Annotated in this window: 116 protein-coding genes, 4 tRNA genes and 2 rRNA genes (1 of these 122 only partly in view); 42 read left to right on the top strand and 80 right to left on the bottom strand. The window is 58.3% G+C overall.

Going from position 1 to position 114,406, the window contains the following annotated elements; all coding sequences use genetic code 11:
- Together G411_RS0118185 and G411_RS0118180 are read left to right on the top strand one after the other, a co-directional pair.
- Positions 1–64, top strand: partial view of a hypothetical protein gene (locus G411_RS0118185; RefSeq protein WP_022960619.1) — the end only. The gene continues 146 nt to the left of window position 1, outside the view; the window shows 64 of its 210 coding nt (coding positions 147–210); its start codon lies beyond the left edge, outside the window; the stop codon is at positions 62–64.
- A gap of 774 nt (positions 65–838) precedes the next feature.
- A complete protein-coding gene (locus G411_RS0118180; protein ID WP_022960618.1) occupies positions 839–1,153 on the top strand; it encodes a DUF736 domain-containing protein in 315 nt (104 codons plus the stop codon).
- A gap of 39 nt (positions 1,154–1,192) precedes the next feature.
- Here the strand turns inward: G411_RS0118180 and G411_RS0118175 are convergent, their stop codons facing one another.
- Both G411_RS0118175 and G411_RS0118170 read right to left on the bottom strand, forming a co-directional pair.
- On the bottom strand, positions 1,193–2,704 hold the full coding sequence (locus G411_RS0118175) for a hypothetical protein (protein WP_022960617.1): 1,512 nt from the start codon (positions 2,702–2,704) through the stop codon (positions 1,193–1,195).
- Positions 2,705–2,756: 52 nt separating this feature from the next.
- Positions 2,757–3,047 (bottom strand): helix-turn-helix domain-containing protein, encoded by a 291-nt coding sequence (locus G411_RS0118170; protein WP_022960616.1) that lies wholly within the window; start codon positions 3,045–3,047, stop codon positions 2,757–2,759.
- A 217-nt stretch (positions 3,048–3,264) separates the two neighbouring features.
- Here G411_RS0118170 and G411_RS0118165 point away from each other — a divergent pair, with 217 nt between their 5' ends.
- From G411_RS0118165 to G411_RS0118120, 9 genes are all read left to right on the top strand, one after another.
- Positions 3,265–3,660, top strand: coding sequence for a DUF2958 domain-containing protein (locus tag G411_RS0118165; protein WP_425423273.1), 396 nt, complete (start codon positions 3,265–3,267; stop codon positions 3,658–3,660).
- A 321-nt stretch (positions 3,661–3,981) separates the two neighbouring features.
- On the top strand, positions 3,982–4,788 hold the full coding sequence (locus tag G411_RS0118160; RefSeq protein ID WP_022960614.1) for a DUF2285 domain-containing protein: 807 nt from the start codon (positions 3,982–3,984) through the stop codon (positions 4,786–4,788).
- Between the two features lie 75 nt (positions 4,789–4,863).
- Positions 4,864–5,145, top strand: coding sequence for a helix-turn-helix domain-containing protein (locus G411_RS0118155; RefSeq protein WP_014995090.1), 282 nt, complete (start codon positions 4,864–4,866; stop codon positions 5,143–5,145).
- Positions 5,146–5,195: 50 nt separating this feature from the next.
- Positions 5,196–6,020 (top strand): replication initiator protein A, encoded by an 825-nt coding sequence (locus G411_RS0118150; protein ID WP_425423272.1) that lies wholly within the window; start codon positions 5,196–5,198, stop codon positions 6,018–6,020.
- Positions 6,021–6,204: 184 nt separating this feature from the next.
- Entirely contained in the window at positions 6,205–6,948 is a 744-nt protein-coding gene (gene parA, locus G411_RS0118140; protein WP_425423271.1) for a ParA family partition ATPase, read from the top strand.
- Positions 6,945–7,232 carry a hypothetical protein gene (locus G411_RS0118135; protein ID WP_028968586.1) on the top strand — a complete coding sequence of 96 codons (288 nt, stop codon included), beginning with the start codon at positions 6,945–6,947 and terminating at the stop codon, positions 7,230–7,232. Before parA ends, G411_RS0118135 begins: the two co-directional genes overlap by 4 nt.
- A complete protein-coding gene (locus G411_RS0118130; RefSeq protein ID WP_028968585.1) occupies positions 7,229–7,774 on the top strand; it encodes a DUF2840 domain-containing protein in 546 nt (181 codons plus the stop codon). The genes G411_RS0118135 and G411_RS0118130 overlap by 4 nt, the downstream gene beginning before the upstream one ends.
- Entirely contained in the window at positions 7,771–8,370 is a 600-nt protein-coding gene (locus tag G411_RS0118125) for a S26 family signal peptidase (RefSeq protein WP_022960610.1), read from the top strand. The genes G411_RS0118130 and G411_RS0118125 overlap by 4 nt, the downstream gene beginning before the upstream one ends.
- 436 nt (positions 8,371–8,806) lie before the next feature.
- Complete coding sequence (locus G411_RS0118120; protein ID WP_022960609.1) at positions 8,807–10,801, top strand: relaxase/mobilization nuclease domain-containing protein; 1,995 nt, start codon at positions 8,807–8,809, stop codon at positions 10,799–10,801.
- Positions 10,802–10,884: 83 nt separating this feature from the next.
- On the opposite strand, the gene G411_RS0118115 is transcribed toward G411_RS0118120, so the two are convergent.
- The 6 genes from G411_RS0118115 to G411_RS0118090 all read right to left on the bottom strand — a co-directional run bounded on the left by G411_RS0118115 (position 10,885) and on the right by G411_RS0118090 (position 16,152).
- Positions 10,885–11,385, bottom strand: coding sequence for a flavin reductase family protein (locus G411_RS0118115; RefSeq protein WP_037510038.1), 501 nt, complete (start codon positions 11,383–11,385; stop codon positions 10,885–10,887).
- Positions 11,386–11,406: 21 nt separating this feature from the next.
- Positions 11,407–12,294, bottom strand: coding sequence for a sugar phosphate isomerase/epimerase family protein (locus G411_RS0118110; RefSeq protein WP_004350834.1), 888 nt, complete (start codon positions 12,292–12,294; stop codon positions 11,407–11,409).
- On the bottom strand, positions 12,278–13,084 hold the full coding sequence (locus G411_RS21120; RefSeq protein ID WP_226923173.1) for a TIGR03571 family LLM class oxidoreductase: 807 nt from the start codon (positions 13,082–13,084) through the stop codon (positions 12,278–12,280). Before G411_RS21120 ends, G411_RS0118110 begins: the two co-directional genes overlap by 17 nt.
- Before the next feature lie 74 nt (positions 13,085–13,158).
- The gene (locus tag G411_RS0118100; RefSeq protein WP_022960607.1) at positions 13,159–14,436 is read right to left on the bottom strand and encodes an ISL3 family transposase; all 1,278 of its coding nucleotides are present in this window, start codon (positions 14,434–14,436) and stop codon (positions 13,159–13,161) included.
- A gap of 12 nt (positions 14,437–14,448) precedes the next feature.
- Positions 14,449–15,483 (bottom strand): permease, encoded by a 1,035-nt coding sequence (locus G411_RS0118095; protein WP_009586987.1) that lies wholly within the window; start codon positions 15,481–15,483, stop codon positions 14,449–14,451.
- 63 nt (positions 15,484–15,546) lie between these two features.
- Complete coding sequence (locus G411_RS0118090; protein WP_023047514.1) at positions 15,547–16,152, bottom strand: TetR/AcrR family transcriptional regulator; 606 nt, start codon at positions 16,150–16,152, stop codon at positions 15,547–15,549.
- A gap of 141 nt (positions 16,153–16,293) precedes the next feature.
- Between G411_RS0118090 and G411_RS0118085 the strand changes: the two genes are divergently transcribed.
- The 19 genes from G411_RS0118085 to G411_RS22230 all read left to right on the top strand — a co-directional run bounded on the left by G411_RS0118085 (position 16,294) and on the right by G411_RS22230 (position 36,403).
- A complete protein-coding gene (locus G411_RS0118085) occupies positions 16,294–17,496 on the top strand; it encodes an efflux RND transporter periplasmic adaptor subunit (protein ID WP_008294933.1) in 1,203 nt (400 codons plus the stop codon).
- A gap of 19 nt (positions 17,497–17,515) precedes the next feature.
- Positions 17,516–20,683: an efflux RND transporter permease subunit gene (locus tag G411_RS0118080; RefSeq protein ID WP_022960604.1), complete on the top strand. Its 3,168-nt coding sequence runs from the start codon at positions 17,516–17,518 to the stop codon at positions 20,681–20,683.
- A complete protein-coding gene (locus G411_RS0118075; protein ID WP_230965739.1) occupies positions 20,655–22,277 on the top strand; it encodes an efflux transporter outer membrane subunit in 1,623 nt (540 codons plus the stop codon). Before G411_RS0118080 ends, G411_RS0118075 begins: the two co-directional genes overlap by 29 nt.
- A 14-nt stretch (positions 22,278–22,291) precedes the next feature.
- Positions 22,292–23,236, top strand: coding sequence for a LysR family transcriptional regulator (locus G411_RS0118070; RefSeq protein WP_004350822.1), 945 nt, complete (start codon positions 22,292–22,294; stop codon positions 23,234–23,236).
- Complete coding sequence (locus G411_RS0118065) at positions 23,233–23,493, top strand: EexN family lipoprotein (protein WP_004350821.1); 261 nt, start codon at positions 23,233–23,235, stop codon at positions 23,491–23,493. Before G411_RS0118070 ends, G411_RS0118065 begins: the two co-directional genes overlap by 4 nt.
- 236 nt (positions 23,494–23,729) lie before the next feature.
- Positions 23,730–25,727, top strand: coding sequence for a conjugal transfer protein TraG (locus tag G411_RS0118060; RefSeq protein ID WP_022960602.1), 1,998 nt, complete (start codon positions 23,730–23,732; stop codon positions 25,725–25,727).
- Positions 25,724–26,212 carry a ribbon-helix-helix protein, CopG family gene (locus G411_RS0118055; RefSeq protein WP_008294937.1) on the top strand — a complete coding sequence of 163 codons (489 nt, stop codon included), beginning with the start codon at positions 25,724–25,726 and terminating at the stop codon, positions 26,210–26,212. Before G411_RS0118060 ends, G411_RS0118055 begins: the two co-directional genes overlap by 4 nt.
- The gene (gene trbB / locus G411_RS0118050) at positions 26,209–27,279 is read left to right on the top strand and encodes a P-type conjugative transfer ATPase TrbB (RefSeq protein WP_022960601.1); all 1,071 of its coding nucleotides are present in this window, start codon (positions 26,209–26,211) and stop codon (positions 27,277–27,279) included. The genes G411_RS0118055 and trbB overlap by 4 nt, the downstream gene beginning before the upstream one ends.
- A complete protein-coding gene (locus G411_RS0118045; RefSeq protein WP_022960600.1) occupies positions 27,276–27,662 on the top strand; it encodes a TrbC/VirB2 family type IV secretion system protein in 387 nt (128 codons plus the stop codon). Before trbB ends, G411_RS0118045 begins: the two co-directional genes overlap by 4 nt.
- Positions 27,659–27,928, top strand: coding sequence for a VirB3 family type IV secretion system protein (locus tag G411_RS0118040; protein WP_003462917.1), 270 nt, complete (start codon positions 27,659–27,661; stop codon positions 27,926–27,928). Before G411_RS0118045 ends, G411_RS0118040 begins: the two co-directional genes overlap by 4 nt.
- Before the next feature lie 12 nt (positions 27,929–27,940).
- Positions 27,941–30,388, top strand: coding sequence for a conjugal transfer protein TrbE (gene trbE / locus G411_RS0118035; protein WP_022960599.1), 2,448 nt, complete (start codon positions 27,941–27,943; stop codon positions 30,386–30,388).
- Positions 30,385–31,128: a P-type conjugative transfer protein TrbJ gene (gene trbJ, locus G411_RS0118030; protein WP_004350802.1), complete on the top strand. Its 744-nt coding sequence runs from the start codon at positions 30,385–30,387 to the stop codon at positions 31,126–31,128. Before trbE ends, trbJ begins: the two co-directional genes overlap by 4 nt.
- Positions 31,129–31,140: 12 nt before the next feature.
- Positions 31,141–31,443 (top strand): hypothetical protein, encoded by a 303-nt coding sequence (locus G411_RS0118025; RefSeq protein ID WP_004350800.1) that lies wholly within the window; start codon positions 31,141–31,143, stop codon positions 31,441–31,443.
- A complete protein-coding gene (trbL, locus tag G411_RS0118020; RefSeq protein WP_004350798.1) occupies positions 31,440–32,834 on the top strand; it encodes a P-type conjugative transfer protein TrbL in 1,395 nt (464 codons plus the stop codon). The genes G411_RS0118025 and trbL overlap by 4 nt, the downstream gene beginning before the upstream one ends.
- Positions 32,835–32,851: 17 nt before the next feature.
- Positions 32,852–33,556, top strand: coding sequence for a conjugal transfer protein TrbF (trbF, locus tag G411_RS0118015; protein ID WP_022960598.1), 705 nt, complete (start codon positions 32,852–32,854; stop codon positions 33,554–33,556).
- Entirely contained in the window at positions 33,553–34,545 is a 993-nt protein-coding gene (gene trbG / locus G411_RS0118010) for a P-type conjugative transfer protein TrbG (RefSeq protein WP_009398076.1), read from the top strand. Before trbF ends, trbG begins: the two co-directional genes overlap by 4 nt.
- Positions 34,546–34,547: 2 nt before the next feature.
- The gene (locus G411_RS0118005) at positions 34,548–35,825 is read left to right on the top strand and encodes a TraB/TrbI/VirB10 family type IV secretion system protein (RefSeq protein WP_009398074.1); all 1,278 of its coding nucleotides are present in this window, start codon (positions 34,548–34,550) and stop codon (positions 35,823–35,825) included.
- Positions 35,822–36,067 (top strand): DUF2274 domain-containing protein, encoded by a 246-nt coding sequence (locus G411_RS0118000; RefSeq protein WP_009398072.1) that lies wholly within the window; start codon positions 35,822–35,824, stop codon positions 36,065–36,067. The genes G411_RS0118005 and G411_RS0118000 overlap by 4 nt, the downstream gene beginning before the upstream one ends.
- Positions 36,068–36,160: 93 nt before the next feature.
- Positions 36,161–36,403 carry a hypothetical protein gene (locus G411_RS22230; protein ID WP_157581405.1) on the top strand — a complete coding sequence of 81 codons (243 nt, stop codon included), beginning with the start codon at positions 36,161–36,163 and terminating at the stop codon, positions 36,401–36,403.
- A gap of 142 nt (positions 36,404–36,545) precedes the next feature.
- On the opposite strand, the gene G411_RS0117995 is transcribed toward G411_RS22230, so the two are convergent.
- The 6 genes from G411_RS0117995 to G411_RS0117970 form a co-directional block, all read right to left on the bottom strand.
- Positions 36,546–38,534, bottom strand: a complete 1,989-nt coding sequence (locus tag G411_RS0117995; RefSeq protein WP_022960597.1) for an acetoacetate--CoA ligase — start codon at positions 38,532–38,534, stop codon at positions 36,546–36,548.
- A 9-nt stretch (positions 38,535–38,543) separates the two neighbouring features.
- Entirely contained in the window at positions 38,544–39,362 is an 819-nt protein-coding gene (locus G411_RS0117990; RefSeq protein WP_157581403.1) for a hypothetical protein, read from the bottom strand.
- Between the two features lie 73 nt (positions 39,363–39,435).
- Positions 39,436–41,682: a hydantoinase B/oxoprolinase family protein gene (locus G411_RS0117985; RefSeq protein ID WP_022960595.1), complete on the bottom strand. Its 2,247-nt coding sequence runs from the start codon at positions 41,680–41,682 to the stop codon at positions 39,436–39,438.
- Between the two features lie 42 nt (positions 41,683–41,724).
- A complete protein-coding gene (locus G411_RS0117980) occupies positions 41,725–43,866 on the bottom strand; it encodes a hydantoinase/oxoprolinase family protein (RefSeq protein WP_022960594.1) in 2,142 nt (713 codons plus the stop codon).
- A gap of 13 nt (positions 43,867–43,879) precedes the next feature.
- Positions 43,880–44,248: an acetone carboxylase subunit gamma gene (locus tag G411_RS21115; protein ID WP_022960593.1), complete on the bottom strand. Its 369-nt coding sequence runs from the start codon at positions 44,246–44,248 to the stop codon at positions 43,880–43,882.
- A gap of 15 nt (positions 44,249–44,263) precedes the next feature.
- Entirely contained in the window at positions 44,264–46,201 is a 1,938-nt protein-coding gene (locus G411_RS0117970; RefSeq protein ID WP_022960592.1) for a hydantoinase/oxoprolinase family protein, read from the bottom strand.
- Between the two features lie 241 nt (positions 46,202–46,442).
- On the opposite strand from G411_RS0117970, the gene G411_RS0117965 reads away from it, so the two are divergent.
- The gene (locus tag G411_RS0117965) at positions 46,443–47,468 is read left to right on the top strand and encodes an NADP-dependent oxidoreductase (protein WP_022960591.1); all 1,026 of its coding nucleotides are present in this window, start codon (positions 46,443–46,445) and stop codon (positions 47,466–47,468) included.
- Positions 47,469–47,518: 50 nt separating this feature from the next.
- Positions 47,519–50,224, top strand: a complete 2,706-nt coding sequence (locus G411_RS0117960; RefSeq protein WP_022960590.1) for a winged helix-turn-helix domain-containing protein — start codon at positions 47,519–47,521, stop codon at positions 50,222–50,224.
- An 8-nt stretch (positions 50,225–50,232) separates the two neighbouring features.
- On the opposite strand, the gene G411_RS0117955 is transcribed toward G411_RS0117960, so the two are convergent.
- Positions 50,233–51,117 carry a crotonase/enoyl-CoA hydratase family protein gene (locus G411_RS0117955; protein ID WP_022960589.1) on the bottom strand — a complete coding sequence of 295 codons (885 nt, stop codon included), beginning with the start codon at positions 51,115–51,117 and terminating at the stop codon, positions 50,233–50,235.
- A gap of 115 nt (positions 51,118–51,232) precedes the next feature.
- On the opposite strand from G411_RS0117955, the gene G411_RS0117950 reads away from it, so the two are divergent.
- Positions 51,233–51,943: a TetR/AcrR family transcriptional regulator gene (locus tag G411_RS0117950; RefSeq protein WP_022960588.1), complete on the top strand. Its 711-nt coding sequence runs from the start codon at positions 51,233–51,235 to the stop codon at positions 51,941–51,943.
- Between the two features lie 43 nt (positions 51,944–51,986).
- The gene (locus G411_RS0117945; protein ID WP_022960587.1) at positions 51,987–52,925 is read left to right on the top strand and encodes an alpha/beta hydrolase; all 939 of its coding nucleotides are present in this window, start codon (positions 51,987–51,989) and stop codon (positions 52,923–52,925) included.
- A 49-nt stretch (positions 52,926–52,974) separates the two neighbouring features.
- On the opposite strand, the gene G411_RS0117940 is transcribed toward G411_RS0117945, so the two are convergent.
- Complete coding sequence (locus G411_RS0117940) at positions 52,975–55,506, bottom strand: TonB-dependent receptor (RefSeq protein WP_022960586.1); 2,532 nt, start codon at positions 55,504–55,506, stop codon at positions 52,975–52,977.
- A 213-nt stretch (positions 55,507–55,719) separates the two neighbouring features.
- Positions 55,720–56,283, bottom strand: a complete 564-nt coding sequence (locus G411_RS0117935; RefSeq protein ID WP_022960585.1) for a lipocalin family protein — start codon at positions 56,281–56,283, stop codon at positions 55,720–55,722.
- Positions 56,284–56,471: 188 nt separating this feature from the next.
- Here G411_RS0117935 and G411_RS0117930 point away from each other — a divergent pair, with 188 nt between their 5' ends.
- Positions 56,472–57,470, top strand: a complete 999-nt coding sequence (locus G411_RS0117930; protein WP_022960584.1) for a cytochrome-c peroxidase — start codon at positions 56,472–56,474, stop codon at positions 57,468–57,470.
- A 64-nt stretch (positions 57,471–57,534) separates the two neighbouring features.
- Here the strand turns inward: G411_RS0117930 and G411_RS21110 are convergent, their stop codons facing one another.
- From G411_RS21110 to G411_RS0117860, 14 genes are all read right to left on the bottom strand, one after another.
- On the bottom strand, positions 57,535–59,679 hold the full coding sequence (locus tag G411_RS21110) for a PQQ-dependent dehydrogenase, methanol/ethanol family (RefSeq protein WP_022960583.1): 2,145 nt from the start codon (positions 59,677–59,679) through the stop codon (positions 57,535–57,537).
- A 59-nt stretch (positions 59,680–59,738) separates the two neighbouring features.
- Positions 59,739–61,172 carry a coniferyl aldehyde dehydrogenase gene (locus G411_RS0117920; RefSeq protein ID WP_022960582.1) on the bottom strand — a complete coding sequence of 478 codons (1,434 nt, stop codon included), beginning with the start codon at positions 61,170–61,172 and terminating at the stop codon, positions 59,739–59,741.
- A gap of 183 nt (positions 61,173–61,355) precedes the next feature.
- Positions 61,356–62,498, bottom strand: a complete 1,143-nt coding sequence (rffA, locus tag G411_RS0117915; protein WP_022960581.1) for a dTDP-4-amino-4,6-dideoxygalactose transaminase — start codon at positions 62,496–62,498, stop codon at positions 61,356–61,358.
- The gene (locus G411_RS21715; protein WP_022960580.1) at positions 62,498–63,391 is read right to left on the bottom strand and encodes a methionyl-tRNA formyltransferase; all 894 of its coding nucleotides are present in this window, start codon (positions 63,389–63,391) and stop codon (positions 62,498–62,500) included. Before G411_RS21715 ends, rffA begins: the two co-directional genes overlap by 1 nt.
- The gene (locus G411_RS0117905; protein ID WP_022960579.1) at positions 63,388–64,452 is read right to left on the bottom strand and encodes a TDP-N-acetylfucosamine:lipid II N-acetylfucosaminyltransferase family protein; all 1,065 of its coding nucleotides are present in this window, start codon (positions 64,450–64,452) and stop codon (positions 63,388–63,390) included. Before G411_RS0117905 ends, G411_RS21715 begins: the two co-directional genes overlap by 4 nt.
- Complete coding sequence (gene rfbA, locus G411_RS0117900; RefSeq protein ID WP_022960578.1) at positions 64,449–65,318, bottom strand: glucose-1-phosphate thymidylyltransferase RfbA; 870 nt, start codon at positions 65,316–65,318, stop codon at positions 64,449–64,451. Before rfbA ends, G411_RS0117905 begins: the two co-directional genes overlap by 4 nt.
- A complete protein-coding gene (rfbB, locus tag G411_RS0117895) occupies positions 65,315–66,391 on the bottom strand; it encodes a dTDP-glucose 4,6-dehydratase (protein ID WP_022960577.1) in 1,077 nt (358 codons plus the stop codon). Before rfbB ends, rfbA begins: the two co-directional genes overlap by 4 nt.
- 19 nt (positions 66,392–66,410) lie before the next feature.
- The gene (locus G411_RS21710; protein ID WP_022960576.1) at positions 66,411–67,340 is read right to left on the bottom strand and encodes a glycosyltransferase family 2 protein; all 930 of its coding nucleotides are present in this window, start codon (positions 67,338–67,340) and stop codon (positions 66,411–66,413) included.
- A gap of 8 nt (positions 67,341–67,348) precedes the next feature.
- Complete coding sequence (locus G411_RS0117885; RefSeq protein ID WP_022960575.1) at positions 67,349–68,392, bottom strand: glycosyltransferase; 1,044 nt, start codon at positions 68,390–68,392, stop codon at positions 67,349–67,351.
- Positions 68,389–69,120, bottom strand: a complete 732-nt coding sequence (locus G411_RS0117880; RefSeq protein WP_022960574.1) for a YrbL family protein — start codon at positions 69,118–69,120, stop codon at positions 68,389–68,391. The genes G411_RS0117885 and G411_RS0117880 overlap by 4 nt, the downstream gene beginning before the upstream one ends.
- Positions 69,117–70,157: a glycosyltransferase family protein gene (locus tag G411_RS0117875; RefSeq protein ID WP_022960573.1), complete on the bottom strand. Its 1,041-nt coding sequence runs from the start codon at positions 70,155–70,157 to the stop codon at positions 69,117–69,119. Before G411_RS0117875 ends, G411_RS0117880 begins: the two co-directional genes overlap by 4 nt.
- An 89-nt stretch (positions 70,158–70,246) precedes the next feature.
- A complete protein-coding gene (locus G411_RS0117870) occupies positions 70,247–71,392 on the bottom strand; it encodes a glycosyltransferase family 4 protein (protein WP_022960572.1) in 1,146 nt (381 codons plus the stop codon).
- Complete coding sequence (locus G411_RS21095) at positions 71,389–72,306, bottom strand: mitochondrial fission ELM1 family protein (RefSeq protein WP_022960571.1); 918 nt, start codon at positions 72,304–72,306, stop codon at positions 71,389–71,391. The genes G411_RS0117870 and G411_RS21095 overlap by 4 nt, the downstream gene beginning before the upstream one ends.
- 7 nt (positions 72,307–72,313) lie before the next feature.
- Positions 72,314–73,207, bottom strand: coding sequence for an LpxL/LpxP family acyltransferase (locus tag G411_RS0117860; RefSeq protein WP_051151390.1), 894 nt, complete (start codon positions 73,205–73,207; stop codon positions 72,314–72,316).
- A gap of 106 nt (positions 73,208–73,313) precedes the next feature.
- Between G411_RS0117860 and G411_RS0117855 the strand changes: the two genes are divergently transcribed.
- Positions 73,314–73,688, top strand: a complete 375-nt coding sequence (locus G411_RS0117855; RefSeq protein ID WP_414711325.1) for a diacylglycerol kinase — start codon at positions 73,314–73,316, stop codon at positions 73,686–73,688.
- A gap of 131 nt (positions 73,689–73,819) precedes the next feature.
- A complete protein-coding gene (gene rpsT, locus G411_RS0117850; protein WP_022960568.1) occupies positions 73,820–74,092 on the top strand; it encodes a 30S ribosomal protein S20 in 273 nt (90 codons plus the stop codon).
- A 72-nt stretch (positions 74,093–74,164) separates the two neighbouring features.
- On the opposite strand, the gene proB is transcribed toward rpsT, so the two are convergent.
- The 4 genes from proB to rplU all read right to left on the bottom strand — a co-directional run bounded on the left by proB (position 74,165) and on the right by rplU (position 77,186).
- The gene (gene proB / locus G411_RS0117845) at positions 74,165–75,292 is read right to left on the bottom strand and encodes a glutamate 5-kinase (protein ID WP_022960567.1); all 1,128 of its coding nucleotides are present in this window, start codon (positions 75,290–75,292) and stop codon (positions 74,165–74,167) included.
- Positions 75,293–75,303: 11 nt separating this feature from the next.
- Positions 75,304–76,494 (bottom strand): Obg family GTPase CgtA, encoded by a 1,191-nt coding sequence (cgtA, locus tag G411_RS0117840; protein ID WP_022960566.1) that lies wholly within the window; start codon positions 76,492–76,494, stop codon positions 75,304–75,306.
- 104 nt (positions 76,495–76,598) lie between these two features.
- On the bottom strand, positions 76,599–76,856 hold the full coding sequence (gene rpmA, locus G411_RS0117835; protein WP_022960565.1) for a 50S ribosomal protein L27: 258 nt from the start codon (positions 76,854–76,856) through the stop codon (positions 76,599–76,601).
- Positions 76,857–76,874: 18 nt separating this feature from the next.
- Positions 76,875–77,186, bottom strand: a complete 312-nt coding sequence (gene rplU / locus G411_RS0117830; protein WP_022960564.1) for a 50S ribosomal protein L21 — start codon at positions 77,184–77,186, stop codon at positions 76,875–76,877.
- Positions 77,187–77,460: 274 nt separating this feature from the next.
- Between rplU and G411_RS0117825 the strand changes: the two genes are divergently transcribed.
- Together G411_RS0117825 and pgi are read left to right on the top strand one after the other, a co-directional pair.
- Entirely contained in the window at positions 77,461–78,420 is a 960-nt protein-coding gene (locus tag G411_RS0117825; RefSeq protein WP_022960563.1) for a polyprenyl synthetase family protein, read from the top strand.
- 111 nt (positions 78,421–78,531) lie between these two features.
- Complete coding sequence (gene pgi, locus G411_RS0117820) at positions 78,532–80,169, top strand: glucose-6-phosphate isomerase (RefSeq protein WP_022960562.1); 1,638 nt, start codon at positions 78,532–78,534, stop codon at positions 80,167–80,169.
- A gap of 75 nt (positions 80,170–80,244) precedes the next feature.
- Here pgi and G411_RS0117815 read toward each other — a convergent pair whose 3' ends face one another.
- Together G411_RS0117815 and galU are read right to left on the bottom strand one after the other, a co-directional pair.
- The gene (locus tag G411_RS0117815) at positions 80,245–81,591 is read right to left on the bottom strand and encodes a phosphohexomutase domain-containing protein (RefSeq protein WP_022960561.1); all 1,347 of its coding nucleotides are present in this window, start codon (positions 81,589–81,591) and stop codon (positions 80,245–80,247) included.
- A 7-nt stretch (positions 81,592–81,598) separates the two neighbouring features.
- Positions 81,599–82,435 (bottom strand): UTP--glucose-1-phosphate uridylyltransferase GalU, encoded by an 837-nt coding sequence (gene galU / locus G411_RS0117810; RefSeq protein ID WP_022960560.1) that lies wholly within the window; start codon positions 82,433–82,435, stop codon positions 81,599–81,601.
- A 222-nt stretch (positions 82,436–82,657) separates the two neighbouring features.
- Here galU and fabA point away from each other — a divergent pair, with 222 nt between their 5' ends.
- The gene (gene fabA / locus G411_RS0117805; RefSeq protein WP_022960559.1) at positions 82,658–83,182 is read left to right on the top strand and encodes a bifunctional 3-hydroxydecanoyl-ACP dehydratase/trans-2-decenoyl-ACP isomerase; all 525 of its coding nucleotides are present in this window, start codon (positions 82,658–82,660) and stop codon (positions 83,180–83,182) included.
- Between the two features lie 58 nt (positions 83,183–83,240).
- On the top strand, positions 83,241–84,464 hold the full coding sequence (fabB, locus tag G411_RS0117800; protein WP_022960558.1) for a beta-ketoacyl-ACP synthase I: 1,224 nt from the start codon (positions 83,241–83,243) through the stop codon (positions 84,462–84,464).
- A gap of 73 nt (positions 84,465–84,537) precedes the next feature.
- Here the strand turns inward: fabB and G411_RS0117795 are convergent, their stop codons facing one another.
- The 5 genes from G411_RS0117795 to G411_RS21085 form a co-directional block, all read right to left on the bottom strand.
- Positions 84,538–85,746: a molybdopterin molybdotransferase MoeA gene (locus G411_RS0117795; protein WP_022960557.1), complete on the bottom strand. Its 1,209-nt coding sequence runs from the start codon at positions 85,744–85,746 to the stop codon at positions 84,538–84,540.
- 1 nt (position 85,747) lies between these two features.
- Positions 85,748–86,269, bottom strand: a complete 522-nt coding sequence (gene moaB, locus G411_RS0117790; RefSeq protein ID WP_022960556.1) for a molybdenum cofactor biosynthesis protein B — start codon at positions 86,267–86,269, stop codon at positions 85,748–85,750.
- Positions 86,256–87,092, bottom strand: a complete 837-nt coding sequence (locus tag G411_RS21705; RefSeq protein ID WP_022960555.1) for a sugar nucleotide-binding protein — start codon at positions 87,090–87,092, stop codon at positions 86,256–86,258. The genes moaB and G411_RS21705 overlap by 14 nt, the downstream gene beginning before the upstream one ends.
- Positions 87,093–87,179: 87 nt before the next feature.
- Positions 87,180–87,695 carry a single-stranded DNA-binding protein gene (gene ssb / locus G411_RS0117780; protein WP_022960554.1) on the bottom strand — a complete coding sequence of 172 codons (516 nt, stop codon included), beginning with the start codon at positions 87,693–87,695 and terminating at the stop codon, positions 87,180–87,182.
- A 79-nt stretch (positions 87,696–87,774) separates the two neighbouring features.
- A complete protein-coding gene (locus tag G411_RS21085) occupies positions 87,775–89,142 on the bottom strand; it encodes an MFS transporter (protein WP_245542399.1) in 1,368 nt (455 codons plus the stop codon).
- Between the two features lie 151 nt (positions 89,143–89,293).
- Between G411_RS21085 and uvrA the strand changes: the two genes are divergently transcribed.
- Positions 89,294–92,122: an excinuclease ABC subunit UvrA gene (uvrA, locus tag G411_RS0117770; protein WP_022960552.1), complete on the top strand. Its 2,829-nt coding sequence runs from the start codon at positions 89,294–89,296 to the stop codon at positions 92,120–92,122.
- Positions 92,123–92,202: 80 nt separating this feature from the next.
- Here uvrA and rplQ read toward each other — a convergent pair whose 3' ends face one another.
- The 38 genes from rplQ to G411_RS0117585 all read right to left on the bottom strand — a co-directional run bounded on the left by rplQ (position 92,203) and on the right by G411_RS0117585 (position 114,333).
- Complete coding sequence (gene rplQ, locus G411_RS0117765) at positions 92,203–92,592, bottom strand: 50S ribosomal protein L17 (protein ID WP_022960551.1); 390 nt, start codon at positions 92,590–92,592, stop codon at positions 92,203–92,205.
- Positions 92,593–92,649: 57 nt separating this feature from the next.
- Complete coding sequence (locus tag G411_RS0117760) at positions 92,650–93,651, bottom strand: DNA-directed RNA polymerase subunit alpha (protein ID WP_022960550.1); 1,002 nt, start codon at positions 93,649–93,651, stop codon at positions 92,650–92,652.
- Between the two features lie 34 nt (positions 93,652–93,685).
- Complete coding sequence (rpsD, locus tag G411_RS0117755; RefSeq protein ID WP_022960549.1) at positions 93,686–94,306, bottom strand: 30S ribosomal protein S4; 621 nt, start codon at positions 94,304–94,306, stop codon at positions 93,686–93,688.
- A gap of 23 nt (positions 94,307–94,329) precedes the next feature.
- Positions 94,330–94,722: a 30S ribosomal protein S11 gene (gene rpsK, locus G411_RS0117750; RefSeq protein ID WP_022960548.1), complete on the bottom strand. Its 393-nt coding sequence runs from the start codon at positions 94,720–94,722 to the stop codon at positions 94,330–94,332.
- Between the two features lie 73 nt (positions 94,723–94,795).
- Positions 94,796–95,152, bottom strand: a complete 357-nt coding sequence (gene rpsM, locus G411_RS0117745; protein WP_022960547.1) for a 30S ribosomal protein S13 — start codon at positions 95,150–95,152, stop codon at positions 94,796–94,798.
- Between the two features lie 133 nt (positions 95,153–95,285).
- Positions 95,286–95,402, bottom strand: coding sequence for a 50S ribosomal protein L36 (rpmJ, locus tag G411_RS21960; protein ID WP_084495682.1), 117 nt, complete (start codon positions 95,400–95,402; stop codon positions 95,286–95,288).
- Positions 95,403–95,434: 32 nt separating this feature from the next.
- The gene (gene secY / locus G411_RS0117740; protein WP_022960546.1) at positions 95,435–96,763 is read right to left on the bottom strand and encodes a preprotein translocase subunit SecY; all 1,329 of its coding nucleotides are present in this window, start codon (positions 96,761–96,763) and stop codon (positions 95,435–95,437) included.
- Between the two features lie 10 nt (positions 96,764–96,773).
- Positions 96,774–97,208, bottom strand: coding sequence for a 50S ribosomal protein L15 (rplO, locus tag G411_RS0117735; protein ID WP_028968574.1), 435 nt, complete (start codon positions 97,206–97,208; stop codon positions 96,774–96,776).
- Positions 97,209–97,220: 12 nt separating this feature from the next.
- Positions 97,221–97,397 (bottom strand): 50S ribosomal protein L30, encoded by a 177-nt coding sequence (gene rpmD / locus G411_RS0117730; protein ID WP_022960544.1) that lies wholly within the window; start codon positions 97,395–97,397, stop codon positions 97,221–97,223.
- 19 nt (positions 97,398–97,416) lie between these two features.
- Positions 97,417–97,929: a 30S ribosomal protein S5 gene (gene rpsE / locus G411_RS0117725; protein WP_022960543.1), complete on the bottom strand. Its 513-nt coding sequence runs from the start codon at positions 97,927–97,929 to the stop codon at positions 97,417–97,419.
- Between the two features lie 10 nt (positions 97,930–97,939).
- The gene (rplR, locus tag G411_RS0117720) at positions 97,940–98,290 is read right to left on the bottom strand and encodes a 50S ribosomal protein L18 (protein ID WP_022960542.1); all 351 of its coding nucleotides are present in this window, start codon (positions 98,288–98,290) and stop codon (positions 97,940–97,942) included.
- 10 nt (positions 98,291–98,300) lie between these two features.
- Complete coding sequence (gene rplF / locus G411_RS0117715) at positions 98,301–98,834, bottom strand: 50S ribosomal protein L6 (RefSeq protein ID WP_028968573.1); 534 nt, start codon at positions 98,832–98,834, stop codon at positions 98,301–98,303.
- 25 nt (positions 98,835–98,859) lie between these two features.
- Positions 98,860–99,255, bottom strand: a complete 396-nt coding sequence (gene rpsH, locus G411_RS0117710) for a 30S ribosomal protein S8 (protein ID WP_022960540.1) — start codon at positions 99,253–99,255, stop codon at positions 98,860–98,862.
- Positions 99,256–99,308: 53 nt separating this feature from the next.
- Positions 99,309–99,614: a 30S ribosomal protein S14 gene (gene rpsN / locus G411_RS0117705; RefSeq protein WP_022960539.1), complete on the bottom strand. Its 306-nt coding sequence runs from the start codon at positions 99,612–99,614 to the stop codon at positions 99,309–99,311.
- Between the two features lie 12 nt (positions 99,615–99,626).
- On the bottom strand, positions 99,627–100,166 hold the full coding sequence (gene rplE / locus G411_RS0117700) for a 50S ribosomal protein L5 (RefSeq protein ID WP_022960538.1): 540 nt from the start codon (positions 100,164–100,166) through the stop codon (positions 99,627–99,629).
- Positions 100,167–100,180: 14 nt separating this feature from the next.
- Entirely contained in the window at positions 100,181–100,498 is a 318-nt protein-coding gene (gene rplX / locus G411_RS0117695) for a 50S ribosomal protein L24 (RefSeq protein ID WP_022960537.1), read from the bottom strand.
- 33 nt (positions 100,499–100,531) lie between these two features.
- Positions 100,532–100,900 (bottom strand): 50S ribosomal protein L14, encoded by a 369-nt coding sequence (gene rplN, locus G411_RS0117690; protein WP_022960536.1) that lies wholly within the window; start codon positions 100,898–100,900, stop codon positions 100,532–100,534.
- Between the two features lie 57 nt (positions 100,901–100,957).
- Positions 100,958–101,224 (bottom strand): 30S ribosomal protein S17, encoded by a 267-nt coding sequence (gene rpsQ, locus G411_RS0117685; RefSeq protein WP_022960535.1) that lies wholly within the window; start codon positions 101,222–101,224, stop codon positions 100,958–100,960.
- Between the two features lie 2 nt (positions 101,225–101,226).
- Positions 101,227–101,418, bottom strand: coding sequence for a 50S ribosomal protein L29 (gene rpmC / locus G411_RS0117680; protein ID WP_022960534.1), 192 nt, complete (start codon positions 101,416–101,418; stop codon positions 101,227–101,229).
- Positions 101,418–101,831, bottom strand: coding sequence for a 50S ribosomal protein L16 (gene rplP, locus G411_RS0117675; RefSeq protein ID WP_022960533.1), 414 nt, complete (start codon positions 101,829–101,831; stop codon positions 101,418–101,420). Before rplP ends, rpmC begins: the two co-directional genes overlap by 1 nt.
- Positions 101,832–101,842: 11 nt before the next feature.
- Positions 101,843–102,517 carry a 30S ribosomal protein S3 gene (gene rpsC, locus G411_RS0117670; protein ID WP_022960532.1) on the bottom strand — a complete coding sequence of 225 codons (675 nt, stop codon included), beginning with the start codon at positions 102,515–102,517 and terminating at the stop codon, positions 101,843–101,845.
- A 13-nt stretch (positions 102,518–102,530) separates the two neighbouring features.
- On the bottom strand, positions 102,531–102,869 hold the full coding sequence (gene rplV / locus G411_RS0117665; protein ID WP_022960531.1) for a 50S ribosomal protein L22: 339 nt from the start codon (positions 102,867–102,869) through the stop codon (positions 102,531–102,533).
- A 25-nt stretch (positions 102,870–102,894) separates the two neighbouring features.
- Positions 102,895–103,170, bottom strand: a complete 276-nt coding sequence (gene rpsS / locus G411_RS0117660; protein ID WP_022960530.1) for a 30S ribosomal protein S19 — start codon at positions 103,168–103,170, stop codon at positions 102,895–102,897.
- A gap of 30 nt (positions 103,171–103,200) precedes the next feature.
- Positions 103,201–104,025 carry a 50S ribosomal protein L2 gene (rplB, locus tag G411_RS0117655; protein WP_022960529.1) on the bottom strand — a complete coding sequence of 275 codons (825 nt, stop codon included), beginning with the start codon at positions 104,023–104,025 and terminating at the stop codon, positions 103,201–103,203.
- Between the two features lie 17 nt (positions 104,026–104,042).
- Positions 104,043–104,339, bottom strand: coding sequence for a 50S ribosomal protein L23 (rplW, locus tag G411_RS0117650; RefSeq protein ID WP_022960528.1), 297 nt, complete (start codon positions 104,337–104,339; stop codon positions 104,043–104,045).
- Positions 104,336–104,956, bottom strand: coding sequence for a 50S ribosomal protein L4 (gene rplD / locus G411_RS0117645; protein WP_022960527.1), 621 nt, complete (start codon positions 104,954–104,956; stop codon positions 104,336–104,338). The genes rplW and rplD overlap by 4 nt, the downstream gene beginning before the upstream one ends.
- Positions 104,957–104,967: 11 nt before the next feature.
- Positions 104,968–105,612 carry a 50S ribosomal protein L3 gene (gene rplC, locus G411_RS0117640; protein WP_022960526.1) on the bottom strand — a complete coding sequence of 215 codons (645 nt, stop codon included), beginning with the start codon at positions 105,610–105,612 and terminating at the stop codon, positions 104,968–104,970.
- 114 nt (positions 105,613–105,726) lie between these two features.
- Positions 105,727–106,038, bottom strand: a complete 312-nt coding sequence (rpsJ, locus tag G411_RS0117635; protein WP_022960525.1) for a 30S ribosomal protein S10 — start codon at positions 106,036–106,038, stop codon at positions 105,727–105,729.
- Between the two features lie 240 nt (positions 106,039–106,278).
- Entirely contained in the window at positions 106,279–107,502 is a 1,224-nt protein-coding gene (tuf, locus tag G411_RS0117630) for an elongation factor Tu (RefSeq protein ID WP_022960524.1), read from the bottom strand.
- 81 nt (positions 107,503–107,583) lie between these two features.
- Positions 107,584–107,659 (bottom strand) — tRNA-Thr (locus G411_RS0117625).
- 35 nt (positions 107,660–107,694) lie between these two features.
- Positions 107,695–107,768 (bottom strand) — tRNA-Gly (locus G411_RS0117620).
- 33 nt (positions 107,769–107,801) lie between these two features.
- A tRNA-Tyr gene (locus G411_RS0117615) sits at positions 107,802–107,885 on the bottom strand.
- 89 nt (positions 107,886–107,974) lie between these two features.
- Positions 107,975–108,050: transfer RNA gene (locus G411_RS0117610), tRNA-Thr, on the bottom strand.
- A 37-nt stretch (positions 108,051–108,087) separates the two neighbouring features.
- Positions 108,088–108,807, bottom strand: a complete 720-nt coding sequence (locus G411_RS21700) for a hypothetical protein (protein WP_028968572.1) — start codon at positions 108,805–108,807, stop codon at positions 108,088–108,090.
- Complete coding sequence (locus tag G411_RS21695; protein WP_022960522.1) at positions 108,804–109,553, bottom strand: type III pantothenate kinase; 750 nt, start codon at positions 109,551–109,553, stop codon at positions 108,804–108,806. The genes G411_RS21700 and G411_RS21695 overlap by 4 nt, the downstream gene beginning before the upstream one ends.
- Complete coding sequence (gene birA / locus G411_RS0117595; protein ID WP_022960521.1) at positions 109,553–110,524, bottom strand: bifunctional biotin--[acetyl-CoA-carboxylase] ligase/biotin operon repressor BirA; 972 nt, start codon at positions 110,522–110,524, stop codon at positions 109,553–109,555. Before birA ends, G411_RS21695 begins: the two co-directional genes overlap by 1 nt.
- Positions 110,525–111,152: 628 nt before the next feature.
- A 5S ribosomal RNA gene (gene rrf, locus G411_RS0117590) occupies positions 111,153–111,267 on the bottom strand.
- Between the two features lie 170 nt (positions 111,268–111,437).
- Positions 111,438–114,333 (bottom strand): 23S ribosomal RNA (locus tag G411_RS0117585).
- Positions 114,334–114,406: the final 73 nt, after the last annotated feature.

Genomic DNA, 114,406 nt, shown 5'->3' with positions numbered 1-114,406 from the left:
ACACCCCATCACGGGCCGCGCCTTGCCGCGTGCCGTTTGGCGGATCATCGAAACCAAAGAATAGGAAGCCCCGCGCCCAAGCCGTTCCGTCTTGGGCGCGGGAAATGCCAAAACTCCGCGCGAGGCAGTGGCCGCACCCGGTTTCAAGGCTCAAAGCCAAAACGCCCCTTTGCCGCCTTCGGTCAGGCGGCAAAGGGGCCGCGCACAAGTCGTCTTGTGCGCAAAAGCCATTGAAGCCATGCAAGTGCAGCGGCGGACGCGCCGCCGACATCCCGACAGCACCTCGCCGCAATGGGCGGCGCTTGTGGGGCTACGCCCCGGCTTGCTGCGGCAGGTTGCACGAAAGCGTGCCGTGCTCGACGCTGGCGCGTTCGTTGCCTGTACGTCACGAAGGACGGTTCACCGACACACCACCTGGCCTCGATGTGGAGCTTCCACGCCACGCATCAAGCATGTGGCCGCAAGTTGTGGCAGGAGCGCTCGTACCTTGTTGCTGGGGCATTGACCTGGCCGCGTAAGGGAACAAGCCGGTGAAGTTGTCATGCGAGGATGCCGAGTCGGCCATGTTTCCATTCGGGAGCGGGCGGCCCGTGCGTCCTTGTCTTGTTGCGAATCCTGGCGGTGGCGCGGCTGCGCCTTTGGCTTTATGACCGCAACCTGGAGGCGAAAACAATTTCCCCTGCGCTGCGCGCATTCCTCGCGGGACAAATTCTTTTCGCCTCCAGGTTCTCCACGTTGTTGCGACCGCTCCGCGGTGCGGCCAACCCATCCCCCGCCGGGCGGATCACAACAAGGACGCACTGGCGCGACCTTGTTCAACCCGAAAGGAGAAATCATCATGACTAACATCGGCACCTTCGCCGCAGAGAAAGACGGCTTCACCGGCACGCTTCGCACCCTGACGCTCAACGTCAAGGTCAAGCTGGTTCCCAATGACAAGGGTGACAACGAAAGCGCACCCGACTACCGCCTGCAAGCGGCTGGCCACGACATCGGCGCAGCGTGGAAAAAGACCAGCGAGGCAGGACGCCCCTATGTGTCCGTGACCCTGGACGATCCTTCGTTCCCTGCAATGGTCTATGCCCGCCTGATCGAAAACGAGGATGGCACGCATGACCTGATCTGGTCACGCAGCAAGCCCAAGGCGGCGTAACCACATCAGCGCCTCGCCCACTATGGCGAGGCGCTTGGCTTACCTGCTCACTTCATTGGGGTGAGCGGATTCACTAAACACCTGCAAGACAGGGGCCAGCACCAACTGCCCCACGGCATAAAGGCCTGGGCCTCTGCCCATGAGTTCCGCAATGCGTTCCTCGTGGAGTACGCCTGCTGCGCAGTCTTGCTCCATCTGTGCAACTAATGCGGCTTTGGCCAGGGCTAACGTGGCCTCGGCCTGCTGCGATAGACCGCTTGCTGATTGAGCGTCATACGCAATCAGGTTATCGAGCACTGGGGCAATGTTTTCCATGCCGCCTTTGACCATTTCCGCCCGTAAGCCTTCAACGACAGCAGTGACCAAACGCCAAATTTGCTGTGGTTGTTGGTCAAGTTCCTTTTCGATCAGTGTTCGCGCTTCAAATAGCGACAACGTGGAACATGGCGCGAGCGCCGTACTCATGGTGCGCGCCAGCTTGAGGAGTTGATGTTCTTCCAAGCGTTCCAGCAGGTTTGCGAACGCACGCTGTTGCGTGCCGTCGGCGAGCGCATTCGCAAGCCCTTCGGTAGCGTGTTCCGGCACTTGAACGCGGCCTGGCGCTGAGAGCACCTGATGTTTGTCGATATCGTGTGGTGGATGCTCCGCGAGAGGATCAATGTCCACGGTCACTTCTCGCGTGGCGGAACCCTGCGGTGCCGTGCCCAGGTGTACGGCAAAGGTTAAAGTGGAGAACAGCGCGACACGGCCGTAGATTTGGCCGTCAAAGCCATCAATACCAACCGTCACTCGATGCCCAAATTCAAACTTGTTGGCGCGCGCTCCGGCGGGCGGGCTGAAATCCCACCAGATCGGTGCCGTGCCTCCAAAGGGCTCCAGCGCAACCGTCACCGCCGCGCGTGCCTCGATCAATTCCTCGCGCTCTTCCGGCTGCTGTTCGCAGCCGCCCAGCGCTGCGACCTTGGCGATGGCTTGCGTGTAGTTGAGGAAGTTGGAAAGCGTCCCTGATCGCGCGAGCTCTGGGAATTCCTGCGCGAAGAATGTCTGCGTCATGTACGCGATGGCGCCCAGACCACAGGCACCGCCAAATTTGCGCTTATGGTGAATGGAACCGGTGATATACGGCCGAGCGGAGGGCTTCGACAAGGGTGTCCACTCGTGTCCATCGTCCTCCATCTTTTTTGCGAACTGTTTGACGGACTGCTGGTTGGGAAATGCCAGATGCAACTCTTCACCTTCGCCAACTGCGGTGCGGGATATGACGCGGGGCTTCGTGAATTTGATCTCCTTGGCAGAGATCGAAACGGTCTCTCCCGTCAGCGTGTGCTCGCCATAGGCAGTTTTGGGGTGCTTGGAGTGATCCGGCCGAACGCCCAAGTATGCATTGAGGAAGTCGAGCTGCTCGGCAATCTCATTGACGAGACCCGAATAGCTGTTGTCGTGCTTGGGGCAATAGATGCCGGAGTTGACCCGCCGGCCTCCAAGAGACGCCGGAAAAACGTGCTCCCCAGAGCCTGCGGCCTGTCCGCACACGATGCATGTCTTCGCCATTGAGTTCCTTTCCAAAGTTGCACCACGCCAAGCGAAGCTATGCGATGCAGAGTCAATTAGCCATTTCGCCCAGGACTTCTTCAGCGGCCCCCATCAAGTGGGCGACGCTGAGCCCCAGCGCACGCGCGATCTTGAAAATAATCGCCAGCGTGGGCATGTGTTCGCCGCGCTCAATCTTGCCCATGTGAGAACGTTCGATACCGGCTTGATGTGCCAAGGTCTCCTGCGCCACGCCTTGCTCGACCCGCAGTGCGCGCACCGCCGCGCCGAAGGCCTGGGCCAGCTCGGCGTCGAAGGTGGTGGAGCCGGCCGGTCGGCCGCGCTGGACGGTTCGCTTCTGCATAGACAGAAGCGTCGATTCGCAGCACAATTAAAACCACGTTATATTTAACTCATTCATCCAATCTCACCTGTTTTTGTGCCTTTACTGAAATCCGCATCGGCGGCTTTCTTCAAAAGCGGAGAGCCTGATCCGTGTCTTTCCTGACATACGTGCATGTGCCTTCGTGCCTCTACGTCTCTGCGGATACGTGGGATTGCACATTGGTGCTTTCGTTGGAATGCGTGAAAGCGCCTCTGCTGCTCCGCAAGTCCGTGGACGTACAGCCATGACCACGCTCATCACCACCGACGAGCGCATGTGCCTGCTGGCCAACGGCCACGCCCGCGCCGCCGGGCAGGACACCGATCCGATGCCTGTGGTGCGCCTGTTTACGCCAGATGCGCATGCCACTTGGCTGCTGGCTTCGCTCGACCCCGCCGATGGCGATACTGCCCACGGCTTGATCGACTTGGGGATTGGCATGCCTGCACTGGGAACGGTGAAGCTGTCCGACCTGGCCGCCATCGTCGGGCCGCGCCAGCAGCCCGTGATGCGGGATCGCTACTTCCAGCCGCTGCGGCGGTTGTCGGAATACCTGCGACTGGCCGAAGACAACGGCTCGATCACCGATTGAGCGCCACCGCCAAGCGGGGCGCACTGTGTCTATTTCGGTCTGGTCTGTGACCCGTTCGGTCTGAATCGGCAGTGTTGCACCGAAGCGGTGCGTGCCAGATCGAAACGGTCATGATGCCTGGCGCGGGCTGCGGCAAGCTGACCGACGCGGCATGCCATTGGAGAGCGTTGCCGCCGTCGCACTCGGACGATTTCAGCAACGCATCGGAGTTCATCGGTCTTGACACTGCCAGTTTACGCTTCACCCATGACGTTTTGACGATGGCCTCGTAGCACGCCGTTTCGCCGTGGCGACGCACCCCCAGCACAGGGAGGTTGCCGTATGGCTGATCGCAGTGCCGAGCCGTGGTATGCCACGGCGGCCTATCTCTACGTTCTGCACCTGGATGGCCCGGCGCTGGCCTGGGAGTACCTGCGCCGTCATCCAGACTATCGGCACGACTGGTTGCGCCGTCGTCGCCAACCGGATGCCGCCGGGCATTGGGGGCTGCGCCTGCTGGAAGATCCCGCCCTGGATGCGCGGGACGCGCACCCGGCCTGGTTCCCCGATCACGATGCCGTGGTGCAGCTCTACCCGGATGCCGATCCACCGCCCGATGCCCTGTGCTTTGAGTTCTGGAAGCTGCCGGGCCACAAACACCTGATCCATGACGGCAAGCGCCTGGTGCTGGTGGCGCGCTGGCCCGGTTGCTGCCTGCGCTTCGTGCTCGCGCCAGGCTTGGCCGATGGCATGGCTTACGCCTATGCCATCCGGGCCTGCGCCGCGCCTTGCGAACGCTATGCGGCCCTGGCGAGCGAATTGAACAAAATCGCCGTAGCCGCCGGTGCCGTACCTGCGGCGACCGTCCGGCCACGTCCGCCGCTGTCCGCATTGCTGGAACTGCACACGCTTCAGGCGCTGGACGCGACCCTGGCGGGTGCGTCCTTGCGGGAGGTGGCCGAAGGGCTGTTTGGTGTGGATGCCGTTACCGCCGACTGGCACGCCGACAGCGCTCTGCGCGCGCGCGTGCGACGGCTGGTGCGCCGGGGCGATGGGCTGATGCGCGGCGGTTATCGCCGTCTGGCACAGCTTCCGGTTGTCACTTCGCATGAGGGGGGACGTTTCGCAACCCCTGCAGAACGTCCCTGAGCAAGAGCCCCAAGTTTCTTGAGACTGCCTCCATCCGGCTGCGCTGTGTGGCCGGGCTTGATGGAGGTACATCCCATGCGACCCGCTCCCTTGCGGCCTGCCGCCGCTCCCGTTGCCACACCTGCACAACCCCAACGCTATCTCACCAACGATGAGGCTGCCGACTACCTGCGCCTGTCACCGCGCACGCTGGAGAAACAGCGCGTCATCGGTGGTGGCCCGAAGTTTCGCAAGTTCGGTCGCCGCGTCATGTACGCCGTGGCCGACCTCGATGCCTGGGCGGAAACGCGCAGCTTCGAGACCACGTCCGACCCCGAATATGCCGAGCACCACTCGGCTGACAGCCGTGCGCGCTGATCGGCGCATCGCCGGTGGCCATCGCCATGTCCCGCCCACCAGGGCACGCCTTGCAGCAGGGCGAACAGCTCGACCTGTTCCGCGCACTGCCGGGCGAGGACATGGCACCGCGCGATGCCCAGGACTTGATGGCCTATCCGTTTTTCTCGCTGGCGAAGTCGCGGCGCACCGCGCCGATCGACTTCCGCAGCGGCAACATCACCATTCGCGTGGAAGGCACGCAGGAGCATGGCATCGCCACCATCTGGGATGCCGACATCCTGATCTGGGCGGCCAGCCAGATCGTCGAAGCCAAGGATGCGGGCATCCAGCCGTCCCGGCGGATGCAGGCTACGCCCTACGAGATCCTGCGCTTCATCGGGCGCGGCAAGTCGCTGCGCGACTACCAGCGTCTCAAGGCCGCGCTGGATCGGCTGCAATCGACCACAGTGGCCACGTCCATCCGCGAAACCACGGGAAGGCGCTTGCACCGCTTTTCGTGGATCAACGAATGGAAGGAACTGGCCGATGCCAGAGGCACGCCGCTGGGCATCGAGCTGATCCTGCCGGACTGGTTCTATGCGGGCGTGCTGGACGCCGCCCTGGTGCTGACCATCGACCCGACGTATTTCCGACTCACGGGCGGCATCGAGCGCTGGCTGTACCGCCTGGTGCGCAAGCATGGCGGCCGGCAGGAATACGGCTGGCAGTTCGACTTCCGGCATCTGCACCGCAAGTCGGGCAGCAGCACGCGGTTTTCGGATTTCGCCTACGACCTGCGGGCGCTGGTCGCCCGGCAATCACTGCCGGGATACGAGCTGGGCATCGTGCGGATTCCCGAGGACGACATGGAATTGCTGACCTTCCGGCCCGTGCCGCAGACGGCACGGGGATAACAGCGGGACAAGCTGTGGATGGGGTCGTGCTATCAGGAGTAAGAGGTGTCGTGCTATCAGGAGTACGCCTATCGTGCTATCAGGAGTACGAAAACGCCGGAAAGCCAGTAACGGCGCGGGTTTGCGATCCCTCTAACATTACTAACTTAAATTCTCTAACTATTAGTAGAGAAGCAGCATCGCGGTGGACAACTGCCGCAGGCCGAAAAAACAGCCAGCAAGAACTGCAAAAAACACCCCGTTCGACGCGGCAAAAACAGTCCGGTCTTCCAAGCTGGAGGGCCGCGCCATGATCGTCGCCTTGCTCAACCAGAAAGGCGGTGTCGGCAAGACCACGCTCGCCACGCACATCGCTGGCGAACTGGCGCTGCGCGGCCTGCACGTCGTCCTGCTGGATGCCGACCCGCAGGGTTCCTCGCTCGACTGGACGCAGCGCAGAAGCCAGCAAGGCTTGCCACGGCTGTTCAGCGCCGTGGGCCTGGCACGCGAGACACTGCACCAGGAAGCCCCAGAACTCGCCAGGCGGGCCGATCACGTCATCATCGACGGGCCACCCCGGATCGCCGCCTTGGCGCGCTCTGCGCTGCTGGCGGCCGAACGGGTGCTGATTCCGGTACAGCCCAGCCCCTATGACCTGTGGGCCAGCGCCGAGATGGTGGCGCTGATCCGTGAGGCCCAGGTGTTCCGGCCGCAGCTAGCGGCGGCTTTTGTCATCAACCGGCGCGTCAGCACCACGGTGATCGGGCGCGAAGCACGGCAAGCCTTGGCCGAACAGCCGTTGCCAGCGCTGCGCAGCGAGGTGCGCCAGCGCATCGTCTTTGCCGACAGCGTGGCTGCGGGTCGATTGGCGCGGGAGACAGCCCCCGATAGCGCAGCGGCGCAGGAAATCACCGCGCTGGTCGATGAGCTGCTGCGGTGGCCGTCATGAGCGACAACAGCAACCCACCCAACAGCAAACGCCCGGCCAAGCGGGTCGGCATCGGCGCGCGTCCGCCCGCCAATCCACACGCTGAGGCGTGGATTCGCCAGGGCGACGCGGATGCGCTCAACAAAGGCGACCTCTACACCGCACGCCTGACCCTCGACATCACGCCCGCCATGCGGGCGCGCATCAAGGTGTCGGCCTTCACGCAAGGCGTGACCGTGGCCGACTTGCTGCGCGGTTTGCTGGAGCGCGAGTTTCCAGAACACCGCAGGGAGAACACGCCATGACCACATCCGCATTGTCTGCTGTCGTGCCTGCCGCCATCGCGGCCACGGCTACCCATGAAGCCTCTTCCAGCCAGCCTGTCAGCACGCCACTGACGCGCGTGGCGCTGGCTTACATCGAACCGCGCTTCAAGCTCTACTTGCGCTTCGGCGAACCAGCGCGCACGCTCCAGCTCGATCGCTGGCGGCGCTGCGCCATGTTCATGCCGGGTGCAATGCTCTGCCGCGTTCGCTGGCAGGCCAACGACTACGGCACGATCCGCTGGCAGCTCATGGTGATGCAGGCTGCTACACCGCTTGATGCCACGCAGCGCATCCCCGGCGTGCAGCCAGGCGCGTGCCTGCTGCTGCATGCAGAAGGTGACGCCAATGTGCGCGCCGTGCTGGAACGCATCGACAGCATCGAGGCGCTGGGCATCGCTGCCATTGACGTGTCGCCCGCCTACTGGCGCACGCTCGCCAACCGGCTCGCCGCGCATTTGCCGCTGCCCGGATACACCGCCGACCGGCACGCCGCCTGGCTGGCCGGGAGGGCGCTGCCATGACGGCCCATCCCACCGCCGCACGCACACCCAAAGCCGCGCCGCTTCCTCGCTCGCGCCTGCGCGCTCGCCTCGTGCTGGCGGGCTTCGCCGCCGTCGGCCTCGCTGCGCTAGCCTGGGCAGCTTTCGTACAGCCGTTGCCGCGCCTGATCTACAACCCGTCTGACAGCGTTCCGGTCGGCTGGTATCGCGTCGATCCGCAGCTCCATGGCGCCGACTCGCTGCCACGTCCCTTGTCCGTGGGCAACATCGTCCTGACCACATTGCCGCCAGATGTTGCCGCGCTCGCTGCGCAGCGCCGCTACCTGCCGGTACACGTTCCGCTGCTCAAACGTGTGGGCGCGGTCGCGCCGCAACACGTTTGCATCGTCGCCGGGCGGGTACGCATCGACGGCGTGCCTTCGGCCGCCGTGCTGCCTGCCGACCGGCTGGGCCGACCGCTGCCATCCTTGCAGCTTTGCCGCCGCCTTGAACCGGGCGAACTGTTCCTGTTGAGCGTGACCAATCCTGCATCGTTCGACAGCCGGTATTTCGGCCCGGTCAGCGCATCCGCCGTGATCGGCGTTGCGCATCCGGTCTGGCTGGAGACACGCCCATGATGGTCGCCAATTCGCTGCGCTCCGGCGTGCCATCGGGCATGTCGTTCTCGCTGCTGTTGCCGTGTCGTCGCGCCTGCCGTGCTGGTGCATTCGCACCGCACGTCGCGCTGCCTTCGGCGAAGCCGTCCAACGTGCAGGCGTCTTGCCTCGATCGCGCCCGGCCAGCGGCCATTGGCGCGCTCATCGGCGGGCTGGCTGCGGGTGCAACAGCGCCGCCGGGCCGCCGACGCCCGGAGCGGGAGCGAAGGGCAAAGGCGGAAGGCAAGACAAAAGGACGCGGCACCAGGCCGCGTAGAAAGCCTGTCTGCACATGGGGGTGGCGCGGCACGGAGCGGCTTCGCCACCGTGCCGCTTGGGGCGCGAGGCCCGCGCCAATGCAGGCATGTCCCCGTGCTTCGCACGACAGGACACGCCAGAGCTTGCAGGGAGCGCAGCCATGACCGCCCGCCGCGACGACGATTTCCGGGTGCGTCCGAGCGCCCCGAAGAACCGGGGCAAAGGCCAGGGCCAGAGCTTCGTTTCCAAGGTACTCAAGCAGGCGGGCAAGGCCAGCGGCGGCAAGTCCTCGATGCGCCATTCCGCAGCCGGCGGCAGCGGCGCACGCGCCGGCCAGCGGCCCGGCTCGCGCCTGGGGCGCGGCCATACGGCGGCGCGCTTCGCCGGGGCGAAGCTGACGTCCATGTCGCGGCGCGTGACCATCAAGACCCTACTGGTCAATCAACGCAACGCCAGCCCGCAGTCGCTCGCCAAGCACCTGCGCTACATCGAGCGCGACGGCGCCGGCCGCGATGGCGAACCGGGCCGGGCCTACGGGCCGCAGATTGACGATGCCGACCTCGATGCCTTCAAGGAGCGGGCCAACGACGACCGGCACCATTTCCGCTTCATCGTCTCGCCCGAGGACGGGGCCGAGCTGGACGACCTGCGCACCTACACCCGGCATCTTGTGAACCGCATGGAAGCCGATCTGGGGACGCGGCTGGATTGGGTGGCAGTCGATCACTGGAACACCGACAACCCGCACACCCACCTGATCGTGCGCGGGCGCGACGACACCGGCAAAGACCTCATCATCGCGGGCGACTACATCGCCCACGGCTTCCGCCATCGCGCCGCCGAACTGGCGACGGAATGGCTGGGGCCGCGCACCGAACTGGAGATCCAGCAGACCTTGCAGCGCGAGGTGGAACAGGAGCGGTGGACGAGCCTCGACCGCACATTGCAGCGTGAGGCCGGCGAGGATGGCCGGGTGCAGATCGAGCGCTTCAATGAGCCCCGCCTGCAACGCCAGCGGCTGCTGCTGATCGGCCGACTCCAACGCTTGCAGCGCCTGGGCCTGGCTGACGAGACGCAGCCCGGCACCTGGGCCGTGCATGCCGACGCGGAGAAGACCTTGCGCGCCTTGGGCGAGCGTGGTGACATCATCCGCACCATGCAGCGCGCCATGAGCGGCCAGCCGCGCGAGCAGGCGGTGTTTGAGCCCGGCGACGACGGCCGCACCATCGTCGGCCGCGTGGCCGGCAAGGGGCTGGCCGACGAGCTGCACGACCGCGGCTATCTGGTCATCGACGGCGTGGACGGCAAGGCCCACTACGTCGCTTTGAACGCCCGCGACGAGCTGGCGAACTATCCCACCGGAGCCGTGGTGGAGGTACGCGGTTCCAACGAGGTGCGGGCGGCCGACAAGAACATCGCCGCGCTGGCGAGCGATGGCCTGTACCGCGCCGATCATCACCTGGCGATCGAGCAAGGCCGAGCCAAGCCCGGCCGCGACCCGCAGGAGGTCGTCGCGGCCCATGTCCGCCGACTGGAAGCCCTGCGCCGGGCCGGCATCGTGGAACGTGTGGCTGATGGACTATGGAAGGTGCCGGACGACCTGGCCGAACGTGGCCGCCAGAACGACGCACAGCGCCTGGGCGGCGTGGCGGTGGAGCTGAAATCGCACTTGCCCATCGAGCGGCAGGCCCGCGTGATCGGCGCGACCTGGCTGGACCAGCAGTTGATCGGTGGCGGCAAGGGGCTGGGCGATCTGGGCTTTGGCGGCGAGACGAAGGAAGCCTTGCAGCAGCGCGCCGACTTCCTTGAAGAACAGGGGCTGGCCCAGCGGCGTGGGCAGCGGGTGATCCTCGCCCGGAACTTGCTGGGGACGCTGCGGAATCGGGAACTGGCAAAGGCCGCCAAGGATATTGCCGCCGAAATCGGCCTAGCGCATCGGCCCGTCACCGACGGGCAGCGCGTGGCTGGCATCTACCGGCGCAGCCTCATGCTCGCCAGCGGGCGCTACGCGATGCTAGACGACGGCATGGGGTTCAGTCTGGTGCCGTGGAAGCCGGTGATTGAACAGCGACTGGGGCAGCAACTTGCCGCGACGGTGAGCGGTGGCGGCGTGGCGTGGGAAATCGGACGGCAGCGGGGAATGGGCATTGGCTAATGCTCGAAGAGTCTCAGCCACATAACCCGGCAGGCTGTCTAGAGATATGCCGAGGCAGTTGTGAAATTCTTCGCTGCATATCTTCAACGGGTTGGATCTATGGCCCGGAAGCGGCCATCCAGATAGACGAGTGGATCGGCATATGCAGATGTGAGCACACGCTCGACACTGGCCAGCATTACCGAGTGGGTGCCGACTGCATGGTGTTCAATCAGCTCACAGAACAGCGAAGCCTGCGCCCCTTGCAGATAGGGCAACCCATTGACTTCATCAAATCGCCAGGCTTCATGATCGAAACGGTCGGTCCCCGTGGCGCTACGGCAGTGCACCGCAAGTACCTCCTGTTCTGCGCGGAGTACATTGATGCAGAATCGTCGAGCAGCCAGCAGCGGCCCATGGATACGGGTTTGCTGACCAATGCACACTAGAACCGTGGGCGGCTCCAGTGAGACTGATGTGAATGAACTGGCGATCATTACGTGTCCGTGGCCATCGGGAGCGATCGACGTGATTAGCGTCACCGTGGAGGCCACGCCGCGCATCGCCTGCCTCAATTGGGCAGCAATCAAAGGGTGTTGGGACATGTAGGTGTGCTCAATCATAGGTTACGGGTGCGTTTCACGCTTGGCCCAACCAGGGTGCTTTGTCAGCAAACCCAACATCTCGTCCATCGCGTCATAGGAGCGTTTGAGCGTGCTGTATGGATTCCCCCCGACCAATGTGCCGTCATAGCCGACGGGGCCGGTATAACCGAACGACTTGGCAAGTCCAAGAAGTGCGAAGTTGTCGAGTTCTCCTGCATCGAGCGCCTCGAAAGTGGCAATACGACTCCAGCCAAGTGGGCTGCGGGTTGCGCCGCTGAGAGTCAATTCCCGCATGAAGGGTGTTGACGCCATTAACGCTGGCGTCGGGTCTACTGCCTGATAGCCCTCCGTCGGGCTGCCTGCATTGGTTTCGTAGCCATACCAGTGATAGCTTGGAAACACGATGCCGAGATTCGGATGGTTCACGACCGAGCAGATCTGTGCCGCAATGGAGTAATGATCCATCCAGAAGCCCAGATGAAAATACAGCAGGATGTCAATTCCGCGCCGTGCGCAAATCTCAAGTGCCCGACCAAGGAAGTCCTGCAATACCTTGTCGTCCGGTGCCTTTCGATGATTTGAACCGTGGCCTGCCGTCCTGATTCCAAGATTGACAGCCTTCACGCCTTCCATCTCCTCAAGCATCCGCAAGAGTCCTGCGTTGATGGGATGCTGTGGGCCCTGATCCAGGTCGATCACCACATACACGCTAAAGACCTCCAAACCGAAACGATCTTTCACGGTGGATAGACGCTTTGCGGTTTCCCATCGGCTCCCTGACCAGACGGCATAGGTCAGGCCGTCATAACCGATGTCAGCCAGCATTTCGCATTGGACATCGAAGGCATAGGTACCAGCCGAAGAAGTAAAAGCGAGATCCCAGGCAAAAATTTTATGACCGTGCAGCATCCTGCGCCTCCTCCAAATGGGCAGTAGCGTGCGCCGGAAAGTGCGGTACGACATGCTCGCCAAGTTCCTGAACAATCTCATGCGCCGGACGTGTCGCGTATTTCAGGTTGAGGCCAATATGATTAACCCCAATATCGCGCAAGCGGCTGAAGTAGTCAGTAAAGAATCGGTGACCAGCCCGAAACCCGAGGAAGATGGGCGACGGGGGTTCATCGGGATTCTCCGACAGGTCAATATAGAAGGATTGCGTGAAGGGTTTGAATCTTGGTGTCAGCGACCGCCAATTCTTGATTGTCATGGCTTGCTGCGCGATATTTTGGGGATAGTAAAGCCAGCCATCCCCATGCTCGGCAATCCATTCGACCGACTGGCGTGAATGACCAGTCACCATCACGGGAATGTCTCTCAACGCCGGTTTCGGCAGCGTATCTGCACCCGACAAGTTCACTCGGGGCGTGGAGATTTCCGGGAAGTCCTCACGCCAGGCTTGACGCAACACAGTCAATGCTTCTTGGAACAACGTGGCTCGCGCATCCATTGTCTGACCGAAGGCCGGGAACTCTGTTGGCCGATCACCCGTGGCGATACCTAGCACCAGGCGCTGATTTGACAAGCGGTCGATCGAGGCTGCTGCTTTGGCCACAAGCAAGGGATGACGCAGAGTGGTGATGACGCTGCCAGTTGCGAGCGCGATGCGCGACGTCTGTGCCGTGACGTAGCCCATGAATGGCCACAGGTCATGGATGTGACCCACGTCGCCAAAAAACGGGACATTGAGAAATACGGGTATACGGATTTAATGGTTGGGGTATACGGATTTAATGGTTGATGGGGCACCTTCACCCCATCAATCTGATACCACCCTCAGATGGTTGATAGATCGACTCCGTAGTTGAGTTCCTCTGCGAAGTCCGGCAGTCCGTAACCGATGGTTTTCTTGTAGAAAGGAGAGACCTTCGCAGTCGGTGCCTTCTTCTTGTGCTTCGTGGTGTAGAGCATTCGTGCCCGCATCACCTCGAAGGAGTAACCGCGCCCTTCACGGTTCTTGTCCTTGGCCAGTCGGTTGATGGACTCCGTGTAAGCGTTGGTGACGGGCATGTCCGTCTCGAAGTAGGTCATGGTCTCTTCGCGCCAGTTTCCCACTGCCCTGACCAGATCGCTCCAGACTTCCTTTTGGCCCTTCGGGATGGTGGCTATCCACTCGTCCAGGGCGGCTTCTGCCTGGAGCCGTGTGGTGGCGTCCCAGATGCCGTAGAAGCGCTCCTTGTGCTCGTAGGCGGCCAGCAGTTGCGGGAACGCGCCTGTCCAGGTCTCCATGATGAGGCGCTCCCGGTCTGAGACTTCGTGAGCGCGTTTCAGCAGGATTTTCCGGTCTCCCTTGAGAGTCCGGCTCTGGGACGGTTTCGGCTCCTTTCTGAGGCCCTTGCGCACTCTCTCTAGGGCATCGTTGGCCATGCGCACCACATGGAACTTATCGACCACGATACGGGCCTGGGGCAGCACAGCCTTGACCGCTGCCCGGTAGGGGTTCCACATGTCCATGCTGACGATCTCGACCTTCTGCCGGTCTTTCAGCTTCATCAGGTAGTTGGTCACCACGTCCTGGCGGCGGGTGGCCAGCAGGTCGAGCAGGGTTCGCTCCTCAATGTTGGTCAGAATGCAGCGGTAGCGCTTGTTCAGGTATAGCTCGTCAATGCCCAGGATGCGGGGCGTCTCGAAGCGGTGCCAGCGCCCCAGGAACTCGGCGCGGGCGTTGAAGATGTCGCGCACCGTCTTCTCGTCCAGGCCGGTCTGTGCCGCCACAAAGGTGTAGGGGTGGTTGAAGGATTCCTTCTCCACGTACTCATGCAGCCGCAGTGTCATACGGAATCCGTCCACCATCTCCGGTAGCTGGGGCCTGAATGTTGTCTTGCAGGCCCGGCAGGTGTATCGGCGGCGGACCACCCAGAGAGTGACCCGCTTGCCGTGGATGGGCAGATCACGATAGGGAACGTCACGCTTGCCGAACCGCACGAACTCACCCTGCACGCCGCACCCCTCGCAGGCTACTGGTGTAGGTGCTTCAAGCCGAAAATGTATGTCTTCATTCTGCTCATCAGAATCCACCAACTGGTACCCAGGAAGGCTTAACGAATTAATCATCTCCCGCCTTGATCAGAAAAACAGGTAGGTGGCGTAACCGGCAATCATCGCCATAGCAAAAATGACTGCTAAAAACGCCGCTAAAAGCTTCAGCGTGAACAAAGAGCGCAACAGAATGAGCTCAGTCAGGCTGGCTCCGGCACTGCCGATGATAAACGCTAGCACCGTCCCGGCACCCACGCCTTTGGCCATCAGAGCCGCTGCCAGAGGTATGACGGCTTCAGCGCGAATATACAACGGCACGCCGATGACAGCGGCAACTGGAATGGCAAAGGGATTATCTGGGCCTGCATACTGCTCCAATAAGTCAGTGGGCATGAAACCATAGATCACGCTGCCAATCGCAATACCGATGAGCAGGTAAGGCAACACATCGATAAAGTCCGACCAAGCTTCCCGCCACACACCACTGTACTTCCCTTCTTTCTTAACCGTGACAGTGGGTTGACTGTCACAGCATTCGCTAGACGTAGAGACTGTTGTCTTCCTATCAGCCCCGCAAGAAGCCGTCTTCGGAGTGGTGTCGCAGCTGTTGGTGCCGCAACTCGATGCGGTCGATGTAGCACTGCACGGGCTTGCTGATGAACTACATCCACTGCTCTCTTGTGTCGCCGTCCGGCGCACATAACGCTCGAAGCCAAGCGTGTGAAGCAGCCATCCGGCACCTACCGCGACCACCAAAGCGGCGAGCACATAGATAGCAGTAAGTGTCCATCCAAACGTGGCAACCAGCAGGCCGACGACGATAGGATTCAGCAACGGAGATGAGAAAAGAAACACCATCATCGGCCCAAAACCGGCCCGTGCCCGAATCAACCCTTTCAACATGGGGATAGTCGAGCAACTACAGAAGGGCGTTATAGCTCCTAAACCAGCAGCAAGAAAATAGCCTCGCTTCCCACTGGAAGTCAGTAACGCTTCCACCTTGGATGGTGGGATGTGACGTTGAAGAACTCCGACCAGCAAGCTAATGCCAATGAATAAAACCGATAGCTCGATAGCGAGAAAGGCGAACATGCCTAGAGCGTCTTGGAGTTGAGATGACATTCAATATTACTCCTATATTTCTGGGTCAAAGAGTCCGGCCTGCCGGTCGGCACCTTTGGGTTGTTACGGCTGCGCGGGAGAGGTGTCCCGCCGCAAGCCCGCCACCAGTACAAGAAATCCCTGCACGGCTTTTTCGGAAGCGGCGCGTGGGTCGTCTGCGCTGGCGATCCACAGCGATGCGCCCAGCAGCGCCCCGTTTATCAGGCGGGCCGTCGCCAGGGGATCGACGGGGCGTATGACTGCCTCCTCGATCAACTTCTGGAGGCTGCGGCGCGTGTTCACGATGCACACGTTCTGGCAGAGCCACTGGGAGGGATCGCCCAGAACCGCTGGCCCGTCCAGCAGGACGATCCGCTGGACTTCGGGCTCGACGGCCATCTTGATGTAGCCAATGCACTCCTGAACGAAGCCGTCCCAGGTGGACTCCGCCTCCTCGACGATGACGGCCAGTCGGCCAGATATCTCTGCATCAATCTGGGCGATGACCGCCTCCAGCAGCCCTTTCTTTCCACCGAAGTGGTGATAGAGCGCTCCGCGCGTCAGTCCGGCTTGGGCCGTCAGCTCATCCATTGAACTGTCCGCATATCCCACGGTTGCGAACGCAGCGCGGGCGGCACTGATGAGCTTGGCCCGCGTTTCCTCAATCATCTCTGCACGCTTTTGTGCCATTAGGTCGTCCTCCGATTTTTCACATAAGAAGTGTATGTAAATGATTGACATACGTTGCGTATGAGTGGATGATAAATGGCATACGTCACGTATGTCAAATTTTATCAACCGGGTTTCGCCATCCCTTCGAGACTGAAAACAATGAGCACATTGCCTTACCTTGCGGTCCTGCCTTCCTGGCGCCGCGCCTTGCCGTTAGCTGCGGCGAGCTTGCTGGCGCTGTCCCTAGCTGGCTGCAATAGCGACGCCGCCGACGCGGTCGCCGCCCCTCCACCCACGGTCAGCGTGGCACCTGTGTCGGTGCGCAAGATCGTCCTATGGGATGAGTTCAATGGCCGCGTCGAGGCGGTGGAAAGCGTTGCGCTGCGGCCACGTGTGAGTGGCTACATCGACAGGGTCAATTACGAAGAGGGCCAGATCGTCAAACGTGGCGACGTGCTGTTCGAGATTGACGCTCGCAGTTACCGTGCTGCTCTGGCTCGCGCGGAAGCAGACTTGGCCCGCGCCCGCACGCAGGCCGCACTGGCACGTAGCGAAGCGGCCCGTGCTCAAAAGCTGGCTTCGTTGCAAGCAGCCTCCACCGAGGAGTTGGAGCAGCGCCACGCCGCCGCCGATCAGGCCCAAGCCAACGTGCAGTTCGCCCAAGCCGCAGTCGAGACCGCCAAGTTGGATCTGTCGTTCACCCAGGTACGTTCGCCCATCACAGGCCGCGCCGGACGTGCACTGGTCACGGCAGGCAACTTGGTGAGTGCTGACGGCCAGGCCAGCATCCTGACCACCGTAGTCTCGCTGAACCCGGTGCACGTGCATTTTGATAGCGACGAGCGTACCTATCTGCGCTACGCCCACATGGCTCGCAACGGAGAGCGCCCCGACCAGCGCAGCGAAAGTATCCCGGTGCAGGTGGGCCTGGTCGGCGAGAACGGCTATCCACACGCCGGAAACGTGGACTTCGTGGACAACCGTGTCGATGCGGCCACCGGCACCATCCGCGCACGCGCCACCCTGGTCAATCCCGACGGCCTGCTTACGCCGGGCCTCTATGCCCGAGTGCGCCTGCCGGGTAGCGGCAGTTTCGAGGCCATGCTGATCGACGACAAGGCCATCCTGACCGACCAGAGCCGCAAGTACGTGTATGTGATCGATGAGAACAACACCGCCCAGCGCCGCGACATCACGCTGGGACGCAAGGCCGAAGGCCTGCGCATCGTCGAGGAAGGTCTAAATCCCGGCGACCGCGTGATCGTCAACGGCATCCAGAAGGTTTCTGTCGGCATGCCAGTGACGGCCCAGGACATTGAAATGGCGCCTGCAGGCCGACAAATCGCCCAGGCGAGCGAATGAGCGCGGAGAGCCAGCCATCATGAACTTTGCCCGCTTTTTCGTGGACAGGCCGATTTTTGCGGCCGTGCTGTCCATCATCATTTTCGTGGTTGGGTTGATCGCGATCCCGCTCTTGCCCGTCAGCGAGTACCCGGAAGTCGTGCCACCCAGCGTACAGGTTCGCGCCACGTATCCTGGCGCAAATCCGCGCGAAATCGCCGACACGGTAGCCGCACCACTGGAGGCATCCATCACCGGCGTGGAAAACATGCTCTACATGAAGTCCGTGGCCGGTAGTGATGGCGTGTTGGTGCTGACCGTCACCTTCCGTCCTGGCACCGATCCCGACGACGCCCAGGTCAAGGTACAGAACCGTGTCGCCCAGGCAGAGCCGCGTCTTCCCGAAGCGGTGCGCCAGCAAGGTGTGGTGACCGTCAAACAGTCCCACAACGAAACGCTGGTCGTGCAGTTGCGCTCGCCGGGCGATCGCTATGACGCGCTGTACCTGCGCAACTATGCCGTGCTCCATGTACGCGACGAGTTGGCACGCATCCAGGGGGTGGGCGATGCCAAGATCTACGGCTCTGGCGACTACGCCATGCGCTTATGGCTGGACCCCGACAAAATTGCGGCGCTGGGTATGACCGCCGGCGATGTGGTCGAAGCCGTGCGCGAACAGAACGTCCAGGTCTCGGCCGGTCAACTAGGTGCGCCGCCCAACCCCTCGGGAAGCGACTTCCTCCTGTCCATCAATGCGCAGGGCCGGCTGGTGACGGAAGAAGAGTTCGGCGACGTCATCGTCAAGACCGGATCGCAGGGTCAGGTCACCCGGCTGCGAGATGTGGCGCGCGTGGAAATGGACGCATCCAGCTACTCGCTGATGTCGTTGCTCAACAACAAGCCTGCTGTCGCGATCTCTGTCCTTGAAGCCCCGGGCGCCAATGCCATCGAAATCTCGGATCAAGTCCGCGCGAAGATGGACGAGTTGGCCAAGCGCTTTCCCGAGGGAGTGGAATGGTCGGTGGAGTATGACTCAACTGTCTTCGTGCGTCAGTCGATCAAGGCGGTCGTCAACACTCTGCTGGAAGCCATCGGACTGGTGGTGCTGGTGGTGATCTTGTTCCTTCAGACTTGGCGTGCCTCCATCATCCCACTGCTAGCCGTGCCGGTGTCGGTGGTAGGCACCTTCGCCGTGCTGCTGATGCTGGGCTTTTCCATCAATACGCTCACGCTTTTTGGACTCGTGCTTGCCATCGGGATCGTGGTGGACGACGCGATCGTGGTGGTGGAAAACGTCGAGCGCAACATCGCCGAAGGGCTGGCGCCGCTGGCTGCGGCCCATCAGGCCATGCGCGAAGTCAGTGGCCCCATCGTCGCCATCTCGCTGGTGCTGTGCTCGGTATTCGTGCCTATGGCATTCCTGTCCGGCGTGACAGGGCAGTTCTACAAACAGTTCGCCGTCACCATTGCGATCTCCACGGTAATTTCGGCCATCAACTCGCTGACGCTGTCGCCTGCGCTGGCCGCGCGCCTGCTTCGCCCGCATGGTGCCGCGCCAGACCTGCCCACGCGGGTGCTGGATCGCAGTCTGGGCTGGATATTCCGGCCGTTCAACCGTTTCTTCCTGCGCAGCGCGGATGGCTATGGAAACAGCGTGTCGCGCATCCTCGGGCGGCGTGGTGCGGTGTTTCTCGTCTACATCGCGCTACTGGTGGCGACGGGAGCTGTGTTCAAGGCCGTCCCTGGCGGATTCATCCCCATGCAGGACAAGCTGTATCTCATCGGTGTCATCCAGCTACCCGAGGGTGCATCCCTGGAGCGCACGGAAGCGCTGGTCCGCCGTGTGAGCGACATCGCGCTCAAGACCGATGGCGTCTACAACGCCGTGCAGTTCCCGGGCATGAACGGCTTGCAGTCGACCAACACGTCCAATAGCGGCCTAGTGTATTTCGTACTCAAGCCCATCAATGAGCGCAAGCACACTGCAACCGAGATTGCGGAACAGTTGAACGAGCGCTTCGCTCAGGAGCAGGACGGTCTGGCCTTTGCCATCATGCCGCCCCCTGTCATGGGGCTGGGCGCGGGTTCCGGGTTCTCTCTTTACGTGCAGGATCGCAACCGTGAGGGCTATGCCGCATTGCAGACGGCGACCACCGAGCTGGCGACGGCCATCTCGCAAGAACCGGGATTCCAATATCCGATCAGTTCCTATCAGGCCAATGTGCCGCAGCTTGACGCCGTAGTGGACCGCACCAAGGCGAAGGCACAGGGCGTGGCCGTGACCGATCTTTTCGATACGCTGCAAGTGTACCTGGGTTCGGCGTATGTCAACGACTTCACGCGCTTTGGCCGCACCTTCCGGGTGATGGCTCAGGCGGACGCACCGTTCCGCAGTTCTGTCGAGGACGTGGTCAAACTGCGCACCCGCAACGCCAATGGCGACATGGTGCCCATCGGCAGCATGGTGGACGTGCGCAAGACATTCGGCCCCGATCCCGTCATCCGCTTCAACGGCTATCCATCTGCCGACCTGATTGGTGAGTCAGATCCGCGTCTGGTGTCGTCATCGCAGGCATTGCAGCAAGTGCAATCCATTGCAGACAAGGTGCTGCCGCCAGGCATGCAACTGGAGTGGACCGACCTCAGCTACCAGCAGGTCACGCAAAGCAATACCGCGCTGGTGGTGTTCCCGCTGGCGGTACTGTTGGTCTTCCTGGTGCTGGCGGCACTGTACGAAAGCTGGACGTTGCCGCTGGCCGTCATCCTGATCGTGCCCATGAGCCTGTTGTCGGCCATGACGGGCGTGTGGCTCGCGGGTGGTGACAGCAACATTTTCGTGCAGATTGGCTTGATAGTGCTGATTGGTCTGGCCTCCAAGAATGCCATTCTGATCGTGGAGTTCGCCCGTGAACTTGAGCGCAAGGGGCACAGCATCCTCGATGCCGCGCTGGAGGCATCACGCCTTCGTCTGCGCCCGATCATCATGACTTCCATCGCCTTCATCGCTGGCGTGGTGCCGCTGATGGTCGGTTCCGGCGCAGGCGCGGAGATTCGCCAGGTTATGGGAGTGACTGTGTTCGCCGGCATGCTCGGCGTGACCTTGTTCGGTTTATTCCTGACTCCTGTTTTCTACGTCGCGTTACGCAGGCTCGCGACGCGCAAGCCACGTCGCCAGGCAAATGTCGCCATGGAGGCCACCCATGTCTGACTCCACAAGGACTGATTCCGTCATGCTTCAAACGCCATCCCGCATCCGACCATGCCTACGTCGGATGCCACATCTGGTACTGCTCCCTTTGGTGGCGTTGACGCTGGCAGCTTGCGCAGTAGGGCCGAATTACAAGGCACCTGCCGCGCCCCAGGCAGTGACGTATGCCCGCCAAGACCCCGTTGCCGTGTCCCAGCTTGTACCGGAGGCCGATGCGCAATTCTGGCGGGAACTGGATGACCCGGTGCTGCACTCTTTGGTGGAGAATGCTCTTCACGCCAATCACGACATCCGCATAGCACTGTCGCGCTACGAGCAAGCCAGCGCACTGTCGCGCGAACGTCGCCAAGACTACTATCCGACGCTGGGCGCGTCCGGTGAAATCAGTACCCAGCGCGCCAGTGCTGCACAAGCACCGGATGCGTCCCGCTCCGACCGGGATAACGATCTGCATTCGGCTGGCCTATCCGTGATCTGGGAATTGGACTTCTTTGGCCGAGTGCGGCGCAGCGTGGAATCGCAGCGCGCCGAGACCGAGGCCAGCGCAGCCGACCTGGCGGGCGTACAAGTGGCTATGGTGGCCGAGTTGACCGACGCCTATTTCCGCTTGCGCGGCTTGCAAGTGCAATTACAGGTCGCGCGGGACAACGAAATCAACCAAGCCGATACGCTGCGGCTGATCGAGGTCTTGTTCGAGAACGGCCGGGGCACGTCGTTCGATGCCGACCGCGCCCGCACGCAATTGGCGCTGACACGCTCGCGCATTCCGCCGCTTGAAGCTGAGGCTGCTGTGGCCGCCCACCGCATTGCCGTGCTCACTGGCCGCACGCCTGCGGCGATGGCCGAAGTGCTGGATCACCCCGCAGCCTTGCCTGAGCTGCCCGCCCAGATCAACGCCGGTGCACCGGGCGATCTACTGCGTCGCCGTCCCGATGTGGCTGCGGCAGAACGTAGGCTGGCTGCGGCCACTGCGCGTATCGGCGTAGCCATGGCAGACCTGTTCCCTCGCTTTACGTTGGGAGGGCTGATCGGCACGCAGGCGTTGGGCTTTGGTTCGTTGTTCGAGCGTGATAGTGAAACGCGAATGATCTCGCTCGGTGTGGGTGGTTCCTTCCTAGACGTGGGCCGGGTGCGGTCGCGCATCGCGGCGGCCAATTCAGCCACTGCCGAAAACTTGGCGGTATACGAGCGCACGGTGCTGCGCGCCATGGAAGAAACCGAGAACGCGCTGGTACGCCTATCGCGCGCGCAGACCGAGTACGCCATGCTGGTACAGGCGACCGAGGCCAGCCGCCGGGCAGCCAAGACGGCTCGCCTGCAATTTGAGGGCGGCGCCATCCATGTTTTGGATGTGCTGGAGGCCGAACGTTCACGCTTGGAGTCCGAAGACTTGCTGGCACAAAGCGCCACCCGCAGGGCGACGGCGTTGGTGGCGGTCTACAAGACGCTGGCCGGCGGCTGGTCACACGCCTTGCCCGGACCGCAGGGCGAGGCAGTCGCGCAGCGCCACAAAAGCGGCGACAGGCCTGAACTGGATGAACTCGGTGAGATGAGCGGCTACAACGCTGCGACTCTCAAACGGCCTTTGTACTGACAACAGGAGGCGAAATGGAGATTCGACACTTACGCTGCTTTCTCGCTGTCGCCGAAGAACTACATTTCGCCCGCGCGGCCGAGAGGCTGCACATCGAGCAGTCACCGCTGTCGCGCACTATCAAGGAGCTGGAGGAGAGCCTGGGCGAACAGTTGTTCATTCGTACCAGCCGCAGCACGCGGCTGACACGGGCGGGCAAGCTGTTTCTGGAGCATGTGCCGCGCATCTTCACCGCCTTGCAGCAGGCGCGCGATAGCGTGAATGCAGCCACCAACGGCTTCCACGGTCAGTTGCGTATCGCACTGTCCGACGGCATCACGCCCTCGCGCCTGCCGTCCTTGCTGGCGCTGTGTCGGCAGGAAGAACCCGAAGTCGAGATTCGCCTGTTCGAGGTACCCTTGTCGCAGCAGATCAAGGGACTGCATGACGACCTGTACGACGTGGGCTTTGCCCAGTCCGATGAAGTTGGAGAAGGCATCACTGCCGAAGCCGTTTGGAGCGATGCGCTGATGGTGGCGGTTCCTGCACGTCATCCGCTTTTGAAGCACAAGCGCATCCCGCTGGAAGAAGTGCTGCGCTATCCGCTGGTGTTGTGCGATCCGCACGTATGCGAAGGCCATGCTCGCCAAGTCGAGCGCGTACTGCGCCGGATAGATATGGAGCCGCTGATTGCCGAACGTGTGGCTTCGTGCGATTTGATGATGGCGTTAGTGTCGGCGGGCTTTGCGCTGGGCCTAGCCGGAGCGCCGCATATCGCAGGCAGCCGTGAGCCTGGGATTGTGGCTCGGCCGCTGGCGGGTCGCTCACCCATGCTGACCACTTATGTGCTGCACCGGGAAGGTGGATCCTCGGACGTGCTGTCACGCTTTATCGAGCGTGTGCAGGCCATCGAATCGCCGGACGGCATCAGAGCCACGCCCCCCCTTGAACCCGATTCCCAAGAGGAAGTCGAGTCATGACCATGAAGCAGATCGCCCCATTCCTGTTGGTCGCCGCGCTGTCCGCTTGCGGCCAGTCCGAAACACCGAAACAGGCAACCAATGTACCGACCGTGGAAGAGCTGGTCGCAGATCCTGCGCGCCTGAGGGAGCTGCGCCGCCAGTGCAAGACCGAACGCCCGACGATGGGAGACGTGCTGTGCAACCGGGTGGCCGAGGCGACGAACAAGCGCTTCTTTGGCTATGGAAACACGCCCTACACGCCGCCGAAGTTCTGATTGTTGGCTTTCTGCCGCGAATCTTGATTTTTCTTTCTCGACACGCCGCCGCGCGCTCACGCCTGCGGCGTTTTTACTGGTTTCGCCTCTGCATGACACCATGCTTTTTGCATCACCTTGCTGCCGATAACGGTCTTTGACCGGCACTGAACCGGCACCGATCCTGACGCCTGCGGCACGCCTTTGTGCCGCGTTTTCCACGGGGAATCAGCGCAGGAGAAATCGGAGGCCAGGGTATGCAAGCTCAGGGCGTGTTGTTCGGGCAGATCGCCGCCGTCTTCGGCATCGTGATCGCCGGTGTGTGGGGTGCCACGCAATGGACCGCCGCCGCCTTGGGCTACCAGCTACGCCTGGGCGCGCCCTGGTTCGACTTCCACGGCACGCCGGTCTATTACCCGTGGAAGCTGTTCGAGTGGTGGTTCTTCTTCGACGCCTACGCGCCGCAGGTGTTCGACACCGGCGGCATGATCGCGGCGAGCAGCGGCCTGCTGGCCGTGGTGGTCGCCATCGCCATGTCGGTGTGGCGCTCGCGCCAGGCGCGCAAAGTGACGACCTATGGCTCGGCCCGCTGGGCCGATGTCGCCGACATTCGCAAGGCCGGGCTGACGCAGCCCGCCGGCGTCTTTCTCGGCCAGCATGACGGCCACTACCTGCGGCACGAAGGGCCGGAACACGTCCTGACCTTTGCGCCCACGCGCTCGGGCAAGGGTGTGGGCCTGGTGGTGCCGACGCTGCTGTCCTGGCCGGCATCCGCCGTCATCCACGACATCAAGGGCGAGAACTGGCAGATCACCGCTGGCTGGCGCAGTCGATTTAGCCACTGCCTGCTGTTCAACCCGACCGATGCCAGTTCGGCGGCCTACAACCCGTTGCTGGAAGTGAGGCGCGGCGCGCACGAGGTGCGCGACGTGCAGAACATCGCCGATATCCTGGTCGATCCCGAAGGGGCGCTGGAGAAGCGCAACCACTGGGAGAAGACCAGTCATGCGCTGCTGGTCGGCGCGATCCTGCATGTGCTCTACGCGGGAGAGGACAAGACGCTGCGCGGCGTGGCGAACTTCCTCAGTGACCCGGCTTGCCCGTTCGAGCTGACGCTGCATCGGATGATGACCACGCGGCATCTTGGAGATGTACCGCATCCCGTTGTCGCGTCCGCCGCCCGCGAAGTGCTCAACAAGTCGGACAACGAGCGTTCCGGCGTGTTGAGCACCGCCATGTCGTTCCTCGGCCTGTACCGTGATCCGACCGTGGCCGCAGTCACGTCGCGCTGCGACTGGCGCATCGCCGATCTGATCGCGTCTGCATCCCCTGTGTCGTTGTATCTGGTGGTGCCGCCTTCGGACATCAGCCGCACCAAGCCGCTGATCCGGTTGATCCTCAACCAGATCGGGCGACGGCTCACCGAGTCGCTCGATGGCAGCGACGGCATTGAGCGCCGCCACAAGCTGTTGCTGATGCTCGACGAGTTCTCGGCTCTGGGGCGCCTGGACTTCTTCGAGACGGCGCTGGCCTTCATGGCCGGCTACGGCATCCGCAGTTTCCTGATCGCGCAGTCGCTCAACCAGATCGACAAGGCGTATGGGCAGAACCATTCGATTCTGGACAACTGCCATGTGCGCGTGACCTTCGCCACGAATGACGAACGCACGGCGAAACGGATCTCCGAAACGCTGGGCACGGCTACCGAACTGCGTGCGCAGCGGAACTACGCAGGCCATCGACTTGCGCCGTGGCTCGGCCACCTGATGGTGTCCCGCCAAGAGACGGCGCGGCCGCTACTGACGCCCGGCGAAGTCATGCAGCTTGCGCCAGACGAATCAGTGGTGATGGTGTCCAGCGTCGCGCCGATCAAGGCCAAGAAGTTGCGCTACTACGCTGATGCCAATTTCAAGCAGCGGGTACTGCCGCCGCCTGCGCTAACGGCAGGCCGCTATGCCGATGTGCCGCCTGCACGTCCCGATGACTGGAGCGGTTTGGCGATCCCGGCCGTGCCTGCGGCACAGGCCACGGCATCTGCCGATGACCTGGGTGGCTCCGACGACGGCGGCCCCCGCCGTCAGCCCGAGCTGTCCGAAACCGTCGCCTACGACCCCGAACCCGATTACACGCCCAGCGACTTGGCGCTGCTCGATGACGACGACATGCCCCCGCTGCTTCCCGACCAGTTCGACCCCGCCCTGCAACGCACGGCGCGGCTGGCATCTCTCGACCCCAACGACGGAATCGACATATGAGCCAATACCGATTGAACCTGTTCATCCAGCACGAGCACGCCAAGCGTCTGGACGAGCTGGCCGCGAAGAAAGGCGTGTCAAAGTCCAGCATCGTCGCCGCTGCCTTGGCGTCCTGGCTGTCACCCGATGCCGGCGACCAGCGTGAGGCCGCCATCGCCAAACGACTGGATCGCCTGTCGCGGCAGGCCGAGCGCCTGGAGCGTGACCAGAACATCCAGATCGAGACGCTGGCGCTATTCGTCCGCTACTACCTGACCGTCAGCACGCCGGTGCCGGAGGCCCATCAGGATGCGGCTCGCGCGCAGGGCAAGGCGCGCTTCGAGCAGTTCGTCGAACAGTTAGGCCGCCACCTGCTGCGTGGCCGCAGCCTGGTACGGGACGTGGTGGAAGAACTGCATCCCCAGGATCGTGAGTTCGAGATGCGCATGGATGACGCGGCCGCGATGGCCGCCGCCCATGAACGCACTGCGGAGCGTGCGTCATGAGTGCCGTTCCTCAAATCCCGCCCGAACCGCGCTCATCCGCTGCAGCATCCCAGGATCGCCGCATCCAGATGCTGCGCACGGCGATGGGGCCGGTGATCGCCGCTGCGCTGGAAGACCCGGACGTGGTGGAAGTGATGCTCAACCCCGACCGGACATTGTGGGTGGATCGGCTGTCGTCTGGCCGTGCGCCGCTCGGCGTCGAACTGCCCGAAGCCGATGGCGAACGCATCATCCGCCTGGTCGCCGCCCATGTCGGTGCGGAGGTGCATCGCGGCCAACCGCTCTTGACCGCCGAACTGCCTGAAACCGGCGAACGCTTCGAGGGCATCCTGCCGCCCGCCGCACCCGGCCCGGCCTTTGCGCTGCGCAAGCGTGCCGTGAGCATCATCGGTCTGGATCGCTATGTGGCTGATGGCATCCTGACCACTGGGCAGGCCGAGTTTCTGCGTCATGCCGTGCGCGAGCGGCACAACATCCTGATCGCCGGAGGCACCAGCACCGGCAAGACCACGCTGGCCAATGCCTTGCTGGCCGAGATCGCCGCCACCGGCGACCGCGTGCTGGTGCTCGAAGACACCATCGAACTGCAATGCGCGGCCCGCGACCATGTGCCGCTGCGCACCCGCGCCGGCGTCGTGTCCATGACCGAGCTGGTGCGGGCCACGATGCGCCTGCGGCCCGACCGCGTGATCGTCGGCGAAGTGCGCGGCGGCGAAGCGCTGGATCTGGTGAAGGTCTGGGGCACCGGCCACCCCGGCGGCATCGCCACCATTCATGCCGGCTCCGCGTTGGGCGCGCTGCTGCGCCTGGAGCAACTGATCCTCGAAGTGGCGGTGAATCCGCCCCGCGCCCTGATCGCCGAGGCGGTCAATGTCGTGATCCACATCGCAGGCCGCGGCCGCAAGCGCCACGTCGAAACCATTTCCCGCGTCGTCGGTTTCGACGGCGCGGGCTACCGCCTGGCGGATGCGCTGGAAGCGACGCTTCCCGAGCTGCCGCCGGTTCCTCTTACAGCCGCTGCCGCTACGCCTTCCTCGATCCCTGAACAACCTGGAGAACTGCCATGACGCACGTTGATGCTTTCCGTCTTTCTGTAAACCCGCTTTCCCCGCTGCCCATGCTGGCGCGTTTGCATCGCCTGGCCCGACCCGCAGGACAAGGGTTGCTGCTCGCGGTGTTGATGCTGTTGCTGGCGGGCACGGCGCAGGCCGCCGGTTCCTCAATGCCGTGGGAAGGCCCGCTGCAATCCATTCTCGAATCCATCCAGGGGCCGGTAGCCCGCATCGTCGCGGTGATCATCATCATCGCCACCGGCCTGGCGTTGGCCTTCGGCGATACCAGTGGCGGCTTTCGCAAGCTGATCCAGATCGTCTTCGGCCTGTCCATCGCCTTCGCGGCTTCGAGCTTCTTCCTGTCGTTCTTCAGCTTCTCCGGCGGGGCCGTCGTATGAGCACGGCCACCGATCTTCCGGGCTTTGAAGTGCCGCTGCATCGCTCGCTGACCGAGCCGATCCTGCTGGGCGGTGCGCCGCGCACCGTGGCGATTGCCAACGGCACGCTGGCCGCCGCCGTCGGGCTGGGCCTGCAACTGTGGATTCCCGGCGTGGTGCTCTGGATCGCCGGCCATTCGCTGGCGGTCTGGGGCGCGCGCGTCGATCCGCAGTTCATGCAGGTCTTCGCCCGGCACATCAAGCACAAGCCGCTGCTGGACGCATAGGGGAGTGCCGACATGCTGAACCTTGCCGAATACCGCCAGCGGCCCGCACTGCTGGCCGACTGGCTGCCCTGGGCCGGGCTGATCGGGCCGGGCGTCGTCTTGAACAAGGATGGCTCGTTCCAGCGCACGGCACATTTTCGCGGGCCGGATCTGAACAGCGCCACGCAAGGCGAGCTGATCGCCACGTCGGCACGCTTGAACAACGCACTGCGCCGCCTGGGGTCGGGCTGGGCCTTGTTCATCGAAGCCGAGCGCTGCGCAGCGGCGGGCTATCCACGTTCCGATTTCCCCGAGCCGTTGTCCTGGCTGGTGGAGGAAGAACGCCGTGCAGCCTTCGAGGAATCCGGCCACCACTACGAGAGCGCCTATCACCTGACGCTGGCCTACCTGCCACCAGAAGAATCCCGCGCCCGTGCCGCCAAGATGCTCTATGAGAATGCGCCGGGCGATGGCGTGGACTGGCAGGGTCGGCTGGAAGCCTTCGTGGCGGAAACGGATCGCGTGTTCGACCTGCTCGACGGCGTGATGCCGGAGATTGCCTGGCTCGATGACAGCCAGACACTGACTTACCTGCACGCCACGGTGTCCACGCGGCGCTACCGCGTCGGCGTACCCGAGGTGCCATTCCACATCGACGCATTGCTGGCCGACTCCGCGCTGGTCGGTGGTCTGGCACCCATGCTGGGCGATCAGCACCTGCGCGTGGTGTCGGTGCGAGGCTTTCCGACCTCGACTTGGCCGGGGATTTTGGACGACCTCAACCGCTTGGGCTTCGGCTATCGTTGGGCAACCCGGTTCCTTTGCCTCGACAAAGCCGAAGCGGAAAAAGAGCTTGGACGCCTGCGTCGCCAGTGGTTCGCCAAGCGCAAGAATGTCGTCGCGCTGTTGCGTGAAACGATCTTCCAGCAGGAAAGCCCGCTGGTCGATACCGACGCCAACAACAAGGCCGCCGATGCAGACGCCGCCTTGCAAGAACTGGGCAGCGATCAGGTGGCCTTCGGCTACCTGACGGCTACCGTGACAGTGCTCGACACCGACCCTGCCGTGGCCGACGAGAAGCTGCGCATGGTAGAGCGCGTCATTCAGGGGCGCGGCTTCGTCACCATCCCCGAAACCTTGAACGCGGTGGATGCCTGGCTGTCGTCCATTCCCGGTAACGCCTACGCGAATGTGCGCCAGCCCATCGTCTCGACGCTGAACCTGACGCACATGATGCCGCTGTCCGCCGTGTGGGCCGGGCCGGAGAAGAACGCGCATCTGGATGGCCCGCCGCTGATCGTCACCCGCACCGATGGCGCGACGCCGTTCCGGCTGGTGACGCACATCGGCGATGTGGGCCACACGCTGGTCGCCGGGCCAACCGGCATGGGCAAGTCGGTGCTGCTCGCCACGCTGGCAATGCAGTTTCGCCGCTATCCCGGCTCGCGCATCTTCGCCTTCGACATGGGCCGCTCGATGCGCGCCACCATCCTCGGGCTGGGCGGCGAGCATTACGACCTCGGCAATGACGGGGCGATTGCTTTTCAGCCATTGGCCCGCATCGACCAGGAGGGCTACCGCACCTGGGCCGCCGAATGGGTGGAAGGCCGCCTGTTGCATGAAGGTGTCGTCATTGGCCCGGACGAGAAGGCTGCGATCTGGTCGGCACTAGGCAGCTTGGCCGGTGCGCCAGCGGAGCAACGCACGCTGACGGGCCTGTCGGTACTGCTGCAATCGAACGCACTGCGCCAGGCGCTTGCGCCCTATGTGCTGGGCGGTGCCCACGGCAAGCTGCTGGATGCCGATGCCGACCGCCTGGGTTCCGGCGGCGTGCAGTGCTTCGAGATGGAAGAACTGATGCACAGCAAGGCGGCGGTGCTGGCCGTGCTGGGCTACCTGTTCGCCCGCTTCGATGAACGCTTCGACGGCGCGCCCACGCTGCTGATCCTCGATGAAGCCTGGCTGTTCCTCGATGACCCTGTGTTCGCCGCCCGCATTCGCCAGTGGCTCAAGACGCTGCGCAAGAAGAATGTCAGCGTCATGTTCGCCACGCAGTCGCTGGCCGACATCAAGGATTCGAGCATTGCACCGGCGGTGATTGAAAGCTGCGCCAGTCGGATCTTTCTCCCTAATCCGCAGGCCACCGAGCCGCAGATTCGCACGATCTACGAAGGCTTTGGGCTGAACTCTCGCCAGATCGAGATCGTGGCGACCGCGCAGCCCAAGCGGGACTACTACTACCAATCGCGTCTGGGCAATCGCCTGTTCGACCTCGACCTGGGGCCAACCACGCTGGCCTTCGCCGGGGCATCCACCCCACAAGACCAACGCGACATGGATCGCATGCTGCTGGACGCAGGCACACCTGGCTTTGCCGGTGCCTGGCTACGTCATCGCGGCCTCGATTGGGCGGCCGACCTGTTGCCGTCCGCACCGGCGGCCACTTCCTTTCTTTCCCAACCACAGGAGAACTTGCCATGAAGACCAAGCCCCGTCTGCTGTCTGTCTCGCTTGCCGCCGTGCTGTCGGTGTCGCTGCTAATCGTTCAGCCCGCATCCGCGCTGACGGTGTTCGACCCGTCCAACTTCGTGCAGAACACGCTGACCGCCGTGCGCACGTTGGAGCAGATCAACAACCAGATCAACCAACTCCAGAACGAAGCACAGATGCTGATGAACCAGGCGCGCAATCTGGCGAATCTGGACTTCAACATCGTCAATCGCCTGCGCTCGACGCTCGCCACGACCGAACGCCTGATCGCCGAGGCACGCGGCCTGGCCTACGACGTGCAGAGCATGGATGCGACCTTCGCCCGGCTGTACCCGGAGCAGTACGCCGCGACTGTCAGCGGCGACCAGATGGTGCGCGACGCGCAGGAGCGCTGGAAGAACACCTTGAATGGCCTGCATACCGCGATGCGGATGCAGGCGCAGGTGTCGCAGAACCTGGCAAAAGACGAAAGCGCACTGTCCGATCTGGTCAGCCAAAGTCAGTCCGCCACCGGCGCGCTGCAAGCCATGCAGGCGACCAACCAGCTTCTGGCCTTGCAGGCCAAGCAGTCCATCCAGGCGCAGCAACTCCAGATCACGCAGGAACGCGCCGCCGCGCTGGAACTGGCACGCCAAGCAGCGGCTGTCGAGCGTGGCCGTGAAGTGACGCGCCGCTTCCTGGGTGATGGCACGCCGTACACGCCGCAGCGCGTGGATTTCTACGGCAACTGACGGGAGACGGCCATGCGATGCGTTTCCTTGCTGCTTCCCGTGCTGCTGGTCGCTTGCAGCCAGCAGCCGACCGAAGACCTGGTCGCTGATCCCGTGCGGCTCAAGGCTTTGCGTGTGCAGTGTGCCGCCGACAGGACGGCCGCAGGCGAAGACGCCTGCCTGCCCGCGGCCGACGCTTTCCGGCGGCGCTTCGTCGCCGGTGAAACCGGGCCTGACGAGTTCCGCACGTTGGCCGATCTGCCGCCGATCCCGCCGAGCTTCGACTCGCCCATCAGTGACCAGGGCGCCATGCCCTTCGAGGGGGACGTGCCATGAATGACGTGACCGTGATCGACCGATTTCTCGCTACCTTCTCGCGCTACATCGACTCGGGCTTTGGGCTGCTGCAGGGCGAAGTCGCGTTCCTCACCGCCACGCTGATCGTCATCGACATGACGATTGCCGGGCTGTACTGGGCGATGAGCCACGCCACCGATCAGGGCGATGATGTGATCGCCAAACTGCTGCGCAAGGTGCTTTACGTCGGTGCCTTCGCCTACATCATCAACAACTTCAACTGGCTGGCCAGCATTGTCTTCCGCTCGTTCGCGGGCCTCGGCCTGACGGCCAGCGGCTCGACGATGAGCATGGGCGAATTCCTGCAACCGGGACGCTTGGCCAAGACCGGCATCGACGCGGCGGCCCCCATTCTTGAGCAGATCAGCGACATGGCGGGCTTCCCCGAAGTGTTCGTGAACATGACGCCCATCGTGGTCATGTTCCTGGCCTGGGCGGTGGTGATCCTGTGTTTCTTCGTGCTGGCGATCCAGCTTTTCATCACGCTGATCGAGTTCAAACTGACCACGCTCGCGGGCTTCGTGCTGGTGCCGTTCGCGCTGTGGAACAAGACCAGCTTCCTCGCCGAGAAGGTGCTGGGCAACGTGGTGTCCTCGGGCATCAAGGTGCTGGTGCTGGCCGTCATCGTCGGCATCGGCTCGGGCCTGTTTGCCGAGTTCCAGGTGCATCCGGCCGAGCCGTCCATCGACCATGCAGTGGTCATCATGCTGGCCTCGCTCACGCTGCTGGCGTTGGGGATCTTCGGGCCGGGCATTGCCACCGGGCTGGTATCCGGTGCACCGCAGCTTGGCGCAGGCGCGATGGCCGGTGCTGCGATTGGTGCCGCAGGCGCGGCGGTTGCCGTAGGTGCCGCCGCCACCGGCGTGGGCGGTGCCGTGATGGCCGGAGCGCGCATGGCACCGGCTGCCGCCAAGCTCGCCGGGGCTGGCGCGCGGGCCGCGACTTCGGCGGCTGGCAGCGCGAAGTCGGCTTTCCAGGCCGGTTCTGCCGCTGCGGGCGGCGGAGCCAAAGGCGCGATGGCTGGACTGGGCAGTGTCGCCAAGGGCGGCGCACAGGCCGCTGGCCAGCGCGCCGGTGCAGGCATCAAAGCGGCGGCAGCCAAGGCGGCCGCGCCATTCAAAGCAGGCTGGCAAGGCTCCGGCACCGATGGTGGCTCAGGCGGTGGCGCTGCCAGTTCCGGGCAGGCCACCGCAGGCGATGCCGCTGGCGACACGGCCAACGCGCAGAAGCAGGAAAAACCGGGCTGGGCCAAGCGCCTGCAACGCCGCCAACGACTCACCCAGGCCACCACCACGGCCGCGCACACGCTGCGCGGTGGCGACGGCGGCGGTTCGGGCCAAGGCCCGAGTCTGCGAGATTCCGATAGCTGACTTTCAAGGAGAACGCCATGCGATTCAAACGACCGCAGGTGCGCTATGCCGATACGCCGCAGCCTGCCACCCCGTATCAAGCCGCTGCCCAGGTGTGGGACGAGCGCATCGGCTCGGCCCGCGTGCAGGCCAAGAACTGGCGATTGATGGCCTTCGGCTGCCTGGTGCTCGCGCTGCTGATGGCCGGTGGCCTGGTGTGGCGCTCGGCCCAATCCATCGTCACGCCCTATGTCATCGAAGTCGATCAGTCCGGCCAGGTGCGCACCGTGGGCGAAGCGGCCACGCCGTACCGGCCCACCGATGCGCAGACGGCACACCATATCGCGCGGTTCGTGACGCTGGTGCGCTCACTGTCCATCGACCCCATCGTCGTGCGCCAGAACTGGCTCGATGCCTACGACTACACCACCGACCGAGGCGCGGCGGTGCTTAACGACTATGCGCGGGTGAATGACCCGTTCGCCCGCATCGGCAAAGAGTCGGTAACGGTACAGATCACCAGCGTGGTTCGCGCCAGCGATGCGTCGTTCAACGTGCGCTGGATGGAACGCCGCTACGTCAATGGCGCGGCGGCCGGGCTGGAGCGATGGACGGCGGTGGTGTCCATCGTGCAGCAGACCCCGCGCACCGAAGAACGCCTGCGCCGCAACCCGCTGGGCATCTACGTCAATGGCCTGTCGTGGAGCCGTGAACTGGATTCGTCTGAAGGAGTGAAGCCATGAATGTGCCTTTCCGTTTTTACGCTTTGCCGCTTGTCGTGCTGGCCTTGGCCGGCTGCGCCACGCAGGGCAAACCCCCGCCAGTGATTTCCTTGGATGAGCCGGTACAGGCGGAGCCTTTGCCGGAAATGCCTGTGCCGATCGAGGTGGTCACTATTGCAGAGCCACTGCCATTGCCTGAGCAGTTGAAGCCAGTGCCGGAGGAAAAGGATGCGAAGCCTGCGCCTGAACCGGCTGATGAGACGGTACGTGTCTCGAAAGCCAATGCCGAGGCACGGGTGGCTCCGACGCGCGAAGGCTATGTCAATGCGATCCAGGTCTGGCCGTATAGCGATGGCGCGCTGTACCAGGTCTATGCGTCAGTAGGTCGCGTGACGGTGATCGCGCTCCAGCCTGGCGAGGAACTGGTGACGGTCGCTGCGGGCGATACCGTGCGCTGGATCGTCGGTGACACCTCCAGCGGCAGCGGGGCCGATCTGCGCGTCAATGTGCTGGTCAAGCCTATCCGTTCCAGCTTGAAGACCAATCTGGTCATTACCACCAGCCGCAGGACGTACCTGCTGGAACTGACTTCGACCGACAAGGCATGGATGGCGTCGGTGTCCTGGGACTACCCGAAAGACCGAATGCTGGCCTTGCGGCGCCAAGCCCAAGCCGCCAACGCTGCCGCGCCGGTCGATGCAGGCTTGTCGCTGGATAACATCCGCTTTCGCTATGCAATCAGCGGCAGCAATCCATCGTGGAAACCGCTGCGCGCTTTTGATGATGGCGAGAAGGTCTATATCCAGTTCCCGGCAGGCATCGCCCAGGGCGAGCTGCCGCCGCTGTTCGTCATCGGCGCACAGGGCGACGGGCAACTGGTGAACTATCGCTTCCGCTCGCCGTACTACATCGTGGATCGCCTGTTCGGTGCAGCAGAACTGCGCCTGGGGGCCGACAAGGGCGATATGGTGCGCATCGAGCGCGCGGATGGCATCGTCGGGAGGAACTGAGCATGAGCCAGGACGACACTCCCGACCTTGCCACGCCGCAGGCGGACAAGATGGCACCCGAGGCGGTGGCGCTGCGCGCCCAACCGCGCCCGGTCACGCGTCTGAACCGACGCACGCTGGCCATCCTCGCTGGCGGCCTGTCGGTTGGCGTGATGGGCGCGCTGATCTGGTCACTGCAACCGCAGCAACGCGGCGCGGGCGAATCCACCGAACTGTACAACGTGGATCGTGTATCGCGCTCGGAAGGCCTCGACCAACTTCCTGCCGACTATTCCAAGTTGCCAGCGCTGCCGCCCGACGTGCCGGAGCTGGGGCCACCGCTACCGGGTGATCTGGGGCCGGCCATCGTCAATTCGCAGCAGCCGGTCGCCGCCACCTATGCCGCGCCCGGCTACGACCCCAACGATGCGCTGCACAAGGAAGCAGAAGCGGCGGCAGCTTCAACGGTGTTCTTCCGCACCGGCTCCCCGCAGGCCGCGCCCGTGGCGCAGTCGCAAGTCGCTGCCGCGCCGGGCTTCGCCGCCAATGCCGCTTTCGATCCACTGGCCGCTGGCCCGGCCTCGACGGCGGCCCAGCCTGCTGATCCGACTGCCGTGCAGAACCGGCAAGACCAGAAAGAGGCGTTCCTGACAGGCGGTTCTACGGAAACCCGTAACTCCGGCAACCTGCAAATGCCCACCTCGCCGTATCAGGTGATGGCCGGAACGGTCATTGCCGGGGCACTGGTCACGGGCATCAAGTCCGACTTGCCGGGCGACGTGATCGCCACGGTGACGGAACCGATCTACGACACGGCCACTGGCAAGTTCCTGCTGATCCCGCAGGGATCTCGCATACTGGGCAAGTACAACAGCCAGGTCAGCTACGGCCAGAGCCGCGTGCAGGTGGTGTGGAATCGCATCATCCTGCCCGACACGTCATCACTCACGCTCGACAACCTGATCGGCACCGACCCGGCAGGCTATGCCGGTCTGGAGGACAACGTGGACTGGCATTGGGATCGGATCTTTGCAGGTGCCGTGCTGACCACGCTGCTGGGTGTCGGTGCCGAACTGGCTGCACCTGAGAACCGCCAGGACGGCGATCGCGTCATCATCGCCGGGCGCGACAGCCTGCAGGACACCGTGAACCAGGTCGGCCAGGAAGTGACCCGGCGCAATCTCAACATCCAACCCACGCTGACCAGCCGCCCCGGCTTGCCGGTGCGCATCATCGTCAACCGCGATCTGGTGCTACGGCCTTATCAGCCGCTGTTCTTCAACAAGGGGACTTCTCGATGAGCACGACCAAGAAACTGCGGCTGGGGCCGCTACCCAAGACCGAAAGCGTCAAGCTGACCTTCGCTTGCCCGGCCAGCTTGAAAGCCGATCTCGACCGCTACGCCGCGCTGCATGCGCAGGCGTATGGCGAGGCGGTCGATGCCTCGACGCTGATCCCGCACATGCTGGAGGCGTTCATGGCGGGGGATCGGGGATTCAGGAAAGGAAACGGCAGCAAGGCCGTGCCACCGAAGCCAAGCTGAAGATGCACTGGAACCAGACTGACCATCCCTCGAACGCGCAGCCCAACGCTGCGCGTTCTTCGTTCTGGATAGGCTGCGAGGGAATCGGCTAAGATGACTGAACAAGCCTGCCAGCCATTGGCAATCTCCATCGCTGCAACGCGACTCGACTCTCTTTCTCCAGGCTCTTATGTGGCTCCCAGCCCACAATGCCGCATCCTCTGCGAACGGCATGAAACAGAGCTAACCTATTGCCCCGTATATGGTTTCAAGCTTCGCGTGATTTCAACAAAATGCTTGACGCCAGCAATTTTTTATTTTTCAATGTTAACCATCCCGTTCTTATTAATATTATGAAAAATCGGGCGTACTACGATTCAACAGAATTCATGGGACTGTGTATCACCACCCAGCTTTGATAAGGACTCAAATAGTAGCGGTAGAGAAGTTGGGCTTTTAACTACCCATTCGGGGAGTCCTTAAAAGCCCATAAGCAAACTCACATCCAGTGTTTCTTTTCTCGATAAAAATCGACAAAGAAATCCAGGCTGTCAGGGTTTCGCATGGAACCACGGCTGGCGACCTCGTCGGCTTTGGCCCCCTTTAGAATTTTACGCACCGGCACCTCCAGTTTTTTGCCGGTCAGCGTGTAGGGAATGTCGGGGACGGGAATAATCTCGTCGGGGACATGGCGGGGCGAGCAGGCAGTTTTCAGCTTGCGGGTAATCTCTTGCTTCAACGCCTCATCACAGCGTTGCTGCGCAGTCAGGCTGACAAACAAGGGCATATAAAAACCGCCGTCTGCGGTTTCAATACACACCACCAGACTGTCGCTGACACCCTCCAGAGATTCCACTGCCTGATAGATCTCTGAGGTGCCAATGCGAACCCCAAAGCGGTTCAAGGTGGCATCAGAGCGACCGTAGATATAACAGCCACCGCGTTCATTGATTTTGATAAAGTCGCCGTGCCGCCAGACACCGGGAATCTCTTCAAAATACGAAGACCAGTAACGGCTATTGTCGTCATCGCCAAGGAAGTACAGCGGCATGGACGGGAATGGTGTATCGCAGATCAGTTCGCCCACTTCATCAATCACCGGCTCTCCGCTGTCATTCAAGGCTTTTACCGACATGCCCAACGCCCGCGCCTGTATCTCGGCAGCGTAAACGGGCTGCGTCGGTGTGGCGGCAACAAAGGCACTGGCGATTTCAGTGCCGCCGCTCTGGGAGGTCACCCAAAGCTCGTCCTTCACATTCTGATAGAACCACGCAAAGGTTGAGGGGATGGACGGTGAGCCGCCGACCAGCACGGTGGTGAGCTTGTCCAGCGCATAGTGCTGTTTCGGCACCACCTGATTGCTCTCCATCAGTTGTACATAGGTCGGACTGGCACCGAAGTGACTGGCCTGACTCTGCTCTGCCAGTTTCCACAACATATCGGTTTGCGGATACACGGGGCTGCCATCGTAGAGAATGGCGCCGGCACCGGTCAGCATCATCCCCACCACCAGATTGAACATGACCCAACCCGTGGTGGTGTAGAAGAAACTGTTATCGCCGGTCTTCAGGTTCATGTGGAAAGTCATGAACTTGAGCATTTCAATCAGCACGCCCACATGGGAGTGAGCGATGGCCTTGGGCAGGCCCGTTGTGCCGGAGGAAAACACAAACCACAGCGGGTGATCACAGGCGACCCGCTCAAACTGAAACGCGGCCTCTCCCGGATCAGCGGCCGCCATCAAACCCGGCCAGTCGCTGACCTCGGCATCGGCTGTAAACGCGGGGCAGTCACCCAGCACATCCAGCCGCACTACCCGCTCCACAGAGGGCAACGCCGCCAGCAGCTCAGACAGCATGGCCGTGCGATCAAAGCGTTTGCCGCCAAACTCATAACCGTCGCCAAAAAAGACCAGCCTGGGCTCAACCTGGCCCAGGCGGTCAAGAATCGCCTGAGTACCAAACTCAGGCGCCGCATTACTCCACACACCGCCAATGCTGATCACCGCCAACATGGCGACAACGGTCTCCGGTCGATTGGGCATCACCGCACTCACGCGGTCGCCAGGGCGAATCCCCCACTCGCGCAGCTTCGTTGCCACGCGGCGCACCTGCGATGCCAGCTCATCCCAACTCGTGACCTCCAGATCACGAGTTTCGGCCATAGCCGAAATTGCCGCATGGCTGCCCTTGTGGCGCAGGATATGTTCGGCAAAATTTACCCGACTGCCTTCAAACCAACGCACTCCGGGGCGAATCTGGCGATCGCTGAGTACGCGCTCGTAAGGCGTATCGCTGATCACCTCGAAGTAGTCCCACATCGCCGCCCAGAACGCTTCGGGCTGGGTGACTGACCACTGCCACAGTTCCTTATAGTTCTTGCACTGCAGGTGTTGCCGCTCGCCGAGCCAGTGCATCAGCGCGGTCATATTGCTGCTTTCAACAAACGCCGCGGACGGCTCCCAGAGTTTTTGCCCTTCGACAATCATGGGCACCTCCTAGGCCAAACCGCGCAGTTGCGTCAGCTTCTGCCGAACCTGCTCTGGCTCGACAAAGGCGGGCAGCTCCGCGTAATACCACGGCGCGTCACCAAGCTCATCCGAAGCCTCGGCAGACCAGAACGCCGCAGGCAGCGAGATAAGGTCCTTGCGCTGGCTGCTCATATCACCGCCGAGGCAATGCCAATCACCTGCAGAGAAGCGCTCTGCAGTGGCCATCACCGGGCAACGGAAAGCAAACTGCCAGTGATAGTTCGCCGCCACATTCATCAACGGCTGGTATAGCTCCACGGTCGCCCCCGCCGCCATGTCGGCATCAGACAGCGTGCTCACCACCCCCGCGATTCCGGCCGCCTTGAGCTGTCGCACCGTATCAGCCAGGTAGACCGAGGTAGAGTCGATATCCAGATCGCTCAGGCCAGACACCTCTTCGCCGGGATTGGCGAGACCGTGGGCCCAGGCGATGAGCGCCGCATTGGACGGCAGTTCAATCAACAACTCGCAGGGCACCATCGCGCAGCAGGCGGCCACGAGTTCACGCAGCTCCTGACGCATGTCTTCATTGGTCAGCAATTTCTTGATGGCGTAGCGCACCCGGCGTTTGCCGGTCATGGTCTGCAGGACATGGGGATGGGCATCGACCCAGTAGTCGAGAAACCCCATGAGCGGCAGACTGAGGCGGTCGGCCGAGACAATGCCCTGGATTTTTTTGTAGTTCTCGGCAAATTCAATCGGGTTGTGCCATTGCAGCACCCGCCCCTGATTCAGAACATTTTCGGCAAATGCATGGGCATTCAGCCAGAGTTGGTGTGTATTCATGGCGTTGGATTCCAGCATGTTCATCCCGTCATTATTGTGATTGGCGTTGCGGTGCCCTGGGGCACCGACCGGACTAGCCCTGCAAAGCGTTTAGCTTCGCTTTCAATTCCTGAATCTCCACGTCTTTGGGATCAGGCAAAATAATCGGCGGCAGTTCACCGGGAAGCGCCTTGCCGAAAGGCCCGCAGTAGAGTTCCTTGGAGTCGTTCCAGGCACCGAAGAACGGCACGCCCTCGGGTGGCTGCGCCTTGACGCGGGTCGCCATAAACGCATCCCAACTGAGGCCCTTCTCAATACGCGCACGGCGTATGGCATCGCGGCGCTCGGCCGTGGCCTCCAGATCGGCAGCCAGGGTCTTCTCGTCGTAGACCAGCCCGTAGAGCGAACTGGCCGTGGTGTGACTGATCAGGCCCTCTTCAAGGTCTTTCACCACCAGCTCCGGATCGCGGTCCAGCACATCGCCGTAGCCGCCACCGCCGCCCTGACTGGTCATGAACAGCTCGCCTTCCGGATACAGTTCAAAAGCCACCGCCATCGAATGACTGGTGTATTCGGCACCTTCGATGGGCCGCTCATTCATGATGGTGGCCATGGACGCCTCGAACAGCTCCGGGGTTTCTTTCATCGTCTTGAACAGGTTTTTGCCACGTACCCGCGCCGTGCCATAGGTCGGACAGGCATAGCCGCCGAACAGCCCGAAGGTCGACGGGAAGTAGGAGCCGGCGGTAAAGGTCTGGAAGCCGAAAGGCTGTTCACCGTAGCGCATCAGGCCGTATTCGTAGGCCGCGCCGCCGCGGAATTTGCCAAAGCCACAGTTGCCCGGCCAGATGCGCTTGGAAATCGCATAGATAAACGGCAGTTGCTCTTCCGCTTCTTCGCTCTCGCCGATATCCACATTGGCACCGAAACAGGGGGCGATGCTGTGTTCGCCGTCCTCATCGCATTTTGCGCCCCCGGCCATGCCGTTCAGGTCGCCGCACATATTGCCGCAGGAATCCTGATGCTGGTTGATGCCGCCGTAGATAATGGCGGCGGGCTGGTTAAACCATCCGGCCTTGGTTTTGCCATACTGCTTGGGCGCACCGAAGTAGAGTTTGGCGAAGGCCAGTTCGGCCGCCGTCATGATTTTGAACATGGGCTGCACACACAGCGCCACCGGCACCTGATCGCTACAGTCGGGAATGGTGCCCGGATCGGTGATGAACTCGAAGCAGTCGATAATGGCCTGCGCACAAGGCATATCCGGCCAGATATGGTGGGCCAGGGTGATTGCCACACCCAGCACCTGGGTGCTGAGCAGGCTGTTGATGGGACGGTTAAACAGCTCGGGCGAGCTGCCACGCAGATCGACGATGACCTTGTCACCCTTCACCGTAAAGTTGTACACCACCTTCATCAGCGCGGGTTCGCGCATGGTGTCATCAATGTAGAACTGGGTGCGCACAGTGCCGTCCGGCAGCTCGGCAATACGTCGACGCCCTTCGTCACGCATGAATTCCACATTGCTGCGCAGAAAGCCGATAACCGAATCAATGCCGTAGCGAGCGATATGTTCCTTGCCTCGGCGCTCAAGTCGGCAGCAGGCCGCCAGCCGCGCCTTGAGGTCGGCCAGCATGGTCTGGGGCTCGCGACAACTGTTCTGCAGAAAGGTCACCAGATCGGTTTTCAGCGCGTAATTTTCCACCACTTTAATAGGTGAACCGCGCAGCCCTTCGTCCCAGGGCGACTCAATCATCGGCCCCATACCCCCGGGCACCCGCGCGCCGATTTCCCCTTCGTGCATCGCGCAGACACACCAGCTAACGATTTCGCCCTGATCAAAAATCGGCATGAACAGGTGCTGGTCCGGGCTGTGAATACCGCCGTAGTGGGCGTCGTTGAGCAGGAAACCATCGCCCTCTTTAATACCCACTGTTTCATCCTGCTCGAAATATTTGCGAATGAAACGAATGGGGTAATGCAGGCTCACAGTGAAGCCGGCCACACCGCGGGTCGAGGCCAGTGACAGGTCACCCGAGGCGGTGAAGTAACCGGTAGACATATCCGCGCACTGCGCCGCAGGTGAGGCCACCGTCATCTCGGCAATCTTGAAGGTCTCGTCCAGCGCGGCCCGCAAACCGGAGCGGATCTCGGCAAACAGATTATTGTCGACCTCGCCGGAGAGGACGCGCTCTTCGCGCTCGCTGCGCGGCGCCACATGGTGGTTGCGCTGAATTTCCGGATCGGGACCGAGAAACGCCCGGTTCTTGCTGAGAAAGGTATTGACCAGCGTGCTCTCGTCGGCGGTATCCGGATTCAATGCGGGGGTATTCGTTGTCATGATGTTCTCCTGAGCCGACGGGCGACCGCCGGCTTCTTGTTGTTATTCGTCAGAGGGGGTATTGCGCAGAAACCACACCGCGCCCTGTGCTGCCGCGACATAGGTCCAGCCGGGCTCGACCAGGTACGTGGTTTCGCCGGGATTGACGATGGCGGGTCCATCGATCTGCACGCCGGGCTGCAGGGCCTCGATACCGTAGATCGGGGTCGCTACCGCACCGTCGGCGGCCTGGAAGTGACACTCCCGATGTGCCACCGGCGTCGGCGGCGCGATACGCTGCGCAGGAGGCGCAAGATCATCAAAGGTGACCGTGCCCAAATCCACCCGTGATACGACGCGAATGGTGGTGACCCACACTCCCGACTCGGGCGATACGATCTCCTTGCCGTAGCGTTTGCCGAAGTCGTCGTTCATCTGCTCAATGGCGGCCAGCACTTCGCCCGGTTTGCTCAGTCGGCGATTGTCCAGCGCGATACTGATTTCCATTTTCTGAATGCCATAGCGCATATCCAGTTCGAGCACGTACTGAATGTCCTCGTCCTTGAAGCCCTGACGCAGCAGATCCTGTCGCCCCTTTTCTTCCAGATCGGCAACCAGCGCGTTGAAAGCGTCGTACTGGTTGTACAACGAGCGAGTGTGCTTGTTGTAAAAGCCCAGTGAGACGTTCTTCTCGTGGATGTGCATCTGGTCCAGCCCGGCACCGCCACAGGCGGAGAACACGCTGCTGTAGGGCGGCGCCAGAATACGGCGAATGCCCGCCTTGTCGGCAATGCCGCAGCAGTGCAGCGGACCATTGCCGCCGTAGGCCAGAAAGACAAAGTCGCAGGCCTGATAACCGCCGCCATTGAGTTCGCGCACCAGTCCCGCCGCCATTTCGCTGTCGGCCATGGACTTGATCAGCAGAGCCGCGTCCACCTCGTCGATATCCATCTCGTCGCAGATATCTTCCAGCGCCTGATACGAGCGACGCTTATTCAACGGAATCGCGCCCTTGGCATAGTTCTCCGGATCGAGGTAGCCGAGGATCAGGTCGGCATCACTGACGGTGGGGTTCATACCGCCGCGGTCGTAGCAGGCCGGACCGGGGTCACTGCCCGCACTTTCCGGACCGATGCGCACGGTGTCGAAGATGGGGTCGTAGCTGGCGATAGAGCCACCCCCGGCCCCCAATGTCACCAGGTGCACCATCGGCAAGGTGACTCGCCAGCGATCAACCACCGGGCTGAAATCGTAGTGTTTGGTGCCGCCCTCGGTAATCAGACCGATATCGAAGGAAGTGCCGCCCATATCGCCGCAGACAATATTCTGTACATCGCCCTGCAGGGCGAGCTGACCGGCGGCATGAATGCCGGCAACGGGGCCCGAGTGCAGGGTCTTCAGCGCATCGGTGGAGTTCAACTGCGCCATACCGCCGGAGTTATGCACCAACAGCATCGGCCGGTCGTAACCGTTTTCCCGCAGGTTCTGCTCCAGCGCGTTCATTGCGAAATACATGGCGGAATGCAGGAAGGCGTCGATAATGGCCGACGAGGTCCGCACGTATTCGCCCTTGCGCCCGACCACCTGATGGGAGAGCACCATGGGAATCGCGCCGAGCATCGAGGAGGGAAACTCCTCTTCGAAGATCTCCTGAATACGCAGCTCGTGCTCGGGGTTTTCCACCGAGTTGATCATGTTCACCACGATGGCCTGCACACCGGCATCCACCAGCTCCTTGAGCTTGTTGCGCACATCTTGCTCATCGAGGTCCATCAACACCTCGCCACGGTAGTTCATCCGCTGTTTGACGGTGCGAATCCGCGCAATGGGAACAATGGGATCGGGGCGCCGGGCACGGGACAGATCGCGGGCCTTCTCATCCGGCAGACCATCGCCGTACCCGCGACCGCGGGAGATGGGAATGGTGCTGTCGAAGCCGCTGGTAATCAGCAGGCCGACCTTGGGGCCACGGCGCTCGATCAACGCGTTGGTGCCCAGAGTGGTGGCGTAACGCACAGAATCCACCGCCTGCAACAACTCGCGCCGGTCAACGTTAAGAATTTCGCAGGACTGATCCAGCGCATCATTAAAGCCCAATGCCAGATTGTGGTGACTGGTCAGTGCCTTGGTCTGTACAAAGCGGGAATCCCAACTGACAAAGCAGTCGGTGAAGGTACCGCCGATATCTACTGCAATACGTCTCATCTGCTCGCCCCCCTTATGCCTTGACGCTGCCAGTGCTGCTGTCCGGCACACCGCGCCATTTCTCCCGCAGCGAGTCGATGTCCAATTCCAGATCGTGCAGGGGTGCGTGGCCGGGAACGGTGTATTCCACGTCCATCATCACGCCACAGTTAGGGCAGTAGAATTCATAGATCACGCAGACTTCCGGGTCTGGCGAGAAGCAGAAACGGTAGCGCTCCGGGTCCAGCAGCGGCTCGTGAACTTCGCGGGGATTGCGGTCGTGGATCAGCAAAAAATGCTTGTAGTTTTCTCGCGCAGAACCCAGCACATGGTCACAGCGATTGCATTCCCACTGCTCTTCATTGAGGTCGACCCTGAGGTATTCGGTTACCTGAACTTTCATTATTTTTCTCCTTATTCAGCTCGTCTGACGCTGGCTGGTCACGTTCAGCAAAATGTCGCGGTTGGCGGTGAAGCGGAAATCCCAGCCATCGGGCACGGCGCAGGTCCAGAAGGCTTCTTCCAGTACCGCCGGGCCACTGGCCTGTGCGCCGGCCTGCTGCTGTTCGACGCGATACACCGGCACCGCTTGTGTTCTCTCTTGCGCGACCAGCAGTGAACGCTCACCCTCGGGCACCGCTGCCATGGCCTGCAGGTCGGCCGGGTCGGCCAGACGGGCATGGTGAATCGCCTTCACCGCACGCACGTTCAGCAACAGCCGCTCATCGGGCAGGGAGACATCAGCCAGCGATAACTCCGCCGTTATCGGCAGGTCTACCGGCCCCTGCTCGGTGTCGCACCAGGCTTCCAGGCGACACTCCTCCGCCTCGTAACCCTCGGTGCGCATATCCCTGAGCACCCGGTCTTTGAGCACGTCAAAGGCACGGCTCAGAGCATCGTCGTCGCCACCATCAACGGTTTCAGAGGCGATATGCGCAATGTCGCTGAAGCCGATGCCGTGCGCGCTGAACACCGCCGATAAGCGTGGAATCAGCACACTGGCAATGCCGGCGCTTCTGGCGATGGCCGCCACGCCCATGGGGCCGCCGCCGCCAAAGGCCATGAGTACGGAGTCGTCGGTAATGTCGGTGTAGTCGCGAATGCCGTCGGCAATTTTTCCCGCCCAGGCATCCAGCATTTGCAGACAGGCAGAGGGCACATCCAGCCCCAGCGGCTCGGCAACGTGTTTGCGCACCGCGGCCTCGGCCTTGTCGGCGCGCAATGCCAGCTTGCCGCCGAAGTACGTCTTGGGATCGAGCAGCCCCATCAGTAGCAGTGCATCCGTGATGGTGGCCAGCTCGCCGCCCATGCCAAAGCAGGCCGGACCAGGCGCACCACCGACCGATTCCGGCCCGACACAAATCGCGCCGTTCTCCGCCCGAATAATCGAGCCACCGCCAACGCCGACGCTGACAATTTCCGCCAGCGGGTCGGCACAGCGCACGCCTTCAACCAGCCCGTAGCGGTTGTCGACAATGCGGTCATTTTCAATCAGGCCGATATCGGTGGTAGTGCCGCCCACATCGATGGTGATTACCCGTTTGGCCTGGTAGTAGCGACTGTAAGCCAGCGCCCCCTCTGCACCGCCGCGGGGACCAGAGCTGTAGGTTTTCAGCGCCACCGTTTTTGCCACCCGCCCCGAGTAGCCATCGTTGCGATAGACCAACAGGGGGTTGCGCATGCGGTACTGAGAGAGATCGCCTTCGGTGTTGTACAGAAAGCGCTCCATCGCCGGATGCAGAAACGCATTGAACAGCGAGGTCCACAGGCGGGTATTCGGATTGCTGTGACGGCACAGCGCACTGGCGTAAAGGACGGGTACCGAGCCCAGCAGGTGCCGGGGATAGGCGCGCAGCATCGCCTTGCGCAAGGCACTCTCCTGCGCGGCGTAATCCTCACCGGTGTAGGCCACCACAATACGGCTGGCGCCGCTTGCAGACAGACTGTTCACCGCATCGGTCAACGCCCGCTGAAAAGCTTCACCTTCCGCATCGGCAGGGAGCACGGCTACGCGGTCACCCAGCAGCCCATCGAACAAGGCACGCTGCTGATCGTCGTCGCAGCACCAACTGCGGTCACCGCCGTTGAGCAACAGACCAAGCTTGGGCCCCTTGCGTTCGACCAGTGCGTTTGTCCCCTGAGTCGTGGAGTAGCGGATATGGTCGGTGGATTGCAGCAGCGCCCGCAGATCTTCCTTGCCGTAAATGTCTTCCGAGACTTTTTTCAGGCCTTCAAAGAAGCACTTGCTGAGGTCATACGGCGTGGTAATGGTTTTGGTGTGATACGAGTTCTCACCATCCAGAACCCAGATATCGGTCAGGGTGCCGCCGTTATCAATATTGATGAGTTTTCCCATGCCAATTCTCTTTTTATAGGTTTATGTGGGCATTCTGGTGAAGCAGCCCTGAGCGGACTACTACCCATACGAGCAGTTCTTGCTGCCACTAGGTGACAGTTTGCTGCTGGCGTTGAGGGAAATTATGCGAAGTCTGAAAACGAACGAGCACTACCCTAACGGGTAGATGATTGCTCCCGGCCTTTTGCGGTACAAAAGAGGTATTCCTATAAACAATAATGAGTCACAAGGAGTCACAGGCATGAGCCGACCCCAGTCCAGCCGTTACTGGCGCTTCGACACCCGTCCCGAATCTCTGGTCAATGCCCAAACATTCAGCCTGCAGGAGCGTGCCGTTGCGACTCCCGAAGAAGGTGAGCTGCTGGTCAGAAACCTGCTGATTTCCATGGATGCCACCAACCGCCTGTGGCTGGGGGAGCGCGAAGAGCTGTATATGGAGCCGATCGCCCTCGGCGACTGCATGAAAGCGTTCTCCCTCTGTCAGGTGGTGGAATCGCGCAGCCGACTCTACCAGCCCGGGCAGCTCGTCACCGCGCTGGGGGAATGGGCGGACTACTCCATTCTGGACGCCACTCAGGTACAGCCGTTCGCCGCGCCCGACGGACTGGCGCTGGACATGGCCTTTGGCATCATGGCCATCGCCGGACCAACGGCCTATCACGGGCTGCTCAATATCGGCCAGCCCCGCCCCGGAGAAACCGTCGTGGTCACCGCGGCTTCTGGCGCCGTGGGTTGCCTCGCGGGGCAAATCGCCAAACTGAGCGGCTGTCGCGTTGTCGGCACTGCCGGCAGCGACGCCAAATGTCAGTGGCTGACCGAAACCCTGGGCTTCGATGCTGCCGTGAACTACAAGCTCGATGACTTCGAGACGCAACTCGCGCAAGCCTGTCCAAACGGCATCGACGTGCAGTTTGAAAATGTGGGCGGTGCCGTATTGGACAGTTGCCTGAAGCTGATGAACAACAACGGCCGGGTGGTCATTTGTGGACTGATCTCCATGTATAACTCGGCAGAGAATGTTCCCGGCCCCTATATGTTTCACAACAGCATTATGAAGCGCCTGAAAATTGAGGGCTTTGTGATTCTGGACCACGCGGCCGATTTTCCGCGCATGCAGAGCTATCTGGCCCAGTGGCTACGTGACGGGCAGCTCAAGTTCCGGCTCAACTGTCAGCAGGGACTGGAAAAAGCGCCCGAGGCGCTGCGTTCGCTGTACACTGGGGATAATGACGGCAAAGTGATGGTGCAAATCGCCGAACCGGCGTAGTTGCCCCGTCCTCCGCCCCCGGTAAAAACAATAAAAAAGATCGCATTGCCATGTCCGCGAAGCCCAGCAGTCAACGCACACCCGTGTTCCAGCAAAAGTTTCAGGTCCCCGGCGGGGACCGCAAGCTGGTTTCCCGTGACGCCCTGATCCGCCGTATCCGTGACAACCCCGCCGTGCACTGTTTTCTGGTACAGGCGCCGGCCGGACACGGCAAATCCACCCTCTTGCAGCAATTACTGCGCGACAGTGTGCAACGCGGCATTCAAACCGCCTGGCTGAAACTCGACGACGCCGACAACGATCTCACCCGCTTGATGAACCACCTCAATCATCTGCTTTCTCAGCTTGAGGACGCCTGCCCACCCACACACGAACAGGCGGCCGCCGCAACATCGCTGCCCAAGGGGCTGGCGGACCAGTTCAACAACCGGCTGCTGGAAATGGACCGGGATATTCACCTGTTTTTTGACGATTTTCAGGTCATCGATGAAGGCGAGGTCGAGGCCTTGTTTCGCAATATCATCATCAACCTGCCCGCCCGCGTTTGCGTATTTATCGGCTCCCGCTCGCTGCCGCGTATCGGCATTCCGGAAATGCAGGTCAATCAGCAGGTCGAACTGATCCGCTACGACGAGCTCAAATTTTCACTGGACGAAGCCCGCGAGTTTTTCACCACCGAGCAACGGCTGTCGCTGAGCGAGGAGGAGCTGTCGACGATATACAGCCGGACCGAAGGCTGGCCCGCCGCGCTGCAACTGTTTCGCCTGACCCTGTCGCGGATGCCGGTGCGGGAGTCGCTGAACAATCTCGAGTCCTATACACCTTTTCAAATCACCGAATACCTGTCGAGCAATGTACTGGCCCAGCAAGCCGAAGACATTCAAGACTTCCTGCTGAGTTGCGCCATGCTGCCGCGGCTGAATGCGGCGCTCTGCGAATACATCACCGGCCGGGAAGACAGTCAGGCTCTGCTTGAGCAGCTTGAACAGCAGGGCCTGTTCCTGAACAACATCGACAATGAACGTTGCTGGTTCCAGTTTCACGCCTTGTTCGCCCACTACCTGCGCGAGCTGATGCTGAAACGCTCGGTGAGCCGTTACCGCAAGATTCACGCCCGCGCGGCGGAGTGGTCGATGGCGCAGGGGCTCTATGAAGACGCGATGCGTCACGCCCTCAACGCCAACAACTTCAACCTTGCAACGCAGGCCATGGATATCTGGGCCAGCGAGCAGATTACCAATGCCTGCCTGCACAGTGTCGAGCGCTGGGCGGCGCGGCTGCCCATTGAGCATATTCGCGAATACCCGCGGCTGGCGGTAAAAATCACCTGGGCGCTGACGTTTCTGCGCCGCCGCAACAAGGTACTGCCCTATCTGGAAATACTGCGCAATCTCGATGAGGCGCAGCTCGACAGCCAGTTCCGCACCGAGCGACAGATCACCATGGCCGTGGTGGAAATGGCGCTGGATAATCTGGAGCGCTGCTTTGCCAATGCCAGCATCATCAATACCGAGAATCACGAGGCGGAAGGCTTCTGGGCCTTCGAGCTTGGCGCTGCCGCGAATATTCAGGCGTTTAACGATATTGCCCACGGCAACTTTGCCGCCGCCCGTTACCATATTGCGCTGGGGCGTAATCACAGCCACGAAGGACAGGCGCCGTTTCTCGCAGGCTACAACACCGGCCTGACAATTATCAGCTGCTACCTGCAGGGGCGCGTCGACGAAGCCTGCCAGCGCAGCATGTCGGCACTTAAAGCCAAGGGCCTGGATATCGAAGATTCCTACGCGGCCGTCGCCACGGTTTGCTGCACCCTGTATCCGCTGTATGAGCAAGGCGATACCGAGACGGCGATGAAGGTGTTTACCCAGTACCGCAAGGAAATCGATACCGGTCTGCTGCTGGATTTTGTGGCCGCGGCCTATCTGCCGATGATTCGACTCTATGACGCCCGTGGCGAGGCGGCGCAGGCAGAGGCGCTGCTGGAGTCGCTGGAGGATATCGGCATTACCGCCAACTGGCAGCGGGTGATCCAACTCTGTCACTGGGAAGCGATTCGACGCGCGATTATTCGCGGCGACATCCAATCCGCCAAGCTGATGGCCGACAATCAAAGCGCGGACAAGCACGCCATCTCACCGCGCCCTTATCTGCCTTTTTCCGAAGCCAGCGAAGATCCCGAACTGGGCCGCCTGCGACTGGCCGTCTACCTTGGCGATGACGAGACACTGGAGCAGCAACTTGGCGACGCCATCGTCGACGCCCGGGACAACAACCGCATTCCCCGCGAACTGAAACTGCGTCTGCTCAGCGCGCTGTGGAAATCCCGTCAAAACAAGGCAGATCACGCCAGCAAGGAACTGAAGATTGCCCTGACCATGGCCGCCGATTACGGTTTTGTCCGCAGCATTATCGATGAAGGCCCCGAGTTGATGACCTTGATACAGGCTCAGGACACGGCACTTTGGCCGGCGAATATCGGGCGTTATATCAACAAGCTGCGAAGCCATGCCACGCATCGGGAAGGCGCCCCGCAAGCCGGCACCGAAGCGGCCCAGCTCACCGAATCCCTGACCGCCAGAGAAATGCAGATGCTGTCCCTGCTCGCCAAGGGACAGACCAACAAGGATATTGCCCGCCACCTGTTTGTCTCGGAGAACACGGTGAAATTTCACCTGAAGAACATCTTCCACAAGTTACAGGTAAAAACCCGCACCCAGGCGATCAGCAGCGCGCTGGCCCTGGGGCTGGTCTGACGCCGCGCTCAGCGGGTCTTTTTCCACGCGTCGTAGAACGGTGGCATATCGGTAGAAACGCGCCCCTGAAACTGCGCATCTCGCTTTTCCAGAAATGCGCTGACGCCTTCTTTGCCGTCGCCCTGGCTGAGGTAAAACATGCTCAATGAATCAATTTTATGGGCATCGAGGGGATGCGGCTGGGCGGAGTTGCGGTACATCATCTGGCGGGTCAAGGCGGTGGCAACCGGGGAACGGGCGGCCAGCCGTGCCGCGATGGCCTGGGCGTCGGACAACAGTTGATCCGGCGCCGACACGGAGCGAACCAGCCCGCCTCTCAGCGCCTCTGCCGCATCAAACACATTGGCCTCATAACACCACTCCAGCGCTTGGGAGAGACCGACAATACGCGGCAAGAACCACGTCGAGCAGGCCTCAGGCACAATCCCGAGACGACCAAAAACAAAGCCAATTTTCGCGTTTTCAGAGGCCAGGCGAATATCCATGGCCAATGTCATGGTAATCCCGATACCGACAGCGGGGCCGTTGATCGCAGCAATAACCGGCTTTTTACAATCGTAGATCGCCAGCGTGACACGGCCGCCAGTATCGCGAACGCCGTCAATCATTTCCTGCGTGTCCAACCGTGTTTCCATGTCCTCCAACGAGGGCTGCTGCGACTCGTCGAGGCCGAACACATTACCCGCTGAAGACAGATCCATCCCCGCGCAAAATGCCCGCCCTGCACCGGTCACCACGATGGCGCCTACGTCATCGTCGTCACTGGCCCGGCGGAATACCTGCTCAAGCTCATTGGCCATTTCCACGGTAAACGCGTTCAGCTGCTCCGGGCGGTTCAGCGTCAGCGTCAAGACGCGGTTTTCAAGGTGATAGTTAAGCGTTTGATATTCCATGAATACTCCCCATGTCGCGGGCCGACGAGCGACAGGCAGCCGAACCTTGTACTGACAGTTAATAGTGCACTTGCTAATATCTTAGCGTCTTTTTACCGATAAGGTATTTACGCTGATGGCTGACCGCGCCAAGCGCAAGTCCCCGGCTCGCAACGCCGCCAAGTCCGAGAAAAAACCGGCAAAGCGTTCGGGTGCCGGGCGTCCGAGTCGCCTCTCTCGGGAGATGATCATCGACACCTCGATGAAGCTGCTGGAGCAGTACTCGATTGAGGGCTTTACGCTGGCCAAGGTTGCCGAGGAATTGGATACCGTGTCGATGGCACTGTACAACTATTTCCCCAGTCGCGAAGCCCTCCTGGCGGAACTCTCCAATCACATCTGTAAGCAGTTTGAAATGCCCACCGCCCCCGCTGATCAAGCCTGGCAGCGCACGCTTGAGGACTGGGTCGCCACGCTTCGCACACTCGCCGCCCGCTATCCCATCATGATCAAGGTGACTGGCATTGATGGCAAAACCTCCTCAGGCTGGTTGCGAATTGCACGGATCGTCAGCACGACCCTGCAACAGGCGGGTTTCGAAGGCAGGGCATTGGCGATTAACAGCTGGCTATTTACCTGTGAAGCCATCGCACTCGTTAATGCCGAGCTGATGGGGGGCTTCCACTCCCCCATTTCCTTCGCACAATTGGATGAATTGGCACGAGAGGATCAGGAGCACTACCTGATGCTGCGCCCCTACCACGAGCAACTGAGCGCTCAAGCCATTCTGGATGAAGGGCTGGCCGACATGATTGCCACCTTGGAACGCAAGCTCGACGCCCCCTGACCCACATCGCCGTTACTGTGCACGCACACCGGAGCAAACATACATGGACATTCAACGGGTGCACCCGGACTTCCGCCGCACCGTCAAAGCGATTCCGGGTATTCCGGTACACAAGCGTCTGCTGCCGCTGCTGCGGACCCTGTCTCGCTCGCTGCCAAAACCGCGCTCCAGCGATCTGGTGACCATTAGTGAAGCACAGGCAGGCCCTACACCACTGCTGCTTTATCGCCCTACGAGAACGCCTCCAGCAGGCGCCATACTCTGGATTCACGGCGGTGGTTACGTACTGGGTTCGCATCGGATGAATGCGATCGACTGCAAACGCTATGCACGCAAACTGAATCTGTTGGTGGTATCCGTCGACTATCGCTTGGCACCACAGACGCCATTTCCCGGCCCGCTGGACGACTGCATGGCGGCCTGGGATTGGATGCAGGAAAATGCCGATACCCTGAACATCCGCCGCGACCGAATCATCGTCGCCGGTCAATCGGCGGGCGGCGGTCTGGCTGCTGCGCTGGTGCAAAAACTCTGCGATATCAGCCCGGTTAAACCGCTTGGCCAGATTCTTTACTACCCCATGCTGGATGATCGCACCGCACTTCGCGAGGAGCTGACACAGCAGGGGCACTTTGTCTGGAACAATCGCAACAACGCCGCAGGCTGGGCTGCCTACTTGAATCAGGCCGCTGGAGGATTGCACGCGCCGAACTACAGCGTGCCATCTCGTCGTGCCTCATTGACTGGCTTACCGCCTACCTGGCTGGGTGTGGGCGATATCGATCTGTTTTACGAAGAAGACTTGCGCTATGCAGAGCGTCTTGCCGCTGGTGGCGTAGATTGCCGGCTGTCAGTCGTTGAAGGGGCACCTCACGCCTTCGACGCGCTTGCGCCGACATCGAGGCTGACCCGGCGGTTTATGTTTGAGCAGTACCGTTTTATTCGGCAGCTGTTGGAGAATGCCGGAAAACAAGCGGCATAAAAAAACGCGACCTGCAGGCAGGTCGCGTTGTGAGATTGGCAGGCAGCGCTTAGAAGCGGTAACGCACATCCAGGCCGTAGGTGCGCGGCGGACCGTACTGCTCGGTAATCAAACCCAGGCTTTGGAAGTTAATGCCAAAGGTCGGGTAGTCGTCATCAGTGATATTGTTCACCCAAAGCGAGACACTGAGATCGCCCTGCTTCACCGGGATATCCCGCAGGCTGAGACGGCCATTGACGATTAACCGCTCGTCCATCGGACTCAAGTCATATTGGTAGGGCTCCTCCCCGCCCATGCCATCACTGGTCACCGAACTCACAAAACCAATGGAGTTCCACTGGTCTTGCCAGGTAGCGTCGAGGAAAAGATTAAAGGCCCCGATAGACGTTGTGGCGAAGGTGTAATCCAAGCTGGCATTCACCTTATTACTCGGCGAATTACTGCGCTTGGCAAGATCGTCGGCCTCAATACAGGTATTGGCATCGCAGGTATCGGGATACTCTTCAAAATCCCCGTGGATATAGGAATAACCCAGACTGACCACCATATTCTCTATCGGCGCGGCAGACACCTCCAGCTCGCCCCCCCAACGCTCGGCGCGGCCGGCATTGATGATCGTGGTGGTTGCCTGGCCACCCGGGGATATCGACACGGTACTCGTCTGCATATCATCGTAGTCATAAGCGTACAGCGAACCGTTCACACGCAGCCGGTTTTGGAACCAGTCAGACTTCACGCCAACCTCCAACTGCTTCATCAACTCTTCTTCAAAGCCGTTATCGAACACTTCACCATTAAAACCGCCGGAACGATAACCGGTTGCATAGCGAACGAAGGCATTAAGCTGATCCGTCACATCGTAGGCAACAGTGGCGTTATAACTGAAGTTGTAAAAGTGATTATTGCGATTTGCCATCTGCGCGGGCGACAAACCAAACGGAGTCAGGACAGCACCAAAATCATAGTCGATAGCCTTCTTCTCTTCGGTATAACGCAGCCCCACGGTTAGCGCGAGCCGATCACTTAAACTGGCAAAGCGATAGGTGCCCTGTGTATAGGCTGCACGCGCCGCGGTATTGAGCTCATATTTCTGAGCTTGGACACCCGCCAGCGGCGACGAGAAATTAGCTCGCCGATCGAACTTTGATTCGTCGCCAAACCAATACAGGCCCAACACATAGTCCAGTTGCTGAGTGGCACCCAGCCATTGGAGTTCTTGCGAGACCTGTTCGTAATTCGACAGCGTGTCCTGCTTGGTGTGACCGGCACCAATCTGATCTACTGCGCCCCACAAGGCATCAATGCCTGGATTGCTCGCCCCGAAACTCGACGGATCGGCGTATAGCTGTAGCAAGGTAGCGTGTAAGTTATCGTTGTAAGCGCCGATCCCATTTGCATCGAGGCTGCTATCGATATCGTCGATATCCCCAAAGACATAGGTTTCAATATCGCGATACGCCGTGATGGATTTGAAGGTGACGTCCCCCAGTAAACCTAGCTCACCGAGATTCCATTCTGCAGTAATCGCATGCCCGTTGGACTCATTCTCACTGGTTGGCGTGTCATCAGCCCAACCCCCATCCGGTCGCCCCTCGCCGCGAGCTTCAGCGCGTTCATACGCCGCTATTGTTTCATTGATCGACGGTATCCATCGCGCGGCGATCCGGGGATCTGCAACCGGATTCAGGTTAAAGCCCTGCGCTGCAGGCAACACCGTATTTCGCAGGAAATCAACGCGATTGGTGCCCTGCGTTGTCAGCGGTGTAAACCCCACCACTTTCTGCAGAGAGCCGTTCTCATCCAGCTTGCTGTAGTCATAGGCGTAGTCCACCACAAAGCTGTCGCTCAGATGCCAGCGCAGAGCACCGCGCCAGGCCCGGCGATTCAGGCTGTCGAAATCTCCGCCGCCGGAGTAGTTGTCATAGAGGCCGTCCCGGTCTTTGAACATAAAGCTCACGGCGGCATCGAGGCGACCGGCGCCTTCGCCAATCTCACCAATCGAGTCAAAATCGACATTAGTCTTCAAGGTGCGGGCGCGGTAATTACCAATACCCACCGTAACGTCGGCGGCAAATTCACCCAAGGGCTTGCGGGAAATCACATTCAGCGCGCCCGCCGTGGAGTTGCGGCCATAGAGTGTGCCCTGCGGCCCGCGCAGAATCTCGATGCGCTCGATCTGGGCAACGTCCATGGCGGTACCCAGCATTTTGCCGACATACACACCGTCGATATACATGCCCACCGCCGGGTCCAGAGAAATATTATTGGCGCCGCCAGCGGAAACGCCACGAATGCTCATGCCCAAGGCGCCTCGCGAACCGGGAACGGTTGCACCGCCCATACCGGGAATGGAGCCAAACATATCTTCTGCGTTGGTAATGCCGCGTTTCTCGATGGCATCGCTGGTCAGTGCGGTAATGGAGATCGGCGTATCCTGCAGGGATTCGACACGTCGCTCGGCGGTGACCAGAACTTCTTCCAGCACCTGTGCCGACGCGCTCAACGGCTGGGTAACGGCCAAGGCGATGGCGACCGGCAGCGACGCCCGTGCCAGTCCGGACAATGCGTCCATCTTCTTCATGCTTCCACTCCCTTATCATTATAAGTATGAGAGTTGCTTCTCTCGTTATTGTTATTGCGATTGCTGCATGTAAGTTACGAGGTATTAGCTACCTCACACATACAGTTAGCACCGTTTCTGTGCACATGCAATCTGCTAACGGGAAGTAGGAGCGTAAGTAAAATATGAAACACCCAAACGGGTGAGGCGCTCAGAACGGGGTTCTGTGGCAGCTCAATCGCCCTGAGGGAAAGGCGCTCGGCGCGACTCGGCCTCTGGCCACTGCTGCGGCTGCATGCGGAATTTTGCCATGTCGTAGCCCATCTCAGCGATACGCTTTCGCAAAGCCTGCAGGCGCGCTTCCGGCAAACTCGGTGAGCGCGCCATCAACCAGACATAGTCTCTCGCGGCGCGTGCAATGATGGTTTCGCGGTAATCCTCGGACACATAGGCAATGCGATAATCCGCCTCAAACGGCCAAATGAATTGCATCTTCCATTGAGCATTACCGGTGCCGGGAACAATCTCCGCTGTGGGCCGATAAGTTTTCAGCGGGGATGAAAAGCTGCCGTTGCGAAACTGGTAGGCAACTGCAACGCCCCCGTCCTCACGCAAGGCATAACTTTCGATACCATTGTGAGCGTTGCGCTCAGGGAACAACGGTATGAAGCCGATGACGTACCAGTCTCCCATAAAGCGCTCAAGATCAACGCTAGCGGACACGGGCAGCGCCTTACGTGGACTGACACACGCCAATAGCAGCGAGATGGGCAATGCCAATAAAACCAAGCGACGCATAGTGTGCTCCAGATAATGAGTAGCTAGCATCACTACGCTGGCAGCAGCTAAACAGAGCACCTGCGGCAGGAAACGCCGCGCGATTCATTGTTAAAAACTATTCTGACGATAGGGACTACGAATTTCACCGCGTCGCAACACGCCGATAGAATTGCGGCTTTCTTTTTTTGTTAGGGAGCGTAAAAGCCGTGTTCAAGAAGACTCTTGCCATTGCCTGCCTAAATATTGCCGGGATCCTCGCGGCGACATCAGCAGCGGCCGACGCCGGGCTTCGTGCCCAGGCTCAAACTTTTTTCAAACCCCTGCCGGAAAGCATGCCGGGGGCAGAGAACGACAGCCCAGCGCTGATTTCACTCGGCGAAAAACTCTATTTTGAAACTGCCCTGTCGATCAATGGCGAGCAGTCCTGCAATAGCTGCCACCAGATCAACAATCAGGGCGCCGGCGTGGACAACAACCCCACCTCTCCGGGCGCACTGGAAGGCCGCTTTGGCAATCGCAACTCACCCAGTGTGTTTAACGCTGGCTTCCATCTCGCCCAATTTTGGGATGGCCGCGCCGCTGACCTGAAAGAGCAAGCCAAGGGCCCGATCCTCAACCCGGTAGAAATGGCGGTACCCGATGAGGCAACCGCAGTGAAACGACTGCGCAAGGCCGGTTATGAAGACGCTTTCGCCAAGGCGTTCCCCGGCGAAGACAGCGCTCTGAACTACGACAATGTCGCCGCTGCGATTGCCGCGTTCGAACGTACACTGATCACCCGCGATCGCTTTGATGAGTTCCTGAAGGGCAATGACACAGCCTTGAACGCGCAAGAGAAACAAGGCCTGAAAACCTTCATATCAACCGGCTGCATTGCCTGCCACAGTGGCGCGCTGCTGGGCGGCTCCATGTACCAGAAAATGGGTAGTGTGAATCCCTATGCCAATACCGAGGACAAAGGCCGCGAGGAACTGACCGGCAAGGCCAGCGACCGCTATGTGTTCAAGGTGCCGTCACTACGGGATATTTCCCGCACCGCCCCCTATTTCCACGATGGCGCGGTGGCGACACTGGACGAAGCGGTCAAGCAGATGGCCTGGCTGCAACTGGGTCGCGAGTTGAGCGATGCCGATACCGCCAGCATCGTCGCGTTTCTAAACGCGCTGGAAAACACACAGCCGGTCACCTTGGCCCAAGCCAAATAGGACAGCCCGCCCAAACAAAAAAGCAGCCCGAGGGCTGCTTTTTTTATTCCTGAAAATGGCGCGCTTACCGCGCGGGCACCAGACGTTTTTCGCCGCGCTCATGCCCCAGCCGTGCCTGCTCAATCACATAGGCTTTAATCGCTTCGGCCTCGCGTTCCGATACAAACTCACCACGAGCGGGCATTCCTAACGACGCCATCGCACCATCGCGAACGATGGCCTGCCAGCTATCACCGAGATCGTTGATACGGTAGCGCAGGTCACTGATCAAACCGGCACTGATCGCATTGCCGCCGTGACACACGGAGCAATACAGATTAAACAGCTCTCTTCCTTCCGCGCGCTGTTCGTCCGTTCCCGGCTCCAGCGTCGGCTTTGGCAGTCGCTGTTCAGTCACCTCAACGCTTGGCAGCTCCGCCTCGGCCCCGAGCTTGTAGACCATCAGTCTGCTGATATTAATCATATTGCGCGGCCCGGAAACCGCCCCGTAAGGCAGGCCACTGATCCCACCCCAGCCTTGCGCCACCGCAATGTACTGCTCTCCATCGAGCGAGTAACTCATCGGCGACGCCATCAATCCGCCCTGAACATCTGTTTGCCACAGCACTTTGCCGGTGTCGGCCGCCCTCGCCCTGAAGATGCCGTCCAAATCGCCCTGGAATAACAGATTCCCAGCCGTCGACAGCAGACCGCTACTGGAGAAATAGCCGCCCTCGGCGCGCCAAACCTCCCTGTTACTGGCCGGATCGCGGGCGACCAGCACCGATTTCAGCAGCATTTCGCCCATTTGCGCACGCTGCTCAACGGGAACCGCGTCGGGGACTTCGAGCATGGGAGCGATGGCATAGTTGGTATTCCAAACACCACCACGATCCTTTGCGGAAAAGTCATCGGCGTAGATCGCCCCCGACACCATTGCGGGAATATAGACCAGTCCGGTTTTCGGGCTGTAGCTCATGGGCTGCCAATTGTGGGCACCGCTGGGCGCGGGCTGGACCATGCCGGGGAAGCTGCCATCGCGCAGCCCCGGTGCCTCAACCGGGCGACCGGTTTCCATATCGACATGACTGGCCCAGTTCACCGGCATGTACTTTTCAGCAGACAGCAACTCGCCCGACTCGCGATCCAGCACATAAAAGAAACCGTTTTTCGGGGCCTGCATAATGACCTTGCGCGGCTCGCCATCAATGGCGATATCCGCAAGAATCATGTGCTGGGTGGCGGTGTAATCCCAGCTGTCGCCGGGCGTGGTCTGGTAGTGCCAGACATACTCACCGGTATCGGCCTTCACCGCGACGATGGAGGACAGGAACAGGTTATCCCCCTTGCCCTCACTGCGGATCTTACGGTTCCAGCTGGAGCCGTTGCCCACACCGATATACAGCAGGTTCAGCGCCGGATCGAAAGCGAAGGAATCCCAGGCCGTGCCGCCGCCCTTGCCGTTCTCCCACCATTGGCCGTACCAGGTTTTGGCTATGCGCGCTTGCGTCGCATCTTCAAAACCCTCTGCAGGATTGCCCGGCACCGTAAAGAAGCGCCAGCGCTGCTCACCGCTTTCGGCATCGTAGGCCGTCACATAGCCGCGAACCCCGAGCTCGGCCCCCCCGTTGCCGATAATCACCAGACCGTTAACAATGCGTGGCGCGCCCGTCACGGTGTAAGGATCCTCAGTGTTCAGCCGGGTATCGACCTGCCAGACCAGTTCGCCGGTGTTGCGGTCCAGGGCATTCAGGCGTCCGTCATAACTGGCGGCATACACCTTGTCCCCCCACAGAGCGGCACCGCGATTCACCGCATCACAGCAGCCTCGAACGCCGTAATCCTTTGGCACCTTGGGATCGAAATGCCACAGCGGTTCACCGCTTCTGGCGTCGAAAGCCAGTACATGCCCCCAGGATGCGGTTACATACAACACGCCATCGGCCATCAGCGGTGTCGCTTCAATACCGCGGCGGGTGGGCAGTGGTGCAAACCAGGCGAGTCCCAGTTCCTTAACCGTCTGATCATTAATTTGAGTAAGCGGGCTGAAACGCTGCTCGGCGTAATCGCGGCCATGACTCAGCCATTCCCCTTGCTCGGCGGACACAATTCTTGCGCCGGTCACCGGCTGCAGGTCCGGCTCATTATTTGCCACGGGCTCGCGACTGCAAGCTGACAGACACAACACGGCGATGGCGGCACACGCCGCCCGTTGAACATTAAGCATCATTCCCCCGAATGTTTATTGTTTTGCTGTGTGGGAAGACAGAGGGCCGCAGCCCTCAGAATTCAGGACTTCAATTTCAATAGCAGGTTGTAGAAGCGGGTTGCGAAACGGCCATAGGGCGGCCGCAACCAGCGCATGGGCGAGAAGCCCGGCTGGTAGAAGACGGGACGCAGCTTGCTGAACGTCACGAAACCTTCATAGCCGTGATAATGACCCATGCCACTGCCACCCACGCCGCCAAAGGGCATATCGTGTTGCGCCAGATGATACAGGGCGTCGTTAACCGTCACCCCACCCGACATGGTGCGCTCGATATACTGCTCGGCCAAGGCGCGGCTATTCGTGAAAGGGTAAAACGCCAGTGGCCGATCATTGGCGTTGATGTAAGCAATCACTTCATCCGGCTGTTCATACTCCATCACCATCAGCAGCGGGCCAAAGGTTTCGCGCTGACGAATGATCATTTCCGGCGTGGTATCCAGCACCAGGTGCATGGCGAGCTTGCGCAGCTCAGGATCGGACTCCGTTTCGTTCAGACACAGCACTGTCGCACCCTTGTCGCGCGCATCCCGCAGGGTGCCCTGCAGTCGCTCAAAAGCACGCTCGTCAATAATCGCCGTGTAGTCCTTGCTGCGAATATCCGGGCAGTGTTTCGCCGCATACGCTTGCGCCTCCTTGATAAAGGCCTCGCGCTGAGAACGGTGCACAAACACGTAATCCACGTTGGTGCAGATCTGCCCGGCGTTGAACTGCTTGATAAACATGATCCGCCCTACCGCTTTCTCAAGCGGGTAGTCGGGGTCAATTACCGCCGGGGCTTTGCCTCCCAGCTCCAGCACCACCGGCGTCAGATTCTGCGCCGCCGATGCCATCACTGAACGGCCGGTCTGGCCCGACCCGGTGAACACCAGCAAGTCGAAGGGCAGTTTGGAAAACTCAATGCCGACGCCGCCGGTTTCCTCAAAAAATTGCAGTTTCTCCGCGGGGAAATAATCGGCGCTCAGTTTGCAAAGCAGCGCCGTCAGCGCGCGCGAGTTTTCCGACATCTTCACCATCGCGCGGTTACCCGCCGCAAACGCCTGGGCAATGGGCACAAAGCTCAGATTAATGGGGAAATTCCAGGGGACAATAATACCGACCACGCCCAGCGGTTGTGGAATCACCCGGTTTTTACCACCGGGAAACATGCTGTGATCGACATGGCGTTTCTGCACCCGCATCCATTTTTTAAGGTGCTTGAGCGTGTCGTTGATCGAATCCGCCACCGAAATCACCTCGGCAAACAGACTCTCATGGCGGGAACGGTTACCGTAATCGCTGTTGATGGCCTCGATGATCGCCTCGCGATTTTCCATCAGCATTCGCTTTAAGCTGAGCAAATCCTGACGGCGCTCCTCCCGACTTGGCACCGGAGCCGCCAAATAGGCCGTACGTTGTTTGTCGTAAACGTCACGCAGCGGAGCAGCGTTTCCCGCTGCGGGTTGAATCGCGTTCATCGTTGTCTCTCCTTCTCGTTCGCTGGCGGCCCACCTGTACACACAGACAACCGAGGGCAACATTAACCCTCGATACTAGCTGCCACATTTGGGAGTTGCGATGAGAAGTCCGGACAAATTTACAGGGGGCACTATCGGTCATGACCAACCTGGCAACATCTGGACTGATGTCTGAAAAGGCAATTACACGCCGTAGAAGTTGCTCACTTCGTCAGTAACCCGCTCAATAGCAAGTTCACTCATCCCGAAGTAGAGAGGCAATCGCAGCAATCGCTCACTTTCTACCGTTGTGTAGCGATCCTCACCATGAAAGCGACCGTGATCACGCCCGGCTACGGCTGAGTGTAAAGGCACATAGTGAAAGGCCGCTTGGATATCATGTTCTTTTAGGTATGTGATCAGCTCCCCACGTTCATTCAAGTCTTTAACTTTCACATAGAACATGTGCGCATTATGGTCACACTCCGCGGGTATTGTTGGCAGCTGAATACAATCACGCTCAGCCAAAGGCCTCAGCGCCTCACTATAGGCATGCCAGGCACGTAGCCGATCCGAGATAATTCGATCAACATATTCCAGCTGCCCCCACAAATATGCGGCCTGCAGCTCACTCGGCAAATAGCTACTACCGATATCCACCCAAGAGTACTTATCGACAGCCCCCCTGAAAAACTGGCTGCGATTAGTACCCTTCTCACGAATAACCTCAGCTCGGTCAGCGAACTCCTGGTCATTGATCACCAAAAGACCACCTTCGCCACCACTGGTAATATTTTTTGTGTCATGAAAACTAATTGCAGATAAGTGCCCATGAGTACCCACCGCAGCACCGCGATAAAAAGCTTGGATAGCCTGTGCCGCATCCTCAATGACGTATAGACCATGGCGATTTGCCAACGCCATAATTGCATCCATTTCGCAAGCGACTCCTGCGTAATGCACGGGCACTATAGCGCGGGTTCTAGCTGTAATAGCCGATTCAATTAACTGTTCATTGAGATTCATCGTATCCGGCCGTACGTCGACAAATACGATCTTCGCTCCGCGCAATGCAAAAGCATTTGCCGTACTGACAAAGGTATAGCTCGGCATAATGACTTCATCGCCGGGCTGAATATCAATCAACAGCGCAGCCATTTCCAGCGCATGAGTACAAGAAGGCGTCAGCAGTGTTCTAGCACACTGCAGTTGTCTATCGAACCACTGCTGGCAACGCTTACCGAATGGGCCATCTCCGGAAATTTTTTCACTACCCATCGCCTGAAGCACATACTGCTGCTCATTTCCGGTAAAAGGGGGGCGATTAAATGGAATGGCGTTTCTCATTAACAACTCTCAAAGCGTGAACGAAATCTAAAGCTACCGAGCAACGACTCTCCATCAGCCCCACGGAGATCTGTAATCTTGAGCAAACCAGAGCCACATACAACCACGGGGAACTTCTCGTTCATAAATATGACTTTGCCGATATGGGCATTGCGATTTTCAATAGCAACGTCGGCAAATTCTTCGCCTGCGCATACACGCACTTCATTCCCTGAAACAATCGCGGATGCCCCTTTGTAGGGATAGCCCACTGCATCAATGAATCGAGCAATATCCGCTGCAGAGCAAGTGAAATCAATACGGTAATCTTGTTCATCTCGCCACAGGCTGTAGCTGGCTTCAGCGTCGTCTTGAGGCGTGCCCTTTACCACACCATCTCGCTGGATAAGATACCCAACGTCGACAGTTAACTTTGCATAGAGCCTCCCAGCTAACTCGATTGCATCGGCAATCTTGATTGGATATTCAACGGCCAGCGATGCCTGGGCGACGATATCTCCGCGATCATACTCACTCGCCGCTAACAGCGCCGTCACAGCGATATATTCCCGACCATCAATGAGCATATTCACCAAGGGAGCAAAGCCACGGTATTTCGGCAACGGGGAGTCATGAAACACAACCAATTTCTCCCCGTCATCAATCAACCAGCGCCAGCCTATGGCAAAACACGCATCGCATTTATCTGCAGCTATGCTTATATCTGCCCCGCGCTCGAAAAAAGGCAAGCCAATGTCGGCGCAGTATTGCGAGATATCGTCGAAGGCATCGTACTGAATAGCTGAATCCCGCGCCGCTTCAACAAAAGAAACCGCTGCATTGCCGAACTCGACAACGAATGCCTGCAAGGCCAGCAAACCTTTACGGCCGATAATGTAAAAACCAACGTTCATAACGGTGCAAACAGCTCTTTATACTGCCTGATCAAATTTTCTTCAGAGAAGACATCAGCCACTATTTTCCGATTTCTCTCTGCGAGACCAAGCTCAAGAGGAGCGAGATCCAGAAACTCAATATCAAAGACTTTAATCCCCTCATCGGCAAACAACCTCCAAGGTGTTATGTCACTTCGCATATACACCTTTTTCCCCAGCCCCAACAGGCTAATTATGTTCCCCATAGCCTGCTGTCTACGATGGTTAAAGATCGCAATATCCACACTACTGAGCAAGCGAATATAGTCGTCCAACGGCATGAATCCAGTAATTGCCTCAAATTTTTCACCGAACAAGCGCCTACCTTCTGCAATCACTTCTTCGGCGTACTGCTTCCGCCCGTATGAAAGTGGCGCGACAATGCGAATGTTCTCACCAGAGAATCGGGAAAGACGCGACAGGGTATCCAAATGTTCGTTTCTGGGGTCTGCAGAATTACCCACCAACACCACCCTCTCATCACCGGACACCTCGTGATCAACTACCGGAAATGACTTATAGAGGTTACTGGGGTACATAAAGCAATAATGTGCCACTCCCTCCGCACCATACCAATCTCGGGCCAGAGCGACATCCCCAGCTATATAGCTGACCAGGTGGCCCATACGGCGGATAACAAATGCTCTGACACGTTCAAAGTTATTCGCCGTAAAACTGCGTTTCCGAAAAATATAGTGATAGAGATCAGCTCCCCATATCACCCAATAGCATCTGGGCAACACCCAAAATTGTAGGGCAAGTATTTTGACCAGATCTTTTGCGAACAAGCCATGCAGAAAAATTTTCTCAGCTTGCCTGAACTCGCAATAGTACAAACGAAATAGCGCTAGACGGCCTACAACCTTGGGAACGACTACCACATTCTCACGTTCCTGGATGGGAAACTTACTGTCTTCACGGATGATGAAACGATGCTCTTTGGCGTCAAAATGCTGATCGACAAAATCAATGAATGGCTCAGTAAACTTCTGAGCATTCATACAATGAACAATTCTCATCTCAGGCTGAGCCGTGTTCATTTGCAACTCAGCAACGACAACAGATAGTCACCATAACCACTCTTACCGAGAGAGTGCCCCAGACGTTCGATATCATTGTCAGTCAACCACCCGCGGAAGTAGGCGATTTCCTCCAGGCAAGCAATCTTGTACCCCTGCCGCGACTCTATCGTTTCAACAAAGTGTGCGGCAGCAAGCAAGCTATCATGCGTCCCGGTATCCAGCCAGGCAAAGCCCCTGCCCAACAGCTCAACATGTAACTCGCCCTTCTCGAGGTAGGCATTATTGATACAGGTTATTTCTAGCTCACCACGCTCAGAGGGCGTAATCTTCTTCGCGATATCGACAACTTGGCTGTCATAGAAATACAAACCAGTCACCGCAAAATGGCTCTTCGGCTTGGTGGGTTTCTCCTCTATTGATAATGCCCGTCTCTGATCGTCAAACTCAACCACGCCGAAACGCTGAGGATCCTTGACTTGATAGCCAAATACCGTCGCCCCTGAGCGCTTTTCCGCAGCGGCTTCCAACATTGGGCGAAAACCTTGCCCGTAGAAAATATTGTCGCCGAGAACCAAGCAAACACTCTCACCGCCGATGAATTCCTCACCGATAATAAAGGCCTGCGCCAAGCCTTCCGGCTTCTCCTGTTCAGCGTACGCCAGGCGTATACCAAAGTCGTGTCCATCACCTAGAAGGCGTTTGAAGGCTGACTGATCTTCCGGCGTAGTGATAATCAAGATATCTCGAATACCGGCCAACATCAGCACTGAAAGCGGGTAATAGATCATCGGTTTGTCGTAAACAGGCAAAAGTTGTTTAGACACTCCTTTGGTGATGGGGTGCAATCGAGTGCCACTTCCACCCGCCAAAACGATACCCTTCATTTTTCTTCCCCTTGGGTAACTCCGAGCCGCTCGCGCTGATAGCTTCCATCTTGGACCCGTTGACACCATGAGAGGTGACCTAGATACCAATCAACGGTTTTTTCTATGCCACTTTTGAATGTTTCTCGCGGAACCCAACCCAACTCTCGCTGGATTTTTCCAGCATCGATTGCGTAGCGCTTATCATGCCCAGGCCTATCCTGAACAAAGCGTATTAACTCGCTGTAACTCTCAATGCCCGCCGGGCGATCAGGACGTCGCTTATCAAGGAGGTCACAGATACACTGAACGACACTGAGATTGGTCTTCTCATTGTGACCGCCAATGTTATAGGTCTCGCCAACTTTACCTTTCAAAAGAACTGTCAACAGAGCCCGGGCGTGATCTTCCACATACAGCCAGTCGCGAACCTGATCGCCTTCGCCATAGATAGGCAAAGGTTTCCCCTCTAGAGCATTGAGAATGACCAACGGAATCAGTTTTTCTGGAAAGTGGTAGGGACCGTAGTTGTTTGAGCAATTCGTCAGCAATATAGGCAAGCCGTAAGTTCGCCCCCAAGCACGGACCAAATGATCGGAACTCGCTTTGCTGGCCGAGTAGGGCGAACTGGGGGCATATGCCGTGGTTTCAGTAAACAGTCCATCTGGCCCTTCCAGGTCACCGTACACCTCATCGGTAGAGATATGGTGAAAACGAAACGCTTGGCGTCCCTTGTTATCAAGGCTAAGCCAGTATCGGCGAGCCGCCTCCAGCAGGGCGTAAGTTCCAACGACATTGGTCTGTATAAACTCTGCCGGCCCATCAATCGAGCGATCGACATGGCTCTCTGCGGCGAGATGCATCACCGCACTGGGCCTGTGCTCGTCAAAGACTCGCGCGACGGCAGCCTGATCACAGATGTCGACCTGCTCAAAATGGTATCGGGTATTGCCATCAAGGCCCGGCAATGACTCTAGGTTGCCCGCATAAGTAAGCTTGTCGAGGTTGACGACAAGATGATCGGTATTCGCCATGATGTGGCGAATAACCGCCGAGCCAATAAATCCTGCACCGCCAGTAACCAATATTTTCATCACAATATACTCGGCGACACTATGCGCCCTCTATTTCCTTATAACTGTCAGCCTCTGCACCAAACAAGCCACTCAGCACCCCAACGCTTCGTGATAGCTTCATCAGCGCTTTGTAATAGGGGACGGGTAAGAAACTGATGCGGGCAAGTAATGCCAGTAACGCATACATCGCGATCTGCACAATTGAGGAAAATAATAAGCTCGTAACGGTTCGTCCCGCCGCGCGCTTTCTTCGCGCCAAGGTGATCCCGGCTCGGTATTTGCGCTTAGCCAGCCACCGACTGCTCAGCCGAGATAGCGGTATTTCCTCGTGGACGCGAGCGTCCGCACACTCGAAAATTTTTACCCCACGCTCAACAGCTGCGCAGAAGAAAATCGTATCAGTTCCCCCCGCGAGTGGCCGACTTTCGTCGAACCGCAAGGCCAAATCACGCGTAACGAAGATAGGAATCAGCACATTATTGGTCGCGCAGCTACCGAGCTCCGTGCCGGTGGCACGACGTTTTTCAAAGAAAATTTCTCGCATATACGCCGGCGCACCCTCGGGCAACTCGGGCACCACGCCACCGTGAACGACCGCTTGCCCCCCCAGCTGTATGGCATAGCCATACAACTCACATAGCCAATTTGGCTCTACCCATTCATCATCGTCGATAAAAATAAGGTAATCGGCACCGTGCTCATGCGCCACATCAATCGCGTTATTTCGGGCACAAGGAATGCCCCGCTTCCGCTCGAGCTGGTAAACAAGCTCGTCGCCAAAATGCGGCGCCCACTGATCAAAAACAGGTCTGGCTGACCCGTCTCGGTCGTTGTCGATAACAGAGATCAACAGCCGAATGCCATGCGGTCGCTGCATCGCCGCCAAACTGCCCAGCGCCTGACTCAGCAACCGGGGGCGCTGACAACTACATATGGCAATATTGATTAATGGCTGCGCGTCATTCATGCCGGCGTTTATCTCTCGCAATGAATTCGATTGTAGAAGTCCAGGTAAGAAGACACGATCACCTCGCGGCTGTAGGTACTGGCATACACGTCCGAGGCATTGTCCACCCACTGCTGACGAAGCGCCTGGTTACCCAGAGTCCGCTTTATCGCCTCCGTCAGTTGGCCAACATCGTCAATATCGGTGAGTAGACCGGTTTTTTCATTCTCGATAACTTCGCCCGGCCCTTGCGAACGGGTGGCAATAATGGGACAGCGATGAGCAAAAGACTCCATCACGATGGAGCCTAGCCCTTCGTGGCGCGAGGGACAGACGAAGGCATTGACACTGCGCATCAAGGCGGTGACGTCGTTACGCCAGCCCAGGAAGCGCACCCGCTGGTCCAGGCCCAACTCTGTGCAGAGAGACTTCAGCGATTGCTCTTCCGGGCCGCTGCCCGCCAACCACAGAAATGCATCGGGCACATCCACCAACGCACGCAACAGGGTGTCGAAGCCCTTGTTCACGTGCAAACGTCCTGCCGCAAGCAGCAGGGGCACATCTGCCGGCGTATTGAAACTGTCTCGGGGGAGCGGCTCGACGGGCGTTTCATCGGCAAAGTTGGGAATGTGCACCACGCGATCTTCAGGCATGCCGCCCTCAATCAGATGGCGGCAAATACCTTTGCTGATTCCCACCCAGTAGTCGGCCTGCTGATAGTATTTAAGCTTGTAATAATGCCCCAGACGGTTGACCAGCACATAGTCGCCCTTGGGGGTGGCGGCGCTTGCGCGCCCCATCCAGGTCATCACCACGTCAGGATTGAAGTTGTTTAGCCGGCGGCGATATACCCAGCTATCGTAGAAATCGAGACTGCCGCCAAAACGAAAGCCCTCTGCGTCCACGCCCTGGCTGCGCAGGGCATCCAGACGGTGCCCATGTCGGCGAATAAACGCGCGTTCGTCAATCTGGCCTGATGCCTGAAGCGCCACGCTCAAACGTACAAAGAAGTTTTCGGCACCACCATGTTCGGCACCGGCGAGTACCTGCGCGACACGCAGTTTATCGCTCATGACTGTTCTTCCTTACTGGGCGGCGCGACACTGTCGTCAACGCCATTGTGATAAAGCAAACCGTGTTCACCGGGAAACTGCTCGTGCTTGCGGGTCTCCAGCAGCGTCTCAATACGGTGGTGGAAGTTGTCGACCTTACGCTGGGTTTTGCTGCGTTGCAGCCAAAGGGGTTGCCAGTGCATCGGAACCAGATTGCCGCTTCCCAGACCGTCGATCACCACCAGACGCCGAATAGCGTCCTCACTCTCTTGGTAATCTCGCTGCACCACCACGTTGTGAACGAGAAGGTCCCGCGAGGGCACACAGTAGCGCAGCCAGTGCTCGCAGAGCTGCTGCACGGCGCGCTGGCAGTCTTCACTGTAACCGCGCTCCCAGACGTACTGCTTGAGCGTGATGGAAATACGGCCGTCGCTGTCGCGGATCAGTTCTGACACCAACCCCCGCCCCATATCGGTATCGACAAAGCCGTAACAGCGGCTGACGTGATCAAAAATACCGTCGGGGTAGTGCTGCTGAAAACTGCGCATGACCTGATATTCTTCAAGGCTGTCATCGAAGCTGGACAGGGGTTTCAGGTTTTTGGGAAAACCCTTTTTGCGACGCACATCCTCGAGCGTAAAATCAGGTCGGCGGACTTTTACGCAGCGCGCAGGCTCACCGGGGTCGATAAAGCAAAGCCGGTTGCCTCCCCTTGCAAAAGGCTGCTGCCCCCCCAGCCGCAAGGTCATTTCATACTTCCATCAAGATGAATGTCACGCGCCCAAACATAGTCGTGGCTGAACGGCTGCTGCAAACTGGCCTCAACAATATACTGCGCATACAGACGGGAATTCATTTCTGTGTGGAAAAAATCCCGGCAGCGCCCCGCCCAATGCTGACGCTTGGCATCGTCGTGATGGAAATCGCGAATCTTTGCCAGCAGGTCTGCCTCGTCGTCAAAGTAGACCGCCGTCTCGCTCGGTAGCAACTCATCAAAACGCGGCCCACTGTGGGTAAACTGCAAAATGCCGTTGCCCGCCAGTTGTGCCATTCGCGCCGAGGAATACCAGTAGTCCCCTTCCTGACGATTGAGGTTCAAGCCCATTTTGGTCTGCGCCAACGCGCGATCGTAGTCGCGCCCCCACACCGGCGCCTCACCGAAGCTGCCGAAGGTGCGGAAGTTCATGTCGTTCTGGACTGCGGCCTTGATGCGACCGACCATTTCCAGTCGCTTGGTAAATTCTGTGGCGTTGCTGCAAAACAGCAGGTCGATGGGCAAATCGGTTTTCTGCGAGTTATCCAGCACTTCCACCGACGTTTCGACAGGATTAGGCATGTGATAGAGACGGGCGCCAATGCCTTCAAACTGGCGAAGTTCCCGGCGCCCGGTTGAGACAAACACGGCGTCCACCACCGATGCCCGGCTTTTAATTCGTTCGACATTGCTCGGTACGAACAAGGGGTCGTTGTTGCAGTGCACCACCACGCAGTTGGGGTTGCGCTGTTTGATTTCTACCAGCGTGTCGTTGCTGATCATGTCGCAGTGGCCAGCGATAAGCAGATCGGGCTCCATAGCCTCAACCATTTCCAGTAAGCGCTTGTTGGCTTTGCCGACGCCAAAGTCGCGAATACCTAGTGGCGCCTCAAACGCAGCGATATCCCGGTCGCTAAACGTCTGAAGATAGTGGTCGTTTTTAATCAGGCCAAAACTCAGTTTCTGTGCCCAGCTCACCCGGGTCTGGCCGTAGCGGCGCAGTTGCTGGTAGGCAACGTGTAGTACTCTCATTGTTATCTCGCAGTTTGCGGCGTCAGCGCCCGACTCAAGCCGCCGACTATACCATTGCCCCCCGTTGCCGTCAGGCTAGGGAGAGGGGCTTATTGGGCACAATTGCCAAGCAGGTGATAGTACACATTCAGGGTGCTTTGCACCTGCTGGTCCAGATAGTATTCGGGCGGCAGGCTGATATGGTTATCGGCATCCAGAAGGTCGGCCACACGGGCAGCAAAGCCCACCACGTCGTCGGGCGCGACCAGGCCCTGAGGGAAGCCCGCGTTCAGCGATTCACTGGCACCGCCGCGATCATAGGCCACTACCGGCGTACCAGAGGCCAGCGACTCCGGCACCGTGCGGCCAAAGGGTTCTTCTTTGTTCGACATGTGGCAGGTCACAGAAGCCAATCGATAAAACTGGGCAATGTCACTGCGGTGGCCGACAAAGGTCACCGCCTCTTCCAAGCCCAGCTCGCGACGCTGGTCCAGCAATTCCTGCAAATAGTGTTGCTTGCCCGGCTCTGCATCGCCGACCACTACGCCATGGCAATCGGGGCGAAGGCGCACCAGTTGCACCATCATCGTGAGAAACACTTCTTGCCCTTTCCAGCGCGACAGGCGGCCGGGCATCAGGATCAGCGTTTTTCCTTCCAGTTCGGGATACTCGCGATAAAGGACCTGGCGCCAGCCGTCGATATCGCCATGCGCAGCAAAGGCGCTGGCATCCAGGCCACGGGGCACCAGCGTGATTTTGGATTCCGGCAGGCGATAATTATCCACCATGTATCGCTTCACACACTGGGAAATGGCAATACAGTGCTCCGCCTTTGCCATAATGGCGCTGTAAGCATTGACGGAGTACATACCGTGAAAAGTGCTCACCAACCTCGGGCGTGTTGCCACGGGCAACTTGCGCCAAGCCAGCCAGGTGAGCCAGGCCGGTACGCGCGAGCGCACGTGGAGGATGTCGGCATCCAGCGACTGCAAGAGACGCCGCAATGGACGAACCTGCCAGAGAGAGCCCAACGACTTACGATGAATCGGCAGCTCAATATGGCGACTGCCCTCAGCACTCAACTGCTCGACCATCCGCCCGCCGCTGGAGATGACTATCGATTCATGCCCCAGACGAACCAGTTCGCGGGCAAACTCCACCGTGCCGCGCTCCACTCCCCCCGCATTCAAGGCTGGCAGCAACTGGACGACACGCAGCGGTCTCGCATTGGAAAGAGATTGCTGATCGGCATTCATGAAGCGGACTCCGTACGTTCCAGCAACCAGTCGGCGGCACGATCGGCCTCCCACAGTGGCTGCGTTGATGGCGGCAGCGCCTGACTCACATCGCAATGCTCAAACGCGGAAGCCAGCCCCTTATCGATAACCTGCTGCATACTCCGTGTCACCCGGGAGTCCCGGAGTGGCTCCAAGCGCAACAACCCTGTTGCCGCACCGGAGGTGATGCACTCATAGACCATGGACACGCTATCGCGACTCACCCAGACCTGCCCGACTTCAGCCAGTTGCCCGGGCAGCCATCCAGGCCCGCATTCCGCATAGGGAATAAGGGTCACATTGTCAGCGGGCAGCGCCCGGAGCTGCTCCATCAGCTCTGGCGGGCTGCGAGGCGAATCGCCAATACGCCAGTGTGTATTGGGCTGGCTTGCAAGGATTACCGCCACCTGCGCGACGACAGCAGCGCTATCCCAGTCAAAGTGCTTGTTGATGCCACCGAGCAAGATCAGGCCGATGTCGTCTTCACGTCCACGGTATGTCGGTACGATACTGTTCAGCACGCCGCGGGTGACCAACACAGCAGGGCGTTCGGGCGGCGCATCATGAGCGGGAATCATCGCCGCATCGAACAACGCCAGCGGCAGGCTCGGTTTCATCAGCACCAGCGAACGAGCTGCACAGCGCCACGCCGTCCACAAGAGAGGAATATGGCAGCGACTTCCCGCCGCGATCACCCAATGGGGGGGACGCTCAGCGGAAAACTGCGCAAGCAAGCCTGTGCGCCCGGTCTTTTTAAAGGGCGTTTTGGAGATATCCAACCAGCGGACTTCGCAAGTTCGCTTGGCTTCAAGCCTCGACACCAGCCCGCGCAGTTGATTGAGGTGACCCAGACGGCCATCTGTGATTATCCAAAGGCGCAACACGTCTCGCATAACGGCCTCAATACACCTTTTCCGCACCCGGCGGACGCGTTTTAAAGCGGCGGTGTACCCACATATACTGCTCTGGCGCTCGCCGGATATTTTTCTCTACCTGCGCCATCACCGCCTGGGCATCGCGGGTCGGATCATCACTTGGAATATCTGCCAGGGGGATAAACTCCAAACGAATCCGGCGGCCGCGGTCCAGTCGTTGCTGATCGACAAATACCACCTGCGCACGCCCACTTTTAGCCAGCGTTGTCGTTGCCAATGTGGTTGCCGCCGGCACACCGAAGAACGACACGAAATCAGCCGACTTTCGTCCGTAATCCTGATCGGGCAGGTAGAAAAGACGGTGCCCCTGACGAAGCCGCTTCAGCGCGCGCTTGAAGTCACGCCGATGAATAGGCTCCCCATATCGCCCCCGAGCCCGACTCATCAACCATTCCAGCACCGGGTTTTTCTGTCGACGGTAGAAGGAATCGGACGGAAACCGTCGGCCCAGCAGGGCTCCGCCGACATCGATCGAAGTAAAGTGGGAACCCAGCACAATCACACCGCCTTCAGCCTCATCCAGGTAGCGCTCACCGACCAGCTCCAGCGTCACACCCAGTCGCTCAACAGGTGTAAACCAGGTGCGCAGCGTTTCCATCAGACCAATGCCCTGGTTGCGCATGGTCTGCTTCAGCAAGGCACGTCGCTCGACCTCACCCAGCTCAGGAAAGCACAACGCCAGATTCGTTGCCGCGATATGGCGGCGGCGACCCGCAAAACGGTAAAACAGATCTCCCAGAAAGCAGCCGATCAAGTAGTTGGCGCGCTGCGGCAGCGTTGCCAGCACAAACATGCACACAACGCCCAGCCAAGTTGGCCAGTAACGCGGGTGAAGGAGTTGTCGCGGAATTGTCATCATCCTGCTACTAAACTGTGGTATCCGAAGGTCTTTACGTATTGACCGTCAAAAGATCGGCATTGTACACCTATTGTCGGCCGAGCCTGCGAGGAGCAGTGAAATTACCATGATGAATAAACCGGGCCGCACCGGCCTGTGGCGCATTCTGGATGCCACCCGCTACTCGCAAAAGGGATTGCGGGCCGCGTGGCAGCACGAAGAAGCCTTCCGGCAGGAGTGCACGCTGGCCGCACTGATGCTGCCATTGGCCTTCTGGCTCGGCAACACGGCATTGGAACGCAGCGTGCTGATCATCCCTGTGTTGCTGGTAGTGATTGTAGAACTGATCAACTCGGCCATTGAAGCCGCCATCGACCGCATTGGCCCGGATCGCCACCCGCTGTCAGGCCAGGCCAAGGATATCGGCTCAGCAGCCGTATTTATCAGCCTGCTGCTGTGCGCCACCGTATGGGGAATGCTGATTATTGAGCGACTGCGCTGAACTGCGCCCCACACCCCCTGAAAAGCGCAACAAAAGCGGGCGGAAGCAGCGATACCTCTTGACATGCTGCCCCCGAAACTGAATAATCCACCGCCTAAATTTTCAGCGCATGTTCTAGAGGAGTAATCAGGGTGGCAAATTCCCCGCAAGCAAAGAAACGCGCAAGTCAGGCGGAGAAACGTCGCACTCATAACGCCAGTCTGCGCTCAATGGTTCGCACCTACTTGAAGAAAGTCGTAGCGGCAATCGAGTCTGGCGACCAGGAAGCCGCTAAAGCAGCCTACGCTGCTGCCGTGCCGGTTCTGGATCGCACCGCCGATAAAGGCATTTTCCACAAAAACAAGGCAGCACGTCATAAGAGCCGCCTGAATGCCCGCATCAAGGCGATGGGCGAAGCGGCGTAATTCAACGCTCTTCGACCTCCATAAAAAAACCCGCTTGAAGCGGGTTTTTTTATGTCTGCCAATAGCCCAAGCCTAAAACACCACCATATTGTCGCGATGGATCAGCTCAGGCTCCGCGAGATAACCCAGCACATCCGCAATCTCGGCACTGGCCCTACCGGCAATTTTTTGCACTTCTGCCGCACGGTAGTTGACCAAGCCCCGAGACACCTCATGCCCCTCAGGGTCAACACAACTGACCAGATCACCGCGCTCGAACTGCCCCTGAACAGCGGTTACACCAACGGCCAGCAAACTGCGCCCCTGCTGGCGCAACACCCTTGCCGCCCCCGCATCCACATGCAGCGTTCCACGCAGTCGTAACTGCCCCGCCAACCAGTTCTTGCGAGCCGTCATCGGCGCCTCTCGCGCCATCAACAAGGTGCCCAGCACCTCAGCCGCCATCACGCGAGTCAGCACATCCGGCTCGCGACCGCCGACAATCAGCGTATCCGCACCCGCTCGCGCCGCCAGCCGCGCCGCACGCAATTTAGTCTGCATACCGCCGCGACCGAGACTACCCGCACTGCCTCCCACCATGGCATCAAGCTTGCCGTCCACCGCATCGGCCTCGACCACCAACTCCGCATTTGGATCATGGCGCGGATCACTGCTAAACAAGCCTTTCTGGTCTGTGAGAATGATCAGTGCATCTGCATCGATCAGGCCGGCCACCAGCGCAGCCAGGGTATCGTTATCGCCAAAACGGATTTCATCCGTCACCACGCTGTCGTTCTCATTCACGATAGGCAGCACTGACAAATCAAGCAGAGTAAGCAGGGTATTGCGCGCATTCAGATAGCGATCGCGCGCGGAAATATCATCGTGGCCGAGCAGGATCTGTGCGGTATGCAGGCCGTGTTTACGGAAGCGCGTTTCGTAGGCCTGCACCAGCCCCATCTGGCCCACGGCTGCCGCCGCCTGTAATTGATGCAGTTCTTCCGGCCTACTTGTCCAGCCAAGCCGCGTCATCCCCTCGGCGACCGCCCCCGACGATACCAGCACAATCTCACAACCACGCTGGCGCAGCGCTGCCAATTGAGCGACCCAGCCATCCAGCCCCTCGACATGCAGCCCCTGACCATCATTGGTCAACAATGCCGATCCGATTTTCACCACGATACGCCGCGCAGCCGCGAGGCGCTGACGACTGTCTGTCACGCTAATCCGCCTTAAGGTTGGTACACCACTTCAACATCGAAATCATCGTCATCGCTATCGTCGTCATCGCCACCCAGGCGACGCGCGCGGCGCTCAGCATGCAGCGCCGCAATACGATCGCGCGCCTCCTGCTGCATCGCCTCCTGCAAGCGATTCTCTTCCTCGGCCGCCTCGGGGTCGTCAGCCAATCGCTGCTGCTCCGCCTCGACAAAAGTCAAAATGTCCTGACAAAGGCGCTCGGTATTCGTGGCAGAGATAGCTGCCACCTTATAAACCGGCCCCGCCCAACTGAGATTATCGACCAGCGCCTGACAACGCGCATCGCGCTCTTCTTCAGGCAGCAGGTCCACTTTATTCAGCACCAACCAGCGCTCGCGCCCGGCCAAAATGGGGCTAAAGCGCTCCAGCTCTTCGGCGATAATCTCCACAGCCTCTTCAGGCATACTGCCGTCGTAAGGCGCCATATCGACAATATGCAGCAACAGGCGAGTACGCGTTAAGTGTTTGAGGAAACGAATCCCCAGACCTGCACCCTCGGCCGCCCCTTCGACCAAACCAGGAATATCGGCCACCACAAAGCTCCGGTGCGCCTGAACACGCACCACACCGAGATTTGGCACGAGCGTGGTAAAGGGGTAATCCGCCACCTTGGGCTTGGCCGCCGACACCGCGCGAATGAAGGTCGACTTACCGGCATTGGGCATGCCCAGCAGTCCCACATCTGCCAACACCTTCAGCTCCAGGCGCAAGGTGCGCTGCTCACCGTCGCTGCCGCGAGTAAACTGACGGGGGGCACGATTGGTACTGGACTTGAAGCGGGTATTACCCAGGCCGTGAAAACCGCCCTGAGCCACCTTGAGTTCATCACCTGCCGAGACCAGGTCTCCCAGCACTTCGCGGGTATCCTCGTCGATAATGGTCGTCCCCACTGGCACCACCAACAGCAGATCCTCGCCGCTTTTCCCGCGACAGTTGCCACCGCGCCCCGGCTCGCCCGACTGCGCCTGATAGTGCTTGACGAAGCGATAGTCCACCAGTGTGTTGGCCGCATCGTCAGCACGCAAAATCACGCTGCCGCCATCGCCGCCATCACCGCCATCAGGGCCGCCTTTGGGGATGTATTTTTCACGGCGAAAACTCAGGCACCCGTTGCCTCCGCGCCCCGCGGCGACGCGGATAACCGCTTCATCGACAAATTTCATAACCGCTTGACCTCAGTGAGCGCCTGAAAACGCCATTAACGCTGTGTACAGAAACAAAAAAGCCCCGTCAACCGACAGGGCTTTGCGAACCGGAAGACCGACAATCAGGCAGCGACGATGCTGACGTATTTGCGGTTTTTCGGGCCCTTCACTTCGAACTTCACTACGCCGTCGGCTTTCGCGAACAGGGTGTGGTCGGTGCCACAACCTACGTTCTCACCCGCGTGGAATTTGGTGCCGCGCTGGCGAACGATGATGCTGCCCGCGCTAACTTGCTGACCGCCGTAGCGCTTGACGCCAAGGCGTTTACTTTCGGAATCGCGCCCGTTACGGGTACTACCACCAGCTTTCTTGTGAGCCATGAGTTTCTCCTCGAATCCTTAGCCGCTGATACCAGTGATTTTCACTTCGGTGAACCACTGGCGGTGACCGGCCTGTTTCATGCTGTGCTTGCGACGGCGAAACTTAACAATTTTCACCTTGTCGTGACGGCCCTGAGAAACAACCTCTGCAGTCACTTTGCCACCCTCAACGTAGGGGGCACCAATTTTCAGTTCTTCGCCACTCTTAACCATGAGCACCTTGTCGAAGGTAACGGTTTCACCAGTAGCGACTTCAATTTTTTCCAGCTTGAGGGTTTCACCCTCAACAACGCGGTGTTGCTTACCACCACTTTCAATAACTGCGTACATGAGCATTTTCTCCAAGAGCCTGCTTGCAATGCATTTGTGTGTTTGGCCACCAACTGACGCTGGCGGGACAAGTCCAGGCACCGAAACCACCGAAGCCGTTGTTGCAAGTTGTTGCAAACAGCTACCGCAGCCGGTTTTGCTTTCAGGGGCGCGAATTTTACTGAGGATGCGCCACAAACACAAGGCCTTTATCCCTTAATGGGCCAGCGGCTTGACAGGCTCCGCCCCCAACCCTACGATGCCAGCCGATTCCACCGCCTCAAGTCCAGAATTCATGCAGCACATCCGCCAGGTCGTCGACGGTGAGTTTGCGTCGGTCAACGACTTCATCGTCGAGCAATTGCACTCCAGAGTTACTCTGGTTGAAAACATCGGCCACTATATTATCGAGGCGGGCGGCAAGCGCCTGCGCCCATTGCTCAGCCTGCTGAGTGCGGGGTCACTGGGCGAGATCCGGCACGACCATATCCGCCTCGCGGCGGTTATCGAGTTCATTCATACCGCTACGCTGCTGCACGACGATGTTGTCGACCTGTCCGCCTTGCGCCGGGGACGCCCCACCGCGAATGCCGAGTTCGGCAACGCCCCCAGCGTACTGGTTGGCGACTTCCTTTATTCACGTGCATTTCAGGTACTGGTCGCCATTGGCAATATGCCGTTGATGGCGCTGCTGTCGGATACCACCAATACCGTGGCCGAAGGCGAAGTCCTGCAGCTCAGCCGAGCGGGCAATGCCGACACCGACGAAGCCACCTACTTCCAGGTGATCCACAGCAAAACTGCCGTACTTTTCGCAGCCGCTTGCGCCGGATCCGCCCTGCTTTCCGATTCCGACGAACAGCGACAAGCCCTTTACGATTACGGATTGAATCTGGGCATTGCCTTCCAGGTTGTGGACGACATTCTCGACTATGAAGGCGATCCCGCGGAAACCGGCAAAAACGTTGGCGACGACCTGGCCGAAGGCAAACCGACACTACCGCTGATTTACGTGCTGAATAACGGCTCTGCCGAACAGCGGAAATTGGTCGAAAACGCTATCTCCAATAAGTCTGCCGAGCAGCTCAACGACATTGTCGCCCTTGTTCAAGGCAGCGGCGCGCTGGATTATTGCCGAGAGCGTGCACGCCACTACAGCGACCTCGCCAAGACAGCGCTAAGCAAACTCCCCCCCTCTGAGTACCGCGACGCCATGGCAGCCCTTATCGACCTCGCACTGGAGCGCCGAAGCTAAAAGCTGCCGCCACGATCACAGAACGGTACACATTTTGCGTTATGCTTGGCGCGGCATTGTTCTGCCAAGCCAAACGCAGCACCTGCCCAAGGACGAATCAGGAGAGGACACGTGGTATCTAACTTGCCGAACGGCAACCAGCAAAACGTGGTATGGCAAGCCCTTGCCGAACTGCAGAAAACACAAGCATCGATCCCGCTGAGCCAACGCTTCGCCGACGATAAAGATCGCGCCAAGCGATTTAGCCAGGAACTCGGCCCGCTGTTTATCGACTTCAGCAAGCAGCACCTCAGCGACGAAATCATGCGAACACTGCAGGCCCTGGCGTCCGCACAGGGGCTCAGCGAAAAGCTGACAGCAATGCACCAAAACGAGGCAGCGAACAATACCGAGGGTCGCAGCGCCAATTACCGCTCACTGCGGGGCTGGGCAGGCGAAGCCGCCTGCGATGACCCCGCGATCGACACCATGTACCGCCACATGGAACAACTGGCAGAGGGACTGCGCAGCGGAGAAACCAAGAGCGCGACAGGCGCGTCGTTTACACATATTGTCAATATCGGCATTGGCGGCTCGGATTTTGGCCCGCGCCTGTTTACAGAAGCCTTGCAGGAACACTGTAAAAGCGCCTTCAGCGTCCACTTTCTCGCCAATATCGACCCGAGCTGCGCCGCACAACTTCTCGCCACCCTGCCACCCGAGAGCACCCTGTTTATCATCGCTTCCAAGTCCTTCGGCACACAGGAAACGCTCGCCAATGCAGCCGCAGCCAGAGAATGGCTGCAACAAGCTCTGCCCGGCAAAGAGATTCATGATCACTTTATTGCCGTTACCTCAAAACCCGCCTCCGCCTCCGCACTGGACGTTCCTCAGGAGCGCATTCTGTCGGTTCCAGAGTGGGTCGGCGGGCGCTTTTCTGTCTGGTCGGGGTTTGGCCTGGCCGTCGCCGCAAACTATGGATGGGCAACATTCTGCGACATTCTTCGTGGCGGCTTCGAGGTCGACGAACACGTGGCAAACAGCCCGATGGACGCCAATATACCCGCCACCCTCGCCCTACTGGACGTCTGGTATCGGGACTACTGGGGCTTCAGCTCACAAACTGTTTTACCCTACTGCCATCGCCTGAAAGAGCTTCCGGACTACCTGCAACAACTGTTCATGGAAAGCGCAGGAAAATCCGTTGACCGCGAGGGCCACGACATTCAGCGCCCCAGTGGAGGCGTAATCTGGGGAAGTGAAGGCACCAACGGGCAACACTCCTTCCATCAGCTATTACATCAGGGCAGCGACGTTATTCCCTGCGACTTTATCGCGGTTCTGCAGACCGAGCAGCCTCTTGCGGAACAACAGCAGGCCTTACTGGCAAACTGCTTCGCGCAAAGTCTGGCACTGATGAACGGCAAAAGTGCAGCGGCAATTGAGCGGGAACTGATTGCCGCCGGAGAAGAGTCAAATACCGCCGCGGAACTGGCTCGCCACAAAGCCATGCCCGGCAACCGACCCAGCACAACCATTCTCATAGACTCTCTTACACCTCGCGCACTGGGCGCACTGGTAGCGCTGTACGAATATCGCCTGATCTGTGCCAGCTTCTTGTGGAATATCAACCCCTTCGACCAGTGGGGCGTCGAGCTTGGCAAAGAGATCAGTCGCCAGCTACTAGGAGCCTTGAACGGTGAATCGAGCGGCGAACTGGACAGCTCAACCGAGCAACTGCTTGCGCGCGCGCGCCGTGCCCTGAAGTAACGCCCACGCCGACCTCAAATAAAAAGCCGGCAGCGCCTTCACGCTGCCGGCTTTTTATTTACAACTTCGACAGACTCAGAGTTGCGCCAGCAGCTCTTCGGTCTTGCCCTGCATCAAGCCCACATCACCGTCGCTTTCCACATTGAGCCGAACCACAGGCTCGGTGTTGGACATACGCACATTGAAACGCCAGCCATCAAAACTCATGCTGAGCCCGTCGGTATGATCCACGGCAATTGCGGCATCGGCGTAACGCGCCTCAATAGCCGCAATGCTGGTCTTGGCGTCACTCACCTCACGGTTGATCTCACCGCTACATGGGAACTTGGCTACGCGCTCCTCCACCAGTGAAGACAGCGATGCCGATTTCACCGACATCAATTGCGTAACCAGCAGCCAGGGGATCATGCCACTGTCGCAGTAAGCAAAGTCGCGGAAGTAATGGTGGGCACTCATCTCGCCACCGTACACCGCATTTTCCTTGCGCATACGCTCTTTGATGAAGGCGTGGCCCGTTTTGCTCTGCACCGCCTCGCCACCGCTGGCCTGCACGATATCAATGGTGTTCCACGTCAGGCGAGGGTCGTGAACGACCTTCTCTCCGGGAGAGTTCAACAGGAAGGTTTCTGCCAGCAGACCCACCACATAGTAGCCTTCGATAAAATCGCCAGTCTCGTCAAAGAAGAAACAGCGGTCGAAGTCACCATCCCAAGCGATCCCCACGTCGGCACTATTGGCTTTAATTGCATCGATCGTTGGCTGGCGGTTTTCCACCAACAGGGGATTGGGAACACCGTTAGGGAAGTTGCCATCCGCCTCATGATGGACACGAATAAATTCGAAAGGCAGATGCGGTTCGAGCAAATCAACAACACGCCCCGCCCCGCCATTACCGGCGTTAACCACAATCTTCAGGGGCTTCAGCGACGACACATCCACATAGCCGAGCAAATGTTCAACGTAGGCCGCACTGGTATCCAACGCTTCCAGCTTACCGCGCTCAGCAGCCGGCGCCGCAAACGTATTGCGCTCGGCCAGTGCTTTGATATCCAGCAGACCCGTATCACCACTAATGGGCTTGGAGCCCTCGCGCACGAATTTCATGCCATTGTAGTCTTTGGGGTTGTGGCTCGCAGTAACAGCAATGCCGCCATCCATGTCGGCGTGGGACGTCGCGAAGTAAATTTCCTCGGTCCCGCAAAGGCCGATATCATAAACATCTACCCCCGCGTCACGCAGACCGTCACTCAGCGCGCCTTTGATGGCTTCACTGCTAAGGCGAATATCGTGCCCCACTACGACCTTTTTCGGCTGAATCACCTCCGCGAAGGCGCGACCGATACGGTATGCAATGTCTTCATTCAACTGGTCGGGAATACGCCCACGCACATCGTAGGCTTTAAAACAGCTTAATTCCTGCATAAGTACCTCAGCCCTGACCGTCTTCGTAAACATTCTCGTAAACGTAGTTAGTGGCCTCGATAAAGCCAGGCACACTGCCACAGTCAAAGCGGCGTCCGCGGAATTTGTAAGCCAGCACACAACCGTTCTGCGCCTGCGTCATCAGGGCATCGGTGAGCTGAATTTCTCCATTTTTACCGGGGGGCGTGTCACGAATAATGTCAAAAATATCCGGGGTCAGAATATAGCGACCAATCACCGCCAAATTACTCGGCGCATCTTCCGGCTTGGGCTTCTCAACCATGTCTTTCACTCGGAACAGACCATTCCCCATGTCATCGCCGGCAATGACACCGTACTTTTCGATGTTCTCCATCGGGACTTCCTGAATGGCGACAATGCTGCAGCGAAACTGGTTGTAGAGCTTCACCATTTGCGTCATGACACCGTCGTCGCCGGGGTTCACACACAAGTCGTCAGACAGGATTACGCCGAAGGCCTCGTTACCGACGAGACACTCGCCCGTCAAAATGGCATGCCCCAAGCCCTTCATCTCGCGCTGGCGGGTCATCATGAACGTGCCCTCACTCAACACCTTGCGGATGCTGGTCAGGTAGGACTCTTTGCTGGTGCCGGCAATCTGGTTTTCCAGTTCGAAGCTAATATCAAAATGATCAGCAATTGCCCGTTTGCCACGCCCGGTTACCAACGCGATTTGGTTCAGCCCAGCTTCAATAGATTCTTCAACCCCGTACTGCACCAACGGCTTGTTCACGATCGGCAGCATTTCTTTGGGCATTGATTTTGTAGCTGGCAAGAAGCGGGTGCCATAGCCGGCAACCGGGAAGAGGCATTTTCTAATCATAGTCAATCCTGTTGTTGTGATAAGCGACTCAATCCATAGTGAGCCCCACGCGTGAATTCTCCCAGCACAACTGGGAATGCGCAATCGCCGCACAGTCTAATGTGCGCGGCTTACCAATTTGTGACAGCAATCTTTGGGCCAATGTTGACATTTTTGTGTGCTCGAACGGGCCTTATGCTACTATGCGCGCAACTGTTTTCTCACTGAAAAGTCTTATTTCTCATGTCTCTTACCCATAAAAACAGCTTTACCAAAGAAGAACTCATCGACTGCGGACACGGCCGCCTTTTCGGCCCCGGCAACCCGCGACTGCCCGTCGACAACATGCTGATGCTAGACCGCATCACCCATATCAGCGGCGAGGGCGGCGAGTACGGCAAGGGTCAGCTGGTGGCCGAACTGGATATCCATCCGGACCTCTGGTTCTTCGACTGCCACTTTATCGATGACCCCGTTATGCCCGGCTGCCTCGGCCTGGATGCCATGTGGCAGCTGGTCGGTTTTTTTCTCGGCTGGCGTGGCAATGGCGGCAAGGGGCGCGCACTCGGCGCGGGTGAAATCAAGTTCACCGGACAAATTCTTCCGGATACCAAGCTGGTCACTTACACTTTGAACTTTAAGCGCCTGATCGAGCGTAAGCTGGTCATGGGTATCGCCGATGGCGAAGTCGCTGTCGACGGCAAAGTGATCTACACCGCCAAGGATCTGCGGGTTGGCCTGTTCAAGGACGACGCCAACTTCGCCTGAGTCGCAGGCCGCAGTACAACACTCATAGAACTGAACACAGGACAATAACGAGGTAAACATGAAACGTGTTGTTGTAACCGGGATGGGTATCGTCTCCAGCATCGGCAATGATATCAGCCAGGCCCTCTCGTCACTGCAAAACGGCAGCTCCGGTATTCGCGCCAACGAGACCTATAAGGAAATGGGCTTTCGCAGCCAGATCTCTGGCTCGATTCGCGACCTGGACCTGAAAGAGCATATCGACCGCAAACAACTGCGCTTTATGGGCGACGCGGCAGCCTTCGCCTATGTCGCCATGCAAGAAGCCATCAGTGATGCCGGGCTGGAAGAGAAAGACCTCGATAATGAGCGCACCGGCATTATCGCTGGCAGCGGCGGCGCCTCATCGGCCAACCTGATTGAATCCGCCGATATCGTCCGCGAACGCGGCGTAAAACGCGTCGGCCCCTACCGTGTTACCCAAACCATGGGCAGTACCGTTTCCGCCTGCTTGGCAACACCGTTCAAGATCAAAGGGGTCAACTACTCGATTTCTTCCGCCTGCGCCACCAGCGCACACTGTATCGGCAATGCCGCTGAGCTGATCCAGCTTGGCAAGCAAGACATTATCTTCGCCGGGGGTGGCGAAGAGGAACACTGGACACTGAGCTGCCTGTTCGACGCCATGGGCGCCCTGTCGACCAAGTACAATGACTCGCCGGAACAAGCCTCCCGGCCCTACGACGCCAATCGCGATGGTTTTGTCATCGCCGGCGGTGCGGGCATGGTCGTTCTGGAAGAGCTGGAACACGCCAAGGCCCGCGGTGCAAAAATTTACGGCGAACTGGTCGGCTACGGCGCCACCTCAGACGGCTATGATATGGTCGCGCCGAGCGGCGAGGGCGCAGCACGCTGCATGCGCTTAGCTCTGCAAGGCGTTAACAGCGATGTTGACTACATCAACTCCCACGGCACCTCGACCCCCGCAGGCGACATGCAGGAGCTGAAAGCCATTAAGCAAGCCTATGGCGAGCAGCCTATTCCGGTTATCGGTTCAACCAAGTCGCTAGCCGGGCACTCTCTGGGCGCAACAGGTGTCCAAGAAGCCATCTTCTCGCTGCTGATGATGCAACACAATTTCATTGCCGCCTCAGCAAATATTGAGGAGCTGGACAGCGAGGCTGCCGGAATCCCCATTGCCACTGAGAAGCGCGAGAATGTGCAGCTCAATACCGTCATGTCGAACAGCTTTGGCTTTGGCGGCACCAATGCCAGCCTGGTGTTCAAACGCTACACAGACTGACCGCAAGGCAGAGAAACAAAAAGCCCGCTACTTAGCGGGCTTTTTTTGTGCACGATCATTCGAGCAACGCTGACTACTCCACCCCGAGTTCTGCGAAGGGAATATAGTCGACCCGATCGCCCCGACTTAGCGTCGTACCGATAGGTATTATCGCCAGCGCATTGCTGTAGGCCACCGACGTCAGCGCGCCAGAGCTCTGTTGAGGAAACAGGCTGAGACGAGGACTGCCGTCCCGCTCCGATACCGTCACACGCAGGTATTCCTGACGGCTGCCGGCCTTCGGCCAGTCAAAGTCTGCCTCGGCAATACGCGTTTGCGGCAGGGGGGAAGCATAGCCCTGCATCGCCAGCAAATAGGGGCGAACCAGTAGACAGAAGGTGACGAAGCTGGATACCGGGTTGCCCGGCAAACCGAAAAACGGCACACCGTGAATATCGCCATAGGCCAGTGGCTTACCGGGTTTGATGGCCAGCCGCCAGACTTTCAGCGCGCCGAGCTTTTCGACCTGCGCCTTCACATGGTCTTCTTCGCCCACGGAGACACCACCGGTACTCAGCACCAGATCCGCATCGCGGGCCGCGCTCGTCAGCGCACTGGCCGTTGCCTCAGCACTGTCTGCGACCAGCCCCATATCCCGGACCTCGCAGCCCATTGATCGCAGCAACGAGGACAGCATCGGGCGATTACTGTTGTAGATTTGCCCGGCAGCCAGCGGCTCACCGGGAGATCGCAACTCATCGCCAGTCGACAGCAGCGCGACGCGAATCGGTCGCGACACTCGACACTCAGCAATACCCACCGATGCCAACAGCCCCACATCGACAGAGCTTAGACGCTTGCCCGCCGAGAGGAGCGACTGCCCGCGGCGAATATCTTGGCCCCTGGGGCGAATATGCTGGGCAGCCACAGGGCGGAGGTCGGTACAAAGCTGCTCATCCTCCAGCCAGCAATCCTCTTGAGCCAACACACAGTCTGCCCCCGGAGGAATCACCGCGCCAGTGAAGATACGTGCCGCGGTGCCCGGCATCAGCGCCTCCGGGGCGGCGCCGGCAGGAACGCGCTGACTGACAGGCAGCGGACGACCGTCGAGCAGGTCCGCCCGCCGCACGGCATATCCGTCCATGGCACTATTGTCATGAGGAGGAACGTCCAAGGGGGCAGGGATATCTTCACGCAGAATGCGCCCGGCCGCCTCGGCAATCGAGCAAGGCTCCGTCGAGAGCAGTGACGCATCGCTCAGCAACCGCTGCTGAACGGTGCCGACATCCTCCAGTAGTGCCATACTAATTGTGCGCCCGGGTATTCAGTACCCCGACAAAGTTGCAGGGCCGGTGGCGGCTGTCGAGCTGCTCGCGGATCAGCGATGTCCAGGCTGTGCGACAAGCGCCGGTAGAGCCTGGCATACAGAAAATGACCGTATTGTTGGCAAACCCAGCCAGCGCACGCGACTGTAGGGTTGAGGAGCCAATCTCGGTGTAGGAGACTGCGCGAAAGACTTCACCAAAGCCCTCAATCTGCTTGTCAAACAGTACCGAAACAGCCTCAGGGGTGGAATCCCGCCCGGAAAATCCGGTGCCACCGGTAACCAGCACAGCGTCAACCTGCGGGCTAGCGATCCAGGCCGAGATAACCGCGCGTATCTGGTAGATATCATCTTTGACGATCTGCTTATCAGTCAGGGTATGCCCTGCTTCCTGCAATGACTCGACCAGATAGGCGCCCGAGCTGTCGCTCGACTCGTCGCGGGTATCCGACACCGTCAACACGGCGAGCTTCAGGGGTATCAAGATATCAGAGGCACTCATTCGACGCGTCCTCACAAAGACTTTTTATTAATTTGGGCAGCCATGCCCGCCACGGCAACTGCTTGATACCAAAATTTCTCAGCAGGCGTTCACACTGCAACACCGGCAATTCAGCGGGCCAGTCCCAGCCGCGCGGATCCTCGACAATGTCGGGGGCATTGGCCAGGTACTGACTGGCGTGGGCATAGGCGATTTCAGCAAAGGCGTAGGCGCTGCAACTGCCACTGCTCTGGTAATGGTAAATTCCGCGACAGGGCGCACCGCAGGTTAACTGGTCGACCATGGCAGACAATACGCGCGCCAGATCACTGACCGGCGTAGGACAGCTCTGTCCTGCATTGCGCAAGCCGACAACCTCGCCGGCCATCAGGCTCTCGAGTAAAGCGGCCAGAAAATTCTCTCCCGAAGAAGCGATCAACGGGCCTGCTCGCAAGACCAGTGACTGGCAGGGGGCCGACAACAGCCCCTCTTCCATCTCTGCCAGTCGCTGAGCCTCAACGGTCATGGCTGCGGGGGTTACATTTTCGGTCAGCGCTGTGTCGGCATCCAAGCCCTCCAGCACCCGGGCATCGCTGAGCGCGATATAGCATTGCAACCGCGACGCCAGCAATGACAGGAGATTCTTCTGAACCAGCGGCAGACTGGGGCCAACCGCCTCACCGGGTATCAACAGAGCATTGATAAGGATGGCGCCATCGGCCAACGCCGGGTCGGCGAGCAGCTCATCGGCGGAGAGCCGCTTCAGCGCTCTCCCCCGTGAACTCAGTTGACTATCCAGCGCAGTGGCGAGCGTGCGATCTTCGCACAACAACAGAACGCTCACTTAACACCCTCGTGTAAACGGAAGAAGCGATTCTCGTAGGCGACCGCTAAGCACTACGCACAGAGAAAGGCTATGCGTAAACATGAATTAAAACGGGATGTCGTCGTCGAAATCGTCAAAGCCACCGGCCGGCGGCTGTGCTGCAGGCGCCTGCTGAGGTGCTGGGCGCTGTTGAGCCTGCGGAGGTGCCTGACGGCGTTGCTGCTGTGGAGCCGGCGCCTGATTATAACTGTCATCGCCATAGCCGCCGCCCATACCACCGCCACCGCGGCTGTCGAGCATTTGCATCTCGGCCGCAACGATCTCGGTGGTATAACGATCCTGGCCACTTTGATCCTGCCATTTGCGGGTGCGCAGCGAGCCTTCCACGTAAACCTTGGAACCTTTCTTCAGGTATTCACCCGCGATCTCAGCCAAACGGTTGAAAAACACCACGCGGTGCCACTCGGTACGCTCCTGGGGCTGACCGGTCTGCTTGTCCTTCCAGCTTTCACTGGTAGCAAGCGTAACGTTGGTGACCGCGCCACCCGAGGGCATGTATCGGGTTTCGGGGTCCTGCCCCAGATTTCCGACCAAGATTACTTTGTTTATCCCACGCGCCATGCGCTGTCTCCTGTTATTTGTCTGCTGTTCAAGCCCTGCGACGAAAACTCACTATACCGGATAGAGGCCGAAGGCGTCATTACTCGTGCACGTCGATTCCGGCTGGCAAGAGCTTGGTATCGAAGCCCTGTTCAACGCGCAAATAGGCTTGCGACTGCAGTTCGAAAACCGTCATATCCATGGCTCCGGGTAAAGCGAGAACTTCACTTTTGAGTCGATCCGCCGTCCACTCCCCGCTGTGCCAGCGCAAGCTCAGGCTGATATTACGCGCAGGCAGCGCCATGTGTCGGGTGCATAACAACCAGACCACCGCCGCCAGCGCCGCCGCAAGAAAGACCGCTGCTTCGCCCCAGTGGCCCAGCAGCCAACCGCCCAGTGCACCGCCACAAAAAGCCCCGAGGAATTGAAAGCTGGCAAAAACCCCCATCGCCGTACCCTTACCTCCGGCATAAGCAATGCGACTCAGCAAGGCAGGCAGCGAGGCCTCGAGGTAGTTGAACCCCGTGAAGAATATCAACAGGACAACCGTGACCGTCAGCAGCGTTGTCGGCATGACGGCCGCCGCCAGCTCAATCAGAATCAGTAAGATGATGGCGATACGCAGCATGCGGGTATGCCATTGGCGCGTCTCTGCCAGAATAATGCCCGGCACCATTAATACAAAGGCACCAGCCATCACGGGGAGATACATATACCAGTGATGCTCGGGAACCATGCCGAGGTCCTGCAGCCTGCCGGGGATAATCAGAAACAGCGCCATCATGGCGGCATGCAGTACAAACACCCCGATGTTCAACCGCATCAGGTCCGGCGTCTGCAAGCACCTTATCAGCATACCCGCCAGGGGCTGGCTTCTCGGATCACGCAACTGCACCTGCGGCGACGGGATCAGCGTCAAGGTGATCACCACACCAACCCCGGCGAGCGCAGCCGTAACCAAAAACAATCCGGAAATTCCCGCTACCGAAGCGATTCCGGGACCAATGACCATCGCTATCCCGAACGAGACACCGATACTCATGCCGATTACCGCCATCGCCTTGCTGCGATGCTGCTCTCGGGTCAAGTCGGCAACAGTCGCGGTGAGGGTACTGGCAATAGCTCCAGCTCCCTGCAACAAGCGCCCCAGGATCACAGTAAAAATTGACTCCGCCGACGCTGCCAGCAGACCGCCGGCGGCAAACAGCAGCAAGCCACCGATGATGACCGGCTTGCGACCGACACGGTCAGACAGCATACCCAACGGGATTTGTAGCAGCGCCTGCCCCAGACCATAGATCCCGAGCGCCAAGCCAACCAGCACCGGCGTACTCAAGGCGTAGTCAGCGGCGTACAGCGGCAATACGGGCAGCAGCATAAACAAGCCCAGCATGCGGAATACATACAGACAGGCCAAGGCGGCAACAGCACGACGCTCAAGCGCAGACATCGACGAAGGGGGATTCAAAAGTGGAGTTGTCCTGAATCGAGAAGTTAATCCGGCCCGTAGTCTATCAGTTCAGGACGGGCTAAAAAACCGTAGCAATAAGCCGCTTTGGACTTTGCGCCCCCTTCAAACAGGCCCGTATAATGGGCCGTTTATCCAGACGGGATTATCAATGGATCGGATTATCGTTCGCGGGGCTCGCACCCACAATCTGAAAAACATCGACCTGGAAATCCCCCGCGACAAACTGGTGGTCATCACCGGCTTATCCGGCTCGGGAAAATCTTCGCTCGCCTTCGATACGCTATACGCAGAAGGCCAGCGGCGCTATGTGGAATCCCTGTCGACCTACGCCAGGCAGTTTCTGTCAATGATGGAAAAGCCGGATGTCGACCATATCGACGGGCTCTCGCCAGCTATTTCCATTGAGCAGAAGTCGACGTCACACAACCCGCGCTCTACCGTCGGAACGATTACCGAGATATACGACTACCTCCGACTGCTCTTCGCACGTGTTGGCGAGCCGCGCTGCCCAGACCACGACGCGCCACTCGCCGCCCAAACCGTCAGCCAAATGGTCGACACAGTTCTGGCACAACCGGAAGGCAGCAAGCTGATGCTGCTCGCCCCCGTCATAAAAAATCGCAAAGGCGAACATCTCCACGTGCTCGACAAACTGCGCAGCCAGGGCTTCGTCAGGGCGCGCATAGACAGCATTGTCGTAGACCTGGACGACGCGCCAGAGCTGGACAAAAAGAAGAAGCACAGCATCGACGTGGTCGTCGACCGCTTCAAGGTAAGAGATGATCTCGCCCAACGACTGGCTGAGTCCTTCGAAACGGCGCTTGAGCTAAGCGACGGCATCGCCAGCATTGCCGACATGGATGCACCCGACGCTCCCGAACTGAACTTTTCTGCCAAGTTTGCCTGCCCTCACTGTGGCTACAGCCTCAGCGAGCTCGAACCGCGACTGTTCTCCTTTAACAGCCCCCAAGGCGCCTGCGGCAGCTGCGACGGGCTCGGCATCCGCCAGTATTTCGATGAAGCAATGATCGTCCAGCACCCCGAGGCCAGCCTGTCTACTGGTGCGATCCGCGGCTGGGATCGCCGCAGCGTTTACTATTTTCACATGCTGCAATCGCTTGCCGATCACTACGGCTTCGACATTGACGCCCCCTTCGAAGAACTGTCAAAAGCGCATCAGAAAGCCATTCTTCACGGCAGCGGTGACGAAGAAATCAGTTTCACCTACATCAATGACAGGGGCGACAGCTTCCAAAGAAAGCATCGCTTTGAGGGCGTCATCCCCAACATGGAACGGCGCTACCGCGATACCGAGTCCCAGACGGTGCGCGAAGAACTCGCCAAGTATCTCAGCACCCACTCCTGCCCTGACTGCAAGGGGACTCGCCTGCGCCGCGAAGCGCGGCATGTGTTCATCGACGACAACACGCTGCCAGATATTACGGAAATGCCGGTCGGCAAAGCACAGCAATATTTCAGCGAGCTGGCACTGACAGGTCGCCGCGCACAGATCGCTGAAAAAATTCTCAAGGAAATTAATGATCGCCTGCGCTTCCTCGTCGACGTTGGCCTCAACTATCTCAGCCTCAGCCGCAGTGCCGACACACTGTCCGGCGGCGAAGCGCAACGCATCCGTCTCGCCAGCCAAATTGGCGCCGGACTGGTCGGCGTGATGTACATTCTCGACGAACCCTCCATAGGGCTGCATCAACGCGATAACGAGCGACTGCTCAATACGCTCCGTCACCTTCGGGATATCGGCAATACGGTGATTGTGGTGGAACACGACGAGGATGCAATTCGCACAGCCGACCACATTATCGACATCGGCCCACGCGCCGGTGTCCACGGCGGCCAGGTTGTCGCCGAGGGCGACCTCGACGCCATTCTCAACAACAAAAACTCTCTCACCGGAGACTACCTCAGCGGGCGTCGCGCCATCGCTCTCCCGGAGCAACGCCACCAGCCGGATCCGAAGCGCTACCTTCACCTGGAAGGCGCAATCGGTAATAACCTGCAAGACGTGAACCTGAACATCCCGCTCGGATTGATGACCTGCATTACCGGCGTCTCCGGCTCCGGAAAGTCGACACTGATCAACCACACCCTCTACCCAATAGCCGCTACCACGCTGAACGGCGCGACAACGCTCAAACCCGCCCCCTATGCAGATATCCGGGGCCTGGAGCTCGTCGACAAGTGCATCGACATTGACCAAAGCCCTATTGGCAGAACGCCTCGCTCCAATCCAGCAACCTATACAGGGATCTTCACGCCCATCCGTGAACTGTTCGCCGGCACACAGGAAGCCCGCTCCCGCGGTTACAAAGTGGGACGCTTCAGCTTTAACGTGAAGGGCGGTCGCTGCGAAGCCTGTCAGGGAGACGGCGTCACCAAAGTGGAAATGCACTTCTTGCCAGATATCTATGTGGCTTGCGAAATCTGTCAGGGCAAACGCTATAACCGGGAAACACTGGACATTCTGTACAAGGGAAAAAATATTCACGAAGTACTGGAAATGACAGTGGAGGATGCCAATAGCTTCTTCGAGAATGTCCCAGCCATCGCCAAAAAACTGCAAACATTAATGGATGTTGGTCTGAGCTATATTCGGTTAGGCCAAGCCGCCACCACCCTGTCCGGGGGCGAAGCCCAGCGGGTCAAACTCGCCAAAGAACTGTCGAAGCGAGACACCGGAAAAACCCTTTATATTTTGGACGAGCCGACCACCGGCCTGCATTTTGAAGACATTCAGCTATTGCTTAGCGTTCTTCACCGGCTGCGCGATCACGGCAACACCGTCGTTGTCATTGAACACAACCTGGACGTGATCAAAACCGCAGACTGGCTGATCGACCTCGGCCCCGAAGGCGGCAGTGGCGGCGGACAAATCATTGCCGAAGGGACCCCCGAACACGTCGCCGAACAAGCTCAGTCACATACCGGACAATTTCTCAAACCGCTGCTGCAGCGCTAAACAAGCGCTCAACTCCACAACGAAAACGCAGACGAAAAAAAAGCCGGCAATGCCGGCTTTTTTATAGACGCGAAGAGTACTTACTCTTCGTCGTCCTCCACCTCGTCAGCAACCGGGCGGTCAACCAGTTCAACATAGGCCATAGGCGCTTTGTCACCAGTACGCAGCCCGCACTTCATGATGCGGATGTAACCGCCGGGACGCGCCGCGTAACGGGGACCCAGTTCGTTGAACAGCTTACCAACAGCTTCGTCGCTACGCAGACGGGCAAAGGCCAGACGGCGGTTGGCAACACTGTCAGTTTTAGCCAAAGTAATGAGGGGCTCCGCGTGGCGGCGCAACTCTTTGGCTTTTGGCAGAGTCGTTTTGATCAGTTCGTGCTCTACCAATGAAGCCGTCATGTTGCGAAACATCGCTTTGCGATGCGAGCTGTTGCGGTTCAGTTGACGTCCGCTATGACGATGACGCATGGCTTTTTCCTTTAATAAACGTTGCTATCTCAGCAAAATAATCTGTGATTCCGGCGCTTACGCCAGAACCCGGTCGTCGTTTCTCAGGCTAGCAGGGGGCCAGTTATCCAGGCGCAGGCCCAGAGACAGTCCACGAGACGCCAGCACATCTTTGATTTCGGTCAGAGACTTCTTACCCAGGTTCGGCGTCTTCAGCAGCTCAACTTCAGTGCGCTGAACCAGATCACCGATGTAATAAATGTTCTCGGCTTTCAGGCAGTTTGCACTGCGCACTGTCAGCTCAAGGTCATCTACCGGGCGAAGCAGAATCGGATCGACTTCATTTTCTTCACGAGAGGGCTCTTTCTCGCCTTCGCTTTCCAGATCGACAAACACGGCCAGCTGCTGCTGCAGGATAGTCGCGGCGCGACGGATCGCTTCTTCGGGATCGATAGTGCCGTTGGTTTCGAGATCCAGAACCAGCTTATCCAGGTCGGTACGCTGTTCTACACGAGCGCTCTCAACCACATAGCTTACGCGGCTTATCGGGCTGTAGCTGGCGTCCAGTTGCAGACGGCCAATAGAACGGGTTTCTTCCTCGCCACCGTTACGCACGTCGGCGGGAACATAGCCGCGGCCGCGGGCAATCGTCAGACGCATGTTCAGCTCACCACCGGAATTCAGGTTAGCGATGACATGATCTTTATTGACGATTTCCACTTCATGGTCAGTGTGAATATCACCAGCTGTTACCGGGCCTTCGCCTTTCTTGCTCAGGCTGAGTACGGCTTGGTCTTTACCGTGTAGAACCACGGCGACCTCTTTCAGGTTCAGCAGGATTTCAATAACGTCTTCCTGCACACCTTCCATCGCGCTGTACTCATGCAGTACACCGTCGATCTCCGCTTCAGTTACCGCACAACCAGGCATGGAAGACAGCAAAATACGGCGCAGGGCGTTGCCCAGAGTATGTCCGAAACCGCGCTCGAGAGGTTCCAGAGTAACTTTGGCGCGCGTCTGGCCCAGCTCTTCGACCTGAATCACACGCGGTGTTAAAAATTCATTCACTGCACTTTGCATAGGTCACCTGTAGTGAGAATGTCCTGAAGGAAACTTACTTCGAGTAAAGCTCAACGATCAGTTGTTCGTTGATCTCTGAAGACAAGTCGCTACGGTCTGGTGCATTTTTGAAAACAGCTTCCATTTTGTCGCTGTTAACATCAATCCAAGACACATCGCCGCGCTGAGCGGCCAATGCCAGTGCAGATTGAACACGCAGTTGTTTCTTCGCTTTTTCGCGCAGACTGATGACGTCGCCCGGCTGCACCTGGTATGACGGTACGTTAACGGTTTGACCATTCACCAAAATGCCTTTGTGAGATACCAACTGACGAGATTCGGCACGCGTAGAGCCGAAACCGATGCGGTATACCACGTTGTCCAAACGGCTCTCGAGGTATTGCAGCAGGTTCTCACCGGTTGCACCTTTTTTGCTCGCCGCTTTTTTGTAGTAGCTACGGAACTGCTTTTCCAGAACGCCGTACATACGACGAACCTTTTGCTTTTCACGCAACTGAACACCGTAATCAGACAGACGACCGCGACGTGCACCGTGCATACCCGGCGCGTTTTCCGCCTTGCACTTTGAGTCCAGCGGACGTACGCCGCTCTTCAGGAACAGGTCGGTGCCTTCCCGTCTTGCTAATTTACAGCTTGGGCCCAGATATCTAGCCATGCTTCATATTCCTCAACTGTTAATTACACGCGACGTTTCTTGGGAGGACGGCAACCATTGTGGGGGATGGGCGTCACGTCTGTGATATTGGTGATCTTGTAACCGCAGTTATTCAGCGCACGCACTGCAGACTCACGGCCAGGGCCAGGTCCTTTAACTTCTACGTCCAGATTTTTCAGACCATAATCTTTCGCCGCGTTACCTGCGCGCTCTGCAGCAACCTGTGCTGCAAAGGGGGTGCTCTTACGAGAGCCGCGGAAGCCACTGCCGCCGGCAGTCGCCCAGCTCAGGGTGTTACCCTGACGGTCTGTGATGGTGATGATGGTATTGTTGAAGGACGCATGAATATGCGCCACGCCATCGACAACAGTCTTTTTGACTTTTTTGCGAGGCGCTTGCTTGCCTGGTTTAGCCATTCTAATTTCCTGCTTCTAATATCAACACTACACTAGCGGTGTAGCTACACTAAAGGCGCGTTGCAGACTGCAATTACTTGCGGATCGGCTTGCGAGGACCTTTACGCGTACGCGCGTTTGTCTTGGTACGCTGACCGCGCAGGGGAAGCCCTTTACGGTGACGCAGACCGCGGTAGCAACCGAGGTCCAGCAGACGCTTGATGTTCATAGACACTTCACGACGCAGATCACCTTCGACAGTCATCTTGGCGATGGCGTTACGCAGTGAATCCAGTTGATCTTCAGAAAGATCAGCGATTTTTGCATCTTCCGCGATATTATTGCCGGCACACAGCTGCTTAGCTGTGGTACGACCGATTCCGTAGATGTAAGTCAACGAAATAACGGCGTGCTTGTTATCTGGTATGTTAACACCCGCGATACGAGCCATTCAGATTACTCCAATTAAAGCTATAACTGTTAACGCTTGACAAAATCTGGCCCGCCAAACAGACCACCGCGCGAAAGGCGCAGTAGTCTATCCGCATGCGACCTTGGTTTCAAGGCCAGCGGCCAAATTTTGCTCAGCCCTGCCGCTGCTTATGGCGGGGTTCCGCGCTACAAATAACGCGAACGACACCTTTGCGACGAACGATTTTGCAGTTGCGGCAAATCTTTTTTACCGAAGCGCGAACTTTCATGACGATACTCCAAACAATGTGCGCCGCTGTGATTAGCGGGCACCGCTACCGTAGTTTTTAAGGTTTGCTTTTTTCATCACCGAATCGTACTGGTGAGACATCATGTGTGATTGCACCTGGGCCATGAAATCCATCACCACCACGACAACAATCAACAATGATGTACCGCCGAGATAGAACGGCACATTCCACATGACCACCAAGAACTGCGGCAGCAAACACACGCCAGCTATATACAGCGAGCCAAACATGGTCAGGCGAGTCAGCACGCCATCGATGTAATTGGCCGTCTGTTTACCGGGGCGAATTCCTGGCAAAAACGCGCCCGAACGTTTCAGGTTATCTGCGACTTCATCAGGGTTGAACATCAACGCCGTATAGAAGAAACAGAAGAAAACAATTAACGCTGTGAACAGAATGATATTCAGTGGCTGGCCCGGCCCGATTGCCAGAGCAAGCTCCTGAAGCCATTCCATGCCTTCACCACTCTGGCCGACCCACTGCGCGATAGACGCAGGGAAGAGCAGAATCGAGCTGGCGAATATTGCCGGGATAACACCCGCCATATTCACCTTCAGCGGCAGGTGACTCGACTGCGCCTGATACATCCGATTACCGCGCTGCTGCTTAGCATAGTTCACCGTAATTCGACGCTGCCCTCGCTCGATGAATACCACCAGATAAATCACGGCGATGGCCAGAACCAGGATAGCCAGCAGCACCAGTATATTCAGCTCGCCCTGGCGCGCCTGCTCCAGGGACTGTCCTACTGCTGATGGAAGCCCGGCCACAATACCCGCAAAGATCAGCATGGAAATACCATTGCCGATACCGCGCTCGGTAACCTGCTCACCCAGCCACATCATAAACACCGCACCGGTAACCAATGAAACCACCGCGGTGAAATAGAAGCTCAGGTCGGCATTAAAGGCCAAACCCTGGTTAGCCAGGCCAACGGTCATCCCGGTCGCCTGCAGAAGTGCGAGAGCCACGGTCAAATAACGTGTGTACTGCGTTATTTGACGGCGTCCTGCCTCGCCTTCCTTTTTAAGCGCTTCAAGCTGCGGGCTTACGGCCGACATCAGCTGCATAATGATCGATGCAGAAATGTACGGCATGATACCCAGCGCGAGAATACTCATACGCTCAAGAGCACCACCCGAAAACATGTTAAACAGCCCAAGAACGGTGCCCTGGTTCTGATTAAACAATGCGGCGAGTTGATCCGGATTAATGCCAGGCACCGGAATATGGGTACCGATGCGATAAACGATTATCGCCAATAACAGAAAACGAAGGCGAGCCATGAGCTCGCCTAGTCCGGACTGCTTTCCAGTTGTCAGGGGACTGGATTTCGCCATGGGGTTATCCCTATTCCTCGACTTTACCGCCGGCTTTTTCGATCGCTTCGCGAGCACCTTTGGTGACAGCAAGACCTTTGATGGTCACTGCTTTAGTCACATCACCAGACAGGAATACTTTCGCGCGCTCGATGTTATTGCTGATCAGGTCAGCGCGTTTCAGCGCATCCAGATCGATCACATCTTCTGCAACGGCATTCAGCTCAGAAGTACGGATCTGAGCAGTCACCGCTGCCAGACGAGAGGTGAAGCCGTATTTGGGCAGACGCTTTTGCAGTGGCATTTGGCCACCCTCGAAACCGGGACGAACGCTGCCGCCGGAACGAGACTTCAGACCTTTGTGACCACGGCCAGCGGTTTTACCCAGACCACTACCGATACCGCGTCCCACCCGCTTGCCGTCTTTAACGCGGCCGGGTGCGGGACTCAGCGTGTTCAAACGCAACTCGCTCATTGTTTAACCCTCAACACGTACCAGATAGTTAACTTTATTGATCATGCCACGTACCGACGGTGTATCTTCCACCTCTACGGTGTGACCGATACGGCGCAGACCCAGTCCTGCTACGCAGGCTTTGTGTGACTTCAAGCGGCCCGCGATAGAGCGAACCTGTGTAACTTTAATCTTGCTCATAACAAATCCTGCCCTTGTCTTAGTCCAGGATCTCTTCTACTGACTTGCCACGCTTAGCCGCGACTTCTTCAGGAGAAGAAATGCTTTGCAGTCCTTTGATGGTTGCACGCACTACGTTAACTGGGTTGGTAGAGCCGTAGCACTTAGCCAGTACGTTGTGAACACCGGCAATCTCCAGTACCGAACGCATCGCACCACCGGCGATAACACCCGTACCTTCAGAGGCTGGCTGCATGTATACCTTGGACGCACCGTGCACACCTTTAACAGGGTACTGGATCGTGTCGCCTTTGATATCTACCTGCACCATGTTGCGGCGGGCAGCTTCCATCGCTTTCTGGATGGCGACAGGCACTTCACGAGCCTTGCCGCGACCAAAACCGACTTTGCCGTTGCCATCACCCACTACAGTCAATGCGGTGAAGCTGAAGATACGACCGCCTTTGACCACTTTGGCAACACGGTTAACCTGAACCAGTTTTTCCTGGAGGCCTTCAGTGTTTGCTTTGTCTTTCTGCTCGTTATACGCCATCGCCTAAACCTTAGAATTCCAATCCACCTTCACGGGCAGCATCTGCCAGCGCTTTTACTCGACCGTGGAAACGGAATCCACTACGGTCGAAAGCAACCTTTGTAACACCTGCAGCTTTCGCACGATCTGCGATCAGCTTGCCGACGCCAGCTGCCGCTGCAACATTACCCGTAGCAGTGCCACGCAGATCTTTGTCCAGTGTCGAAGCACTGGCCAGAACGCGGTCACCTTCAGCGGCAATCAGTTGCGCATACATATGGCGCGGGGTGCGATGAATGCACAGACGGACCGCACGCAATTCGCGAATCTTAGCGCGAGCACGACGGGCACGACGTAATCTTGAAACTTTCTTATCGCTCATATGCTAGCCTTTACTTTTTCTTCGCTTCTTTACGACGAATGACTTCGTCATCGTAGCGAACACCTTTACCTTTGTAGGGCTCGGGCGGACGGAAGGCGCGGATTTCCGCAGCTACCTTGCCGAGAACCTGCTTGTCATTCCCGCTCAGCACAATTTCTGTCTGGCTGGGAGTTTCTGCCGTAACACCTTCGGGCAGATCGTAGTCAATGGGGTGAGAGAAACCCAGCACCAGATTGACTGACTTACCGCTTGCTTTAGCACGATAACCAACACCGTTCAGGACCAGCTTGCGCTGAAAGCCTTCGCTAACGCCAATTACCATGTTGTTGGTCAGTGCACGAGTGGTACCCGCCATTGCCCAACCGTCTTTTGCACCTTCACGCGCAGCGAACACGAGCTGGCCGTCTTCCTGCTTCACATCGACGGACCCATGCAAAGGCATAGACATAGAACCATTCTTGCCTTTTACCGCAATGCTGTCGGCGCCGAGTTTGACTTCAACCCCTTTGGGGATAGTCACTGGACTTTTCGCTACTCTGGACATTTCAGAAACTCTTCTAACCGTCGATTTAGAATACAGTGCAGAGCACTTCGCCACCCACACCTGCAGCACGTGCGGCACGGTCAGTCATCACACCACGGCTGGTGGAGACAATGGCAATTCCCAAGCCTGCGCGAACAGACGGCAGCTCATCTTTACCTGCGTAAGAGCGCAGACCAGGGCGGCTTACGCGCTGGATCTCTGCAATTACCGGTTTACCTTGGAAGTACTTCAGCTCAAGGGTCAGAATAGCTTTACCGCCGTTCTCGTCCACACGCGAAGCACTGATATAACCTTCTTGCTCAAGTACGTTAGCCACAGCTTTTTTCAGCTTTGAAGACGGCATTTGTACTTCGGTCTTCCCGGCCATTTGAGCGTTGCGAATACGGGTCAGCATATCCGCCAAAGGGTCTTGCATGCTCATGTTTTGCTCCCATTAATCGCCGCGTTTATCGCGCGACAGCAAAATTCTCAAACTTACCAGCTGGCCTTAACCAGACCGGGCACATCGCCACGCATTGCAGCTTGACGCAGTTGGTTACGGCACAGACCAAACTTACGGTAAACGCCGTGCGGACGGCCGGTTACCTGACAGCGACGACGCTGACGAATCGGACTGGCATCACGTGGAAGCTTCTGCAGTTTTACTTGCGCGTCCCACTTTTCTTCATCACTGCTGTTAACGCTGGCGATGATTGCTTTCAGTTCAGCACGCTTAGCGGCGTACTTGGCGACTGCGCGAGCACGTTTAGCTTCGCGCGCTTTCATTGACTGCTTTGCCATGTCACTAACCCCTTAAGCTTTGAACGGGAAGTTGAACGCTTTCAGCAGCGCACGACCTTCGTCGTCGTTGCGAGCTGAAGTGGTAATGGTGATATCCAGACCACGCAGCGTATCTACTTTGTCGTAATCGATTTCCGGGAAAATGATCTGCTCAGTCACACCCATCGCGAAGTTACCGCGACCGTCGAATGACTTAGGGCTGATACCACGGAAGTCACGAACACGCGGAATGGCAACACTGATCAGGCGATCCAAAAATTCATACATGCGCTCACGACGCAGCGTTACCTTGGCACCAATGGGCCAGCCATCGCGGATCTTGAAACCAGCGATAGACTTACGCGCCTTAGTAACAACCGGCTTTTGACCACTGATTTTCTCAAGGTCAGCCAGTGCCGCTTCAAGCACTTTCTTGTCGCCAGCCGCTTCACCTACACCCATGTTCAGAGTGATTTTGGTAATGCGGGGCACTTCCATCGGGTTTTCCAGGCCAAGCTCTTCGATGAGCTTCGCACGCAACTCGTTGTTGTACAGTTCGCTTAATCGTGCCATTTCTCTACTAACCCCTACGCGTCGATCGCTTCGCCGCTGGATTTAAATACGCGGGTTTTGCTGCCGTCTTCGGCGACCTTAAAGCCCACCCGATCCGCCTTGTTAGTCGACGGGTTGTAAATCGCCACGTTAGACACCTGGATGGGCGCCTCTTTCTCGACGATACCGCCTGCAACGCCCAGTTGAGGATTGGGGCGCTGGTGCTTTTTGATCATATTGATGCCGGAGACCAGCACACGGCTTTCATCCAGTACTTTCTGTACTTTGCCGCGTTTGCCTTTGTCTTTACCGGTTAAGACGATCACTTCGTCTTCACGTTTAATCTTGCGCATTATGCTGACCTCAGTCTTCTCTCTGCGTACCCGTTACAGTACTTCGGGCGCCAGGGAGATAATCTTCATGAACTTCTCACCACGCAGTTCGCGGGTTACCGGCCCAAAAATACGGGTGCCGATGGGCGCCAAATTGTTGTTCAGCAGTACTGCGGCGTTATCGTCGAACTTGATCAGCGAACCATCGCCACGACGAACACCTTTTTTGGTGCGAACTACAACCGCTGTCATGACCTGACCTTTTTTCACTTTGCCGCGAGGAATTGCCTCTTTGACAGTGACTTTGATCAGATCGCCGACACGCGCATAGCGACGGTGTGAGCCGCCAAGCACCTTGATGCACATAACGCGACGTGCGCCACTGTTATCTGCAACTTCCAAATAGCTTTCTGTTTGAATCATTTCTTACTCCAAAGCAGTCAACTGTGCATCAAGCTTGAACACAGGCCGCCGGCCAAATTAAATCTGGTTAGCCGTCTCTTCAACACGCAGCAGCGTCCAAGACTTACTCTTAGACAGAGGGCGTGTTTCACAAACTGTTACCACGTCTCCCGCCTTGCACTGATTGTCTTCATCATGCGCGTGGATCTTGGAAGAACGAGTGATGTACTTACCGTAGATCGGGTGCTTAACACGACGCTCGATCAGTACAGTGATGGTTTTATCCATCTTGTCGCTCACAACTTTACCGGTGGCGGTACGAGCGCTCTTTGCTGCTTCTGACATTGTTAGTTACCTGCCTTTTCTTGGAGCACTGTCTTGATGCGTGCAATTTCACGACGAGTCTGCTTCAGCAGATGTGTCTGCGCCAACTGGCCGGTGCTTTCCTGCATGCGCAGCTTGAATTGCTCTTCAAGCAGCTGCAGCAGTTGCGCGTTGAGCTCGTCAACGGACTTTTCGCGTAATTCGATAGCCTTCATTACATCACCACCCGCTTAACAAATGTGGTTGGTACCGGAATCTTAGCCGCTGCCAAAGCGAATGCTTCACGCGCCAGCTCTTCGGGCACGCCTTCCACTTCGTACAGCACCTTACCGGGCTGAATTTGGGCAACCCAATATTCAACGTTACCCTTACCTTTACCCTGACGAACCTCAAGAGGCTTTTCAGTGATTGGCTTATCTGGGAACACGCGAATCCAGATTTTACCGCCACGCTTAATGTGGCGAGTCATGGCACGACGAGCGGCTTCGATCTGGCGAGCAGTGATGCGGCCACGGCCGACAGCTTTCAGACCGAAATCACCAAAGCTGACCCGGCTGCCGCGCTCTGCCAGACCGCGATTGCGGCCCTTCTGTACCTTGCGAAACTTTGTGCGCTTCGGCTGTAACATGTGCGTAACCCTTACTCTGAAACTTTCTTAGCCTTGGCTTCGACTGCCTCGTTTCTGGATCCCAGGATTTCACCCTTAAAGATCCACACCTTGACACCAATGATGCCGTAGGTGGTCGATGCCTCGTGTGTCGCGTAATCGATGTCGGCGCGCAGAGTGTGCAGGGGCACACGGCCTTCGCGATACCACTCAGTACGCGCAATTTCTGCACCGCCAACACGGCCGCTGACCTGAACTTTGATGCCTTCAGCGCCTTGGCGCATGGCGTTCTGAACGACGCGCTTCATCGCGCGGCGGAACATCACTCGGCGCTCCAGCTGCTGAGCAACGTTCATTGCAACCAGCTTGGCATCCAGATCCGGCTTGCGAACTTCTTCAATGTTGATGTGCACGGGCACTGACATACGATCGCTGAGCTCTTTGCGCAGCTTCTCAACATCTTCGCCTTTTTTACCGATCACGATACCGGGGCGCGCAGTGTGAATGGTCACGCGAGCAGTTTGCGCGGGACGCTCAATCACGATACGGCTTACAGATGCGTGCGACAGCTTCTCTTCCAGGTACTCACGAACCTGAAGATCAGTGACCAGTTGCTTCGCATACTGTTTGCTGCCTGCATACCAGACAGAGTTGTGATCTTTTACGATTCCCAGCCGGATGCCGGTCGGGTGTACTTTCTGACCCATTTGGTCTCTCCTACTAACCTTCGCCGTCGGCTACTTTGATCGTGATATGGCAAGACCGCTTGAGAATGCGATCGGCCCGGCCTTTTGCACGGGGACGAAGACGCTTCATAGTCATGCCTTCGTCTACAAAAATCGTCGATACACGCAGCTCATCAACGTCAGCACCTTCGTTGTGCTCGGCGTTGGCGATTGCAGAGTTCAGCACCTTTTTAAGGATGCTGGCTGCTTTCTTAGGGCTGAACGTCAACAGATCCAGCGCCTCTTCAACACCCTTGCCTCGAATTTGGTCAGCAACCAAACGGGCTTTCTGGGCGGATATACGTGCGCCTTTTAAACGTGCCGCTACTTCCATCGTCTATGCCTCTCCCAGCGCAAGCTTAACGCTTGGCCTTTTTATCAGCCACATGACCCTTGTAAGTCCGGGTAGCGGCGAATTCACCCAATTTGTGCCCAACCATGTCCTCGGTAACCATAACCGGAACATGCTGACGACCGTTGTGTACCGCGATGGTCAGGCCGACCATCTCGGGGAGAATCATGGAACGACGCGACCAGGTTTTGATCGGACGACGATCGTTTTTCTCAACCGCTACTTCCACCTTCTTCAAAAGATGAAGGTCGATGAACGGTCCTTTTTTCAATGAACGTGGCACAAGCTAATCCTCTTTACTCTGATTGCGCGTTTACTTTCTGCGATCACGCACAATCAGCTTATCTGTACGCTTATTTTTACGGGTCTTATACCCTTTGGTCGGCACACCCCAAGGTGTAACAGGATGACGACCACCAGAGGTACGACCTTCACCACCACCGTGTGGGTGATCAACGGGGTTCATCGCAACACCGCGAACGGTGGGACGAACGCCGCGCCAACGCGCCGCACCGGCTTTACCCAACTTGCGCAGGCTGTGCTCGCTGTTAGATACCTCGCCCAACGTGGCGCGGCACTCAGCCAGAATCTTGCGCATTTCGCCGCTGCGCAGGCGCACAGTGGCATATTGGCCTTCACGAGCGACCAACTGCACAGAAGCGCCGGCACTACGCGCGATCTGCGCGCCTTTACCTGGCTTCATTTCGATGCAGTGAATCGTGCTACCCACTGGAATGTTGCGCAGCGGCAGGGTATTACCCGCCTTAATCGGCGCCGCTTCACCAGAGAACAGCTCATCACCAGCAGATACACCTTTGGGAGCGATGATGTAACGACGCTCACCGTCGGCATATTTCAGCAATGCAATAAACGCAGTACGGTTCGGATCGTATTCCAGGCGCTCAACAACAGCGGGAATACCGTCTTTGTTGCGCTTGAAATCGATCAGGCGGTAGTGCTGCTTGTGACCACCACCAACGTGGCGCGTAGTAATACGGCCTTTGTTGTTACGACCGCCGTTACGCGACTGACTCTCTACCAACGCCTTGTGAGGTGCACCCTTGTGCAGCTCCGCGTTAACTACGCGAACAACGAAGCGGCGGCCAGGAGAAGTCGGTTTACTTTTAACAATTGCCATTTGACTCAGCTCCAGACTTATTCAGCGACTGCAAAGTCGATTTCCTGACCTTGCACCAGGCTTACATAAGCCTTCTTCCAATTCGGCTTTTTGCTCAAACCAAAGCGATTGCGCTTCACTTTGCCTTTCATATTCACGGTGCGAACGTCAACCACTTCCACCTTGAACAGTTTTTCTACGGCATGCTTGATTTCAAGCTTGGTAGCCGTCGGCAAAACTTTGAACACCACTTGATTGCCAGCTTCGGCACTCATTGCACTTTTTTCAGAGACGTGAGGGCCGAGCAGTACCTTGTAGATGCGCTCTTGATTCATCCCAGCAACTCCTCAAATTTTTTCAGTGCAGCAACGGTGATCAGCACTTTCTCATAACCAATCAGACTAACTGGATCGACACCACTCACATCGCGCACATCAACATCGTGCAGGTTACGAGCTGCCAGATACAGATTGCCGGTCACTTCCTCGGTCACAATCAGCGCACCAGTCAGACCCAGCTCACCCAGCGACTTCACCAACAGCTTAGTCTTCGGGGCTTCGAGAGCCAGCTCTTCAACCACCACCAAGCGCTCTTGGCGAGCCAGCTCAGACAGAATTGAGCGCAGCGCCGCACGATACATCTTACGGTTAACTTTCTGGGTGTAGTCCTGCGGCTTCGCAGCAAAAGTAACACCACCGCTACGCCAGATAGGGCTGCGAATAGTACCTGCACGGGCACGACCCGTACCCTTTTGACGCCAAGGCTTCTTGCCGCCGCCGCTCACTTCTGAGCGAGTCTTCTGAGCACGAGTGCCCTGACGAGCACCAGCCAGATAAGCGGTTACAACCTGATGAACCAGGTCTTCATTAAACTCACGAGCAAAGGCCACATCGGAAACCTGGATAGTTCCAGCCGCTGCACCGTTACCGGGTTTCGCAATATTCAATTCCACTGCTTAGCCCCCTAGGATTTTTTTGCTTTAACAGCGGGACGTACGAATACATCACCGCCTGGCGCACCGGGAACCGCACCTTTGATCAAAATCAGGTTGCGATCGGCATCAACGCGAACGATTTCCAGCGTCTGCACAGTCACGCGCTCTGCGCCCATGTGACCGGCCATTTTCTTGCCCTTGAAGACACGACCCGGAGTTTGACACTGACCGATAGAACCCGGCGCGCGATGCGACAGCGAGTTACCGTGAGTAGCGTCCTGGGTACGGAAATTCCAACGCTTAACGCCACCCTGGAAGCCCTTACCTTTGGACTGACCAGTAACGTCAACTTTCTGACCAGCTTCGAATGCTGCAACAGTCAGCTCAGCACCCACTTCGGGAGCATCTTCGCCATCTTCCAGACGGAATTCCCACAGGCCACGACCCGCCTCAACACCCACTTTCGCGAAGTGCCCGGCTTCAGCCTTGGAAATGCGCGATGTCTTGCGAGCACCGGCCGTTACTTGAATAGCGCGATAGCCGTCAGCATCGTCTGCTTTGACACGAGTAACGCGATTGGGCTCAACCTCAATCACAGTTACCGGAATAGATACGCCGTCGTCAGTAAAAACGCGAGTCATGCCGCTTTTACGACCGACCAAACCAATAGTCATTTGCTCCAACCTCTCAGTGTACGGGGCTTAACCCTCTACGGCCGCGCTCTCACGCGTTACACAACCCAGGGCCAGCCCCTGAGCGGGTCTGAAAAAATTCAGCTTTTAAATGAATTAGCCAAGGCTAATTTGAACTTCTACACCAGCCGCCAAATCTAGCTTCATCAATGCGTCTACAGTTTTTTCTGTAGGCTCAACGATATCCAGCATGCGCTTATGGGTGCGGATCTCATACTGATCACGCGCATCCTTGTTCACATGCGGAGAGACCAGAACCGTGTAGCGCTCTTTGCGAGTAGGCAGAGGAATCGGTCCCCGAACCTGCGCGCCAGTACGCTTAGCGGTATCTACAATCTCTTGCGTAGATGCATCGATAAGGCGGTGATCAAAAGCTTTTAAACGAATGCGAATCCGTTGATTTTGCACCTGATCAAACTCCCATCCCGAAATAGCTTCGAGCCACTATCGGCGCCAACCGGCCGAGACAACCCGAAAAAAGAAGCGGCATATTAATGACCAAAACATAGTCTGTCAACAGATATTTGGCTTAAAGCCAAAAACTGCATCGCCGCCACACCATAGGGTGCCTATCGCACCCATTGTTACCAAGAAAGGGAGACCGAAGCCTCCCCTCCATCACTCAGCGACCACCAGGCCGCCAAGGCATTACTCTACGATTTTTGCAACCACGCCGGCGCCGACAGTACGGCCACCTTCACGGATTGCAAAACGCAGACCTTCTTCCATCGCGATCGGCGCAATCAGTGTTACGTCCATCTTGATGTTGTCGCCAGGCATTACCATTTCGGTACCTTCAGGCAGCTCACACGCACCGGTTACGTCAGTGGTACGGAAGTAGAACTGCGGACGGTAGCCTTTGAAGAACGGCGTGTGACGACCACCTTCTTCTTTAGACAGTACGTAGACCTCAGCTTCGAAACGAGTGTGAGGAGTGATAGAACCCGGCTTAGCCAGGACTTGACCACGCTCTACTTCGTCACGCTTGGTACCACGCAGGAGGACACCGACGTTCTCACCAGCACGGCCTTCATCCAGCAGCTTGCGGAACATTTCAACACCGGTACAGGTGGTTTTGGTGGTGTCGTGGATACCAACGATTTCGATTTCGTCGCCAGTTTTCAGGATACCGCGCTCGATACGACCGGTTACTACAGTACCGCGACCGGAGATAGAGAATACGTCTTCGATCGGCATCAGGAAGGGCTGATCGATAGCGCGCTCTGGCTCAGGAATGTACTCGTCCAGTGCTTTAACCAGCTTAGATACAGCAGTAGTACCCAGCTCGTTGTCGTCCTCGCCGTTCAGAGCCATCAGCGCAGAACCTGCGATGATCGGCGTGTCGTCGCCGGGGAATTCGTAAGTGTCGAGCAGCTCACGGATTTCCATTTCAACCAGCTCGAGCATTTCGTTGTATTCTTCGGTGCCTACGCCGCCGCAGTCTTCAGCCAGCAGGTCAGCCTTGTTCAGGAATACCACGATGTAAGGTACGCCTACCTGACGAGACAGCAGGATGTGCTCACGCGTCTGGGGCATCGGGCCGTCGGTGGCACCACATACCAGGATCGCGCCGTCCATCTGGGCTGCACCAGTGATCATGTTTTTAACGTAGTCAGCGTGTCCGGGGCAGTCTACGTGAGCGTAGTGACGGATGTCTGAATCGTATTCAACGTGAGAAGTGGCGATAGTGATACCGCGCTCACGCTCTTCGGGGGCGTTATCGATGCCGTCAAAGGCAACAGCCTGGCCGCCGAAAACTTCTGCACAGACACGAGTCAGTGCTGCGGTCAGAGTGGTTTTACCATGGTCAACGTGACCGATGGTGCCCACGTTGACGTGGGGCTTACTACGTTCAAACTTTTCCTTTGCCATTGCGACAGTCTCCTAGCGGACCTTTTCGTCAAGTCACTACAAAAAGACAAAAACCACCCAGGGCTTTTGTCGCCAAAAAAGTGGAGCTCATAACCGGACTTGAACCGGTGACCTCTTCCTTACCAAGGAAGTGCTCTACCGACTGAGCTATATGAGCACCGCGTAATCGTAATGCTTCAGCCCAACGCAAACTGGAGCGGGTAGCGGGAATCGAACCCGCACCATCAGCTTGGAAGGCTGAGGTTCTACCATTGAACTATACCCGCTGAATCGCGTTCTGCTGGTACATCTAGCAATAATGGTGGTGGGGGGTGGATTCGAACCACCGAAGCTTGCGCGTCAGATTTACAGTCTGATCCCTTTGGCCACTCGGGAACCCCACCTCGAAAGAGCGCAACATTCTGCTTATATGGCAATACCTTGTCAACATATTGTTGCAAAGCGAATTAACAATGCCATTACATGAAAAGAGTGGAGCTGGCGAGAGGAGTCGAACCCCCGACCGGCTGATTACAAGTCAGCTGCTCTACCAACTGAGCTACGCCAGCACATCTTTACACGTCGCTTTCGAACGAGGGCGGCATTCTAGTCGAACTCTTGGTAAGACGCAATCAACTCACAGCTTTTTTTCGATAGCTCAGCACTATTGCTTTTATTGCTTTCCATAAATGCCATCGATGCATCGAAATCGCCTCCTTGATCTGCGCCCCGATACACCAACCACAGCCGTATTGCCTCATCAGCAACACGCCGGACCTCTACAGCATAGCCCCTTGAACGCATCGTCGATGCGTGTCGCTCCGCGCGGGATTCGTCACTGAATACACCCAGAGAAATTGCATTCTCCATCTCCCCGCGACGAATCAGGTAGCTATCTATCCGTTGTTTTTTCAGTTCCTGCAGCATGCTCGACGCCGGCGCCTGCCCGCCGTAGGGCCCCAGCAGCACCCAATAGTCGACATCCCTTTCATAGCGCTCACGCATCCACGAAACAGCAAGCCGCTCATCAGTAATCTCAACCGCCTCTTCATTATCAAACGGCCCTAACACCCAGCAGACCTCATCGGCCAACACCGCCCCGCCACCTGCCTCAAGCTCGTCGACTGCCGCCTCATCGTCAGTAAGCGCCAAACCATCGGCGGGAGCTACGGCATCAGAGCCCATCTCAGATAAGAGCGTAAGATTTCCCCTGCCCCCACCTGCGGGTCGCCCCTGATCACTCAACGAGCTATATCCCTCTCCCGACTGCCCCCAAAGATAAACCGCCAGGTTGATGACGAGTAACGCAAGGAGCAACACCCTCATGAATTTAAGCCCTCACGCCCCAAAACCAGCGACAAACCATCCAGCACCAAATCTTCAACATAAACCCATGAGCCGCCATCAACACCCGCAACCTGCAGCGCAGCTTTAGCATCCCCCCCGGTAACCACAACAGAAACCTGGCGATCAGCCTGCTGGATTCGCCGAGCTACGTCACTAATGACAGAAACGGCAGCAAGCCATGAGGCATTCTCTACGCATGACGCCGTGTTATTACCCAAATCGATACTCGGCTCGCGGATCTCATCAAACTGTATACGACCAGTACCGCCCAGCAAGGATTCTCGCATCAAACGACGCCCAGGAAGAATGTATCCCCCCTGATGAACACCGTCCGCGGCCAGCACATCGATAGTTAGCGCTGTGCCAATATCTGCAATCACAAGATCTCCAGAAACACGACGCTTCGCTGCGATCATTGCCAGCCAGCGGTCCACTCCAAGAGTCAAAGGATCGTCGTATGCATTAGTGATACCACCACAGCTGGCGGAAACCTGCGCAAATCGGCAGGCGACTGCGGCTTTATCCGCGCATCGACGCAGCATCGCATTAGCATCGTCACTCGCGACAGAGGAAATATGGAGAACATCTGGGCGCAGGCCTTCAAGCAATGCCGCCACACGACCTTCATCGCAAGGCAAGCGACCGCGCTCAAAACCATGCCGATGGCAAAGACGCCACTTCAAGGCCGTATTACCGACATCAAACTCCAACACACCGCCAGCCATCAGCAGACTTCCCTCAGGCTCACCTCACCACCGTGAAAAACTCTAACACCCGAATCCGTAATCAAACGCAATCCGCCATCAGGGTTTACGCCATCCTCTGTACCAAACAGCCACTCTTCTCCAAGCTGCACTTTGACTGACTGACCACGAAAAGCATCAAGCGCCAGCCACTGATCACGGAAAGGCGAAAAGCCTTGGCGACTGTATTGCGTCAAAGCCGCAAAAAGCGCATTCAACAGCAGCGCCAACATGCGATTTCTGTCGGAACCAATGGGGTAGGCCGACAAATCAGCCCATGGCTGAGTAACGACCGTTGAATCGACCTCTTGCAACTGCATATTCAGGCCAACACCGATAATAACCTGGCAGACGCCCGCCGGATCACCCTGCATTTCCAGCAGAATACCCCCGAGTTTTTTCCCATCCAGCAATACATCGTTTGGCCATTTCAATGAGATACCGTCAACATCAGCCTCAGACAACGCGTTCGCCACCGCGACACCAATACACAGGCTTAGCCCCTCAAGCGCCGCCGCCCCATTGCTAAACTCCCACACCAGGGAGCAATAAAGACTACGCCCAAACGGACTGAGCCACTGCCTGCCACGCCGGCCCCTCCCTGCGGTTTGCTGCTCGGCCGTGCAGCAATACTGATGAGCAGGTCCCATAGCGATACGCTTCGCCGCCTGCAAATTGGTAGAGTCGAGCACACCGAAGATATCCATCCCTTCAAGTATCGCCTGCAAGGCCTGATCTGTATGCTGGGCAATCAACTCTCGACTCAATAGATCCAAGCCACCAACAACTCGGTAACCTCTACCCTTTTGCGCTTCGATGGAGAGACTGAGCTCCTCCAGCTTTTGCAGCTGCTTCCAGACTGCCGCTCGACTAACGCCCAGCAAACCTCCCAACTCCTCCCCAGAGTGGAATTCGCCGTCGGCGAGAACCGATAGTAGTTGCTCAGAAGCCAAAACATTTCCTCTTGTCGCGAAGCGGCCCCACAGGGGCGCAAGGCAACGATCATAACAAAACTTGCGCGCTCCGCAGCTATCTCCCCTTAGCAGGAGGGACAAATATGCTCGCTCTATTAAAACCCAATCGTTTCACATAGCCTTCTCTGCGAACGGCTCTCCCCAGGTTGCGCATAACCCAGCTAGTGCTTTGGCCATGACCATAGGCCAGAGCCTAGTGGATACCAATTCCAGAGCCCCATAAAAAACCCCGAGGCTCAGATGAACCTCGGGGCAGTGTGGCCCACGACCGTAGGGAGTGCTTTGGCCATTTTAATTAAAGCCTGGCGAGAGCAGGCCCCGTGAGCGCAGCGAACGCTTTGGCGTCTGACCTACATTGTGTTGCAAGCGGTGCTCGCAATCGCTGCGCGACGCCTATCGGCGCCCCAACCCTTTACCTTCGGTACATGGCTTGTCACATGGCAGCTATGCGAGCCGCTTAACGGAACAGACGGTAACCGCAATCCTAAATAAAACACCCCGGACAGCATTGCTGACCGGGGTGTTTTATTTAGAAGCCTGGCGGAAGCCACTTCCAGAGCCCCATAAAAAACCCGAGGCTCAACTGAACCTCGGGTTTTTAATTAAAGCCTGGCGATGACCTACTCTCACATGGGGAAACCCCACACTACCATCGGCGATGACACGTTTCACTTCTGAGTTCGGGATGGGTCAGGTGGTTCCATGTCTCTATGGTCGCCAGGCAAACTGGCTTGCGTTGCTTCGAGTCTCACTGTCGCATTGACATGCTCTCACAATCACAAATAGGGCGGTAAATAAGCTGATAACTGTTTTCTCAGTGGCTGTTTCCAGCCTGTTGCAACGATCCGTTGCAGTTTCTTGATTCTTTACGATGGCAAGACCCTTTGATTATATGGTCAAGCCTCACGAGCAATTAGTACAGGTTAGCTCAACGCCTTACAACGCTTACACACCCTGCCTATCAACGTCCTGGTCTTGAACGGCTCTTTAGGGGAATCAAGTTCCCAGGGAGATCTTATCTTGGAAGAGGCTTCCCGCTTAGATGCTTTCAGCGGTTATCCCGTCCGAACGTAGCTACCGGGCAATGCTACTGGCGTAACAACCCGAACACCAGAGGTTCGTCCACTTCGGTCCTCTCGTACTAGAAGCAGCTTTCCTCAAATCTCCAACGCCCACGGCAGATAGGGACCGAACTGTCTCACGACGTTCTGAACCCAGCTCGCGTACCACTTTAAATGGCGAACAGCCATACCCTTGGGACCGGCTTCAGCCCCAGGATGTGATGAGCCGACATCGAGGTGCCAAACACCGCCGTCGATGTGAACTCTTGGGCGGTATCAGCCTGTTATCCCCGGAGTACCTTTTATCCGTTGAGCGATGGCCCTTCCATACAGAACCACCGGATCACTATGACCTACTTTCGTACCTGCTCGACTTGTCAGTCTCGCAGTTAAGCGCGCTTGTGCCATTACACTAACCTCACGATTTCCGACCGTGATTAGCGCACCTTCGTGCTCCTCCGTTACACTTTGGGAGGAGACCGCCCCAGTCAAACTACCCACCACACAATGTCCTCGAACCAGATAATGGTCCAGAGTTAGAACCCCAATAGTACCAGGCTGGTATTTCAAGATTGGCTCCACCTGAGCTGGCGCCCAGGTTTCAAAGCCTCCCAGCTATCCTACACAAGTAATATCAGAGTCCACTGTGAAGCTATAGTAAAGGTTCACGGGGTCTTTCCGTCTAGCCGCGGGTATACGGCATCTTAACCGCAATTTCAATTTCACTGAGTCTCGGGTGGAGACAGCGTGGCCATCGTTACGCCATTCGTGCAGGTCGGAACTTACCCGACAAGGAATTTCGCTACCTTAGGACCGTTATAGTTACGGCCGCCGTTTACCGGGGCTTCGATCAAGAGCTTCGCTTACGCTAACCCCATCAATTAACCTTCCGGCACCGGGCAGGCGTCACACCCTATACGTCCACTTTCGTGTTTGCAGAGTGCTATGTTTTTGATAAACAGTCGCAGCCACCTGGTCACTTCGGCCAGCCTCAGCTTAGGGAGCAAGTCCCATCACCAAAACCGGCGTACCTTCTCCCGAAGTTACGGTACCATTTTGCCTAGTTCCTTCACCCGAGTTCTCTCAAGCGCCTTGGTATTCTCTACCTGACCACCTGTGTCGGTTTGGGGTACGGTTTGTTGTAACCTGAAGCTTAGAAGATTTTCTTGGAAGCATGGCATCAACGACTTCGTCCAAAAGAGGACTCGTCATCACCTCTCAGCCTTAAGATCCCGGATTTGCCTAAGATCTCAGCCTACTAGCTTAAACGCAGACAACCAACGCTGCGCTCGCCTAGCCTACTCCGTCCCTCCATCGCAGTTACAACAAGTACGGGAATATTAACCCGTTTCCCATCGATTACGCTTTTCAGCCTCACCTTAGGGGCCGACTAACCCTGCCCTGATTAGCATGGGGCAGGAAACCTTGGTCTTCCGGCGAGGGGGTTTTTCACCCCCTTTGTCGTTACTCATGTCAGCATTCGCACTTCTGATACCTCCAGCAAGCCTCTCGACTCACCTTCGCAGGCGTACAGAACGCTCCTCTACCACGCATAAATGCGTCCGCAGCTTCGGTTCTACGTTTAGCCCCGTTACATCTTCCGCGCAGGCCGACTCGACTAGTGAGCTATTACGCTTTCTTTAAAGGATGGCTGCTTCTAAGCCAACCTCCTAGCTGTCTGAGCCTTCCCACATCGTTTCCCACTTAACGTAGATTTGGGACCTTAGCTGGCGGTCTGGGTTGTTTCCCTCTTGACGACGGACGTTAGCACCCGCCGTCTGTCTGCCATGATTGCACTCCACGGTATTCGGAGTTTGCATGGGTTTGGTAAGTCGGGATGACCCCCTAGCCCAAACAGTGCTCTACCCCCGTGGGTGAGACATGACGCTCTACCTAAATAGATTTCGAGGAGAACCAGCTATCTCCCGGTTTGATTAGCCTTTCACTCCGATCCACAGCTCATCTCCAAATTTTTCAACATTTGTGAGTTCGGTCCTCCAATGCCTGTTACGGCATCTTCAACCTGGCCATGGATAGATCACCGGGTTTCGGGTCTAATGCATGCAACTAAATCGCCCTATTAAGACTCGGTTTCCCTACGCCTCCCCTAAACGGTTAAGCTCGCTACATACATTAAGTCGCTGACCCATTATACAAAAGGTACGCAGTCACAGAACAAGTCTGCTCCTACTGCTTGTACGCATACGGTTTCAGGTTCTATTTCACTCCCCTCTCCGGGGTTCTTTTCGCCTTTCCCTCACGGTACTGGTTCACTATCGGTCAATTGGGAGTATTTAGCCTTAGAGGATGGTCCCCCTATCTTCAGTCAAGATAACACGTGTCCCGACCTACTTATCGCAAGCTTAGTACCACAAGTGCGTTTTCGTGTACGGGGCTATCACCCTGTATCGCCGGACTTTCCAGACCGTTCCACTAACACACAAGCTATCACTTGCAGGCTGATCCCCGTTCGCTCGCCGCTACTAAGAGAATCTCGGTTGATTTCTTTTCCTCAGGGTACTTAGATGTTTCAGTTCCCCTGGTTCGCCTCCTAAGACCTATGTATTCAGTCAAAGGATACCTGGGTTATCCCAGGTGGGTTTCCCCATTCGGACATCTTTGGATCAAAGTCTGGTTGCCGACTCCCCAAAGCTTTTCGCAGGCTCCAACGTCCTTCATCGCCTCCAATTGCCAAGGCATCCACCGTATGCGCTTAGTCGCTTGACCATATAAGCAAACAGACTCGCCATCGCTATATCGTCAAGAAACTGCATTTCAATCACACGCGACTTGCTGCGTG

The organism is Spongiibacter tropicus DSM 19543, assembly GCF_000420325.1.
Taxonomy (GTDB): Bacteria; Pseudomonadota; Gammaproteobacteria; order Pseudomonadales; family Spongiibacteraceae; genus Spongiibacter; species Spongiibacter tropicus.
Note: the sequence above shows the minus strand (reverse complement) of the source record. Positions and strands in the feature narration are given on the sequence as shown.

Coding starts and splice junctions, on each gene's coding strand:
- rpsH (WP_022960540.1), bottom strand. CDS start 99,255: ATGAGCATGCAAGACCCTTTGGCGGATATGCTGACCCGTATTCGCAAC.
- rplW (WP_022960528.1), bottom strand. CDS start 104,339: ATGAATCAAGAGCGCATCTACAAGGTACTGCTCGGCCCTCACGTCTCT.
- G411_RS0117940 (WP_022960586.1), bottom strand. CDS start 55,506: ATGAAGAAGATGGACGCATTGTCCGGACTGGCACGGGCGTCGCTGCCG.
- G411_RS22230 (WP_157581405.1), top strand. CDS start 36,161: ATGACTGAACAAGCCTGCCAGCCATTGGCAATCTCCATCGCTGCAACG.
- G411_RS21695 (WP_022960522.1), bottom strand. CDS start 109,553: ATGGCTGGCGGTGTGTTGGAGTTTGATGTCGGTAATACGGCCTTGAAG.
- G411_RS0118100 (WP_022960607.1), bottom strand. CDS start 14,436: ATGATTAATTCGTTAAGCCTTCCTGGGTACCAGTTGGTGGATTCTGAT.
- G411_RS0118170 (WP_022960616.1), bottom strand. CDS start 3,047: ATGCAGAAGCGAACCGTCCAGCGCGGCCGACCGGCCGGCTCCACCACC.
- G411_RS0117985 (WP_022960595.1), bottom strand. CDS start 41,682: ATGACAACGAATACCCCCGCATTGAATCCGGATACCGCCGACGAGAGC.
- uvrA (WP_022960552.1), top strand. CDS start 89,294: ATGGATCGGATTATCGTTCGCGGGGCTCGCACCCACAATCTGAAAAAC.
- G411_RS0117855 (WP_414711325.1), top strand. CDS start 73,314: ATGATGAATAAACCGGGCCGCACCGGCCTGTGGCGCATTCTGGATGCC.
- rpsM (WP_022960547.1), bottom strand. CDS start 95,152: ATGGCTCGTATCGCGGGTGTTAACATACCAGATAACAAGCACGCCGTT.
- G411_RS0117885 (WP_022960575.1), bottom strand. CDS start 68,392: ATGAGCGATAAACTGCGTGTCGCGCAGGTACTCGCCGGTGCCGAACAT.
- rpmJ (WP_084495682.1), bottom strand. CDS start 95,402: ATGAAAGTTCGCGCTTCGGTAAAAAAGATTTGCCGCAACTGCAAAATC.
- G411_RS21710 (WP_022960576.1), bottom strand. CDS start 67,340: ATGAATGACGCGCAGCCATTAATCAATATTGCCATATGTAGTTGTCAG.
- galU (WP_022960560.1), bottom strand. CDS start 82,435: ATGATTAGAAAATGCCTCTTCCCGGTTGCCGGCTATGGCACCCGCTTC.
- trbB (WP_022960601.1), top strand. CDS start 26,209: ATGAGTGCCGTTCCTCAAATCCCGCCCGAACCGCGCTCATCCGCTGCA.
- G411_RS0118065 (WP_004350821.1), top strand. CDS start 23,233: ATGACCATGAAGCAGATCGCCCCATTCCTGTTGGTCGCCGCGCTGTCC.
- fabB (WP_022960558.1), top strand. CDS start 83,241: ATGAAACGTGTTGTTGTAACCGGGATGGGTATCGTCTCCAGCATCGGC.
- G411_RS0117960 (WP_022960590.1), top strand. CDS start 47,519: ATGTCCGCGAAGCCCAGCAGTCAACGCACACCCGTGTTCCAGCAAAAG.
- trbL (WP_004350798.1), top strand. CDS start 31,440: ATGAATGACGTGACCGTGATCGACCGATTTCTCGCTACCTTCTCGCGC.
- G411_RS0118175 (WP_022960617.1), bottom strand. CDS start 2,704: ATGGCGAAGACATGCATCGTGTGCGGACAGGCCGCAGGCTCTGGGGAG.
- G411_RS21115 (WP_022960593.1), bottom strand. CDS start 44,248: ATGAAAGTTCAGGTAACCGAATACCTCAGGGTCGACCTCAATGAAGAG.
- G411_RS0118095 (WP_009586987.1), bottom strand. CDS start 15,483: ATGTCATCTCAACTCCAAGACGCTCTAGGCATGTTCGCCTTTCTCGCT.
- G411_RS0117950 (WP_022960588.1), top strand. CDS start 51,233: ATGGCTGACCGCGCCAAGCGCAAGTCCCCGGCTCGCAACGCCGCCAAG.
- G411_RS0117990 (WP_157581403.1), bottom strand. CDS start 39,362: ATGAATACACACCAACTCTGGCTGAATGCCCATGCATTTGCCGAAAAT.
- G411_RS0117945 (WP_022960587.1), top strand. CDS start 51,987: ATGGACATTCAACGGGTGCACCCGGACTTCCGCCGCACCGTCAAAGCG.
- rpsQ (WP_022960535.1), bottom strand. CDS start 101,224: ATGTCAGAAGCAGCAAAGAGCGCTCGTACCGCCACCGGTAAAGTTGTG.
- rpmD (WP_022960544.1), bottom strand. CDS start 97,397: ATGAGCAAGATTAAAGTTACACAGGTTCGCTCTATCGCGGGCCGCTTG.
- G411_RS0118005 (WP_009398074.1), top strand. CDS start 34,548: ATGAGCCAGGACGACACTCCCGACCTTGCCACGCCGCAGGCGGACAAG.
- G411_RS0118160 (WP_022960614.1), top strand. CDS start 3,982: ATGGCTGATCGCAGTGCCGAGCCGTGGTATGCCACGGCGGCCTATCTC.
- trbG (WP_009398076.1), top strand. CDS start 33,553: ATGAATGTGCCTTTCCGTTTTTACGCTTTGCCGCTTGTCGTGCTGGCC.
- G411_RS0117870 (WP_022960572.1), bottom strand. CDS start 71,392: ATGAATGCCGATCAGCAATCTCTTTCCAATGCGAGACCGCTGCGTGTC.
- cgtA (WP_022960566.1), bottom strand. CDS start 76,494: ATGAAATTTGTCGATGAAGCGGTTATCCGCGTCGCCGCGGGGCGCGGA.
- G411_RS0118055 (WP_008294937.1), top strand. CDS start 25,724: ATGAGCCAATACCGATTGAACCTGTTCATCCAGCACGAGCACGCCAAG.
- G411_RS0117995 (WP_022960597.1), bottom strand. CDS start 38,534: ATGATTGTCGAAGGGCAAAAACTCTGGGAGCCGTCCGCGGCGTTTGTT.
- rplP (WP_022960533.1), bottom strand. CDS start 101,831: ATGTTACAGCCGAAGCGCACAAAGTTTCGCAAGGTACAGAAGGGCCGC.
- G411_RS21095 (WP_022960571.1), bottom strand. CDS start 72,306: ATGCGAGACGTGTTGCGCCTTTGGATAATCACAGATGGCCGTCTGGGT.
- rpsK (WP_022960548.1), bottom strand. CDS start 94,722: ATGGCTAAACCAGGCAAGCAAGCGCCTCGCAAAAAAGTCAAAAAGACT.
- rpsN (WP_022960539.1), bottom strand. CDS start 99,614: ATGGCAAAGCAGTCAATGAAAGCGCGCGAAGCTAAACGTGCTCGCGCA.
- fabA (WP_022960559.1), top strand. CDS start 82,658: ATGTCTCTTACCCATAAAAACAGCTTTACCAAAGAAGAACTCATCGAC.
- rplC (WP_022960526.1), bottom strand. CDS start 105,612: ATGACTATTGGTTTGGTCGGTCGTAAAAGCGGCATGACTCGCGTTTTT.
- rplE (WP_022960538.1), bottom strand. CDS start 100,166: ATGGCACGATTAAGCGAACTGTACAACAACGAGTTGCGTGCGAAGCTC.
- G411_RS21715 (WP_022960580.1), bottom strand. CDS start 63,391: ATGAACGTTGGTTTTTACATTATCGGCCGTAAAGGTTTGCTGGCCTTG.
- G411_RS0118165 (WP_425423273.1), top strand. CDS start 3,265: ATGCGTGAAAGCGCCTCTGCTGCTCCGCAAGTCCGTGGACGTACAGCC.
- G411_RS0118090 (WP_023047514.1), bottom strand. CDS start 16,152: ATGGCACAAAAGCGTGCAGAGATGATTGAGGAAACGCGGGCCAAGCTC.
- trbJ (WP_004350802.1), top strand. CDS start 30,385: ATGAAGACCAAGCCCCGTCTGCTGTCTGTCTCGCTTGCCGCCGTGCTG.
- G411_RS0117880 (WP_022960574.1), bottom strand. CDS start 69,120: ATGACCTTGCGGCTGGGGGGGCAGCAGCCTTTTGCAAGGGGAGGCAAC.
- G411_RS0118075 (WP_230965739.1), top strand. CDS start 20,655: ATGTCGCCATGGAGGCCACCCATGTCTGACTCCACAAGGACTGATTCC.
- G411_RS0117955 (WP_022960589.1), bottom strand. CDS start 51,117: ATGGAATATCAAACGCTTAACTATCACCTTGAAAACCGCGTCTTGACG.
- G411_RS0118180 (WP_022960618.1), top strand. CDS start 839: ATGACTAACATCGGCACCTTCGCCGCAGAGAAAGACGGCTTCACCGGC.
- secY (WP_022960546.1), bottom strand. CDS start 96,763: ATGGCGAAATCCAGTCCCCTGACAACTGGAAAGCAGTCCGGACTAGGC.
- G411_RS0117815 (WP_022960561.1), bottom strand. CDS start 81,591: ATGCAGGAATTAAGCTGTTTTAAAGCCTACGATGTGCGTGGGCGTATT.
- G411_RS0118000 (WP_009398072.1), top strand. CDS start 35,822: ATGAGCACGACCAAGAAACTGCGGCTGGGGCCGCTACCCAAGACCGAA.
- rffA (WP_022960581.1), bottom strand. CDS start 62,498: ATGAGAAACGCCATTCCATTTAATCGCCCCCCTTTTACCGGAAATGAG.
- G411_RS0117875 (WP_022960573.1), bottom strand. CDS start 70,157: ATGAGAGTACTACACGTTGCCTACCAGCAACTGCGCCGCTACGGCCAG.
- trbF (WP_022960598.1), top strand. CDS start 32,852: ATGCGATTCAAACGACCGCAGGTGCGCTATGCCGATACGCCGCAGCCT.
- G411_RS0118115 (WP_037510038.1), bottom strand. CDS start 11,385: ATGTCCCAACACCCTTTGATTGCTGCCCAATTGAGGCAGGCGATGCGC.
- rplQ (WP_022960551.1), bottom strand. CDS start 92,592: ATGCGTCATCGTCATAGCGGACGTCAACTGAACCGCAACAGCTCGCAT.
- G411_RS0118135 (WP_028968586.1), top strand. CDS start 6,945: ATGAGCGACAACAGCAACCCACCCAACAGCAAACGCCCGGCCAAGCGG.
- rpsD (WP_022960549.1), bottom strand. CDS start 94,306: ATGGCTAGATATCTGGGCCCAAGCTGTAAATTAGCAAGACGGGAAGGC.
- G411_RS0118080 (WP_022960604.1), top strand. CDS start 17,516: ATGAACTTTGCCCGCTTTTTCGTGGACAGGCCGATTTTTGCGGCCGTG.
- G411_RS0117935 (WP_022960585.1), bottom strand. CDS start 56,283: ATGCGTCGCTTGGTTTTATTGGCATTGCCCATCTCGCTGCTATTGGCG.
- G411_RS0118025 (WP_004350800.1), top strand. CDS start 31,141: ATGCGATGCGTTTCCTTGCTGCTTCCCGTGCTGCTGGTCGCTTGCAGC.
- G411_RS0118155 (WP_014995090.1), top strand. CDS start 4,864: ATGCGACCCGCTCCCTTGCGGCCTGCCGCCGCTCCCGTTGCCACACCT.
- rplV (WP_022960531.1), bottom strand. CDS start 102,869: ATGGAAGTAGCGGCACGTTTAAAAGGCGCACGTATATCCGCCCAGAAA.
- rpmA (WP_022960565.1), bottom strand. CDS start 76,856: ATGGCTCACAAGAAAGCTGGTGGTAGTACCCGTAACGGGCGCGATTCC.
- G411_RS0118040 (WP_003462917.1), top strand. CDS start 27,659: ATGAGCACGGCCACCGATCTTCCGGGCTTTGAAGTGCCGCTGCATCGC.
- rplU (WP_022960564.1), bottom strand. CDS start 77,186: ATGTACGCAGTTATTGAAAGTGGTGGTAAGCAACACCGCGTTGTTGAG.
- G411_RS0117860 (WP_051151390.1), bottom strand. CDS start 73,207: ATGATGACAATTCCGCGACAACTCCTTCACCCGCGTTACTGGCCAACT.
- G411_RS0118125 (WP_022960610.1), top strand. CDS start 7,771: ATGACGGCCCATCCCACCGCCGCACGCACACCCAAAGCCGCGCCGCTT.
- G411_RS0117965 (WP_022960591.1), top strand. CDS start 46,443: ATGAGCCGACCCCAGTCCAGCCGTTACTGGCGCTTCGACACCCGTCCC.
- rfbB (WP_022960577.1), bottom strand. CDS start 66,391: ATGAAAATATTGGTTACTGGCGGTGCAGGATTTATTGGCTCGGCGGTT.
- ssb (WP_022960554.1), bottom strand. CDS start 87,695: ATGGCGCGTGGGATAAACAAAGTAATCTTGGTCGGAAATCTGGGGCAG.
- tuf (WP_022960524.1), bottom strand. CDS start 107,502: ATGGCAAAGGAAAAGTTTGAACGTAGTAAGCCCCACGTCAACGTGGGC.
- G411_RS0118130 (WP_028968585.1), top strand. CDS start 7,229: ATGACCACATCCGCATTGTCTGCTGTCGTGCCTGCCGCCATCGCGGCC.
- rplB (WP_022960529.1), bottom strand. CDS start 104,025: ATGGCAATTGTTAAAAGTAAACCGACTTCTCCTGGCCGCCGCTTCGTT.
- G411_RS0117920 (WP_022960582.1), bottom strand. CDS start 61,172: ATGAACGCGATTCAACCCGCAGCGGGAAACGCTGCTCCGCTGCGTGAC.
- G411_RS0118045 (WP_022960600.1), top strand. CDS start 27,276: ATGACGCACGTTGATGCTTTCCGTCTTTCTGTAAACCCGCTTTCCCCG.
- G411_RS21700 (WP_028968572.1), bottom strand. CDS start 108,807: ATGAGGGTGTTGCTCCTTGCGTTACTCGTCATCAACCTGGCGGTTTAT.
- moaB (WP_022960556.1), bottom strand. CDS start 86,269: ATGAGTGCCTCTGATATCTTGATACCCCTGAAGCTCGCCGTGTTGACG.
- rfbA (WP_022960578.1), bottom strand. CDS start 65,318: ATGAAGGGTATCGTTTTGGCGGGTGGAAGTGGCACTCGATTGCACCCC.
- rpsC (WP_022960532.1), bottom strand. CDS start 102,517: ATGGGTCAGAAAGTACACCCGACCGGCATCCGGCTGGGAATCGTAAAA.
- G411_RS0118085 (WP_008294933.1), top strand. CDS start 16,294: ATGAGCACATTGCCTTACCTTGCGGTCCTGCCTTCCTGGCGCCGCGCC.
- rplF (WP_028968573.1), bottom strand. CDS start 98,834: ATGTCCAGAGTAGCGAAAAGTCCAGTGACTATCCCCAAAGGGGTTGAA.
- G411_RS0118120 (WP_022960609.1), top strand. CDS start 8,807: ATGACCGCCCGCCGCGACGACGATTTCCGGGTGCGTCCGAGCGCCCCG.
- G411_RS0118110 (WP_004350834.1), bottom strand. CDS start 12,294: ATGCTGCACGGTCATAAAATTTTTGCCTGGGATCTCGCTTTTACTTCT.
- rplX (WP_022960537.1), bottom strand. CDS start 100,498: ATGCGCAAGATTAAACGTGAAGACGAAGTGATCGTCTTAACCGGTAAA.
- G411_RS0117980 (WP_022960594.1), bottom strand. CDS start 43,866: ATGAGACGTATTGCAGTAGATATCGGCGGTACCTTCACCGACTGCTTT.
- G411_RS0117970 (WP_022960592.1), bottom strand. CDS start 46,201: ATGGGAAAACTCATCAATATTGATAACGGCGGCACCCTGACCGATATC.
- trbE (WP_022960599.1), top strand. CDS start 27,941: ATGCTGAACCTTGCCGAATACCGCCAGCGGCCCGCACTGCTGGCCGAC.
- G411_RS0117825 (WP_022960563.1), top strand. CDS start 77,461: ATGCAGCACATCCGCCAGGTCGTCGACGGTGAGTTTGCGTCGGTCAAC.
- G411_RS21110 (WP_022960583.1), bottom strand. CDS start 59,679: ATGATGCTTAATGTTCAACGGGCGGCGTGTGCCGCCATCGCCGTGTTG.
- G411_RS0117905 (WP_022960579.1), bottom strand. CDS start 64,452: ATGAACACGGCTCAGCCTGAGATGAGAATTGTTCATTGTATGAATGCT.
- G411_RS0117795 (WP_022960557.1), bottom strand. CDS start 85,746: ATGGCACTACTGGAGGATGTCGGCACCGTTCAGCAGCGGTTGCTGAGC.
- rpsE (WP_022960543.1), bottom strand. CDS start 97,929: ATGGCGTATAACGAGCAGAAAGACAAAGCAAACACTGAAGGCCTCCAG.
- rplN (WP_022960536.1), bottom strand. CDS start 100,900: ATGATTCAAACAGAAAGCTATTTGGAAGTTGCAGATAACAGTGGCGCA.
- rplR (WP_022960542.1), bottom strand. CDS start 98,290: ATGAGCGATAAGAAAGTTTCAAGATTACGTCGTGCCCGTCGTGCTCGC.
- rpmC (WP_022960534.1), bottom strand. CDS start 101,418: ATGAAGGCTATCGAATTACGCGAAAAGTCCGTTGACGAGCTCAACGCG.
- G411_RS0118060 (WP_022960602.1), top strand. CDS start 23,730: ATGCAAGCTCAGGGCGTGTTGTTCGGGCAGATCGCCGCCGTCTTCGGC.
- G411_RS0118070 (WP_004350822.1), top strand. CDS start 22,292: ATGGAGATTCGACACTTACGCTGCTTTCTCGCTGTCGCCGAAGAACTA.
- G411_RS0117760 (WP_022960550.1), bottom strand. CDS start 93,651: ATGCAAAGTGCAGTGAATGAATTTTTAACACCGCGTGTGATTCAGGTC.